The 114,510-nt window shown below is 67.1% G+C and carries 91 protein-coding genes, 1 tRNA gene, 3 pseudogenes and 2 riboswitches (1 of these 97 only partly in view); of the genes and pseudogenes, 62 read left to right on the forward strand and 33 right to left on the reverse strand.

The features are described from left to right. Positions 1 to 465 (reverse strand): annotated as a pseudogene (locus ACNQQL_RS15030) (type II secretion system protein GspE); the annotation flags it as partial. Beyond that, a complete protein-coding gene (gene gspD, locus ACNQQL_RS15035) occupies positions 462 to 2,798 on the reverse strand; it encodes a type II secretion system secretin GspD (RefSeq protein ID WP_204425258.1) in 2,337 nt (778 codons plus the stop codon). The pseudogene ACNQQL_RS15030 and the gene gspD, both read right to left, overlap by 4 nt. A gap of 366 nt (positions 2,799 to 3,164) precedes the next feature. Between gspD and ACNQQL_RS15040 the strand changes: the two genes are divergently transcribed. Continuing rightward, positions 3,165 to 3,614: a lytic transglycosylase domain-containing protein gene (locus ACNQQL_RS15040; protein ID WP_072442622.1), complete on the forward strand. Its 450-nt coding sequence runs from the start codon at positions 3,165 to 3,167 to the stop codon at positions 3,612 to 3,614. Positions 3,615 to 3,760: 146 nt separating this feature from the next. Beyond that, entirely contained in the window at positions 3,761 to 5,074 is a 1,314-nt protein-coding gene (locus ACNQQL_RS15045) for a GTP-binding protein (protein ID WP_275557403.1), read from the forward strand. 130 nt (positions 5,075 to 5,204) lie between these two features. Here the strand turns inward: ACNQQL_RS15045 and ACNQQL_RS15050 are convergent, their stop codons facing one another. Next, the gene (locus ACNQQL_RS15050) at positions 5,205 to 5,483 is read right to left on the reverse strand and encodes an HU family DNA-binding protein (protein ID WP_006401505.1); all 279 of its coding nucleotides are present in this window, start codon (positions 5,481 to 5,483) and stop codon (positions 5,205 to 5,207) included. 388 nt (positions 5,484 to 5,871) lie between these two features. Between ACNQQL_RS15050 and mnmC the strand changes: the two genes are divergently transcribed. The 7 genes from mnmC (at position 5,872) to ACNQQL_RS15085 (ending at position 14,762) form a co-directional block, all read left to right on the forward strand. Continuing rightward, positions 5,872 to 7,818 carry a bifunctional tRNA (5-methylaminomethyl-2-thiouridine)(34)-methyltransferase MnmD/FAD-dependent 5-carboxymethylaminomethyl-2-thiouridine(34) oxidoreductase MnmC gene (gene mnmC, locus ACNQQL_RS15055; protein ID WP_347064565.1) on the forward strand — a complete coding sequence of 649 codons (1,947 nt, stop codon included), beginning with the start codon at positions 5,872 to 5,874 and terminating at the stop codon, positions 7,816 to 7,818. A 673-nt stretch (positions 7,819 to 8,491) separates the two neighbouring features. Continuing rightward, positions 8,492 to 9,706 carry a cation:proton antiporter gene (locus ACNQQL_RS15060; RefSeq protein ID WP_034183813.1) on the forward strand — a complete coding sequence of 405 codons (1,215 nt, stop codon included), beginning with the start codon at positions 8,492 to 8,494 and terminating at the stop codon, positions 9,704 to 9,706. Between the two features lie 14 nt (positions 9,707 to 9,720). Further along, positions 9,721 to 10,836, forward strand: a complete 1,116-nt coding sequence (locus ACNQQL_RS15065; RefSeq protein ID WP_034183814.1) for a YbdK family carboxylate-amine ligase — start codon at positions 9,721 to 9,723, stop codon at positions 10,834 to 10,836. Between the two features lie 506 nt (positions 10,837 to 11,342). Next, positions 11,343 to 11,981, forward strand: coding sequence for a MarR family winged helix-turn-helix transcriptional regulator (locus tag ACNQQL_RS15070; protein ID WP_347064566.1), 639 nt, complete (start codon positions 11,343 to 11,345; stop codon positions 11,979 to 11,981). 28 nt (positions 11,982 to 12,009) lie between these two features. Then, positions 12,010 to 12,720, forward strand: coding sequence for a glutamine amidotransferase (locus tag ACNQQL_RS15075; RefSeq protein WP_072442715.1), 711 nt, complete (start codon positions 12,010 to 12,012; stop codon positions 12,718 to 12,720). Between the two features lie 213 nt (positions 12,721 to 12,933). Then, entirely contained in the window at positions 12,934 to 14,046 is a 1,113-nt protein-coding gene (locus tag ACNQQL_RS15080; protein WP_347064567.1) for an NADH:flavin oxidoreductase/NADH oxidase, read from the forward strand. 179 nt (positions 14,047 to 14,225) lie between these two features. Continuing rightward, the gene (locus tag ACNQQL_RS15085) at positions 14,226 to 14,762 is read left to right on the forward strand and encodes an SET domain-containing protein (RefSeq protein WP_347064568.1); all 537 of its coding nucleotides are present in this window, start codon (positions 14,226 to 14,228) and stop codon (positions 14,760 to 14,762) included. A gap of 108 nt (positions 14,763 to 14,870) precedes the next feature. Here the strand turns inward: ACNQQL_RS15085 and ACNQQL_RS15090 are convergent, their stop codons facing one another. Then, positions 14,871 to 16,355: a sensor histidine kinase gene (locus tag ACNQQL_RS15090; protein WP_072442637.1), complete on the reverse strand. Its 1,485-nt coding sequence runs from the start codon at positions 16,353 to 16,355 to the stop codon at positions 14,871 to 14,873. 117 nt (positions 16,356 to 16,472) lie between these two features. Further along, positions 16,473 to 17,165 carry a response regulator transcription factor gene (locus ACNQQL_RS15095; RefSeq protein ID WP_006401494.1) on the reverse strand — a complete coding sequence of 231 codons (693 nt, stop codon included), beginning with the start codon at positions 17,163 to 17,165 and terminating at the stop codon, positions 16,473 to 16,475. A gap of 122 nt (positions 17,166 to 17,287) precedes the next feature. Here ACNQQL_RS15095 and ACNQQL_RS15100 point away from each other — a divergent pair, with 122 nt between their 5' ends. Beyond that, positions 17,288 to 17,518: a DUF3717 domain-containing protein gene (locus ACNQQL_RS15100; protein ID WP_034183818.1), complete on the forward strand. Its 231-nt coding sequence runs from the start codon at positions 17,288 to 17,290 to the stop codon at positions 17,516 to 17,518. A gap of 92 nt (positions 17,519 to 17,610) precedes the next feature. Here the strand turns inward: ACNQQL_RS15100 and ACNQQL_RS15105 are convergent, their stop codons facing one another. Both ACNQQL_RS15105 and phhA read right to left on the reverse strand, forming a co-directional pair. Next, positions 17,611 to 17,988: a 4a-hydroxytetrahydrobiopterin dehydratase gene (locus ACNQQL_RS15105; protein WP_256260716.1), complete on the reverse strand. Its 378-nt coding sequence runs from the start codon at positions 17,986 to 17,988 to the stop codon at positions 17,611 to 17,613. 72 nt (positions 17,989 to 18,060) lie between these two features. Beyond that, positions 18,061 to 18,984, reverse strand: a complete 924-nt coding sequence (phhA, locus tag ACNQQL_RS15110; RefSeq protein ID WP_347064569.1) for a phenylalanine 4-monooxygenase — start codon at positions 18,982 to 18,984, stop codon at positions 18,061 to 18,063. 106 nt (positions 18,985 to 19,090) lie between these two features. On the opposite strand from phhA, the gene ACNQQL_RS15115 reads away from it, so the two are divergent. Continuing rightward, positions 19,091 to 19,576, forward strand: a complete 486-nt coding sequence (locus tag ACNQQL_RS15115; protein ID WP_006408082.1) for an Lrp/AsnC family transcriptional regulator — start codon at positions 19,091 to 19,093, stop codon at positions 19,574 to 19,576. A gap of 80 nt (positions 19,577 to 19,656) precedes the next feature. On the opposite strand, the gene ACNQQL_RS15120 is transcribed toward ACNQQL_RS15115, so the two are convergent. Continuing rightward, positions 19,657 to 20,190: a class IV adenylate cyclase gene (locus ACNQQL_RS15120; RefSeq protein ID WP_347064570.1), complete on the reverse strand. Its 534-nt coding sequence runs from the start codon at positions 20,188 to 20,190 to the stop codon at positions 19,657 to 19,659. Positions 20,191 to 20,349: 159 nt separating this feature from the next. Next, positions 20,350 to 21,249 carry a LysR family transcriptional regulator gene (locus ACNQQL_RS15125; protein WP_204425266.1) on the reverse strand — a complete coding sequence of 300 codons (900 nt, stop codon included), beginning with the start codon at positions 21,247 to 21,249 and terminating at the stop codon, positions 20,350 to 20,352. Between the two features lie 363 nt (positions 21,250 to 21,612). Here ACNQQL_RS15125 and ACNQQL_RS15130 point away from each other — a divergent pair, with 363 nt between their 5' ends. The 6 genes from ACNQQL_RS15130 (at position 21,613) to ACNQQL_RS15155 (ending at position 28,560) form a co-directional block, all read left to right on the forward strand. After that, complete coding sequence (locus ACNQQL_RS15130) at positions 21,613 to 23,298, forward strand: GMC family oxidoreductase (protein WP_347064571.1); 1,686 nt, start codon at positions 21,613 to 21,615, stop codon at positions 23,296 to 23,298. A gap of 447 nt (positions 23,299 to 23,745) precedes the next feature. After that, positions 23,746 to 24,525, forward strand: coding sequence for an ABC transporter ATP-binding protein (locus tag ACNQQL_RS15135; protein ID WP_006477266.1), 780 nt, complete (start codon positions 23,746 to 23,748; stop codon positions 24,523 to 24,525). Next, positions 24,522 to 25,277: an ABC transporter ATP-binding protein gene (locus ACNQQL_RS15140; RefSeq protein WP_347064572.1), complete on the forward strand. Its 756-nt coding sequence runs from the start codon at positions 24,522 to 24,524 to the stop codon at positions 25,275 to 25,277. Before ACNQQL_RS15135 ends, ACNQQL_RS15140 begins: the two co-directional genes overlap by 4 nt. A 77-nt stretch (positions 25,278 to 25,354) precedes the next feature. Beyond that, complete coding sequence (locus tag ACNQQL_RS15145) at positions 25,355 to 26,554, forward strand: ABC transporter substrate-binding protein (protein WP_347064573.1); 1,200 nt, start codon at positions 25,355 to 25,357, stop codon at positions 26,552 to 26,554. A 147-nt stretch (positions 26,555 to 26,701) separates the two neighbouring features. Further along, positions 26,702 to 27,586, forward strand: a complete 885-nt coding sequence (locus tag ACNQQL_RS15150) for a branched-chain amino acid ABC transporter permease (protein ID WP_072442653.1) — start codon at positions 26,702 to 26,704, stop codon at positions 27,584 to 27,586. Beyond that, positions 27,586 to 28,560: a branched-chain amino acid ABC transporter permease gene (locus ACNQQL_RS15155; protein ID WP_072442717.1), complete on the forward strand. Its 975-nt coding sequence runs from the start codon at positions 27,586 to 27,588 to the stop codon at positions 28,558 to 28,560. Before ACNQQL_RS15150 ends, ACNQQL_RS15155 begins: the two co-directional genes overlap by 1 nt. Positions 28,561 to 29,052: 492 nt before the next feature. Here ACNQQL_RS15155 and ACNQQL_RS15160 read toward each other — a convergent pair whose 3' ends face one another. Continuing rightward, positions 29,053 to 29,451, reverse strand: coding sequence for a hypothetical protein (locus ACNQQL_RS15160; protein WP_347064574.1), 399 nt, complete (start codon positions 29,449 to 29,451; stop codon positions 29,053 to 29,055). Positions 29,452 to 29,681: 230 nt separating this feature from the next. On the opposite strand from ACNQQL_RS15160, the gene ACNQQL_RS15165 reads away from it, so the two are divergent. From ACNQQL_RS15165 to ACNQQL_RS15255, 19 genes are all read left to right on the forward strand, one after another. After that, the gene (locus ACNQQL_RS15165) at positions 29,682 to 30,839 is read left to right on the forward strand and encodes an ABC transporter substrate-binding protein (protein WP_347064575.1); all 1,158 of its coding nucleotides are present in this window, start codon (positions 29,682 to 29,684) and stop codon (positions 30,837 to 30,839) included. Between the two features lie 200 nt (positions 30,840 to 31,039). Next, the gene (locus ACNQQL_RS15170) at positions 31,040 to 32,095 is read left to right on the forward strand and encodes a branched-chain amino acid ABC transporter permease (RefSeq protein WP_347064576.1); all 1,056 of its coding nucleotides are present in this window, start codon (positions 31,040 to 31,042) and stop codon (positions 32,093 to 32,095) included. A 4-nt stretch (positions 32,096 to 32,099) separates the two neighbouring features. After that, a complete protein-coding gene (locus ACNQQL_RS15175) occupies positions 32,100 to 33,884 on the forward strand; it encodes a branched-chain amino acid ABC transporter ATP-binding protein/permease (RefSeq protein WP_347064577.1) in 1,785 nt (594 codons plus the stop codon). Further along, entirely contained in the window at positions 33,884 to 34,639 is a 756-nt protein-coding gene (locus ACNQQL_RS15180; protein ID WP_347064578.1) for an ABC transporter ATP-binding protein, read from the forward strand. Before ACNQQL_RS15175 ends, ACNQQL_RS15180 begins: the two co-directional genes overlap by 1 nt. A gap of 626 nt (positions 34,640 to 35,265) precedes the next feature. Next, complete coding sequence (gene mnmG, locus ACNQQL_RS15185) at positions 35,266 to 37,236, forward strand: tRNA uridine-5-carboxymethylaminomethyl(34) synthesis enzyme MnmG (RefSeq protein ID WP_072442662.1); 1,971 nt, start codon at positions 35,266 to 35,268, stop codon at positions 37,234 to 37,236. Then, a complete protein-coding gene (rsmG, locus tag ACNQQL_RS15190) occupies positions 37,233 to 37,919 on the forward strand; it encodes a 16S rRNA (guanine(527)-N(7))-methyltransferase RsmG (protein WP_347064579.1) in 687 nt (228 codons plus the stop codon). Before mnmG ends, rsmG begins: the two co-directional genes overlap by 4 nt. A gap of 50 nt (positions 37,920 to 37,969) precedes the next feature. After that, positions 37,970 to 38,749, forward strand: a complete 780-nt coding sequence (locus ACNQQL_RS15195) for a ParA family protein (RefSeq protein WP_347064580.1) — start codon at positions 37,970 to 37,972, stop codon at positions 38,747 to 38,749. A gap of 31 nt (positions 38,750 to 38,780) precedes the next feature. Continuing rightward, positions 38,781 to 39,674, forward strand: a complete 894-nt coding sequence (locus ACNQQL_RS15200) for a ParB/RepB/Spo0J family partition protein (RefSeq protein WP_347064581.1) — start codon at positions 38,781 to 38,783, stop codon at positions 39,672 to 39,674. 10 nt (positions 39,675 to 39,684) lie between these two features. Then, the gene (locus ACNQQL_RS15205) at positions 39,685 to 40,815 is read left to right on the forward strand and encodes an SLC13 family permease (RefSeq protein WP_347064582.1); all 1,131 of its coding nucleotides are present in this window, start codon (positions 39,685 to 39,687) and stop codon (positions 40,813 to 40,815) included. 557 nt (positions 40,816 to 41,372) lie between these two features. Next, on the forward strand, positions 41,373 to 41,897 hold the full coding sequence (locus tag ACNQQL_RS15210) for an ATP synthase subunit I (protein WP_072442667.1): 525 nt from the start codon (positions 41,373 to 41,375) through the stop codon (positions 41,895 to 41,897). 109 nt (positions 41,898 to 42,006) lie between these two features. Continuing rightward, a complete protein-coding gene (atpB, locus tag ACNQQL_RS15215; protein WP_034183834.1) occupies positions 42,007 to 42,858 on the forward strand; it encodes a F0F1 ATP synthase subunit A in 852 nt (283 codons plus the stop codon). A 75-nt stretch (positions 42,859 to 42,933) separates the two neighbouring features. Continuing rightward, positions 42,934 to 43,206 (forward strand): F0F1 ATP synthase subunit C, encoded by a 273-nt coding sequence (atpE, locus tag ACNQQL_RS15220; RefSeq protein WP_021160442.1) that lies wholly within the window; start codon positions 42,934 to 42,936, stop codon positions 43,204 to 43,206. Positions 43,207 to 43,335: 129 nt separating this feature from the next. Beyond that, positions 43,336 to 43,806: a F0F1 ATP synthase subunit B gene (locus tag ACNQQL_RS15225; RefSeq protein ID WP_021160443.1), complete on the forward strand. Its 471-nt coding sequence runs from the start codon at positions 43,336 to 43,338 to the stop codon at positions 43,804 to 43,806. A 2-nt stretch (positions 43,807 to 43,808) separates the two neighbouring features. Further along, complete coding sequence (locus ACNQQL_RS15230; protein WP_006751768.1) at positions 43,809 to 44,348, forward strand: F0F1 ATP synthase subunit delta; 540 nt, start codon at positions 43,809 to 43,811, stop codon at positions 44,346 to 44,348. Between the two features lie 44 nt (positions 44,349 to 44,392). Next, the gene (atpA, locus tag ACNQQL_RS15235; protein WP_034183836.1) at positions 44,393 to 45,934 is read left to right on the forward strand and encodes a F0F1 ATP synthase subunit alpha; all 1,542 of its coding nucleotides are present in this window, start codon (positions 44,393 to 44,395) and stop codon (positions 45,932 to 45,934) included. A gap of 69 nt (positions 45,935 to 46,003) precedes the next feature. Further along, positions 46,004 to 46,879 carry a F0F1 ATP synthase subunit gamma gene (gene atpG, locus ACNQQL_RS15240; protein WP_034183837.1) on the forward strand — a complete coding sequence of 292 codons (876 nt, stop codon included), beginning with the start codon at positions 46,004 to 46,006 and terminating at the stop codon, positions 46,877 to 46,879. 65 nt (positions 46,880 to 46,944) lie between these two features. Further along, entirely contained in the window at positions 46,945 to 48,339 is a 1,395-nt protein-coding gene (atpD, locus tag ACNQQL_RS15245; protein WP_034183838.1) for a F0F1 ATP synthase subunit beta, read from the forward strand. Positions 48,340 to 48,500: 161 nt separating this feature from the next. Continuing rightward, positions 48,501 to 48,926, forward strand: coding sequence for a F0F1 ATP synthase subunit epsilon (locus ACNQQL_RS15250; RefSeq protein WP_006477288.1), 426 nt, complete (start codon positions 48,501 to 48,503; stop codon positions 48,924 to 48,926). Positions 48,927 to 49,168: 242 nt separating this feature from the next. Then, positions 49,169 to 50,896, forward strand: coding sequence for an AMP-binding protein (locus ACNQQL_RS15255; RefSeq protein ID WP_347064583.1), 1,728 nt, complete (start codon positions 49,169 to 49,171; stop codon positions 50,894 to 50,896). Positions 50,897 to 51,616: 720 nt separating this feature from the next. On the opposite strand, the gene ACNQQL_RS15260 is transcribed toward ACNQQL_RS15255, so the two are convergent. Further along, complete coding sequence (locus ACNQQL_RS15260) at positions 51,617 to 52,417, reverse strand: transporter substrate-binding domain-containing protein (protein ID WP_347064584.1); 801 nt, start codon at positions 52,415 to 52,417, stop codon at positions 51,617 to 51,619. Positions 52,418 to 52,566: 149 nt separating this feature from the next. On the opposite strand from ACNQQL_RS15260, the gene hemE reads away from it, so the two are divergent. The 4 genes from hemE (at position 52,567) to ACNQQL_RS15280 (ending at position 61,904) form a co-directional block, all read left to right on the forward strand. After that, complete coding sequence (gene hemE / locus ACNQQL_RS15265; RefSeq protein ID WP_231944009.1) at positions 52,567 to 53,661, forward strand: uroporphyrinogen decarboxylase; 1,095 nt, start codon at positions 52,567 to 52,569, stop codon at positions 53,659 to 53,661. Positions 53,662 to 54,109: 448 nt separating this feature from the next. Then, positions 54,110 to 56,371 (forward strand): primosomal protein N', encoded by a 2,262-nt coding sequence (locus ACNQQL_RS15270; protein ID WP_204425291.1) that lies wholly within the window; start codon positions 54,110 to 54,112, stop codon positions 56,369 to 56,371. Positions 56,372 to 56,748: 377 nt separating this feature from the next. Further along, entirely contained in the window at positions 56,749 to 60,681 is a 3,933-nt protein-coding gene (putA, locus tag ACNQQL_RS15275) for a trifunctional transcriptional regulator/proline dehydrogenase/L-glutamate gamma-semialdehyde dehydrogenase (protein WP_347064585.1), read from the forward strand. An 83-nt stretch (positions 60,682 to 60,764) separates the two neighbouring features. Continuing rightward, the gene (locus ACNQQL_RS15280; protein WP_072442678.1) at positions 60,765 to 61,904 is read left to right on the forward strand and encodes a branched-chain amino acid ABC transporter substrate-binding protein; all 1,140 of its coding nucleotides are present in this window, start codon (positions 60,765 to 60,767) and stop codon (positions 61,902 to 61,904) included. 109 nt (positions 61,905 to 62,013) lie between these two features. Here the strand turns inward: ACNQQL_RS15280 and ACNQQL_RS15285 are convergent, their stop codons facing one another. Both ACNQQL_RS15285 and ACNQQL_RS15290 read right to left on the reverse strand, forming a co-directional pair. After that, positions 62,014 to 63,450 (reverse strand): class I adenylate-forming enzyme family protein, encoded by a 1,437-nt coding sequence (locus ACNQQL_RS15285; RefSeq protein WP_347064586.1) that lies wholly within the window; start codon positions 63,448 to 63,450, stop codon positions 62,014 to 62,016. 50 nt (positions 63,451 to 63,500) lie between these two features. Then, a complete protein-coding gene (locus ACNQQL_RS15290) occupies positions 63,501 to 65,153 on the reverse strand; it encodes an acyl-CoA dehydrogenase family protein (RefSeq protein WP_347064587.1) in 1,653 nt (550 codons plus the stop codon). Positions 65,154 to 65,273: 120 nt separating this feature from the next. On the opposite strand from ACNQQL_RS15290, the gene ACNQQL_RS15295 reads away from it, so the two are divergent. The 4 genes from ACNQQL_RS15295 (at position 65,274) to ACNQQL_RS15310 (ending at position 69,595) form a co-directional block, all read left to right on the forward strand. Then, positions 65,274 to 65,942: a TetR/AcrR family transcriptional regulator gene (locus ACNQQL_RS15295; RefSeq protein ID WP_347064588.1), complete on the forward strand. Its 669-nt coding sequence runs from the start codon at positions 65,274 to 65,276 to the stop codon at positions 65,940 to 65,942. 211 nt (positions 65,943 to 66,153) lie between these two features. Then, the gene (locus ACNQQL_RS15300) at positions 66,154 to 67,308 is read left to right on the forward strand and encodes a pyridoxal phosphate-dependent aminotransferase (protein ID WP_347064589.1); all 1,155 of its coding nucleotides are present in this window, start codon (positions 66,154 to 66,156) and stop codon (positions 67,306 to 67,308) included. Between the two features lie 52 nt (positions 67,309 to 67,360). Beyond that, positions 67,361 to 68,149, forward strand: coding sequence for an ABC transporter substrate-binding protein (locus tag ACNQQL_RS15305; RefSeq protein WP_034183849.1), 789 nt, complete (start codon positions 67,361 to 67,363; stop codon positions 68,147 to 68,149). Positions 68,150 to 68,164: 15 nt separating this feature from the next. Further along, the gene (locus ACNQQL_RS15310; RefSeq protein WP_347064590.1) at positions 68,165 to 69,595 is read left to right on the forward strand and encodes an FAD-binding oxidoreductase; all 1,431 of its coding nucleotides are present in this window, start codon (positions 68,165 to 68,167) and stop codon (positions 69,593 to 69,595) included. A gap of 45 nt (positions 69,596 to 69,640) precedes the next feature. On the opposite strand, the gene ACNQQL_RS15315 is transcribed toward ACNQQL_RS15310, so the two are convergent. Together ACNQQL_RS15315 and cadR are read right to left on the reverse strand one after the other, a co-directional pair. Continuing rightward, the gene (locus tag ACNQQL_RS15315; RefSeq protein ID WP_347064591.1) at positions 69,641 to 70,213 is read right to left on the reverse strand and encodes a PadR family transcriptional regulator; all 573 of its coding nucleotides are present in this window, start codon (positions 70,211 to 70,213) and stop codon (positions 69,641 to 69,643) included. Positions 70,214 to 70,281: 68 nt separating this feature from the next. Beyond that, positions 70,282 to 70,713 (reverse strand): Cd(II)/Pb(II)-responsive transcriptional regulator, encoded by a 432-nt coding sequence (cadR, locus tag ACNQQL_RS15320; RefSeq protein WP_034183852.1) that lies wholly within the window; start codon positions 70,711 to 70,713, stop codon positions 70,282 to 70,284. Positions 70,714 to 70,794: 81 nt separating this feature from the next. Between cadR and ACNQQL_RS15325 the strand changes: the two genes are divergently transcribed. Both ACNQQL_RS15325 and ACNQQL_RS15330 read left to right on the forward strand, forming a co-directional pair. Next, positions 70,795 to 73,419: a heavy metal translocating P-type ATPase gene (locus ACNQQL_RS15325; RefSeq protein WP_347064592.1), complete on the forward strand. Its 2,625-nt coding sequence runs from the start codon at positions 70,795 to 70,797 to the stop codon at positions 73,417 to 73,419. 10 nt (positions 73,420 to 73,429) lie between these two features. Beyond that, positions 73,430 to 73,795 (forward strand): zinc ribbon domain-containing protein, encoded by a 366-nt coding sequence (locus ACNQQL_RS15330; RefSeq protein WP_347064593.1) that lies wholly within the window; start codon positions 73,430 to 73,432, stop codon positions 73,793 to 73,795. Positions 73,796 to 73,910: 115 nt separating this feature from the next. On the opposite strand, the gene ACNQQL_RS15335 is transcribed toward ACNQQL_RS15330, so the two are convergent. Then, positions 73,911 to 74,789, reverse strand: a complete 879-nt coding sequence (locus ACNQQL_RS15335; protein WP_347064594.1) for an AraC family transcriptional regulator — start codon at positions 74,787 to 74,789, stop codon at positions 73,911 to 73,913. A gap of 275 nt (positions 74,790 to 75,064) precedes the next feature. On the opposite strand from ACNQQL_RS15335, the gene ACNQQL_RS15340 reads away from it, so the two are divergent. The 4 genes from ACNQQL_RS15340 to eutC all read left to right on the forward strand — a co-directional run bounded on the left by ACNQQL_RS15340 (position 75,065) and on the right by eutC (position 80,462). After that, complete coding sequence (locus ACNQQL_RS15340) at positions 75,065 to 76,525, forward strand: mechanosensitive ion channel (RefSeq protein WP_204425309.1); 1,461 nt, start codon at positions 75,065 to 75,067, stop codon at positions 76,523 to 76,525. A 240-nt stretch (positions 76,526 to 76,765) separates the two neighbouring features. Continuing rightward, a complete protein-coding gene (gene eat, locus ACNQQL_RS15345; RefSeq protein ID WP_347064595.1) occupies positions 76,766 to 78,178 on the forward strand; it encodes an ethanolamine permease in 1,413 nt (470 codons plus the stop codon). Between the two features lie 95 nt (positions 78,179 to 78,273). Continuing rightward, complete coding sequence (locus ACNQQL_RS15350) at positions 78,274 to 79,671, forward strand: ethanolamine ammonia-lyase subunit EutB (protein WP_347064596.1); 1,398 nt, start codon at positions 78,274 to 78,276, stop codon at positions 79,669 to 79,671. Beyond that, entirely contained in the window at positions 79,668 to 80,462 is a 795-nt protein-coding gene (gene eutC / locus ACNQQL_RS15355; RefSeq protein WP_347064597.1) for an ethanolamine ammonia-lyase subunit EutC, read from the forward strand. Before ACNQQL_RS15350 ends, eutC begins: the two co-directional genes overlap by 4 nt. A gap of 30 nt (positions 80,463 to 80,492) precedes the next feature. On the opposite strand, the gene ACNQQL_RS15360 is transcribed toward eutC, so the two are convergent. Next, positions 80,493 to 81,377 carry a LysR family transcriptional regulator gene (locus ACNQQL_RS15360; protein ID WP_034183984.1) on the reverse strand — a complete coding sequence of 295 codons (885 nt, stop codon included), beginning with the start codon at positions 81,375 to 81,377 and terminating at the stop codon, positions 80,493 to 80,495. A 155-nt stretch (positions 81,378 to 81,532) separates the two neighbouring features. On the opposite strand from ACNQQL_RS15360, the gene ACNQQL_RS15365 reads away from it, so the two are divergent. After that, complete coding sequence (locus ACNQQL_RS15365) at positions 81,533 to 83,143, forward strand: MFS transporter (protein WP_347064598.1); 1,611 nt, start codon at positions 81,533 to 81,535, stop codon at positions 83,141 to 83,143. A 99-nt stretch (positions 83,144 to 83,242) separates the two neighbouring features. Here ACNQQL_RS15365 and ACNQQL_RS15370 read toward each other — a convergent pair whose 3' ends face one another. Beyond that, positions 83,243 to 83,671, reverse strand: coding sequence for a pyridoxamine 5'-phosphate oxidase family protein (locus tag ACNQQL_RS15370; RefSeq protein ID WP_347064599.1), 429 nt, complete (start codon positions 83,669 to 83,671; stop codon positions 83,243 to 83,245). A 335-nt stretch (positions 83,672 to 84,006) separates the two neighbouring features. Here ACNQQL_RS15370 and ACNQQL_RS15375 point away from each other — a divergent pair, with 335 nt between their 5' ends. The 3 genes from ACNQQL_RS15375 (at position 84,007) to ACNQQL_RS15385 (ending at position 87,654) form a co-directional block, all read left to right on the forward strand. Continuing rightward, positions 84,007 to 85,533, forward strand: coding sequence for an aldehyde dehydrogenase family protein (locus ACNQQL_RS15375; RefSeq protein WP_034183862.1), 1,527 nt, complete (start codon positions 84,007 to 84,009; stop codon positions 85,531 to 85,533). A gap of 335 nt (positions 85,534 to 85,868) precedes the next feature. After that, positions 85,869 to 86,408, forward strand: coding sequence for a hypothetical protein (locus tag ACNQQL_RS15380; protein ID WP_347064600.1), 540 nt, complete (start codon positions 85,869 to 85,871; stop codon positions 86,406 to 86,408). A gap of 211 nt (positions 86,409 to 86,619) precedes the next feature. Beyond that, positions 86,620 to 87,654, forward strand: coding sequence for a helix-turn-helix domain-containing protein (locus ACNQQL_RS15385; RefSeq protein ID WP_347064601.1), 1,035 nt, complete (start codon positions 86,620 to 86,622; stop codon positions 87,652 to 87,654). A gap of 36 nt (positions 87,655 to 87,690) precedes the next feature. Here ACNQQL_RS15385 and ACNQQL_RS15390 read toward each other — a convergent pair whose 3' ends face one another. After that, a complete protein-coding gene (locus ACNQQL_RS15390; protein WP_347064602.1) occupies positions 87,691 to 88,785 on the reverse strand; it encodes an ADP-heptose--LPS heptosyltransferase in 1,095 nt (364 codons plus the stop codon). Beyond that, a complete protein-coding gene (locus ACNQQL_RS15395; RefSeq protein WP_347064603.1) occupies positions 88,782 to 90,485 on the reverse strand; it encodes a thiamine pyrophosphate-binding protein in 1,704 nt (567 codons plus the stop codon). Before ACNQQL_RS15395 ends, ACNQQL_RS15390 begins: the two co-directional genes overlap by 4 nt. A gap of 125 nt (positions 90,486 to 90,610) precedes the next feature. On the opposite strand from ACNQQL_RS15395, the gene ACNQQL_RS15400 reads away from it, so the two are divergent. Further along, positions 90,611 to 90,847 carry an AbrB family transcriptional regulator gene (locus tag ACNQQL_RS15400; protein WP_347064604.1) on the forward strand — a complete coding sequence of 79 codons (237 nt, stop codon included), beginning with the start codon at positions 90,611 to 90,613 and terminating at the stop codon, positions 90,845 to 90,847. Positions 90,848 to 90,877: 30 nt separating this feature from the next. Here ACNQQL_RS15400 and ACNQQL_RS15405 read toward each other — a convergent pair whose 3' ends face one another. From ACNQQL_RS15405 to ACNQQL_RS15440, 8 genes are all read right to left on the reverse strand, one after another. Further along, complete coding sequence (locus tag ACNQQL_RS15405; RefSeq protein WP_347064605.1) at positions 90,878 to 92,266, reverse strand: L-serine ammonia-lyase; 1,389 nt, start codon at positions 92,264 to 92,266, stop codon at positions 90,878 to 90,880. A 31-nt stretch (positions 92,267 to 92,297) separates the two neighbouring features. Then, positions 92,298 to 93,434: an alginate lyase family protein gene (locus tag ACNQQL_RS15410; RefSeq protein WP_347064606.1), complete on the reverse strand. Its 1,137-nt coding sequence runs from the start codon at positions 93,432 to 93,434 to the stop codon at positions 92,298 to 92,300. A 151-nt stretch (positions 93,435 to 93,585) separates the two neighbouring features. Next, complete coding sequence (gene gcvP / locus ACNQQL_RS15415) at positions 93,586 to 96,513, reverse strand: aminomethyl-transferring glycine dehydrogenase (protein WP_347064607.1); 2,928 nt, start codon at positions 96,511 to 96,513, stop codon at positions 93,586 to 93,588. A 64-nt stretch (positions 96,514 to 96,577) separates the two neighbouring features. After that, on the reverse strand, positions 96,578 to 96,958 hold the full coding sequence (gcvH, locus tag ACNQQL_RS15420; RefSeq protein ID WP_175962709.1) for a glycine cleavage system protein GcvH: 381 nt from the start codon (positions 96,956 to 96,958) through the stop codon (positions 96,578 to 96,580). A gap of 117 nt (positions 96,959 to 97,075) precedes the next feature. After that, a complete protein-coding gene (gene gcvT, locus ACNQQL_RS15425) occupies positions 97,076 to 98,194 on the reverse strand; it encodes a glycine cleavage system aminomethyltransferase GcvT (protein WP_347064608.1) in 1,119 nt (372 codons plus the stop codon). A gap of 84 nt (positions 98,195 to 98,278) precedes the next feature. Further along, positions 98,279 to 98,412, reverse strand: a riboswitch (glycine riboswitch). A 31-nt stretch (positions 98,413 to 98,443) separates the two neighbouring features. After that, a riboswitch (glycine riboswitch) is annotated at positions 98,444 to 98,547 on the reverse strand. A gap of 114 nt (positions 98,548 to 98,661) precedes the next feature. Further along, a complete protein-coding gene (locus ACNQQL_RS15430) occupies positions 98,662 to 99,024 on the reverse strand; it encodes a hypothetical protein (RefSeq protein ID WP_347064609.1) in 363 nt (120 codons plus the stop codon). 158 nt (positions 99,025 to 99,182) lie between these two features. Further along, entirely contained in the window at positions 99,183 to 100,235 is a 1,053-nt protein-coding gene (locus ACNQQL_RS15435; protein ID WP_347064610.1) for an oxidoreductase, read from the reverse strand. Between the two features lie 232 nt (positions 100,236 to 100,467). Further along, entirely contained in the window at positions 100,468 to 101,175 is a 708-nt protein-coding gene (locus ACNQQL_RS15440; RefSeq protein ID WP_347064633.1) for an SGNH/GDSL hydrolase family protein, read from the reverse strand. Positions 101,176 to 101,462: 287 nt separating this feature from the next. On the opposite strand from ACNQQL_RS15440, the gene ACNQQL_RS15445 reads away from it, so the two are divergent. Continuing rightward, complete coding sequence (locus ACNQQL_RS15445) at positions 101,463 to 103,550, forward strand: UvrD-helicase domain-containing protein (protein WP_072445314.1); 2,088 nt, start codon at positions 101,463 to 101,465, stop codon at positions 103,548 to 103,550. Positions 103,551 to 103,666: 116 nt separating this feature from the next. On the opposite strand, the gene ACNQQL_RS15450 is transcribed toward ACNQQL_RS15445, so the two are convergent. Beyond that, positions 103,667 to 104,551, reverse strand: coding sequence for a c-type cytochrome (locus ACNQQL_RS15450; protein WP_347064611.1), 885 nt, complete (start codon positions 104,549 to 104,551; stop codon positions 103,667 to 103,669). Positions 104,552 to 104,803: 252 nt separating this feature from the next. Between ACNQQL_RS15450 and ACNQQL_RS15455 the strand changes: the two genes are divergently transcribed. Beyond that, positions 104,804 to 104,879, forward strand: a tRNA-Arg gene (locus ACNQQL_RS15455). Between the two features lie 45 nt (positions 104,880 to 104,924). Here the strand turns inward: ACNQQL_RS15455 and ACNQQL_RS15460 are convergent. Further along, a pseudogene (locus tag ACNQQL_RS15460) lies at positions 104,925 to 105,277 on the reverse strand (tyrosine-type recombinase/integrase); the annotation flags it as partial. On the opposite strand from ACNQQL_RS15460, the pseudogene ACNQQL_RS15465 reads away from it, so the two are divergent. After that, a pseudogene (locus tag ACNQQL_RS15465) lies at positions 105,269 to 105,523 on the forward strand (capsid portal protein); the annotation flags it as partial. The pseudogenes ACNQQL_RS15460 and ACNQQL_RS15465 overlap by 9 nt on opposite strands. Before the next feature lie 94 nt (positions 105,524 to 105,617). Here the strand turns inward: ACNQQL_RS15465 and ACNQQL_RS15470 are convergent. Then, entirely contained in the window at positions 105,618 to 107,021 is a 1,404-nt protein-coding gene (locus tag ACNQQL_RS15470) for a GGDEF domain-containing protein (RefSeq protein WP_347064612.1), read from the reverse strand. A 364-nt stretch (positions 107,022 to 107,385) separates the two neighbouring features. Between ACNQQL_RS15470 and ACNQQL_RS15475 the strand changes: the two genes are divergently transcribed. The 4 genes from ACNQQL_RS15475 (at position 107,386) to ACNQQL_RS15490 (ending at position 113,009) form a co-directional block, all read left to right on the forward strand. Further along, positions 107,386 to 108,957, forward strand: coding sequence for a TIGR04222 domain-containing membrane protein (locus ACNQQL_RS15475; protein ID WP_347064613.1), 1,572 nt, complete (start codon positions 107,386 to 107,388; stop codon positions 108,955 to 108,957). Between the two features lie 347 nt (positions 108,958 to 109,304). Further along, complete coding sequence (locus ACNQQL_RS15480; RefSeq protein WP_347064614.1) at positions 109,305 to 110,048, forward strand: acetyltransferase; 744 nt, start codon at positions 109,305 to 109,307, stop codon at positions 110,046 to 110,048. Positions 110,049 to 110,087: 39 nt separating this feature from the next. Further along, the gene (locus ACNQQL_RS15485) at positions 110,088 to 112,037 is read left to right on the forward strand and encodes a tetratricopeptide repeat-containing glycosyltransferase family protein (RefSeq protein WP_347064615.1); all 1,950 of its coding nucleotides are present in this window, start codon (positions 110,088 to 110,090) and stop codon (positions 112,035 to 112,037) included. Between the two features lie 189 nt (positions 112,038 to 112,226). Then, positions 112,227 to 113,009, forward strand: coding sequence for an FkbM family methyltransferase (locus ACNQQL_RS15490; RefSeq protein ID WP_347064616.1), 783 nt, complete (start codon positions 112,227 to 112,229; stop codon positions 113,007 to 113,009). A gap of 31 nt (positions 113,010 to 113,040) precedes the next feature. Here the strand turns inward: ACNQQL_RS15490 and ACNQQL_RS15495 are convergent, their stop codons facing one another. Then, the gene (locus tag ACNQQL_RS15495; protein WP_347064617.1) at positions 113,041 to 113,745 is read right to left on the reverse strand and encodes a phytanoyl-CoA dioxygenase family protein; all 705 of its coding nucleotides are present in this window, start codon (positions 113,743 to 113,745) and stop codon (positions 113,041 to 113,043) included. Then, positions 113,736 to 114,510, reverse strand: the 3' portion of a protein-coding gene (locus tag ACNQQL_RS15500) for a hypothetical protein (protein ID WP_347064618.1). 203 nt of this gene lie beyond the right edge of the window; the window shows 775 of its 978 coding nt (coding positions 204-978); its start codon lies beyond the right edge, outside the window; its stop codon occupies positions 113,736 to 113,738. The genes ACNQQL_RS15495 and ACNQQL_RS15500 overlap by 10 nt, the downstream gene beginning before the upstream one ends.

Genomic DNA, 114,510 nt, shown 5'->3' on the forward strand with positions numbered 1-114,510 from the left:
GAACGGCTCGATGTGAATGTCCGATGCCTGTTCGCGCGCCGCTTGCGTGAGCAGCGCGTTGATCATCCGGATGATCGGCGCGTCGTCTTCCGATTCGAGCAGATCCTCGACCTCGGGGATGTCCTGCATCAGCCGCGACAGGTCGACTTCGCCTTCGACCTCGCCGACCACCTGCGCGGCGCTGCCGTCATGACGCGAGTAGGCCTGGTTGATCGCCTGCGCGAGTTCGTCGGCCGGCACGCGGTGCACGGAAATCGAGCCGAAGTTGCGCGCGATCTCCGCGAGCGCGGCGTCGCTCGTGCGTTCGCTGATCCACACCTCGAGCGTGTCGTCGAGCTGGTGCGCGATCAGCACCTGGCCGCTCTTCGCGAAGCCGTACGGCAACAGGCGCGCGGCAAGCGGCGACGGCGGCTGCCGGTCGCCCGGCGCGCCGTCGTGGGCGGAAGACGCGAGCATGTCGCTCACTGCGAGGCTCCCGGGGCGGTCAGCGGCTGTTGCGGCACCGCCTGCTGCGGCACGCTCTGCGGCTGCGCGGGCGTCTGCTCCGGCAACGGCTGGGCCGGAACCGGCACGACCTGACGCTGCACCTGCTGGCGGCGCATCTTGTCGAGATCGAACAGGTTCCCTGCCGGCGTGCCGCCCTGGCTCGGGCCGAGCGGCATCGGCGGGACGATCGGGTCGTCCTTGTCGCGAATCACGTTGTTGTCCGACTTGTACGCGCCCGTCACGCCCTGGATGTAGTCGTAGCGGTTGGCCGTGACTTCCTGCGCGGTACTGCGGTCGGAGATGATCACCGGGCGCAGGAACACCATCAGGTTGGTCTTCTGGCGCTGCTTCGATTCCGAACGGAACAACTGGCCGATCCACGGGATGTCGCCGAGCAGCGGTACCTTGCTGTTCGACACCTGGTAGTTGTCCTGCATCAAACCGCCGAGCACGATGATCTCGCCGTTGTCCGCCAGGATCGTCGACTGGATCGAGCGTTTCGTGAAGGTCGGGCCGGTCTGCGCGTTGGTGGTGCCGCTGACGACCGCCGAATCCTCCGTGTAGAGCTGCAGCTTCAGGATCCCGCCGTCGGTGATCTGCGGCTTCACGTGCAGCGTCAGGCCGACGTCGCGACGGTCGTAGGTATTGAACGCATTGCTCGTCGTACCGCTCGTCAGGTTCGAATACGAACCGGTCGCGATCGGCACGTTCTGGCCGACGACGATCTTCGCTTCCTCGTTGTCGAGCGTGATCAGGTTCGGCGTCGACAGCACGTTCGCGTCGCTCACGCCCGCGAAATACTGCAGCAACGCGCCAAGCCCCTGTACGCCGAACATGTTGTGCAGCCAGCCGATGTTGAGGCCTTGGCTCAACGCCCCGAGATTGGAAGCCAGCCCGCCCCCGGTGATTCCGCCGGCGGCGTTGGTCACGCCGCCCGCCGTCAGGTTGACGATGCTGTTGCCCAGGCCCAGCCCGGGGTTCAGGTTCGTGCCGCCGAGAAACTGGCCGCTCGCCACCTGCCACTGGATGCCGAGGTTGCCCTGCGTCGTCGAGTTCAGCTCGACGATCAGCGCTTCGATATAGACCTGCGCACGCCGCGCGTCGAGCTGGTCGATCACCGAGCGCAGGTTCCGGTAAACCGGATCGGACGCGGTGATGATCAGCGAGTTGGTCGCCGCATCGGCCTGGATCATCCCGCCCGGCTGGTTGTCGTCGCTCTTTTCCTTGTCGCCGCCAAGCAGGCCGCCGGAGCCGAGTCCGCCGCTGCCGGACGTGCCGCCGTACGACGACGAGGACGACGAACCGCCGAGGCCGCCCGACGGCAGCGGCGGGGTGCCGGACGACCCGGTCGAGAAGTTGCCGCTCGACGACGAGCCGCCGCTCTGGTTGAAGCTGTTCGCATCGTTGGACGACGCCGACGAGCCGCTGTCGTTGCCGCCCTTGCCGAGCATCCCGCGCAGCGTCTTCGCGAGCTTCACCGCATCGGCGTTGCGCAGCGGCACGACGTGCATGTTGCCGGGCACCGCGCTCGGCGCATCGAGCTGCTGTACGAGGCGCTTCGCGGCCGCGAGGCGCGATGCGCTCGACGCGCGCAGCATCAGCGAGTTGGTGCGCGGGTCGGCCGTGACCGACACCTTCAGCGTTGCATCGCTGTTGCCGATCGCGCCCGGATCGAGCATTTTCTGCAACTGCGCGGCGAGGTCGATCGCGTTCGCGTTGCGCAGCGGAACGACCTGCACCTGCGCGCCCGCGGCGCTGTCGACGCCCGCGATGATCTGCGCGATGCGGCGCACGTTGTCCGCATAGTCGGTCACGACGATCGTGTTGTTCGCCGGGTAGGCCGTCACCGTGTTGTTCGGCGAGATCAGCGGCCGCAGCACGGGCAGCAGGTTGTTCGCCGATTCGTTGTGCAGCTCGAACACCTGCGTGATCACCTGGTCGCCGCGCGCCTGCGGCGCATTGCCGACATAGGTCGGCACGCCCTGCAGCTTCGCGTCGGCCTCGGGCACGACCTTCAGCACGCCGTGATCCTGCACAAGCGCGAAGCCCTGCATGCGCAGCGCCGACTGCAGCGTCTTCAGCGCCTGGTCTTCCGGCACCGGACGTTCGGCAACGAGGTTGAGCTGCCCCTTCACACGGGGGTCGACGATGATGGTCTTGCCGGTTGCGGCGCCGATCGCCTTCGCGACCTGGTCGATATCCGCATTCACGAAGTTGAGCGTGACCTGAGCGTAGGCGGCCTGCGAGACGATGATGCCGGCGACGACGAGGGTCGTGGCAATGCGCCGCATAACGAAGCGATTTCTTGTCATGGATGAATGGGTCGATGCCGGCTCAGGCCGCTTCCGGCGGTAGTGCTGGGATCCAAGTCCGAAAAAGGCGACATTAGCAGTTTTTCATGTCCGAAATATCACATTGATCCGAAGACTGTCTCACATACGACATGTATCCGGCGAGTCGTATGCAATATGTAAGATTCCGCGCCATACCGGCATGCCGGCCATCGCCCCCGTTTCGCGATGAATCGACACGGAAATGCGGTATAACCCGGCTGTCGTATTTCCGCATGTCGCAACCTGACGGACTGTCGGTATGATACGTGCGACAAGTTTCTCGCCGCACGAATAACAGGCACGGGTTTTCCCGATCCTCGCACAATTCCTTTTCATTTTCGCCCCATGAACAGACGGTTCGCTTCGATTGCGTGGATTGCCGCCGGCGTGTGGTTCGCCAGCGCAAACGCTCGCGCGGATTGTTTCGACGAGGCGGCCAGATACCAGCAGGTCAATCCGCTGATCCTGCGCGCGATCGCGTGGCAGGAATCGCGTAACCGGCCCGGCGCGCTGAACAAGAACACGAACGGCTCGATCGACTACGGCCTGATGCAGATCAATTCGGTTCACCTGTCGACGCTGTCGCGCTACGGGATCGACCGCGGCACGCTAATGGAACCATGCAAGAACGTGTACATCGCCGCGTGGCATCTGAAACAGAAGATGAACCGCTACGGCAACACGTGGCAGGCCGTCGGCGCCTACCATTCCGAAACGCCGTCGCTGCGCGACAAGTACGCGCGGCAGATCGCCGGCATCCTGACGCAATGGAAGCTGCTGCCGCCCGCGCCATGACGTCGCGCCGCATCGCGGCCTGACGCGGCGCCGGCCGCCCGGCGCGCGTTTGATGCACAATGCGGGCTCACGCCGCAGGTTCGCCCGTCCGCGGGCCGATCGCGCCCCGGAAGGGCGCCGCGGCCGCTTTTTCATCTTTTCCGTTGGTGTGTACCGCAATGAACCAGCCGTTGCCCGTCACCGTGCTGTCCGGCTTCCTCGGCGCCGGCAAGACCACGCTGCTCAATCACGTCCTCGCGAACCGTGCGGGCCTGAAAGTCGCCGTGATCGTCAACGATCTCGCGGCGGTCAACATCGACGCGTCGCTCGTGCGCGACGCTCAGGCGCTGTCGCGCGTGGAGGAACGCCTCGTCGAAATGTCGAACGGCTGCATCTGCTGCACGCTGCGCGACGACCTGCTCGTCGAGATTCGCAACCTCGCGTCCGAAGGCCGCTTCGACGCGATCATGATCGAATCGACCGGTATCGCTGAGCCGATGCCGATCGCCGAAACCTTCACGTTCGTCGACGACGACGGCGAGTCGCTGTCGAAAATCGCGCGGCTCGACACGCTCGTCACCGTGGTCGATGCGTACAACTTCCTGCGCGACTACGGCTCCGACGACGCACTCGCGACGCGCGGCATCGCCGCATCGGAAGAAGACGATCGCACGCTCGTCGAACTGCTGATCGAGCAGATCGAATTCTGCGACGTGCTGGTGATCAACAAGGCCGACCTCGTCGGCGCGGACGAACTCGCGCGCCTGCAGCACATCCTCGCGCGGCTCAATCCGCGCGCGCATCAGGTCGTGTCGACGTTCGGCAACGTGCCGCTCGACGAAGTACTGAACACGGGCCGCTTCGATTTCGACGAAGCCGCGAATGCGCCGGGCTGGCTCGCGTCGCTCGATCACGATCACACGCATTGCGACGACCCCGAATGCCATGACGAACATCATGCGCACGTGCACGGCGAAGCCGACGAATTCGGGATCGGCAATTTTGTTTACCGCGCGCGCCGGCCGTTCCATCCGGCACGACTCTGGGCGCTGCTGCACCAGGAGTGGCCGGGCGTGCTGCGCAGCAAGGGCTTCTTCTGGCTCGCGACGCGCAACGACATTGCGGGCTCGCTGTCGCAGGCGGGCGGCGTATGCCGGCATGGCCCGGCGGGTCTCTGGTGGGCCGCGCAGGATCGCGCGGAATGGCCGGACGACGACGAGCTGCTCGCCGAAATCCGCGCCGAATGGCACGGCGATCTCGACGATCGCACGGTCGGCGATCGCCGGCAGGAACTCGTGCTGATCGGTATCGCGCTCGATGCCGATGCATGGCGCGAGAAACTCGACGCGTGCCTGCTGACCGATGCGGAATTCGCCGTCGGCGCGGCGGGATGGAGCGCGTTCGACGATCCGTTCCCGGCGTGGGATGTCGATTCGCACGACGACGACGATCACGGCGACACGCAAATCGTGCACGCGTAACGGCATGGTAACGGCTTGTAAAAACAACCGTTAAATCTTGCAAGAGCAGCGCGGACTGTGGCGAAAATGCCGCGCGCGCCCAACAAAAAACCCGCCGAAGGGCGGGTTTTTTTCTGGAACAGGCGCTGGTTTAACGCTTGTTGACGGCGTCCTTGAACGCCTTGCCAGCCGTGAACTTGACCGTCTTGGCTGCCGGGATCTTGATGGTTTCGCCGGTCTTCGGGTTGCGGCCCGTACGTGCTGCGCGCTTGCCCGAACCGAAGCTGCCGAAGCCGATCAGCTGAACCGCATCACCCTTCGACACGGCCTTCTTGATGACTTCGAGCAGCGTGTCCAGCGTTTCGCCGGTTTGAGCCTTGCTGGCGCCCGTTTGGGCGGCGACGGCGTCGATCAGTTCCTGTTTGTTCATTAAGGTTCCTTTATCAGGTTAGGTTGACACGAACAGCGCGAACGCGCCGATTATACGTGCGCGAACCGTGCCGTCGAGAGTCAGACTCCGACGACACAGCGCCGAATCCTGGCCCGCGCGACGCGCCCTCCGGCTTGCCGGCGGCCACCCCGCGGTACGGCGTTGCTATGATAGCGCAGCGCAAACCCAATAACGACAAGGGTTTCAAAGATTTTCATCAGTATTTCGCCGAATGAATCGTCGATTGCCAGTTTTTTGACCTGCGCCAACCGGACAGGATACGCAGCGCGGTCCGCCCGTGCGCGGCCCCGTTGGCTTTTTCCAACGGCCGCTCGGACGACCCCGCGCAATCCCTTGCCAGGCTTGGCTGCCACGTTTTTTGTTTCGCATGCCCGACCGACTTGTTCCCGCCACGCTCGCGCTTCGCGACGACGGCACGTTCGTTTCGCCCGAGTACGGCGACCTCCAACGCGGCGCATCAGGTGCGCTTGCGCATCACCTGTGCGTCTTCGGCAACGGGCTGCCGGCGCGCTGGCAAGGCCGCCGCACGTTCACGATCATCGCGACGGGATTCGGCGCGGGCAGCCACTTCCTCGCGACATGGGGCGCGTGGCGCGACGATCCGGCGCGCTGCGAGCGGCTGCATTTCGTCGCAGTCGAGCCGCATCCGTTCTCGCGCGACGACCTGGGCCGCGCGGTTTCGCATATCGTTGCGAACACAACCATATCGGCCGACGTCGACGCACTGGTCGACGCATGGCCGATGCTCGTGCCGGGCCTGCACCGGCTGGAATTCGACGCAGGGCGCGTGGTGCTCACGCTCGCGTTCGGCGATGCAGTCGACATGCTGACCAGGCTCGTCGCGCGCGCCGATGCGTTCCATCTTGACGGCTTCACGTCGTCGAACGACGCGGATCTCCGCGCGACCGACGTGGTTCGTGCGCTCGCGAAAATCGCCGGCGAAGGCGCGACGTTTGCAACGCATGCGAATTCCGGCGCCGTGAAACACGCACTCGACGAATCGGGTTTCACGTATCGGGAAGTCGACGATTCGCTCGTCGGCGAATATGCGCCGCGCTGGCGTACGCGCCGGCACGAGCCGCCGCGCGCACTGCCCGTCGCGGCACGCCGCGCGATCGTGATCGGTGCGGGCCTGGCCGGCTGCGCGGTCGTCGAACGTCTGGCCGCGCGCGACTGGGACGTCACGCTGATCGAGCGGCACGAACGGATCGCGAGCGAAGCGTCGGGCAATCCGGCCGGCGTATTCCATCCGCTGATGACACGCGACGACAACGTCGCAAGCCGGCTCACGCGCAGCGGCTTCCTGCACGCGATCGCACGCTGGCGCGCACTCGAACGCTCGGGCCATGCGTTCGCGCGCAGCACGCACGGGATGATCCATCTTGCCGAATCGGCCGACGACTTCGCGCGGATGCGCGATGCATTCGATGCGTTCGGCGCACCGTCCGACTATGCATCTCTGCTCGATATCGATGCCGCGCACGCGCATCTGAACCTGCCGGTCGCGCATGGCGGCCTGCTGTTTCCGCATGGCGGCGCCGTCTGGCCGGCCGGGCTGTGCGCGGCGCAATGTGCAGCGGCCGGCGAACGCGTGCGCTTGCTCGCGTCTACCGGCGTCGCGCGGCTCGAGCGGCGGGGCGACGCATGGCATGCGCTTGATTCGACGGGCGGCACGCTGGCCGAAGCGCCCGTCGTCGTGCTTGCGAACGCGGGCGACGCCGTGCGTCTCGCGGGGCTGCAGCATGTCGTGCTGCAACCGGTGCGCGGCCAGCTCACGCTGCTGCCGCCCGGCAGCGCGGCGCCGCTGCCGTGCCCGGCGATCGGCGACGGTTACGCAGTGCCGCTCGACGACGGCACGCTGCTGATCGGCGCGACATTCGAACCCGACGACGTCGATCCGGCGATGCGCGCGGTCGGCCACGTCGAAAACCTCGACCGCGTGCGGCACCTGCTGCCGGGCCTGATCGGCGACGTTCCGGATCTCGGCACGCTGCGCGGCCGCGTTGCATTCCGCTGGGTCGCCGCCGATCGTCTGCCGCTGATCGGCCCGCTCGCGGACGAAGCGCAGGCCGTCGCGAACGCACGCGCGCTGAGCGGCGCAAAGGCGCGCGACCTGCCGCGCACGCCCGGCCTCTACGGCGCATTTGGCTTTGGCTCGCGCGGCCTCGTGTGGGCCGCGCTCGGCGCCGAACTGATCGCATCGCAACTCGAAGGCGAACCGTGGCCGCTCGAGCGCGAACTCGCCGAAGCCGTCGATCCCGCACGCTTCCTGATCCGCGCACTGCGCGCGCGCCGCGTCGGCGCGGCGGGCTGATCGGCCGCGCAAATCGCTCACAGTTTCCCGATTTCCCTGCGCAAGGTTATCCACCCGGTGCTGTGGATAACCTTGCGAAATCCACACGCACTTCGTGTGTAATCACAGTGGACGCAAACTGGGCAACTCGGCACAGCTGTGAAACGGCCCCAAAGTTACTCATCTCAAACTTCTGTGCGCGAACAGCCTGTGCAACGGGTTATGGTTTCGCCAACACGTTGATCCATCAGCGTAAACCGAAGTTATCCACAGAACTGTGCGTCCTTTGTTAACTTCTACTACGTATATATACAAGTAAACCTTTGAAACCAAAGACCTGTGGTGCCGCACAGCGCCGCGAGTCGTATTCGATGGGTTCCAGACCGAAAAAGCTGTGGCACAATCGGTTTCCTTCGCGTTCGTCCGGCCAGGCGCCGGACAAGCTTCAATGGAACGGTCGGCACGATTTCGAATCTGAATCTTCGAGACTGCGCAGTCCGTTCACACACCAGGCCGACAATCCAGATCGGCAACCTGTGCGACTTTCCGCCGGATGGCGGAACAGGCGGACCCCATGTCCCGCCGTCGTCGACCACAACAATCACATTCGGGGCGATACCCAGCCGGCGCGCATCCATTTCTGACGCTTGACCCCGCGTCGCTGGCGGTTGCTTCCAAAGGAGAAGTCACCACGATGAAGTCGGCGTTCTCATTTCTGCCCAACTGGCCGCTCGCGCCGGATGCCGTGTTCTGGGCCGGGCTCGCGCTGTTCGCGGCCGGCCTGTGTGGCGAACTGTGCTATCGCGCATGGCGCCTGCCGCGCATCACCGGTTATGCGGTAATCGGTCTCGTCGCCGGTTCGTTCGGATTCGGCGTGATCGACGCAAGCACCGACGAAACGTCGCGGCTGCTGATCGACGTCGCGCTCGGCCTGCTGCTGTTCGAGCTCGGCAGCCGCCTCGACCTGCGCTGGATCCGGCGCAATCCGTGGCTCGTCGCGTCGAGTCTCGCGGAAGCCACGCTGACTTTCGTGCTCGTGCTGTTCGTGATGCTTGCGCTCGGCGTGTCGGGAATGGTCGCGCTCGTGTTGTCGGCGATCGCGATCGCGACGTCGCCGTCGATGGTGATCCAGCTCAAGACCGAACTGCGCGCGGAAGGGCAGGTGTCGCAGCGCCTCATCACGCTCACGGCGCTCAACAGCGTGTACGCGATCGTGCTGACCAAGCTCGTCACGAGCTGGCTGCACCAGGAAGCGTACGGCAACGTGTTCGCGACGATCCTGCAGCCGCTCTACCTGATCGCCGGTTCGTTCATCGTCGCGTATCTCGTCGCGCGTTCGTGCAATTTCCTGTTCCGCCACATGACGTCGACGATGCGCGACGAGCATTCGTTCGTCGCGCTGTTCGGGCTCGTGATGCTGGCGATCGCGGTGGCACAGGCGCTGAAGCTGTCGACGCTGCTCACGCTGCTGCTCGCGGGCATCATCGTGAAGAACCTCGAAGCGCGTCCGCAGCTGTGGCCCGAGCATTTCGGCACGGCCGGCTGGCTGCTGACGGTGGTCCTGTTCGTGCTGACGCTTACGTCGTTCACGTGGGGCGACATCGCACTCGGCGGGCTGCTCTCGATCGTGCTGATCGTCACGCGGCTTGTCGCGAAGCTGGCCGGCGTCGTCGCGTTCGCGAAGCCGAGCGGCATCGGGATGAAGCAGGGCGTCGCGCTCGGCATCGCGCTGACGCCGATGTCCGCACTGTCGTACCTGCTCGTCGACGATACCTACCAGCTCTATCCGAATTTCGACCCGCACCTGCGCGCGATCGTGATGTGCACGATCGTGATCCTGCAGCTCGTCAGCCCGTTCGTGGTCTACCGCTGCCTGTCGGCGGTCGGCGAACGCAGCGACAGCAACTGATTCCGGAACCTGCCATGGCACTCGAAACCTTCGTCAATTCCGAACCGTTCACGTTCGGCGTCGAACTGGAGATCCAGGTCGTCAACACGCACAACTACGACCTGACCAAGGCTGCATCCGACCTGATGCGCCTGATCCAGGGCGAGACCTTTCCGGGCAACATCACGCCGGAAATCACCGAGAGCATGATCGAGCTGTCGACCGGCATCTGCCATTCGCACGAGCAGGCGGTCAGCGAGCTGCATGCGATCCGCGACGTGCTCGTGAAGGCGGCCGACCAGCTCAACGTCGGGCTCGCCGGCGGCGGCACGCACGCGTTCCAGCAATGGAGCGACCGGCAGATCTACGATGCGCCGCGCTTCCAGTACATCTCCGAGCTGTACGGCTATCTGGCCAAACAGTTCACCGTGTTCGGCCAGCACGTGCACATCGGCTGTCCCGATCCCGACAGCGCACTGTTCCTGCTGCACTCGATGTCGCGCTTCATTCCGCACTTCATCGCGCTGTCCGCGTCGTCGCCGTTCGTGCAGAACGTCGACACGGGCTTCCATTCGGCACGCCTGAATTCGGTGTTCGCGTTCCCGCTGTCGGGCCGCGCGCCGTTCGTGCTGACCTGGGACAGCTTCGAGGAGTACTTCATGAAGATGGTGAACACGGGCGTCGTCAACTCGATGAAGGACTTCTACTGGGACATCCGCCCGAAGCCCGGCTACGGGACGATCGAGGTGCGGGTGATGGATACGCCGCTGTCGGTCGATCGGGCGGCGGCGATCGCCTGCTACATCCAGACGCTCGCGCGCTACCTGCTGACCGACCGGCCGTTGAAGCTGTCGGAGGACGACTACCTCGTCTATACGTTCAATCGTTTCGAAGCGTGCCGCTTCGGGCTCGAGGGCACCTGCGTGAATCCTCAGACGGGTGAGCGCCGCACGATCGCGGAAGACATCCTCGACACGCTCGACCGGATCGCGCCGCATGCGGCCGCGCTCGGTTCGCGCGCGGCGCTCGACGAGATCGGTGCGCTGGCGAAGGCGCGCGTGAACGACGCATCGTGGTTGAGAACCGTTTTCAAACAGGAAAAATCGCTGAACGAAACGGTCCGGCAGCAGTGCTTACGCTGGCGTGAATGAAAAAATGTTTTGCAGATTGCGGGCTCGACCGCGTTGCGATTCGCTGAACGACAGCCGGCCCGGTTTCAGGCCGAAATCGTTGCCAGTCGCCCCGAAAATCTGTGGATAACCCGACATTCCTCTGCAAAGTCAACGATCTGCGGGCGGGATAACCCGGTGGATCAATGCCATTCGCCCGATGGCCGATCCGAACGGGAAAATGCCGGCGCAGCCCGTTTCGCGGTGCGCGGCATTGCAGGCACAACGAAAAAATTCAGTTATCCAGTGATTTTCCACAGAATGCAGGGGATAACTTAGCTGTGCGATTTTCCGCTCTCGCTTAGAATGTCGGCTTTGCGGACACCGGAACGACGCGTGTCTCACCGGTCGCCGCGAATGCGACCGCCGCGTGTGCCTCGCGACGGCCGTGCTGACGCACTCGCAAGAGCGCGTCTGTTTTGAGATGGACATTCGATCTCCACACTACGGCCGCTCGGCATTCCGGGCGGCGGCAAAGCGAAAAGACTATGAGCGAAGGCGTTTACGGGAACCAGGCTTCGGGACGTGTCACCCACAGCCTGCTGCGGTTGAGTACGGCCATGCGAAGCCAGGCATGGGATTGGGCGGAAGGCGCGGGCCTGACGCCGACGCAGGGCGAAATTCTCGTGCTGCTGCTGCAGCGCAAGGGCCCCATGCGGCTCGGCGAGATCGCGCGCGAGACGCAGCTCACCGCGGCGACCACGAGCGATGCGGTCAGCACGCTCGAGACGAAGGGGCTCGTCGAGAAGCGCCGTGCGCTGGACGACGGCCGCGCACTGGCCGTGCGCCTGTCGGCCCGTGGCCGTACGGCCGCGAAGAAGGCGCTGCAATGGCCTGAATTCCTGACGAAAGCGGTCGGCAAGCTCGGCGCGGACGAGCAGGGCGCACTGTATCGCGCGCTGCTGAAGACGCTGCGCGAGCTGCAGGTGGCCGGCGCGACGCCGCCGCAGCGCATGTGCGTGACGTGCGCCCACTTCCAGCCGGGCAAGCTGTCGAAGAAGACCGTGCATTACTGCGCGGCGCTCGACATCTCGATGTCCGACAGCGACCTGCGTCTCGACTGCTCGGTGCAGGAAGAAGCCGACGCGGCGTCGCAGAAGAAGACCTGGAAGATTTTCGCAGGCTGACGTCCGTCGATCGACCGGGAGGCCGATGATGAACGCTGAAGTCGTGGCGATCCGCCATGTGCATTTCGAGGATCTCGGGAGCTTCGAGCAGGTGCTCGGCGAACGGGGTCGGCGGGTGCGCTATGTAGACGTCGGGTCGTCCCGGTTCGAGGTGCTCGACGTGCTCCAGCCGTCGCTGTTCGTCGTGCTCGGCGGGCCGCTCAGCGTGTACGACGATGCGCAGTATCCGACGATCGCACCGCTCGCGGCGCTCGTGCGCCAGCGCATCGACGCGGGGCTGCCGATCCTCGGCATCTGCCTCGGCGCGCAGTTCATCGCCCGTGCGCTCGGCGCGCGCGTTTATCCGGCTGCACAGCACGAACTCGGCTGGGCGCCGCTGACGCTCACCGATGCCGGTCGCGCGTCGCCGCTGCGCCATCTCGATGGCGCGGCGACATCGATGCTGCACTGGCACGGCGATACGTTCGACCTGCCGGGCGGCGCGATCCATCTCGCATCGACGCCGGCCTGCCGCCACCAGGCATTCGCATGGGGGCAGCACGTGCTGGCGCTGCAGTGCCATCCGGAAATCCGCACCGACCGCTTCGAACCGTGGCTGATCGGGAACGCCGGCGAAATCGCGGCGACGCCGGGCATCGACGCCCGTCAGTTGCGCGCCGATACCGCGCAGCACGGCCCCGCGCTCGAGACGGCCGCGCGGCGCATGTTCGCGGAGTGGCTCGACAGCATCGGGCTCTGACGCCGCGGGCGGCGCCGTTCGCCGCGAATCCCTGGCCCGGCCCGCATCCGTTGCAGGCCGGCGCATCGCTGCTTGCAACGCATGTCCCGCCGCGCCGGCAACCTGCTGCCGGCCGTACCTGACCATCCGCTTACTGCCGACCGCGCCATCTGCACGCTTCAAGCCCGCGTGCTACGCTCGTCCGCTCTTTCCCTTTCCAGGCGAGCGGCCTCCATGACTGCGCTGTTTTCCCCGTTCACGCTGCGCGGCGTGACCCTTCCGAACCGGATCGTGATCTCCCCGATGTGCCAGTATTCGGCCGAACGCGGCGAAGCGACCGACTGGCACATGATTCACCTCGGCCATCTCGCGCTGTCGGGCGCGGGCCTGCTCTGCATCGAGGCGACTGCGGTGGAGCCCGACGGGCGCATCACGCACGGCGACCTCGGCCTTTGGGACGATGTGACCGAAGCCGCGCTGAAGCCCGTGCTGGCCGCGATCCGCAAGCATTCGCCGGTCCGCATCGCGATGCAGTTGTCGCATGCGGGGCGCAAGGCGTCGAGCGACGTGCCCTGGCAGGGCGGTCAGCTCGTGTCCGTCGCCGACGGCGGCTGGCTGCCGCATGGGCCGTCGGCCGTACCGCACAAGGAAGGCGAGACGCCGCCGCTCGCGCTCGACGCCGCGGGCCTGAACCGGATCCGCGATGCGTTCGCGGCGGCCGCGAAGCGCGCCGCGCGGCTGGGCATCGACGCGATCGAAGTGCATGCCGCGCACGGCTACCTGCTGCACCAGTTCCTGTCGCCGCTCGCGAACCGGCGCACCGACGAATACGGCGGCCCGCGCGAAAACCGGATGCGTTTTCCGCTCGAGATCTTCGAGATCGTGCGCGCGGCGTTTCCGGAGGATCGGCCGGTCGGCGTGCGCGTGTCCGCGACCGACTGGGTCGAAGGCGGCTGGGAGCTCGACGACACGATCGCGTTCGCGCACGAACTGAAGCGCCGTGGCTGCGACTGGATCGACGTGTCGTCCGGCGGTGTGTCGCCGCTGCAGAAGATTCCGCTGTCGCCCGGCTACCAGGTGCCGTTCGCGCAGGCCGTGAAGCGCGCGGTCGGCATGCCGACGATGGCGGTCGGCCTGATCAACGAGCCCGCGCATGCAAACCGGCTCATCGAGGCCGGCGATGCCGATTTCGTCGCGATGGCGCGCGCGATGCTGTACGACCCGCGCTGGCCGTGGCATGCGGCGGCCGAGCTCGGCGCGCAGGTGACGGCGCCGCCGCAGTACTGGCGCTCGCAGCCGCGCGAGCACAAGGCGTTGTTCGGCGACATCGCGTTCGGCCAGCGTTGAAGCGTCAAGCGCGCAATATTGCGCGCGATGTTGAACGAAGCAATATCGAACGTGTAGGATGCGGGTGATTCGCCGCATGCCCCGACGCGGCACCGACCGGTGCCGCGTTTTCGTTTGGCGCGCGCCAGGTCGCGATCGCGGCCGTCTTCCATTCATTCGTCTTCACAAGGATTCGTTCGATGAGTTCACGCAGGATCGCGGTGCGCCGCTCGGGAGTACACGGCAAGGGCGTGTTCGCGGTGGCGCCGATCAGGGCCGGCGAACGCGTAGTGGAATACAAGGGCGAGCGAATTTCGTGGAAGGAAGCGCTGCGTCGCCATCCGCACGATCCGAGCGAGCCGAACCATACGTTCTACTTCGCACTGGACGAAGGCGGCGTGATCGACGGCAAGATCGACGGCAACAGCGCGCGCTGGATCAACCATTCGTGCGCGCCGAACTGCGAAGCGGAGGAGGTCAAGGGCCGCGTGTATATCCACGCGCTGCGCGACATCGGGCCGGAAGAGGAGCTGTTCTACGACTACGGCCTCGTGATCGACGCGAAGCTGACGAAGAAGCTCAAGCGCGAATACGCATGCCATTGCGGCGCGGCTTCGTGCCGCGGCACGCTGCTCGCGACGTCGGACGACGGCGAGAAGAAGAAAAAGAAGAAGGACAAGAACAAGAAGGACGGCAAGTCCGAGTCCAGCGCGAAGGACAAGAAAAACAGGAAGTGACGCAGGCGGCCGCGCATCGTGCGCTGCCGCTTCAGCAGTCCTTCCCGTTTCCTTATCCGTCGGGCGGTCCGGTCAACGCTCGCCCGACGCAAATCGCCCGATGGTCGCTCAATGCGCCGACGCGGCGGCCGGCGTTTCGCTGGCCGGTTTCTCCGTGCGCTGGGCGAGCGGCACCCGCACCACGAAGCGCGAACCGCCTTCCGATGCATCCTCGTACGACACGGTGCCGCCATGCATCGCGATGATGTCGTGCACGATCGCGAGGCCGAGCCCGGCCCCCGTCTCGACGCCGTTGCCGCTTTGCGCGTCGCCGCGGAAGAAGCGCTTGAACAGGTCGGCCTGCTGGTTAGCGGGCACGCCCGGGCCGTTGTCTTCGACGACGATCTCGGCGGCCGGCTGGCCGTCTTCGAGCGCACTGCGCGCGACGTTCACCGTGATCCGCGCACCGTCCGGCCGCGCGAGCGGCACGTATTTCAGCGCATTGTCGAGCAGGTTCGCGATCACCTCGCGCAGCAGCACGGGGTTGCCGCGCACAATCAGCTTCTCGTCGTCGCCGGGGTCGTCGCTGCGCTGGAAGCCGAGGTCGACATGCGACGCGAGCGCACGCGGCACCCACTCGGCACCCGTTTCGAACGCCATCGCCGCGAGGTCGACGTCGACGAACCGCGCGGCCTGTTCGCCCGGCTCCGCGCGCGCGAGCGACAGCAACTGGTTCGACAGCCGCACCGCGCGGTCGGCGGCCGCACGCAGCTCGCGCACCGCGGCGAAGGTCTGGTGCGGGTCTCGCGCGACGGCCGCCTGCTCAGCATGCAGCTTCACGGCCGTGAGCGGCGTGCGCAACTGGTGCGCGGCATCGGCGATGAACTTGCGCTGCGCGTCGAGCGCGGTCTTCAGGCGGCCGAGCAGCGCGTTCATCGCGCTCGTCAGCGGCCGGATCTCCAGCGGTACCTCGGTTTCGTCCACCGGTTCCAGCGACGTGTGGGTCTGCCGGTTCAGCGAATCGGCGAGATGCGTGAGCGGGCCGAGTTGCTGGTTCACGACTCGCCACACGATGCCCCAGCCCGCGAGCAGCAGCAGCAGCAGCGGCATCATGATCGCGACGAGGAATTCGGCCGCGATCCGGTAGCGGTGCCGCACCGGCTGCGCGACTTCGACGACCATCGGCTTGCCGCCTTCGACATTGTCGACGCGCACCTGTGCGACGCGCACCGCGCGGTTGTCGTACTCGGCCTCGAACACGTACGCGTGATGCATGCGGCGCACGTTGATGCCCCGCAGCGGCAGCTTCGGATCGCCGGCGAGTTCCTGTTCGCCGTCGCTGATCCGGTAGATCAGCGCTTCGGCGGGATCGGAAAACATCGCCTGCGCGAGCGGTGGCACCGTGAACGGCGCGTCAGGGCCGGCGATCTGGATCTGTTTCGAGATGGCGGTCGCGAGATCGGCGAGCGAGCGGTCGATCACGTGCTGCGTGTATTGCCACGCGAGCCAGTAGGCAATCAGGCCGCTCATCAGCGCGAGCATCGACAGCGGTGCGGCGAGGCGCCGGAGCAGCGAGCGGCGCAGGCTGGTGGTCACAGCCGGATCAGGAGACATTTCGACGGGCAAATGGATAAGCGCCGCTCACGGGGAGCGGCGCGGTCGTGCGCCGGGCGGCGACGCGGAGCAGGGCGAATAACGCCGGCGGCACACGGCCGGCCGGCGCTTGGCCGCTCAGACGCTCGCTGTCTGGCGGATTTCCTGCAGCAGGTAGCCGAAACCGCGCACCGTGACGATTTCGACGCGGCACTGCTCGAGTTTCTTGCGCACGCGGTGCACATAGACTTCGATCGCGGTATCGCCGAGATCGCCGCCGAAATGCGTGAGGTGATCCTGCAACTGGGCCTTGCTGACGACGCGGCCGTGACGCAGCAGCAGCATCTCGAGCACCGCGAATTCGCGCGGTGACAGTTCGAGCGGCTTGTCGTCGTTGAAGATGCGGCGATCGACGCCCGACAGGCGGACGCCGCCGAGCGACACTTCCGGACGCGGCATGTCGCTGTGCGGGCCGCTGCGGCGCATCACCGCGCGGATGCGCGCTTCGAGCTCGGCCGGCTCGAACGGCTTGAGCATGTAGTCGTCGGCGCCCGAGTTCAGGCCCTGGATCCGGTCGTTCAGCTCGTCGCGTGCGGTCAGCACGATCACGGGCGTATGGCGGTTGGTCTGGCGGAAGCGCGTGAGCAGCGTCATTCCGTCGATGCCCGGCAGGCCGAGGTCGAGGATCACGAGTTCGTGGCGGTTTTGTGCCAGCGCCTGTTCGGCAAAAATGCCGTCATGCACCATGTCGACGGTGAAGCCAGCCTGCTCGAGGCTGCTCTGGATACCGCGTGCGATGGGGCGGTCGTCTTCGATCAGAAGGAGTCGCATGAAGTTCGCTCAAGTACAATGGGTTGGCGGTTCAGGCACGCGGACAGCACGAAGCCGTTTCCACAGGGGCGCCGCATCGCGTGACATCAAGCATGGCGGCCAGCGAACGATTAAATCCAATCATGTCCGATATTTCGATCAACGACCTTGAAGCCGCGATCAATTTCTGGCGCGCCCGCTCGCCGTCGAGCGGCGACGAACTCAAGCTCTGCGAAGAGGCCAGCGCGCTCTCCAAGCCGTATGCGCTGCTGATTGTACAGCGCGAAAGCGCGCTGCAACTGGAAGGTTTGGACCCCAAGGCGCGGAAAGCATACGAGACTTACGTGCGGCTTAAGGATGGCTTGGAAAGCTGAAGGCTTTCGCTGACTACATCCTAGAAAACGTTCAGCGAAATGAAAAGTTGACGCGCCGCGCACCGAAAGACGCGCGGCGGCAAAGGAAGGGCTCAGGCGGCCGGTTGCGCGTGCGCGCCGGCGCGGTCGACGAACAGCGCGAGTTCGATGTCGCGTTCGGTCAGGCCGTCGGCGTCGTGGGTCGACAGCGTGACGTCGACGCGGTTGTACACGTTGAACCATTCAGGATGGTGGTTCATTTCCTGCGCCTTGATCGCGACGCGCGTCATGAAGCCGAACGCTTCGTTGAAATCGGCGAAGCGCAGGCTGCGCTGGATCGCGTCGCGGCCCGGCACGGCCGTCCAGAGCGGCAGGCCTTCGAGCCGGGTCTTGCGTTCTTCTGATGTGAGCTTGTGGATCATCTTGCACCTCTCGTTCGGTAACGGCGCTCGTGCGCGGCTGCGCCGCGCGGCGCAGCCGGCACCGGTCATTGTTTCATAGTTGTGGGACGGCCATCCGGCGACGGGCGACGGGTTGGCCGGCATCCGGCGCGCGCTGGCGCGTTACGCGTCGTCGTCGGGCCAGCCTTCGCCCGTGCCGCGATGCAACACGCGGTCGGTATCGAGCACCGCGCCAGCCGCGAATTCGGGCAGCGCCGCGAGCCGGTCGGCCAGCGCGCGGCCGTCGACGTCGGCGAGCGCGAACAGCTGCGCGAAATCGTCGATCACGAAGTAGGTCTTCTGGAACGTGTCGATCCGGTATTTCGTGCGCATCACGCGTTCGAGGTCGAAGCCGAGCCGGTTCGGCGCCGCGCTTTCGAGGCTGTACAGGCTCTCGCCCTTGCTCGACACGATCCCGGCGCCGTAGATCGACAGCCCGTTCGTGCCGCGCGGGTCGCGGATCAGCCCGAATTCAACTGTATACCAGTAGAGGCGAGCGAGCCGCGCAAGCGCCGCTTCGTCGTCGGCGACCGCGAGCGCGGTGCGGCCGTACGCCTGCATGTAGTCGGCGAACACCGGGTCGATCAGCAGCGGCACATGGCCGAACAGGTCGTGGAAGCAGTCGGGTTCCTGCAGGTAGTCGAGCTGGTCGGGACGGCGCATCCACCACGTGACCGGAAAACGCCGGTTCGCGAGATGCCCGAAGAATACGCGGTCCGGCACGAGGCCCGGCACGGCGACGATTTCCCAGCCCGTCGCGGGCTTCAACTGGCGGTTCACGTCCGCGAACGACGGTACGCGATCGGCCGGCAGGTCGATCTTGCCGAGCCCCGCGACGAACGCGTCGCAGGCGCGCCCGCGCAGCAGCGCCGACTGGCGTGCATAGAGCTGCTTCCACACCGCATGGTCGACCTGGCCGTAGCGTTCGAGCGGCTGGTCGATGGTGAAATCTGCGCGGGTTTCGAGGCCCGCATCGAACTGCTCCTGCAGTTTCGCGGTGACGACGGTGGACATGATCAGGCTCTGCACGCTGTGGTTGGGAACCATGCAAGTGTAGAGCGGCCTGCGCGCGGAATGGGCGCAAAGTTGGCGTTGATTTGCCTAATGATGCGATAATCTCGCATAAAATTGCGAATCAATGCGGAGAATGCTCATGCTGGAACTCGATCACTTCGATCTCGCGCTGCTGGACGTGCTGCAGCGCTTCGGTCGCGCGACGCATCAGCAGCTCGGCGAGGAGGTGCCGCTGTCGCCGTCGCAGATCGGCAGGCGGCTGCAGCGGCTCGAGGCGGCCGGCGTGATCGAAGGCTACCGCGTGATGCTGCGGCCCGAAAAGCTCGGGCTCGGCGTCACCGCGTTCACGAGCCTGAAGCTCAAGCACCACGGCGATTCGATCATCGAGCAGTTCCAGCAGCAGATCGACGTGCTGCCGGAAGTGCTCGAATGCCATGCGGTGGTGGGCGATGCCGACTACCTGCTGCGGATCGTCGCGCCCGACCTGAACGCGCTTTCGCAGTTCGTGATGAAGAAGCTGATGCGCGTGCCGGGCGTCGACAGCGTGCGCTCGAACATCGTGCTGACGACCTTCAAGCGCAACGGTGCGCTGCCGCTCGCGCACCTGGCGCCCGGCGCCGCGTGACGCGACGGCCAGAGCAAGCCTGCTATTAGCGGGAACCGGCCCCAGGCGGCGTGTGCCGCACCGTCGCCGGCGGGGCCGGATCAGGCCGCTTCGTGCGGCGTGTCGGCGTTCAGCAGGTCGACGTACGCGACCGCGACGAGGTCGTTCTGCGACACGCCGAGCTTCGTGAACACGTCGTGCGCTTCGGCTTCGCCGCCGGCTTCGTCGTCGTCGGGGCCGAGCACGACTTCCAGTTCGATGAAGTCGCCGAGGCCGTCGACGCGGTCGAGGTGGATGCGCGTGCGGCCCGCGAGGTACACGTGCCGTTCCTTCGTCACGATCCCGCGCGTGGTCAGCGCGGTCGCGAGCAGCGCGTGCATCGCGTCGGGATTCGTCACGGGGCTGCGCGTGTAGTACGACGCCTTCGGGCCGTCGCGGTCGTCGCGCTGGTAGAAGATCAGTTCGGCCGGCGTGCCGTCCTCGAAGCGGCGCAGCTTCAGCCGGCCGCGCGGCACGTCATAGAAGAAATCCTGCTGGCGGTAGAACAGCGGCGCTTCGGCCGCGAGCGTCGCCGCGCGTTCGCGCAGCTGGTCGAATTCGCGGGCGCGGGCTTTGATCTCGATGTTGCGGGCCATGCGGGTCTCCTTCAATCGGGGTCTCGCGGTGTGCGAACGCACAATCTAGCAAAAAGGCGGGGACGGCGGCGTGACGACGGGCAGGGGGCGGCGAGATGACGCGTGTTGCGCGCGACGCCGGCGCCCGGCGTGTGGCGGCCGCGCCTTCATCAGCATCGCTCATATCGCCCATTGGGCTTCGATCAGCCGCAGCGCGGCCGCGATCGTCGGCTCGTCGCACCGCTCGGCGAGCGTCACGAACGTCAGTTCGGTCGGCACCGTCACGCGTTCGACGATCGTCAGCGCGTGCGCGTGCGCTTCGGCCAGCGCGGTCGAGTCGCGCGCGAGCGTCAACCCGATGCCCGATTTGACGAGGTCGAGCATTGACTGCTCCTGGTCGACCTCGGCGACCTTCACGGGCTGCGCGCCGGCTTCCGCAAAGCGCCGCGACAGCAGCCGGTGATGCGCGGACGCCGGCGGCGTCCAGATCCACGGTAGCGCGGCGAGCGCGCGCCAGTCGTGCGCGCGCTGCACGCGCTCCTTCCAGCCGGCCGGCGCGAGCACGCGGTACTGGAAATGCGTGAGTGTGACGGTGTGGAACAGTGCGCCGTCGAGCTGATCGTCCTCGCCCGGCCGGCCGATGTAGTAGCCGACGTCGAGCGCCTGTGCGCGCACCTGTTCGATCACCCAGCCCGACATCCCGTGCCGCAGCGCGGTTTCGATCTGCGGATGGGTCTCGACCAGCGCGCGCAGAAAGCCGCCGAGCCGCAGGAAGCCCGGATCGAGGATCGTGCCGATCCGCAGCCGGCCGCGCACCTCGTGCCGCAGCGCAGCAGCGGCGCGCTGCACGTCGGCGGCCGCGGCGAGCGCGCGTTCCGCGTGCGGCAGTAGCGTCTGGCCGTCGCGCGTGAGCGCGAGCCCGCGCGACGTGCGCGTGAACAGCGTGACGCCGAGCGTTTCCTGCAGATGCTTGATCTGCAGGCTGACGGCCGGCTGCGTCAGGTGCAGTTGCGCGGCGGCACGCGTCAGGTTGCCTTCGCGCGCGACCGTCGCAAACGCGCGGAGCAGGGTGAGATCCATCGTCGTGATATGAGCGCTGCTTATAACGCAGTTCAGCATAACTCATTGGATCGGCGGCCGGCAGCCGGAGTACGCTTCATCGGTCGCGTCGCCCGGCGCGTTCCGGCGGCACCTGGCGGGGAGTATGGCCGGGCAGGCGGGCGCTGCTGCAGACACCCGCCGTGACGCGCTATGCTGGAAATGATGAGCGGCATCGCAGCGCGCGGCGCACAACAACGAGATTTGCATGGGATCGGCGTAAGCGCTAACACCATCCAGCCACGCCATGGGACCGGCGTAAGTGCTAAAGCACGAACTCAGGTCGACCGCCGTGGGGATGGAGTAAGCGCTGAAGCGCCAACTCTGATCGACAGGAGACAAGCAGTGACTACTCAACGCACGCTCGAAGGCGAATTCGACTACGTGATCGTCGGCGCGGGCACCGCGGGCTGCGTGCTCGCGAACCGCCTGACCGAGGATCCCGACATCCACGTGCTGCTGCTCGAAGCGGGTGGCAAGGACGACTATCACTGGATCCATATCCCGGTCGGATATCTGTATTGCATCGGCAACCCGCGCACCGACTGGCTGTACAAGACGCAGCCCGAAGCGGCGCTCAACGGCCGCGCGCTGTCGTATCCGCGCGGCCGCGTGCTCGGCGGCTGCTCGTCGATCAACGGGATGATCTACATGCGCGGCCAGCGCGAGGATTACGACAGCTGGGCGCATGAAACCGGCGATGCGGGCTGGTCGTGGGACAGCGTGCTGCCGATCTTCAAGCGCAGCGAGGATCACCATGCGGGCGCGAGCGATGCGCACGGCGCGGGCGGCTACTGGCGCGTCGAGAAGCAGCGGCTGCGCTGGGAGATCCTCGAATCGTTCGCGCAGGCCGCGCAGCAGACCGGCATCCCTGCGACCGACGATTTCAACCGCGGCGACAATTCCGGGGTCGGCTATTTCGAGGTGAACCAGAAGCGCGGCGTGCGCTGGAATACGTCGAAGGCGTTCCTGCGGCCCGCGATGGCGCGCCCGAACCTGACCGTGATCACCGGCGCGCAGGCGCAGCGCGTGATCTTCGAAGGGCGGCGCGCGGTCGGCGTCGAGTATCACGGCGGCGGCACCGATTATGTCGCGCGGGCGCGTGCGGAAGTGCTGCTGACGTCCGGCGCCGTGAATTCGCCGCAACTGCTCGAACTGTCGGGTATCGGCTGCGGCCGGCGGCTGCAGGCGCTCGGCATCGACGTCGTGCAGGATCTGCCGGGCGTCGGCGAAAACCTGCAGGATCACCTGCAATTGCGGATGGCGTTTCGCGTCGAAGGCGTGCGCACGCTCAACACGCTGTCCGCGCACTGGTGGGGCAAGCTGATGATCGGCGCGGAATACGCGTTGCTGCAGCGCGGGCCGATGTCGATGGCGCCGTCGCAGCTCGGCGCGTTCGCGAAATCCGATCCCGAAGATCCCGCGCTCACGCGCCCCGATCTCGAATACCACGTGCAGCCGCTGTCGCTCGAGCGCTTCGGCGAGCCGCTGCACAGCTTCAACGCGTTCACGGCGTCCGTCTGCCATCTGCGGCCGACGTCGCGCGGCAGCGTGCATGTCACGAGCGCCGATCCGGGCATCGCGCCCGCGATCGCGCCGAACTATCTGTCGACCGACCACGATCGCCATGTCGCCGCGAACGCGCTGCGCCTCACGCGCCGGATCGCGTCCGCGCCGGCGCTTGCGCGCTATCGTCCCGAGGAAATCCTGCCGGGCACACAGTATCGGACCGAGGCAGAACTGATCGAAGCGGCCGGCGCCGTCGGCACGACGATCTTCCATCCGGTCGGCACCTGCCGGATGGGGCGTGCCGACGATGAGCGAGCGGTAGTCGACAGCCGGCTGCGCGTGCGCGGCATCGCGGGGCTGCGGATCGTCGATGCATCGGTGATGCCGTTCATTACGTCGGGCAACACCAATTCGCCGACGCTGATGATCGCCGAGCGTGCGAGCGACATGATTCGTGCCGATCGCCGCGCGGCGCGCGACGCGACGCCGGTGCGAACGGAGGCCACGGTGACGGCCGCGTGACGGCACGCTGACACGCGCGACAGCGGGCCGTCATGCGGGCGCCTACTGATTCGATATGCGAAACAAGCTGCCGTGCCGTTGCAGCGGCCATGCCGGTTGCGGCGGTTCGAACGGCAAGATCCATGCGAGCCGCGCTGCTTTTTCAATTGCACGCGTGCCGCGCCGTGCGGGCGGTCAACAGCCGATGATGCACGTGTCAAAAAAGCGTGGCGAAAAACCGTGCATGGCCGCATGCGGCATCGCGGCCAGCCCTATAAGTGCAAATCCCGATGATTGCACTGCACCAACGGCGCGACAATGTTGCGCAATGTGCATACGCGTCGGCGCGGGAGACCACCCTCGAGGCGTACCACGGCGCCCGGGGGCAGCCGGCTGATCCGCTGACCTGTTCGCGGCCGCTTGCGCCACGCTTCCCGGTGCTTCGCCTGACTTCGTACGGAAGGGAACATGATTCTCGGCGACACGATTCTGGAAACACGCGGACTGACGAAGGAATTCAGGGGTTTCACCGCCGTGAACGGCGTCAACCTGCGTGTGCGGCGCGGCGCGATTCATGCGCTGATCGGGCCGAACGGCGCGGGCAAGACGACCTGCTTCAACCTCCTCACCAAGTTCCTGACACCGACGGCCGGCCAGATCGTCTTCAACGGGATCGACATCACCGACGAGCGGCCTGCGCAGGTGGCACGGCGCGGCATCATCCGCTCGTTCCAGATCTCGGCCGTGTTCCCGCACCTGACCGCGCTGCAGAACGTGCGCATCGGCCTGCAGCGCGCGCTCGGCACCGAATTCCACTTCTGGCGCAGCGAACGCACGCTGAAGCGGCTCGACGATCGCGCGATGGATCTCCTCACGCAGGTCGGCCTCACCGATTTCGCGCACGTGCCGACCGTCGAACTCGCGTACGGCCGCAAGCGTGCGCTCGAGATCGCGACGACGCTCGCGATGGAACCCGAACTGATGCTGCTCGACGAGCCCACGCAGGGGATGGGCCACGAGGACGTCGACCGGGTGACCGCGCTGATCAAGAAGGTCGCGAGCGGCCGCACGATCCTGATGGTCGAGCACAACATGAACGTGATCGCGGGCATCTCCGACACGATCACCGTTCTGCAACGCGGCGAGGTGCTGGCCGAAGGCTCGTACGCGGAAGTGTCGAAGAATCCGCTCGTCATCGAGGCGTACATGGGCAGCGCCGATGCGGCGCTCGCGGGGGCGCACGCATGAAGCACAGCGAACGGGAGGAACGCGAATTGAGCGGCGTCGAGAGCGGTACGCCCGCGCTGGAGATCACGGGCCTGGAGGCCTGGTACGGGGAATCCCACATATTGCACGGTGTCGACTTGACGGTGCATCGCGGCGAGGTCGTCACGCTGCTCGGCCGCAACGGCGCGGGCCGCACGACGACGCTGCGCGCGATCATGGGCCTCACGGGGCGCCGCAGCGGGTCGATCAAGGTCGCGGGCAACGAGACGATCGGCCTCGCGACGCACCGCATCGCGCATTTCGGCATCGGCTACTGCCCGGAGGAGCGTGGAATCTTCTCGAGCCTGTCGTGCGAGGAGAACCTGATGCTGCCGCCGCCGATCGGGTCGCGCGAGCATGCGATGTCGCTCGACGAGATCTACGCGATGTTCCCGAACCTCGCGTCGCGCCGGCAGAGCCAGGGCACGCGGCTGTCCGGCGGCGAGCAGCAGATGCTCGCGGTCGCGCGGATCCTGCGCACCGGCGCGAACCTGCTGCTGCTCGACGAGATTTCCGAAGGCCTCGCGCCGGTGATCGTGCAGGCGCTTGCGCGGATGATCGTCGCGTTGAAGGCGCGCGGCTACACGGTCGTGATGGTCGAACAGAATTTCCGCTTTGCCGCGCCGCTCGCCGACCGCTTCTACGTGATGGAGCATGGCCGCATCGTCGAGCATTTCCGTGCATCCGAACTGGAAGGCAAGATGCCGATCCTTCACGACCTGCTCGGGGTGTGACGCCGCCCCGTTTGCCTTGCCGCTAGCCGTGGCGGCCCTCGAATAACCACAACGCATCAGAACAACAGGAGACGTCAATGAAAATGAAGACCCTCGCACACGCTTGTTTCGCGCTCGCGACCGCCGCACTCACCGCCGGCGCCGCGCATGCCGCGGATACCGTGAAGATCGGCTTCATCACCGACATGTCGGGGCTTTACGCGGATATCGACGGGCAGGGCGGCCTCGAGGCGATCCGCATGGCGGTCGCCGATTTCGGCGGCAAGGTGCTCGGCAAGCCGATCGAGGTCGTCTATGCCGATCACCAGAACAAGGCCGACATCGCCGCATCGAAGGCACGTGAATGGATGGACCGCGGCGGGCTCGACCTGCTGGTCGGCGGCACGAACTCGGCCACCGCGCTGTCGATGAACCAGGTCGCGGCCGAGAAGAAGAAGGTCTACATCAACATCGGCGCGGGCGCCGACACGCTGACCAACGAGCAGTGCACGCCGTACACGATCCACTACGCGTACGACACGATGGCGCTCGCGAAGGGCACCGGTTCGGCGGTGGTGAAGCAGGGCGGCAAGTCGTGGTTCTTCCTGACCGCCGACTACGCGTTCGGCAAGGCGCTCGAGAAGAACACGTCGGATGTCGTGAAGGCGAACGGCGGCCAGGTGCTCGGCTACGTGCGGCACCCGCTGTCGGCGTCGGACTTCTCGTCGTTCCTGTTGCAGGCGCAGTCGTCGAAGGCGCAGATCCTCGGCCTCGCGAACGCGGGCGGCGACACGATCAACGCAATCAAGGCCGCGAAGGAATTCGGCATCACGAAGACGATGAAGCTCGCCGCGCTGCTGATGTTCATCAACGACGTGCACAGCCTCGGCCTCGAGACGACGCAGGGCCTCGTGCTGACCGACAGCTGGTACTGGAACCGCGATGCGGCATCGCGCCAGTGGGCGCAGCGCTACTTCGGCAAGATGAAGAAGATGCCGTCGAGCCTGCAGGCGGCCGACTACTCGTCGGTGACGACCTACCTGAAGGCCGTCCAGGCTGCCGGCACGACCGACTCCGACAAGGTGATGGCCGAGCTGAAGAAGGCGAAGGTCAACGACTTCTACGCGAAGGGCTACATCCGTGCGGACGGCAGCATGATCCACGACATGTACCTGATGGAGGTGAAGAAGCCGTCCGAATCGAAGGAGCCGTGGGACTACTACAAGGTGCTCACGACGATTCCGGGCGAACAGGCGTTCACGACCAAGCAGGAAACGCGCTGCGCGATGTGGAAGTAAGCGGCGCGCCGTGGCGCGCGGCCTGATGCGTGCCACGGCGGCGGGCCGGGCGGTGCGCCGGGCACGCACCTGCCGTGCGCCGCATGCGCGCGCAGCGCCTGACGGTTGCGCGCGCAACGAACCTCATTCTGACAGGCGGCAGATTCGATGGAAATCTTTGGCATTCCGTTGCCGGCGATGCTGAGCCAGTTGTTGCTCGGGCTCGTCAACGGCTCGTTCTACGCGATCCTGAGCCTCGGGCTCGCGGTGATCTTCGGGCTGCTCAACGTGATCAACTTCGCGCATGGCGCGCTGTTCATGCTGGGCGCGATGCTCGCGTGGATGGGGCTGACGTACCTCGGGCTGCCGTACTGGGCGATGCTCTTGCTGGCGCCGCTGGTCGTCGGCGCGTTCGGGATCGCGATCGAGCGCTCGATGCTGCGCTGGCTGTACAAGCTCGATCACCTGTACGGGCTGCTGCTGACGTTCGGCCTGACGCTCGTCGTCGAGGGCGTGTTCCGCTCGATCTACGGATCGTCCGGCCAGCCGTACGACGTGCCGTCGCAGCTTTCCGGCGCGACCAATCTCGGCTTCATGTTCCTGCCGAATTACCGCGCGTGGGTCGTCGTCGCGTCGCTCGCGGTGTGCCTTGCGACGTGGTTCGTGATCGAGAAGACGCGCCTGGGCGCGTACCTGCGCGCGGGCACCGAGAACCCGAAGCTCGTCGAGGCGTTCGGCGTGAACGTGCCGATGATGATCACGCTCACCTACGGCTTCGGCGTCGCGCTCGCCGCGTTCGCGGGCGTGCTGGCCGCGCCGGTGATCCAGGTGTCGCCGCTGATGGGCCAGCCGATGATCATCACCGTGTTCGCGGTGGTCGTGATCGGCGGGATGGGCTCGATCCTCGGCTCGATCGTCACGGGCCTGATGCTCGGCGTGATCGAGGGTTTCACGCGCGTGTTCTATCCCGAAGCGTCGGCCACCGTCGTGTTCGTGATCATGGCGATCGTGCTGCTGTTCCGCCCGGCGGGCCTCTTCGGCAAGGAAAAATGATGCAGAGAAAAGTGCTCTACGGCGTGCTGCTCGCCGCACTGCTCGTCGCGCCGTTCATCGGCGCGTATCCGGTCTTCGTGATGAAGGTGCTCACGTTCGCGCTGTTCGCGGCCGCGTTCAACCTGCTGATCGGCTATACGGGGCTGCTGTCGTTCGGCCATGCGATGTTCCTCGCGACCGCCGGCTACGCGACCGGCTATTCGATGCAGACGCTCGGTTTCACGCCGGAGCTCGGCGTGCTCGTCGGCACCGTCGCCGCGACGCTGCTCGGGCTCGTCGTCGGGTTGTTCGCGATCCGCCGGCAGGGCATCTACTTCGCGATGATCACGCTCGCGTTCGCGCAGATGGTCTACTTCATCTACCTGCAGGCGCCGTTCACGCACGGCGAGGACGGCCTGCAGGGCGTGCCGCGCGGCCACCTGTTCGGGCTGCTCGACCTGTCGAACGACGTCGCGCTGTACTACGTCGTGCTGGCGGTGGTCGTCGTCGCGTGCGCGTTCATCGTGCGGGTCGTCCATTCGCCGTTCGGGCAGGTGCTGGTCGCGATCAAGGAGAACGAGGCGCGCGCGATCTCGCTCGGCTACGACACCGACCGCTTCAAGCTGCTCGCGTTCATCCTGTCGGCCGGGCTCGCGGGGCTGGCCGGCTCGCTGAAGGTGCTCGTGCTCGGCTTCGAGACGCTCTCCGATGCGCACTGGACGATGTCGGGCCTCGTCGTGCTGATGACGCTCGTCGGCGGGATGGGCACGCTGTTCGGGCCGTTGCTGGGCGCGGCGCTGATCGTCGCTTTGGAAGACCGGCTGGGCGACATCGGCGAATGGCTCGCGTCGACGACGGGCGTCGCGTGGTTCCATTCGCTCGGCGAATCGACGACGATCGTCACCGGGCTGATCTTCATCGCGTGCGTGCTCGCGTTCCGGCGCGGCATCGTCGGCGAGATGGTCGCGCGGATCAAGCCGCTCAGGGCGTCCTGAGCGCTTGTCGCGCGCGTCGCGGCACGTTGATGCGAAGCACCATCCGGCGCGCTCCGGAACAGCGTCGCAGCGAGCTCGAGACGGTGCCGCGCGGCAGGCTGGTGCCCCATTTTCGTGCGGCGATGCACCATAGGGGTAAATGCTAAGTTGCCGTGGTGCTTAAGCCTCTTTAAGATTCATTTCAGTTCTGATGCACCGCGAAACGAATTTGCAGGTGGAGAACGAGGAGACAATCGAGGCACAAAGTGCCCGGACCCCAAAGCGCTGTTGGACGGAATCCAACAGCGCTTTTTCATTTGCGTGCACGGATTTCCACCGATGGTGCATCGGCCTGCGCAATTGCCATATTCCGCGCTTGCATTCGCACCGCGCCTTTTCCGCGCTTCGCCGCGTCCCCCGTTTTTTTCCTTTCCCGCAATCCGGTCGCAGATGGCACGTTGCGATGCGCAGGCCGTCCGGGCTTACCCGGTTGGCGTGCGCGAAACGCGTCCGTTACACTTGGCTTTCGCCGACCGCGCGGTCGGGAAAATCGGTCGGCAGTTCTCCTACAAGCACAATGCAGAAGAGGGAGTACGGTTGGATGAGCAGCGCAGGATGATGGATCGGGGCAGAAAGGGCGGCTGGCGCCGCTCGTTCGTCATTGGGTGCGCATCGGCACTTCCCGGCCTTTCCGAGCCGTCCTGCGGCCGGTACGCGCGTTCCTGCGCGATTCGCCGGCATGGTGCCTTCGCCGGTCGTTGCGCTCGCACCCGTTTCGGCATGAACCGCCGCTTTTCCGATTTTTCGCCGCCGCCGCGCGTGGCCGGGCCGAGCCCGGCCGGCGCACCTTCCGGCAATCGTTGCGCGCGCATCGATCGCGCGCTCGCTCCCGCATTTCTTCGCCTTCTTCATCCTGACGACACTGCTGCTGCGCATCGTGGCGGTCGAACGAACGTGTCGGCCGCGATGTACGCGCACGCGCATGCGCCGCGCCGTCGGGATCCTGCCAGGGTGGCGGCGTTTCACGGGAAAACGAGCGTAGGCGCGGCAAGACGAGATAGTTAAATTATTAACTTGTTTGGGAAACGGGAGCCGCCCGAGCGACCCGCGGATTTTTCGAGCAGCGTTTGGAGACAACATAAATGAAGATGAATCGATGGATGGAGGCCGTGCTTGCCGCGGGCCTCGTGTGCGCGGCGGCCACGGCGTCGGCGCAGGTGAAGATCGGCGTGACGCTGTCGGCCACCGGGCCGGCCGCGTCGCTCGGGATTCCGGAAAAGAACACGATCGCGCTGCTGCCGAAGGAAATCGCGGGCAAGAGCGTGCAGTACATCGTGCTCGACGATGCGTCCGACACGAGCCGCGCGGTGCAGAACGTGCGCAAGCTGATCGACGAAGACCACGTCGACGCGATCATCGGTTCGTCCGTCACGCCGAATTCGCTCGCGATGCTCGACCCGGTGTCGCAGGGCAAGACGCCGACGATCTCGCTCGCGGCGAGCGCGCAGATCATCGCGCCGATGGACGCGAAGCGCGCGTGGATGTTCAAGGTGCCGCAGAACGACCAACTGATGGCCGACGCGATCGCCGGCTACATGGCGAAGCACGGCGTGAAGACGGTCGGCTTCATCGGCTTCGCCGATGCGTACGGCGACAGCTGGTACAAGACGTTCAGCGCGGCGGCCGAGAAGAACGGCCTCAAGATCGTGTCGAACGAGCGCTTCAACCGCACCGATGCATCGGTGATGGGGCAGGTGCTGAAGCTGATGGGCTCGAATCCGGATGCGATGCTGATCGCCGGTTCCGGCACGCCGGCGGCGCTGCCGGCCAAGACGCTGAAGGAGCGCGGCTACAAGGGCAAGGTGTACCAGACGCATGGCGTCGCGAACAACGACTTCCTGCGCGTGTGCGGCAAGGATTGCGAAGGCGAGATCCTGCCGGCCGGCCCGGTGCTCGTGACCGACCAGCTCCCGGATTCGAACCCGGTGAAAAAGCCGGCGCTCGGCTACAAGGCCGCGTACGAGAAGGCCTACGGCGCGGGCTCGCTGGCGACGTTCGGCGGCCATGCGTGGGATGCGGGGCTGCTGCTGCAGCGCGCGATTCCCGAAGCGCTGAAGAAGGGCCAGCCGGGCACCGAAGCGTTCCGCGAGGCGCTGCGCGCGTCGCTCGAAAGCGTCAAGGATCTGCCGGTGTCGCACGGCGTGATCAACATGACGTCGACCGATCACAACGGCTTCGACACGCGTGCGCGCGTGATGGTGCAGATCGTCGACGGCAAGTGGAAGCTGCAGGCCGAGTAAGCATCACGTGAAACCGGCGTGCGCGGCGCGAACGGCGCCGTGCCCGCCGTCGGCAGGGCGCCGGGCCTGACGGGCCGAGCCCGTGCCGCATGGAACCACCGGGGTTCGCCGCGTGGCGCGCTGACGCACCGATCTTGCCGTCCGTGCAACCGGCCGTTCCCGTCGCCGTTTTTCCGCAGCATTTTCGATACAAGACACGTATGGATTTCTCGATTGCGGCGATCCTCGCGCAAGACGGCATCACGACCGGCGCCATTTATGCATTGCTGTCGCTGGCGCTCGTGCTGGTGTTTTCCGTTACGCGGGTGATCTTCATTCCCCAGGGCGAATTCGTCGCCTACGGTGCGCTGACGCTTGCGGCGTTGCAGGCGCAGAAATTCCCCGCCACCTGCTGGCTGCTGTTCGTGATGGGCATCGCGTGCTTCCTGCTCGAAGTCGGCGGCCTGATTCGGCATCGCGAACGTCGCCATCAGCTCGGCCGCACGCTCGCGACGCTCGGCAGCCGCTACATCCTGCTGCCGCTCGCGGTGTTCGCGATCACGCGCAGTTTTGCCGTGCAGCCGATGCCGATGCTCGCGCAGATCGCACTGACACTCGCGATCGTCGTGCCGATGGGGCCGTTCGTCTACCGGCTCGTGTACCAGCCGATCGCCGAGGGCACGACGCTGCTGCTGCTGATCGTATCGGTCGCCGTCCATTTCGCGATGGTCGGCCTCGGGCTCGTGATGTTCGGCGCGGAAGGTTCGCGCACCAACGGATTCTCGGACGCGTCGCTGTCGATCGGCAGCATGACGGTGTCGGTGCAGAGCATCCTGGTCGTCGTCACGGCACTCGTGCTGATCGGTGCGCTCTACGTGTACTTCGGCCACACGATCGCAGGCAAGGCGCTGCGCGCGACATCGGTGAACCGGCTCGGCGCGCGGCTCGTCGGCATCGGCACGACCGAAGCAGGGCGGCTCGCGTTCACGTTCGCGGCGGGGCTCGGCGTGCTGTCCGGGATCCTCGTCGGCCCGCTGACGACGATCTACTACGACTCGGGCTTCCTGATCGGCCTGAAGGGCTTCGTCGGCGCGATCATCGGCGGGCTTGTCAGCTATCCGCTCGCGGCCGCCGGCTCGCTGCTCGTCGGCGTGCTCGAATCGTATTCGTCGTTCTGGGCGAGCGCATACAAGGAGGTGATCGTGTTCACGCTGATCATTCCGGTGCTGCTGTGGCGCAGCTTCGTGACGCCGCACGCGGAAGAGGAAGAGGAGTGACGCGATGAAGACGATGGTACGCAACAAGACCTTCTGGGTGTTTCTCGTGGTGCTGTTCGCGCTGCCGGTGCTGCCCGGCGCGCTGCAGGTGCCCGAGTACTGGATCACGCTGCTCAACTACATCGGCCTCTATGCGATCGTCGCGATCGGACTCGTGCTGCTGACGGGCGTCGGCGGGATGACGAGCTTCGGGCAGGCCGCGTTCGTCGGCATCGGCGCATATGCGACCGCGTTCCTGACGACGCGGTACGGTGTGTCGCCGTGGCTCGCGCTGATCGTCGGCGTCGTGCTGACGGCGCTCGTCGCGCTGGTGCTCGGCGCGGTCACGATGCGGCTGTCCGGGCACTTCCTGCCGCTCGGCACGATCGCGTGGGGCCTCGCGCTGTTCTACCTGTTCGGCAACCTCGAACTGCTCGGCAAGTACGACGGGATCAACGGGATTCCGGCGCTGAACCTGTTCGGCATCGCCCTCGACAGCGGCCGCAGCCTGTATTTCCTGATCTGGGCCGTCGTGCTGGCCGCGATCGTGTCGGTACAGAACCTGCTGAACAGTCGGCCGGGTCGCGCGATCCGCGCGCTGCGCGGTGGCGGCGTGATGGCCGAGGCGATGGGCGTCAACACCGCGTGGATGCGCGTCGTGATCTTCGTCTATGCGGCCGTGCTGGCAGCCGTGTCGGGCTTTCTGTACGCGCACCTGCAGCGCGCAGTGAACCCGACCCCGTTCGGCCTGAACCACGGGATCGAATTCCTGTTCATGGCCGTGGTGGGCGGCGTGTCGCATGTCTGGGGCGCGGTACTCGGCGCGGCAATCCTCACCGTGCTGCAGGACTACCTGCAGACGCTGCTGCCGAAGCTGCTCGGCTCGGAAGGCAACTTCGAGATCATCGTGTTCGGCGTGCTGATGGTGCTGCTGCAGCAGTACGCGCGCCAGGGCGTATGGCCATTCGTCGCGAGGCTGTTCCCGCGCGGGCCGCGCGCACATGTGCCCGAGCATGCCGATCCGTTGCCGCAGCGCGCGAAGCCAGCGGCCGGCGAGCCGCTGCTCGTCGTCGACAACGCACGCAAGCAGTTCGGCGGGCTCGTGGCCGTCAACGACGTCAGCTTCGACGTGAAAGCAGGGCAGATCATTGGGCTGATCGGCCCGAACGGCGCCGGCAAGTCGACCACGTTCAACCTCGTGACGGGCGTGCTGAAGCCGACAGGCGGTGCAATCACGTTCCGCGGCGAGCGCATTGACGGGCTCACGTCGCGCCAGATCGTCCGGCGCGGCATCGGTCGCACGTTCCAGCACGTGAAGCTGCTGCCGGCGATGACGGTGCTCGAGAACGTCGCGATCGGCGCGCATCTGCGCGGACATACCGGTGTCTGGCGCAGCGTGGCGCGGCTCAATGCACACGAGGAAGCGCAGTTGCTGGCCGAAGCCGCACGCCAGATCCGCCGCGTCGGGCTTGAAAAGCACATGTACGACGAAGCGGGCAGCCTTGCGCTCGGCCAGCAGCGGATTCTCGAAATCGCGCGTGCACTGTGCTGCGACCCGACGCTGCTGCTGCTCGACGAGCCGGCCGCCGGGCTGCGTTACCAGGAGAAGCAGCAGCTCGCCGACCTGTTGCGGCGGTTGAAGGCGGAAGGCATGAGCGTGTTGCTCGTGGAACATGACATGGATTTCGTGATGAACCTCACCGACCGGCTGGTGGTGATGGAATTCGGCACGCGGATCGCGGAAGGGCTGCCGCAGGACGTGCAGCAGGATCCGGCGGTGCTCGAAGCGTATCTGGGCGGGGTGGAGTGATGACGGACACGACGATGCCGATTCTCGACGTGCGCGGGCTGGCAGTCCGGTACGGGAAAGTGGAGGCGCTGCACGGCGCGGCGATCAAGGTCGGTGCCGGGCAGATCGTCAGCGTGATCGGCCCGAACGGCGCAGGCAAATCGACGCTGCTGAACGCGATCATGGGCGCGCTTCCGGTGACCGGGCATGCGTCGGGCGCGGTCGTGTATCGCGGCAACGACGTCGGCGCGTTGCCGGTCGAGCAGCGCGTCGCGCGCGGGATGTGCCTTGTACCGGAAAAGCGCGAGCTGTTCAGCACGATGACGGTCGAGGACAACCTCGTGCTGGGCGCGTATCGGCGCAGGCAGGCAGGTGAGTCGAACTTCCTCGACCAGCTCGATCACGTGTTCGCGCTGTTTCCGCGGCTGAGGGAGCGGCGCAAACAGGCGGCCGGCACGCTGTCAGGCGGCGAGCGGCAGATGCTCGCGGTCGGCCGCGCACTGATGGGCAAGCCCGACCTGCTGATGCTCGACGAGCCGAGCCTTGGGCTCGCGCCGCTGATCGTGAAGGAGATCTTTCATATCATCAGTGCGTTGCGTGGTACGGGCGTTGCGACGCTGCTGATCGAGCAGAACGCACGGGCCGCGTTGCAGATCTCCGACTACGGTTATGTGCTGGAGACGGGCGAGTTTGCGCTGGAAGGGCCGGCGGCCGAACTTGCGCAGAATCCGCGCGTGATCGAAACGTACCTCGGGTTGGCGAAGAAGACGGCTTGATAGTCGCGGCGGTTGGCGGGAAACGGGCGGCGTGTTTCACGTGAAACACGCCGTTTTTGTTTGTGGGGTTGGAGCAATGTCTCGATGGCCGGTGGTTCGCGGCCAGGGGATAAGTATCTGGGGAATAGTCGGAAGTTCTGTGTGGCGGCGGTGGGTAACGTGTCCACAGAGCGGGTGACGATCCTGCGTCTCGTTCGGGAGTGGATGGCCGCGTGTTCCACAGGCTGGATTCGTGGTGCATGGATCTCTGCACAGGCTGACGATGTGCCGAATCTCGGGGATAAGTGCCGGACCAACAACAGGGAAGTCTGTGAGGAGGCGGGGGCACAGGATCTGGCGCCAAGGCTGTCATATCGGCCACAGGAGTCGATGTCGGTCTGTCCTCTACGGGCCATTTCCCCGCTGATCTATTTTTTGCACAGCCACGACGATGTGCGCCATCCCGGCCGGGAGCCTTGCTAGAGAAGGCACGCCCCCACGAATTCACCCAGCCGCAGCCGAAAAAAACGACGAAATGAACAGACCCTACCATTCGGACGGCCTTCGAGTGAAAAGCGAACCCGCTATAATTCGGCCCATACATTTCTCTGATAGGTTCGTGCGCAGCCCTGCGTACGGAATCCACCATGCTTTTTCCCACAGAATTTGACGTCATCGTCGTCGGTGGCGGTCACGCCGGCACGGAAGCGGCGCTGGCGTCCGCCCGGATGGGCGCGAAGACGCTGCTGCTGACCCACAACATCGAAACGCTCGGGCAGATGAGCTGCAATCCGTCGATCGGCGGCATTGGCAAGGGCCATCTGGTCAAGGAAGTCGACGCGCTGGGCGGCGCGATGGCCGCCGCGACGGACGAGAGCGGTATTCAGTTCCGGATCCTCAATTCGTCGAAAGGCCCGGCCGTGCGTGCGACGCGTGCGCAGGCCGACCGCATCCTGTACAAGGCCGCGATCCGCCACCGGCTCGAGAATCAGCCGAACCTGTGGCTGTTCCAGCAGGCCGTCGACGACCTGATGGTCGAAGGCGACCGCGTGGTGGGCGCCGTCACGCAAATCGGCATCCGCTTCCGTGCTCGCGCAGTCGTGCTGACGGCCGGTACGTTCCTCGACGGCAAGATCCACGTCGGCCTGAACAACTACACGGGCGGTCGCGCGGGCGATCCGGCGGCCGTGTCGCTGTCGTCGCGCCTGAAGGAGCTGAAGCTGCCGCAGGGCCGCCTGAAGACCGGTACGCCGCCGCGTATCGACGGCCGAACGATCGACTTCTCGAAGCTGGACGAGCAGCCGGGCGACCTCGATCCGATCCCCGTGTTCTCGTTCCTGGGCCGCGCGGAGCAGCATCCGCAGCAGTTGCCGTGCTGGGTCACGCATACGAACGAGCGCACGCACGACATCATTCGCGGCGGCCTCGACCGTTCGCCTATGTATACAGGCGTGATCGAAGGCGTAGGGCCGCGTTATTGTCCGTCGATCGAGGACAAGATCCATCGGTTCGCATCGAAGGAATCTCACCAGATCTTCCTCGAGCCGGAAGGGCTGACGACCAACGAGTTCTACCCGAACGGGATCTCGACGAGCCTTCCGTTCGACGTCCAGCTCGAGCTCGTGCACTCGATGCGCGGCCTCGAGAACGCGCATATCCTGCGCCCCGGCTACGCGATCGAGTACGACTACTTCGACCCGCGCGCGCTGAAGGCATCGCTCGAGACGAAGGCGATCAACGGGCTGTTCTTTGCGGGCCAGATCAACGGCACGACCGGCTATGAAGAAGCGGCCGCGCAAGGCCTGCTGGCCGGCCTCAATGCGGGCCGCTACGTGCAGGAGAAGGACGCATGGTGCCCGCGCCGCGACCAGGCATACCTTGGCGTGCTGGTCGATGATCTCGTGACGCGCGGTGTGGCCGAGCCGTACCGGATGTTCACGAGCCGCGCCGAATATCGCTTGAGCCTGCGTGAAGACAACGCCGACATGCGCTTGACCGAGATCGGCCGCGAACTGGGCCTCGTCGACGACGTGCGTTGGGACGCATTCAGCCGGAAACGCGACGCTGTTTCACGTGAAACCGAACGCCTGAAGTCGACGTGGGTCACGCCGAAGACGCTGCCGCCGGAAGAGGCGACCGCGCTGCTCGGCAAGGCGATCGATCACGAATACAGCCTCGCCGAGTTGCTGCGCCGTCCGGGCGTCAGCTACGACGGCGTGTGCGGCCTGAAAGGCGGCGAATGCGGCCCGGCCGAGCCGTTGACCGACGATTCGGTGCTGCTCGAACAGATCAAGGAGCAGGTCGAGATCGGCATCAAGTATCAGGGTTATATCGAGCGCCAGGCGTCCGAGATCGAACGTAACGACGCGAACGAGAACACGCGTCTGCCGGACGGTATCGATTACCGCGAAGTTCGTGGCCTGTCGTTCGAGGTGAGCCAGAAGCTCAACGAGTTCCGGCCGGAAACGATCGGGCAGGCGTCGCGCATTTCGGGCGTCACGCCGGCGGCGATCTCGCTGCTGATGGTGCACCTGAAGCGCCGCGGCCTGGGCCGCCGTAATGGCACTGCCGCAGAGGCAACGGAGCAGGGGGACGGCGCCGTCCCGACGCAACAATGACGGCGCGTCGCGCGCCGGCGGTTAATCGGGACATACTGGAAGGGATGCTCGTCGACGGCACGACGGCGCTCGACCTTGCACTCACGGATGCACAACGCAACCAGTTGCTCGACTATGTCGCGCTGCTCGGCAAGTGGAACGCGGTCTACAACCTGACCGCGATTCGCGACCCGAAGCAGATGCTGATTCAGCACATCCTCGATTCGCTTTCGATCGTCCCGCATCTGCGTGGCCGTGCGTCGGCCCGCGTGCTCGACGTCGGCTCTGGCGGCGGGTTGCCCGGGATCGTGCTGGCGATCGTCGAGCCGGACTGGCAGGTCACGCTGAACGATATCGTGCAGAAGAAGTCGGCATTCCAGACGCAGATGCGCGCGGAGCTGAAGCTCGCGAACCTGTCGGTGGTCACCGGGCGAGTCGAATCGCTGCAGCCGGGCGTCGAAGTGCCGGAAAAATTCGACATGATCGTATCCCGCGCCTTCGCTGATCTGTCCGACTTCGTTAAACTTGCTCGACATCTGGTTGCGCCGGGCGGATCGATCTGGGCAATGAAGGGCGTACACCCGGACGACGAGATTGCACGGTTGCCGGAAGGCAGCCGTGTGAAGCAGACGATGCGGCTGGCGGTGCCGATGCTCGATGCCGAGCGGCATCTGATCGAAGTGGCCGTCGACGAAGCGAAATGAAGGCGCGCGGTACGCGCCGTTTGTTTGAAGGTAAAGGGAACACACCAACGATGGCAAAGATCTTCTGCGTTGCGAACCAGAAGGGGGGCGTCGGCAAGACGACGACATCGGTCAATCTCGCCGCAAGCCTTGCAGCGCAGGAGCAACGAGTCCTGCTGATCGATCTCGACCCGCAAGGCAACGCGACGATGGGCAGCGGGATCGACAAGGCCGCGTGCGAATCGACCGTGTACGAGGTGCTGATCGACGGCGTGTCGGTGACCGATGCACGCGTGCGTCCCGAAGGCGTCACCTACGACGTGCTGCCCGCGAACCGCGAGCTGTCCGGTGCCGAGATCGAACTGATCAGCATCGACAACCGCGAGCGCCGGCTGAAGGCCGCGCTCGAGCACGTGGCCGATGACTACGACTTCGTGCTGATCGATTGCCCGCCGACGCTGTCGCTGCTGACGCTGAACGGGCTGTGCGCGGCGCACGGCGTCGTGATCCCGATGCAGTGCGAGTACTTCGCGCTGGAAGGGCTGTCGGACCTCGTCAACACGATCAAGCAGGTTCACGCGAACATGAACCGCGACCTGAAGATCATCGGCTTGCTGCGCGTGATGTTCGATCCGCGCATCACGCTGCAGCAGCAAGTCTCCGATCAACTGAAAGCGCACTTCGGCGACAAGGTGTTCGACGCGGTAATTCCGCGCAACGTGCGCCTGGCGGAAGCGCCGAGTTACGGGCTGCCGGGCGTCGTGTTCGACCGCAACTCGCGTGGTGCGCAGGCGTATATCCAGTTCGGTGCCGAGATGATCGAACGCGTTCGCGCGTTCGAGGTGTCGTGATCCGGACATGAGCGAAGCGAGGAAGAAAGACATGAACGCGGTACCAAAGAAGAAGGGCTTGGGACGTGGCCTCGAAGCGCTGCTCGGCGGCAGCGCCGATATCACTGAAGCGGTGAAGATCGAAGGGGCGCCGAACACGCTCGCGCTCGGCAAGCTGCAGGCCGGCAAGTACCAGCCGCGGACGCGGATGGACGAAGGCAGCCTGCAGGAGCTGGCGGCAAGCATTCGCGCGCAGGGCGTGATGCAGCCGATCCTGGTACGGCCCATTTCATCAGACAAATACGAGATCATCGCGGGCGAGCGGCGTTTCCGCGCGGCGCGCCTGGCAGGCCTCGACGAAGTGCCGGTGCTCGTGAAGGATGTGTCCGATCAGGCCGCCGCGGCGATGGCGCTGATCGAAAACATCCAGCGCGAGGATCTGAACCCGCTTGAAGAGGCGCACGGCATCCAGCGCCTGCTCGACGAGTTCGGTTTCACGCATGAACAGGCGGCCGAATCGGTCGGCCGTTCGCGCAGCGCGGTGTCGAACCTGCTGCGCCTGCTGAACCTCGCTTCGCCGGTGCAGACGATGCTGCTGGCCGGCGATCTCGACATGGGGCACGCGCGCGCGCTGCTCGCCGTCGACGCGGCAACGCAGATCACGCTCGCCCATCAGGTCGTCAACAAGCGCATGTCGGTGCGCGAAACCGAGAAGCTCGTCGCACATACGACGAAGGAAGTGCCGGCCGTGAAGGCGCGCGCGAAGGACGACGGCGGCCGCGACACGCGCCGTCTCGAGGAGGAGTTGTCTGACCTGCTCGCGTCGACGGTGAAGATCAAGCTCGGCCGCCGCGGGCGAGGGCAGGTGATGATCGACTTCGGCAACCTCGACGCGCTCGAGGGCATTCTCGCGCGGCTGCGCGGCAACGTAGCGACCGAAGAGTAACGAGTTGACGATGAAGGAGACGGGCGCACCGGCGCCGCGCCGGTGGCTCGGATGGCTTGTGCAGGAGCCCGTGCTATCGGTGCTCGTGCTTGGCCTGCTCGTGCTGCAATGGGTGCGTCCGCAACCATTTTCCGTACTCGCCGGTCGAGTCGACTGGCAGACGGTCGCGACGCTCGCGGGCCTGCTGATGCTGACCAAGGCGCTCGAGTTGTCCGGCTGCCTGATGTGGCTCGCGCACCGCATCGTGCATCACGTGCATTCCGAGCGCGGGCTCGCGATGTTGCTCGTCGTGTTCGCGGCAGCGCTGTCGATGTGGCTGACCAACGACGTCGCGCTGTTCGTCGTCGTGCCGTTGATGGTGTCGCTGCGTACGCTGACGCCGCTGCCGTTCCGGCGGCTCGTGATCGTCGTCGCGCTGGCCGTCAATGCGGGGTCCGTCGCGACGCCGCTCGGCAATCCTCAGAATCTTTTCCTGTGGCAATTGAGCGGCATGTCGTTCGGCCGCTTCGTGGTCACGCTCGGGCCGCTCGCGATCGCGCTGATGGCGCTGCTGCTCGCGCTGACCGCGTGCGCGTTTCGCGCGAAACCGCTCGACCTGTCCGGCGACGTCGTCGCATTGCCCGTGCAGCGCATGCACGCGCTGATCGCCGCGGTGCTGTTCGCGGCATTCGTGCTGCTCGCCGATGCGCACCATCCGCTGCCGGGTCTGGTTGCGGTCGCGATCGTGCTGTTCGTCGTAAAACGTGACGCAGTCCTGAAGATCGACTGGCTGCTGCTGCTGATCTTCGTACTGATGTTCGTGGTGCTGCGCAGCGCGGCTGCGCTGCCCGTCGTGCACGACGCGATTGCGCATGCGCGCCTCGATTCGCCGCTGCGCGTATTTGCGGCCGGCGCCGTCCTGTCGCAGGGGATCAGCAACGTGCCGGCCGCTATCCTGCTATCGGAATTCACGCACGACTGGCGCGCGCTCGCGTTCGGCGTATCGGTCGGCGGCTTCGGTTTCGCGATCGGTTCGCTCGCGAACCTGATCGCGGTGCGTCTCGCGAAGGAGCCGCGCATGTGGCTGCCGTTCCACCTGGTCTCGATTCCGTTCGCGCTCGTGAGCGCGGTACTCGGCGCGTGGCTGCTCGTGCACGGTTGAGCGTTGCGGCACAGGTGTGCGGTTCGAGAGGCGGGGAGGGTGCACAGCGTTCGCGATGGTTGCGAGGCTGTTGATAAGTGCGGCGATTCGCAGTCGATCGTCTGTGGTGGCGCGACAACTGACTGGATGGTTCGATGCGCCGGCATCCGATCGAATTGCGTGTATCGGGTGCGGCTGACTGGCCGCAGTGTTTTGCTTGTCCGGGGATGTCGCGCCGAGTCGTTCCGGGCAGTTGCATCACAGCGGATTTTCGGCGGCGATCGTGCCGTTTCGTTCGATCCCGCGTCGGGCATCGCTTCCACGCCATCCACCGTCACCGGACATTTTTCGAGCAAGAAATGCCGGGGCAAAAATTTGACCTTACAACTGTCATCGTACGTCGTCGAATCGCGTGTTTTTCACATGATGAGGCGTCGTTTTATGCAGGTTTTTGTCGCGTCTAAAGCCTTGAATCACTTGCAACTATCGCTTACAATCGCCCGGATTTGTTAGCTAGGCACCCCTGAAAGCTTTCGGAAAGCTTGGGGCCGGATTCAAGGATTTTGCGGAAGATTGCGATGGCGGGTCAGGCGCCGGACGACAGGCACGATGATCAGCGCACGCAACGCACCGCTTCGGCGGCCGGCGAGCGGCGCGAATCCGACGATGACTGGGATGCCGAGCAGCAAGATAACAATATCGTTCCGCTCACACGGGCAGAAGCCGAGAGGCTGTTCGGTCCGGACGTGAGCAAGCCCTCGCGCGTGACCCCCTACAAGGTGGTGTTCGCGCAAGTGGTCTTGTCCCTGGTTGCAACGCTGGCGTGGTGGCTGTTTTCGAAGTCGCCGGGCGCCGCTGCGCAATCCGCGTTTCTGGGTGGAGCGATCGGCTGGGTACCAAGTGCGCTGTTCGTGGCACGACTGAAGGCAGGTGGTTCGGCCACCGTGATGAGCTGGGTGATGGGCGAAGCCCTGAAGCTCGGCCTGACGATCGGGATGTTCGCAGCAGTGGCGTTCGGCTGGGCCGGCGTGCACTGGGTGCCGTTCCTCGTCACGTACCTCGTCGTGCTGAAGACGTACTGGATCGCGCTGGCCTGGCGGTAAGCAACAAGCAGCGTGCGGTTTCGACAACGAACCGCACCGGCCCGTTCCCGCAATAGCGTGTTGCGGAACAGGCAAAACGATTTTCGACAATTTGGGTGGCATTAACGATATGGCAGCTAGCGAAGGCACGCGCGGTCCGGATCCGTCCGAGTACATTGCGCACCACTTGCAGAATTTCTCCACCTCGCATCAGACGTCGATTTTCGACATCCACGTCTGGAATCTCGACACGCTGTTCTGGTCGATCGTATGCGGCATCGTGACGATCCTCCTGCTGCGTCTGGCCGCCCGCAAGGCGACGTCGGGCGTGCCGGGCCGTTTCCAGTGCGCGATCGAGATGCTCGTCGAAATGGTCGAAGACCAGTCGAAGGCCATCGTCCACGGCAATCGCACCTTCATCGCTCCGCTCGCCCTCACGGTGTTCGTTTGGGTCGCGCTGATGAACTCGCTCGACTTCCTCCCGGTCGACCTGCCGGGCCGCGTCATCGGCCTGCTCGGTCTGTCGGACGTGATTTCCCACCATCGCATCGTCCCGACGGCCGACCTGAACGGCACGCTCGGCATCGCGCTCGGCGTGTTCGTCCTGATGATCTACTACAGCATCAAGATCAAGGGCGCGGGCGGCTTCGTGCATGAGCTGCTGTCGGCCCCGTTCGGTGCCCACCCGCTGCTGTGGATCCCGAACCTCGCGCTCAACATCGTCGAATATCTCGCGAAGACCGTCTCCCTCGGTATGCGGTTGTTCGGCAACATGTACGCGGGTGAGCTGTTGTTCCTGTTGATCGCCCTGCTCGGCAGCATGTGGAGCTTCGGTGGCGACGCAACGTTCCTCGGCTTCGTTGGTCACGTGATCGCGGGTAGCGTCTGGGCAATCTTCCACATCCTGATTGTTCTGTTGCAGGCATTCATTTTCATGATGCTGACGCTGGTGTATCTCGGCCAGGCGCACGACACGCACTAAGCGCGGCGTGCAAGAAAGAGTCTTCGTTTTAGTTTTTTAAATCTCAGTTCCAAGTCTTTTCACAAAGGAGTGATCATGCAAGCTTACATCGCCAACATCCAGGGTCTGACCGCCATCGGTATCGGCATCATCATCGGCCTGGGTGCAATCGGCGCCTGTATCGGTATCGCGCTGATGGGTGGCAAGTACATCGAAGCCTGCGCACGTCAGCCGGAACTCATCAACCCGCTGCAAACGAAGATGTTCCTGCTGGCTGGTCTGATCGACGCTGCATTCCTGATCGGCGTTGGTGTCGCAATGCTGTTCGCGTTCGCGAACCCGCTCCTGTCGAAGCTCGTCGCAGGCTAAGGTTCCTCGGAAATATGCGTCCGGCGCAAGCCGGCGCAGGGCGGAACGGAGACTTGGGGCGCTGATCGAATGCAACTCGATGAGCGCCTTACCGTTTCATTTTTCCGGAATAGCAGATAAGGAAACACCGTGAATCTCAACGCAACTCTGTTTGCGCAAATGGTCGTGTTCCTGGTCCTCGCGTGGTTCACGATGAAGTTCGTGTGGCCGCCGTTGATCAACGCCCTCGACGAACGTTCGAAGAAGATCGCCGACGGCCTCGCCGCCGCGGAGAAGGGCAAGGCGGAACTCGACGCAGCGCACAAGCGCGTGGACCAGGAACTCGCGCAGGCCCGCAACGACGGCCAGCAGCGCATCGCCGACGCTGAAAAGCGTGCGCAGGCGGTCGCCGAGGAAATCAAGGCCAACGCCCAGGCTGAAGCCGCCCGCATCGTCGCCCAGGCGAAGGCGGAAGCAGAACAGCAAATCGTGAAGGCGCGCGAAGCGCTGCGTGGCGAAGTCGCTACGCTGGCCGTGAAGGGCGCCGAGCAGATCCTGAAGCGCGAAGTCGATCAAACGGCCCACGCCCAACTGCTGAATCAACTGAAAGCCGAGCTCTGATCATGGCCGAACTTGCAACCATCGCCCGCCCTTACGCAGAAGCGCTGTTCCGCGTGGCCGAGGGCGGTGACATCGCCGCCTGGTCCACGCTCGTGCAAGAGCTGGCCCAGGTTGCGCATCTGCCGGAAGTACTGTCGGTCGCGTCGAGCCCGAAGGTGACGCGCACGCAAGTAGCCGAGCTGCTGCTTGCTGCGGTGAAGTCGCCGCTCGCGGCCGGCGCCGAAGCGAAGAACCTCGTGCAGATGCTGGTCGACAATCATCGCATCGCGCTGCTGCCGGAAATCGCCGAGCAGTTCGAGGCGCTCAAGAACGAACGTGAAGGTGCTGCCGACGCCGAGATCGTGAGCGCGTTTCCGCTGAACGGCGCGGATCTCGAAAGTCTCGTCTCGGGCCTCGAACGCAAGTTCAAGCGCAAGCTGAAACCGACGGTCGAAGTCGATTCGTCGCTGATCGGCGGCGTGCGCGTGACGGTCGGCGACGAAGTGCTCGACACCTCGGTTCGCGCGCGCCTCGCATCGATGCAGGCTGCCTTGACCGCCTGAGCGCCACGCCGGCACGCAACAGAATTGACTATCAGGAGCGAATAATGCAACTCAATCCCTCTGAGATCAGCGAGCTGATCAAGAGCCGGATCCAGGGCCTTGAAGCGAGCGCAGACGTTCGCAACCAGGGCACCGTGATCTCCGTGACCGACGGTATCGTGCGTATCCACGGCCTGTCGGACGTGATGCAGGGCGAAATGCTCGAGTTTCCGGGCAACACGTTCGGCCTCGCGCTGAACCTCGAGCGCGACTCGGTCGGCGCGGTGATTCTCGGCGAATACGAACACATCTCGGAAGGCGACGTCGTCAAGACGACGGGTCGCATTCTGGAAGTCCCGGTCGGCCCGGAACTCGTCGGCCGCGTGGTCGATGCGCTCGGCAACCCGATCGACGGCAAGGGCCCGGTCAACGCGAAGCTGACCGACGCGATCGAAAAGATCGCCCCGGGCGTGATCTGGCGCAAGTCGGTGTCGCAGCCGGTGCAGACGGGCATCAAGTCGATCGACGCGATGGTGCCGATCGGCCGTGGCCAGCGTGAGCTGATCATCGGCGACCGTCAGTGCGGCAAGACCGCGGTGGCGCTCGACGCGATCATCAACCAGAAGGGCAAGGACCTGATCTGTATCTACGTCGCGATCGGCCAGAAGGCTTCGTCGATCATGAACGTGGTTCGCAAGCTCGAAGAAACGGGCGCGATGGAATACACGATCGTCGTCGCCGCCACGGCATCGGATTCCGCAGCAATGCAGTATCTGGCACCGTACGCCGGCTGCACGATGGGCGAATACTTCCGCGACCGCGGCCAGGACGCGCTGATCATTTATGACGACTTGACCAAGCAGGCTTGGGCATACCGTCAGATCTCGCTGCTGCTGCGCCGCCCGCCGGGCCGTGAAGCGTACCCGGGCGACGTGTTCTATCTGCACTCGCGTCTGCTGGAGCGTGCGGCTCGCGTGTCGGAAGAGTACGTCGAGAAGTTCACGAACGGCGAAGTGAAGGGCAAGAGCGGTTCGCTGACGGCATTGCCGGTCATCGAAACGCAGGCAGGCGACGTGACCGCGTTCGTTCCGACGAACGTGATCTCGATTACCGACGGCCAGATCTTCCTGGAAACCGACCTGTTCAACGCAGGCATCCGCCCAGCAATCAACGCCGGCGTGTCGGTGTCGCGAGTCGGTGGCGCCGCTCAGACGAAGGTCGTGAAGAAGCTGTCGGGCGGTATCCGTACCGACCTCGCGCAGTACCGTGAACTGGCCGCATTCGCGCAGTTCGCATCCGACCTCGACGAAGCGACCCGCAAGCAGCTCGAGCGCGGCCGCCGCGTGACGGAACTGCTGAAGCAGCCGCAGTACCAGCCGCTGCAGGTGTGGGAACTGGCCGTGTCGCTGTACGCCGCGAACAACGGCTACCTCGACGACCTCGACGTGAAGCAAGTGCTGCCGTTCGAGAAGGGCCTGCGCGAAAGCCTGAAGACCAGCAACGCTGACCTCATCAAGCGCATCGAAGACACCAAGGATCTCTCGAAGGACGACGAAGGCGCACTGCGCTCGGCGATCGAATCCTTCAAGAAGTCCGGTGCCTATTGATCCGCGAGTGACACACTGAGGCCGCGCGGGTGCTGATGCGCCCGCGCCGCTTCGGTCAAGGAGCAAGCTATGGCTGGAATGAAGGAAATTCGCGGCAAGATCAAGAGCGTGCAGAACACGCGCAAGATCACGAAGGCGATGGAGATGGTGGCCGCATCGAAGATGCGCCGCGCGCAGGAACGCATGCGCGCTGCTCGTCCGTACGCGGACAAGGTCCGTGCCATCGCCGCGCACATGAGCCGTGCGAACCCGGAGTACCGCCACCCGTTCATGGTGGCGAACGACGGCACGAACACGGCCGGCATCATCCTCGTCACGACGGACAAGGGTCTGTGCGGTGGTCTGAACACCAACGTGCTGCGTGCGACGGTGCAGAAGTTCAAGGAGCTGGAAGAGAAGGGCCAGAAGGTCGAAGCCACCGCGATCGGTAGCAAGGGCCTCGGGTTCCTGAACCGCTTCGGCGCGAAGGTGATGTCGCAGGTCGTGCACCTCGGCGACACCCCGCATCTGGACAAGCTGATCGGCGCGGTGAAGACGCAGCTCGACCTGTACTCGGAAGGCAAGCTGTCGGCGGTTTATATCGCTTACACGCGCTTCGTCAACACGATGAAGCAGGAAGCCGTGATCGAGCAGCTGCTGCCGCTGTCGTCGGAGCACTTCGAGGCCGATGACGGTACGCCGGCCACGTCGTGGGACTACATCTACGAGCCGGACGCGCAGGCAGTCGTCGACGAACTGCTCGTGCGTTACGTCGAGGCGCTGGTGTACCAGGCCGTCGCGGAGAACATGGCGTCCGAGCAATCGGCGCGGATGGTCGCGATGAAGGCCGCGTCCGACAACGCGAAGACGGTGATCAGCGAATTGCAGCTCGTGTACAACAAGAGCCGTCAGGCCGCGATTACGAAAGAACTGTCGGAGATCGTCGGCGGCGCAGCCGCTGTTTAAGCGCGCGCCCGGACGACAACTGCGCCTTTGCGCGAGTAAAGAATCAGGTATTTAAAGGAAAAGCGATGAGTACTGCTGCTTTGGTAGAAGGCAAGATCGTACAGTGCATCGGCGCCGTTATCGACGTGGAATTCCCGCGCGACAGCATGCCGAAGATCTACGACGCGCTTATTCTCGATGGCTCGGAACTGACGCTCGAAGTCCAGCAGCAGCTGGGCGACGGCGTGGTCCGCACCATTTGTCTGGGTGCATCCGACGGCCTGCGCCGCGGTCTGACCGTGAAGAACACGGCAAATCCGATCTCGGTGCCGGTCGGCAAGCCGACCCTCGGCCGGATCATGGACGTGCTCGGCCGTCCGATCGACGAAGCCGGCCCGATCGTGAGCGAACACACGCGCTCGATCCACCAGAAGGCTCCGGCGTTCGACGAACTGTCGCCGTCGACCGAACTGCTCGAAACGGGTATCAAGGTCATCGACCTGATCTGCCCGTTCGCAAAGGGCGGCAAGGTTGGCCTGTTCGGCGGTGCCGGCGTGGGCAAGACCGTCAACATGATGGAGCTCATCAACAACATCGCGAAGGAACACGGCGGTTACTCCGTGTTCGCGGGCGTGGGCGAGCGTACCCGTGAAGGGAACGACTTCTACCACGAAATGAAGGACTCGAACGTTCTCGACAAGGTCGCGCTGGTGTACGGCCAGATGAACGAGCCGCCGGGCAACCGTCTGCGCGTCGCGCTGACCGGCCTGACGATGGCCGAGCACTTCCGTGACGAAGGCCTCGACGTGCTGTTCTTCGTCGACAACATCTACCGTTTCACGCTGGCCGGTACCGAAGTGTCGGCACTGCTCGGCCGTATGCCGTCGGCAGTGGGCTATCAGCCGACGCTGGCTGAAGAAATGGGCAAGCTGCAAGAGCGCATCACGTCGACCAAGAAGGGCTCGATCACGTCGGTCCAGGCCGTGTACGTCCCTGCGGACGACTTGACCGACCCGTCGCCGGCTACGACCTTCGGCCACCTTGACGCAACCGTCGTTCTGTCGCGTGACATCGCTTCGCTGGGTATCTACCCGGCGGTCGACCCGCTCGACTCGACGTCGCGCCAGATCGACCCGAACGTGATCGGTGAAGAGCACTACTCGATCACCCGTCGCGTTCAGCAGACGCTGCAGCGCTACAAGGAACTGCGCGACATCATCGCGATTCTGGGCATGGACGAACTGTCGCCGGAAGACAAGCTGTCGGTCGCGCGCGCACGTAAGATCCAGCGTTTCCTGTCGCAGCCGTTCCACGTCGCTGAAGTGTTCACGGGCTCGCCGGGCAAGTACGTGCCGCTGAAGGAAACGATCCGCGGCTTCAAGATGATCGTCGACGGCGAGTGCGACCACCTGCCGGAACAGGCGTTCTACATGGTCGGCACGATCGACGAAGCCTTCGAGAAGGCCAAGAAGATCCAGTAAAGGTCTGAGTGGTAGCAAGCTGGTGCGATCCGGCCTCGGTGCAGTGAATCGCTGTTGTCGATTTGCTTCACGGCCGGTCGCGCCGACCGCAACACGCTCAACCGCCGTGCATGGGACGGGAGTAAGCGCCGAAGCGCTAACTCCCGTCGACAGGAGTCGATATGGCAACCATCAAAGTAGACGTCGTCAGCGCGGAAGAGCAGATCTTCTCGGGCGAGGCGAAATTCGTCGCGCTGCCGGGCGAAACGGGTGAGCTGGGTATTCTGCCGGGCCACACGCCGCTGATCACGCGGATTCGTCCGGGGGCGGTGCGCATCGAAGTCGAGGGCGGCAACGACGAATTCGTGTTCGTCGCGGGCGGCATTCTCGAAGTGCAGCCGGGCGCCGTGACGGTGCTCGCCGATACCGCGATCCGCGGCAAGGACCTCGACGCGGCGAAAGCCGAGGAAGCGCGCAAGCGTGCCGAGGAAACGCTGCAGAACGCGAAGTCGGACCTCGACCTCGCGAAGGCGCAATCCGAGCTCGCGACCGCGATGGCGCAGCTCGAGGCGATCCAGCGTCTGGCGAAGATCCGCAGCCGGCACTGAGCCGCGCCGCGTATCCCGCGAAAGAAAGCAGCCTTCGGGCTGCTTTTTTTTCGCCTGTCCTTTGCGTGCCGCGGTGTTTCGTCCGGTCGTGCTATTTCATCCGTCCGCCGCGAATTGATGTCAGAGTGTCGTCAGCGGAGCGCGTCATCATCCGCAGTCAGGCCGCCCGCCGCGAGTGTGGCGACGGAGGCGGGCGCAGCAAGCGCACGCGGGCCGATCGGACAAAAAAGACGGAGACATTCATGGCAGCAGACCTTGGCGTGGGGGCGCTGATCGCGCCCGAAAACGGACTGTCGTACGTGCGCGGCGCGACCGACGTGCCGCTATCCGAAGCGACGATCGGCCGGTTCCTGCGCGATACCGCCGGCCGCTTTCCCGAACGCCCGGCGGTCGTGTTCCGCGAGCAGCAGGTGCGCTGGACCTGGCGCGAATTCGCGGACGAGGTCGACGTGCTCGCGGCCGGCCTCGCCGCGCTCGGGATCGTGAAGGGCGACTGCGTCGGCATCTGGTCGCCGAACCGCAGCGAATGGCTGCTCACGCAGTTCGCGACCGCGCGTATCGGCGCGATACTCGTCAACATCAATCCGGCCTACCGGCTGTCGGAACTCGAATACGCGCTGAACAAGGTCGGCTGCAAGGCCGTGATCGCGGCCGAGCGCTTCAAGTCGTCGGCGTATGTCGAGATGCTGCAGACCATCGCGCCGGAGCTCGCGGCCGCGACGCCGGGCGACCTGCATGCGGCACGCGTGCCGAGCCTGCGCACGGTCGTGTCGATGGGCGACGTCGCGCCGGCCGGCATGTTCCGCTTCGCGGACGTGATGACGCGCGGCCGCCAGGCCGTCGACCCCGCGCTGCTCGATGCGATCGGCGCGACGCTCGAGTCCACCGACGCGATCAACATCCAGTTCACGAGCGGCACGACGGGCAGCCCGAAGGGCGCGACGCTCACGCACCGCAACGTCGTCAACAACGCGCGCTCGATCGCGATGGCAATGCGCTTCACCGAGGAGGATTCGCTTTGCATTCCCGTGCCGCTGTATCACTGCTTCGGGATGGTGCTCGCGGTACTCGCGTGCGTATCGAAGGGCGCGGCGATGGTGTTCCCGGGTGAAGCATTCGACCCGGTCGCGACGCTCGCGGCCGTGGCCGACGAACGCTGCACCGCGCTGCACGGCGTGCCGACGATGTTCATCGCGGAGCTCGATCATCCCGAGTTCCCGACATTCGACCTGTCGACGCTGCGCACGGGGATCATGGCCGGCTCGCCGTGCCCGATCGAGACGATGAAGCGCGTCGTGTCGCAGATGCACCTGTCGGAGATCACGATCGCATACGGGATGACGGAGACGAGCCCGGTGTCGTTCCAGAGCTCGACCGACGATCCGCTCGAGAAACGCACGACGACGGTCGGGCGCATCCAGCCGCATCTCGAAGTGAAGATCGTCGATCCGAGCGGCGACATCGTGCCGGTCGGCGCGACGGGCGAGCTGTGCACGAAGGGCTACTCGGTGATGCTCGGCTACTGGGACGACGACACGAAGACGCGCGAGGTGCTGGTCGACGGCTGGATGCATACGGGCGACCTCGCGACGCTCGACGCGGACGGCTACTGCAACATCGTCGGCCGGCTGAAGGACATGGTGATTCGCGGCGGCGAGAACGTCTATCCGCGCGAGATCGAGGAATTCCTGTTTCGGCATCCGAAGATCCAGAGTGCGCAGGTGTTCGGCGTGCCCGATACGAAATACGGCGAGGAGCTGTGCGCGTGGATCGTGCTGCGCGCGGACGAGCAGATGACCGAGGACGACGTGCGCGCGTTCTGCAACGGGCAGATCGCGCACTACAAGATTCCGCGCTATATCCGCTTCGTCGACGAGCTGCCGATGACGGTGACGGGCAAGGTGCAGAAATTCGTGATGCGCGACCGGATGATCGAGGAACTGAAGCTCGACGTGCAGAAGACCGCGTAAGTTGGCCCGGCGGCGGGAAAAACGCGCGGCCAGCGGGCCGTTGCGTTTTCGATGGACGAAAAAAAGCGGGCTTATTAGCCCGCTAAAAACCACACGCTACGGGGTTAGCGCGAGGAGACCAAAGATGAAACCGAGTCCGGCGGGGGGCCGGAAACGACTCCAACAGGGATGCCCCTGGGAAGGGCTTCGGTACGTGACCGACTGGCTCGCAGCGCTTCGCGTCCGCTCACACTTGGCACACGAGACCGCATCCGTGTTGAAACCGTTGAGGCCATTGTGGGCGAATTACCGACCCATCGCGGTAACAAAGTGTTTCAGGTTGTAACGCCCGCCAGATAAGGCTTTCCGGGATTTTTTGCTGTTTTTGGGGTCCTGAAAAAGGTCATTTTTACCCATATTTTCCGCACCGTTTTCATCATATGCATACGGCGCGTTTTTCACGCGTATCGGGCGCGATGAATTGCCGATTTACACGTGAGAAAACGCACCGCGCGGCAGATACCGCGGATGACGATTCATTCGTCAGAAAGATTTTGAAACGTGATCGGGATGTGTGGAAGTCGGCCGTTTGGCCGATTCGGGTGATTTCGCGCGGCAGCGGTTCGCCAGGGCAAGGTGGCGATGTGTAACTGCGGCAGGCCGGCTGCCGCCGCGCAGCGATTTCAGCGGGCAGCGGCCACGGGGTCGGTGCCCGTCATCGGCCGCCGCAAACATGCGCGCTTACTTCAGCCACTTGTCCGAAATCGCCTGGTATTCGCCGGTCGACAGAGCGAGATGCAGCCACTGGTCGACGTACTGCTGGAACGCGACATCGCCGCGCGGCACCATGTACGCCTTCTCGCCGAACTGGAACGGTTTGTCCGGATGGACCGAGCACAGCCCCGGATTCAGTTTTTGCTGCAGCTGCGTCTCGGACGCATCCGTCACCATCACGTCCGCCTTGCCCGCGAGGATCTGCTTGAAGATCGTCACGTTGTCCGGATAGACGGTCAGGTTCGCGTGCGTGAAGTACTGCTTCGCGAAACGTTCGTTGGTGCCGCCCGGGTTCACGATCACGCGTGTTTCGGGCCGGTCGATCTGCGCGACGGTCTGGTATTTGTCGGCGTCCGCGCAGCGCACTATCGGCGTCTTGCCGTCGACGACATACGGCTGCGTGAAGAACACGCGCTTCTGGCGCTCGAGCGTCGTCGATACGCCGCCCACCGCGACGTCGCATTTCGCGACGAAATCGCCGGTCAGGTTCGACCAGCTCGTCTTCACGTAGTCGGCCTTCACGCCGAGCGACTTCGCGAGCGATTCGGCCATGTCGATGTCGATGCCCTCGAAGCGGCCGTCCGCGCGGTAGTACGAATACGGCTTGTAGTCGCCCGTCGTGCAGACGCGCAGCGTGCCGCGTGCGAGCACGTCGTCGAGCCGCGAGCCGGTGCCCGGGGCGGCGGGGGCGCTGCCCGCGCCGGTCTGCGCGTGCGCGGCGGCGCAGCAGAGCAATGCGGCCGCGGCGAGCGTGGCGAATGTCTTCATCGGTCTCCTCCTTCGTTCGGTTCGATATGAGCGTCCGATCATAACGGAGCCATCGCGCGCGTCATATGGCCGCCATCGCATCGGCATGCGCAGCCTGACGCCGGCTGTCCGGTAAAATGCCGCTTTGCCTTCGCATCGTCGCTCCTACCGTGGCCCATAACCTGCTCAACGACACCTTCCTGCGTGCGCTTCTGCGCGAGCCGACCGACTACACGCCGATCTGGCTGATGCGCCAGGCCGGCCGCTACCTGCCCGAATACAATGCGACGCGCGCGCGCGCCGGCAGCTTCCTCGGCCTCGCGAAGAATCCCGACTACGCGACCGAGGTGACGCTGCAGCCGCTCGAGCGTTTCCCGCTCGACGCCGCGATCCTGTTCTCGGACATCCTGACGATTCCGGACGCGATGGGGCTCGGCCTCGACTTCCAGGTCGGCGAAGGGCCGAAGTTCGCGCATCCGGTGCGTACCGAGGCCGACGTCGCGAAGCTCGCGGTGCCGGACATCGAAGCCACGCTCGGCTACGTGACCGGCGCCGTGCGCGAGATCCGCCGCGCGCTGACCGACGGCCAGGGCCGCCAGCGCGTGCCGCTGATCGGCTTCTCGGGCAGCCCGTGGACGCTCGCGTGCTACATGGTCGAAGGCGGCGGGTCGGACGATTTCCGCACGGTGAAATCGATGGCGTATTCGCGCCCCGACCTGATGCACCGGATCCTCGACGTGAACGCGCAGGCGGTGGCCGCGTACCTGAACGCGCAGATCGAAGCGGGCGCGCAGGCCGTGATGATTTTCGACACGTGGGGCGGCGCGCTGGCGGACGGCGCGTACCAGCGCTTTTCGCTGGACTACATCCGTCGCGTGGTCGCGCAGCTCAAGCGCGAGCACGACGGCGAGCGCGTGCCGGTGATCACGTTCACGAAGGGCGGCGGGCTGTGGCTCGAGGAGATCGCGGCGACCGGTGTCGACGCGGTCGGGCTCGACTGGACGGTCAACCTCGGCGCCGCGCGCGAGCGCGTCGCGGGGCGCGTCGCGCTGCAGGGCAACCTCGACCCGACGATCCTGTTTGCGCCGCCGGCCGCGGTGCGCGAACAGGCGCGCGCCGTGCTCGACAGCTACGGCAACCACCCGGGCCACGTATTCAACCTCGGGCACGGCATCTCGCAATTCACGTCGCCCGATCACGTCGCCGAACTCGTCGACGAGGTACATAACCACAGCCGCGCGATCCGTAGCGGAGCCGCCGGCTGAACGCAAGCGCTGTCATGCTGCACTGCGGGGTGACAGCGTTTCGCTGCCGGCGCTAAACAGGGCGCAACCCCGTACCGGTTGCCGATTCGTTGCTTGTCAAGACTTGACTTATGCACATTTTCCACGTTGCAGCGCGGTAGAGCCCCGTGTCGGTCAAATTGTCTCGCTATGGTTTGGTAATTTGAATAGCAGCCTTATGGAATAAGGCTCCGCGGGGCACCGCCGCAAACGGCGGAAAACCGTGGAAAACACGGCCCGGCGCGCGTTGCGGCCATTGAGCGGCGAGTTCTCAACAAAGTTATCCACAGGCTGGGCAGGGTATACGGCGATTCCTAATGCGAATCCAAAACTTAGCGCCGAATCTGAAGTTTTACTTTAAGTTCGCTGCCGCGATGCGGGCGCGGGTGCAAGCCGCCCATGCGGCACGTACCGCCGCCGGGGCGCCGTGATGAACGGCACCTACCTGCGCGTCGCGCTCGACCATCCGCTCGCGACCCTGTTCGACTACCGCTGCGATGCGCAACCGGCACCCGTGCCCGGCACGCTCGTGCAGGTGCCGTTCGGCAAGCGGCAGGCCGTCGGGCTCGTCTGCGAAGTGACGACTCACACCGACGTGCCGCCGTCCCGGCTGCGCGCGATCGACGCGATCTGCACCGACTTGCCGCCGCTGTCGGCGGACTGGCTCGCGCTCGTGTCGTTCGCCGCCGACTACTATCAGCGCGGGCGCGGCGAGGTCGCGTTGCCGGCGCTACCGCAGGCGCTGCGCGACGCCGGACGGTGGGGGCGGCTGCTGGCGCCCGAGGTGCGCTACCTGCCGACGGAAGCCGGTCGTGCGGCACTGCCCGATGCGTTGCCCGCACGCGGGGCCGCGCTGCGGCGGCTCGCGCAGGCGCTCGTCGACACCGGCTCGCTGGGACTGCCCGACGCGCGCGCGCTGCATCCGAAGGCGGCCGCGACGCTCGATGACTGGGCGGCGCGCGGTTGGGTCGACGTCGAGGAGATCGGCTGGAACGACGCGCCTGTGCCCAAAGCTGTGGATAACCTGTCGACAACCGGTGGACGAGCTGTGCCGCCGGCGCTTACCGACCAGCAGGCCGAGGCGCTCGACGCGATCCGCGCCGCGCAGGGTTTCGCGCCGTTCCTGCTGCACGGCGTGACAGGCAGCGGCAAGACCGAGGTCTATCTGCATGCGCTCGCGTCGCTGCTCGACGCGCGGCCGGACGCGCAGGCGCTCGTGCTCGTCCCCGAAATCAACCTGACGCCGCAGTTCGAGGCCGCGTTTCGCGCGCGCTTCGCGGGTGCGCTCGCAGACGACGCGATCGTCACGCTGCACAGCGGGCTCGCCGAGGGCGAGCGCGCGCGCAACTGGCTCGCCGCGCACACGGGCCGCGCGCGGATCGTGCTCGGCACGCGCCTCGCGGTGCTCGCGTCGATGCCGACACTCGCGCTGATCGTCGTCGACGAGGAGCACGAGCCCGCGTACAAGCAGCAGGAAGGGCTGCGCTACTCGGCGCGCGATCTCGCCGTGTGGCGCGCGAAGCAGCTCGGCATCACGGTCGTGCTGGGCTCGGCAACGCCGTCGCTCGAAACCTGGTGGCAGGCCGAGCAGGGCCGCTACACGCGGCTCACGCTGTCGCGCCGCGCGGTGGCCGACGCGACGCTGCCGACCGTGCGGCTGATCGATCTCGAAGAGGAGCGGCGGCGCGGGCGCGCGTCGATGGGCGGGCTGTCGGGGCCGCTCGTCGCGGCGCTGAAGGCGCGGCTCGAACGCGGCGAACAGAGCCTCGTGTTCCTGAACCGGCGCGGCTACGCGCCGCAACTCGCGTGCGACGCCTGCGGCTGGGTCGCGGGCTGCCCGCGCTGCAGCGCGTACGTCGTGCTGCACAAGCCCGAGCATGCGCTGCGCTGCCACCACTGCGGTTGGGAGGCGCGCATTCCGCGCTCGTGCCCCGAGTGCGGCAACGTCGACATCGCGCCGCTTGGGCGCGGCACGCAGCGGATCGAGGAGGCGCTCTCCGAGGCTGTGCCGGGCGCGCGCGTGCTGCGGATCGACGCGGACAGCACGCGCCGCAAGGGCAGCGCGCAGGCGCTCTTTTCCGACGTGCACGCGGGCGAGGTCGACATCCTCGTCGGCACGCAGATGATCGCGAAGGGGCACGACTTCCAGCGCGTGTCGCTGGTCGGCGTGCTCAATGCCGACACCGCGCTGTTCTCGCACGACTTCCGTGCGAGCGAACGGCTGTTCGCGCAGCTGATGCAGGTGAGCGGCCGCGCGGGCCGCGCCGGGCTGCCGGGCGAGGTGATGGTGCAGACGCGCTACCCGCGTCACGCGCTGTACCACGCGCTCGGGCGGCAGGATTACGTCGGCTTCGCGAATTCGACGCTCGGCGAGCGCCGCGACGCGCACCTGCCGCCGTTCGTCTATCAGGCGCTGCTGCGCGCCGAAGGGCGCACGCTCGACGCGGCGCTCGCGTTCCTGCTGCAGGCCGCGGCCGCGTTGCCGGGGCTGCCGGGCGCCGATCGCGTGACCGTGTACGACGCGGTGCCGATGACGATCGTCAAGGTCGCGAACGTCCACCGCGCGCAGCTGCTGCTCGAAAGCGCATCGCGGGCGGCGCTGCAGCATGCGCTGCGCGCATGGCAGCCGGAGCTGCGTGCACTGAAGGGCGTGCTGCGATGGAGCGTCGAAGTCGATCCGCTGGATATCTGAGCGGCGCCCCGCGCAGCCGTCGCGCGGGGCGCCGCCGCGTTGAAGCCCTGGCCGCCGGGCCCTTCCGAATTGTCTCTCGTCGCGCGCTCATATCAGGCGACTCACTCGCCGCCACACCCAGTGCAACCCGTTTTCGTCCGCTGCCGTGCGCGCCGGAGGTTGCACGCGCATGTCGAATCGGTTCGATCAGGGAAAACACCGATCCCCGGACCGCGGGCAACTCCTAGGTTGCAACCTTCTAAGTGGCTGATTATATTGGCTAACCAAGGGGTGCAACCCGCATCTCAATTTGGTTGCACCTTTTTATTGCGTGCCGTAGGATTTCGCGCATCCTCTCACACCACATTGCCGGGCTCGCACCGGCGCACGAACCCACCATGGCAAGCACGACTCTCGGCGTCAAAGTCGACGACATTCTCCGCTCGCGCCTCAAGGACGCAGCCGCGCGTCTGGAGCGCACTCCCCACTGGCTGATCAAGCAGGCGATCTTCGCGTATCTCGAGCGGATCGAGCACGGCCAGCTGCCGCCCGAGCTGTCGGGCCACAGCGGCGTCACGGAGCTCGCCGACGGTCAGGCTGCGGACGGCGACGACGACAACTCGCCGCATCCGTTCCTCGAGTTCGCGCAGAACGTGCAGCCGCAATCGGTGCTGCGCGCGGCGATCACGGCCGCGTACCGCCGCCCCGAGCCGGAATGCGTGCCGTTCCTGCTCGGCCAGGCGCGCCTGCCCGCGAACCTGCAGGCGGACGCGCAGGCGCTGGCGACGAAGCTCGTCGAGACGCTGCGCGAGAAGAGCTCGGGCGGCGGCGTCGAAGGGCTGATCCACGAGTTCTCGCTGTCGAGCCAGGAGGGCGTCGCGCTGATGTGCCTCGCCGAAGCGCTGCTGCGCATTCCCGATCGCGCGACGCGCGATGCGCTGATCCGCGACAAGATCAGCAAGGGCGACTGGCGCTCGCACGTCGGCCACGCGCCGTCGCTGTTCGTCAACGCGGCGACCTGGGGGCTGATGATCACCGGCAAGCTCGTGACGACCAACAGCGAAGCGGGCCTGTCGTCGGCGCTCACGCGCCTGATCGGCCGTGGCGGCGAGCCGCTGATCCGCAAGGGCGTCGACATGGCGATGCGCCTGATGGGCGAGCAGTTCGTCACCGGCGAGACGATCTCCGAAGCGCTGGCCAACAGCCGCAAGTACGAAGCGCGCGGCTTCCGCTACTCGTACGACATGCTCGGCGAAGCGGCGACGACCGAAGAGGACGCGCAGCGCTACTACGCGTCGTACGAGCAGGCGATCCACGCGATCGGCAAGGCGGCCGGCGGCCGCGGCATCTACGAAGGCCCGGGCATCTCGATCAAGCTGTCGGCGCTGCACGCGCGCTATTCGCGCTCGCAGCAGGACCGCACGATGAGCGAGCTGCTGCCGCGCGTGCGCGCGCTCGCGCTGCTCGCGCGCCGCTACGACATCGGCCTGAACATCGACGCGGAAGAAGCCGACCGGCTCGAACTGTCGCTCGACCTGCTCGAGGCGCTGTGCTTCGATCCGGATCTCGCGGGCTGGAACGGCATCGGCTTCGTCGTGCAGGGTTACCAGAAGCGCTGCCCGTTCGTGATCGACTACCTGATCGATCTCGCGCGCCGCAGCCGTCACCGCCTGATGATCCGTCTCGTGAAGGGCGCGTACTGGGATAGCGAGATCAAGCGTGCGCAGGTCGACGGCCTCGAAGGCTATCCGGTCTATACGCGCAAGATCTACACCGACGTGTCGTACCTCGCGTGCGCGAAGAAGCTGCTCGCGGCGCCCGACGCCGTCTACCCGCAGTTCGCGACGCACAACGCATACACGCTGGCCGCGATCTACCAGCTCGCGGGCCAGAACTACTACCCGGGCCAGTACGAATTCCAGTGCCTGCACGGGATGGGCGAGCCGCTGTACGAGGAAGTCACGGGCCGCGACAAGCTGAACCGTCCGTGCCGCGTGTACGCACCGGTCGGCACGCACGAGACGCTGCTCGCGTACCTGGTGCGCCGCCTGCTCGAGAACGGCGCGAACACGTCGTTCGTGAACCGCATCGCCGATAAAACCGTGTCGGTGAAGGAGCTGGTCGCCGATCCGGTCGACGAAGCGATGAAGGTCGTGCCGCTCGGCGCGCCACACGCGAAGATTCCGCTGCCGCGCAACCTGTACGGCGACGAGCGTCCCAACTCGATGGGCCTCGACCTGTCGAACGAACACCGTCTCGCGTCGCTGTCGTCCGCGCTGCTCGCGAGCGCGCATTTCCCGTGGCGCGCGGCGCCGATGCTCGCCGACGACGCGCTCGCCGACGCACCGGCCCGCGACGTGCGCAACCCGGCCGACCAGCGCGACACGGTCGGCACGGTCAGCGAAGCGACGGCCGAACACGTGAGCGCGGCGCTCGCGCACGCAGTGGCCGCCGCGCCGATCTGGCAGGCGACGCCGGTCGATGCGCGCGCCGATTGCCTCGTGCGCGCGGCCGACCTGCTCGAAGCGCAGATGCATACGCTGATGGGCCTGATCGTGCGCGAAGCCGGCAAGTCGCTGCCGAACGCGATCGCCGAGATCCGCGAAGCGGTCGACTTCCTGCGCTACTACGCCGCGCAGATCCGCGACGAATTCTCGAACGACACGCACCGCCCGCTCGGCCCCGTGGTCTGCATCAGCCCGTGGAACTTCCCGCTCGCGATCTTCATGGGCCAGGTGGCGGCAGCCTTGGCAGCCGGCAACACGGTGCTCGCGAAGCCGGCGGAACAGACGCCGCTGATCGCCGCGCAAGCCGTGCGCCTGCTGCGCGAGGCCGGCGTGCCGGCCGGCGCGGTGCAGTTGCTGCCGGGCACCGGCGAGACCGTCGGCGCGGCGCTGGTCGCCGATCCGCGCACGCGCGCGGTGATGTTCACCGGCTCGACCGAAGTCGCGCGCCTGATCAACAAGACGCTGTCCGCGCGCCTCGACCCGGACGGCAAGCCGATTCCGCTGATCGCGGAAACGGGCGGCCAGAACGCGATGATCGTCGACTCGTCGGCGCTCGCGGAGCAGGTCGTCGCGGACGTGATGCAGTCGTCGTTCGACTCGGCCGGCCAACGGTGTTCGGCGCTGCGCGTTCTGTGTCTGCAGGACGATGTCGCGGACCGCACGCTGACGATGCTGAAGGGCGCGATGCACGAGCTGGCGCTGGGCAACCCGGACCGTCTGTCGACCGACGTCGGCCCGGTGATCGACGGCGAAGCGAAGCAGACGATCGACACGCACGTCGCGGCGATGAAGGACAAGGGTCACGCGGTCACGCAACTGCCGGCGCCCGATGCGTGCGCGCACGGCACGTTCGTGCCGCCGACGCTGATCGAGATCGGCAGCATCGACGAGCTCAAGCGTGAAGTGTTCGGCCCCGTGCTGCACGTCGTGCGCTACCGCCGCAACCAGCTCGACAAGCTGCTCGAGCAGATCCGCGCGACGGGTTACGGCCTGACGCTCGGCATCCACACGCGGATCGACGAGACGATCGCGCACGTGATCTCGAACGCGCACGTCGGCAACATCTACGTGAACCGCAACGTGATCGGCGCGGTGGTCGGCGTGCAGCCGTTCGGCGGAGAAGGGCTGTCGGGCACGGGCCCGAAGGCCGGCGGCGCGCTGTACCTGCAGCGCCTGCTCGCGACGCGTCCGTCGGGCCTGCCGCGCTCGCTCGCGCAGACGCTGGTGGCGGACGGCGCGGTCGAAGGCGACGCGCGCGGCAACCCGGCGGCGGCGCTGACCACGCTGCGCGACTGGCTGATCGAGCAGCGCGAACCGGCGCTGGCCGCGCGTTGCGACGGTTATCTCGCGCAGGTGCCGGCCGGCGCGACCGCGGTGCTGACCGGCCCGACGGGCGAGCGAAACACGTATACACTCGGCCCGCGCGGCACGGTGCTGTGTGTCGCTGCAACGCCGGGCGGCGCGCGCGCGCAGTTCGCGGCGGTGCTCGCGACCGGCAACCGCGCATTGTTCGCCGGCGCGGCCGGCGAGGCGCTCGTCGCCGCGCTGCCGGCGTCGCTGAAGCCGCACGCGGCCGTGCGCAAGCAGGCCGACGCGGCGTTCGACGCGGTGCTGTTCGAAGGCGACAGCGACGAACTGCAGACGCTCGTGAAGGACGTCGCGCAGCGGCCGGGCCCGATCGTGTCGGTGCAGGGCGTGTCGGTGGGCGCGTTCGAGAACGGCGACGCGGAAGACTACGCGCTGGAGCGGCTGCTGACCGAGCGCTCGGTCAGCGTGAATACGGCCGCGGCGGGCGGCAATGCGAATTTGATGACGATCGGCTGATCATCCTTGCCGTTCGGATCAAACAAAGAAGCGGCAAGGCGATCCCGAAGCCGCTTCATTTACCCTGGTACCAAGGAGATGCTATGCAACACACGATGAAAAAGGTGGCAGGCGCGACGTTCGTCGCGGTCATGTCGCTGGCGGGGACGGCCCATGCGGATGACGTGAAGATCGGTTACGCAGGGCCGATGACGGGCGCGCAGGCGCACTACGGCAAGGATATGCAGAACGGGATCGTGCTCGCGCTGGAAGACTTCAACGCGACGAACCCGAAGATCGGCGGCAAGCCCGTGAAGTTCGTGCTCAGCACGCAGGACGACCAGGCCGACCCGCGCACGGGCACGACGGTGGCGCAGAAGCTCGTCGACGACGGCATCAAGGGCATGCTCGGCCACTTCAACTCGGGCACGACCATCCCGGCTTCGCGCATCTACGCGAACGCGGGCATTCCGGAAATCGCGATGGCGACGGCACCGGAATACACGCAGCAAGGCTACAAGACGACCTTCCGCATGATGACGTCCGACACGCAGCAGGGCTCGGTGGCCGGCACGTTCGCGTCGAAGGATCTCGGCATGAAGAAGATCGCGATCGTCGACGACCGCACGGCCTACGGCCAGGGTCTCGCCGACCAGTTCGAGAAGGCCGCGAAGGCCGGCGGCGCGACGATCGTCGACCGCGAATTCACGAACGACAAGGCGGTCGACTTCAAGGCGATCCTGACCAAGCTGAAGGCGGCGAAGCCGGACCTCGTCTACTACGGCGGCGCGGATTCGCAGGCAGCGCCGATGGTCAAGCAGATGAAGGCGCTCGGCATGACGGCACCGCTGATGAGCGGCGAAATGGTGAAGACGCCGACGTTCCTGAAGATCGCGGGCAACGCGTCGGAAGGCACGATCGCTTCGCTGGCCGGTCTCCCGCTCGAAGAGATGCCTGGCGGCAAGGCCTACGCCGACAAGTACAAGAAGCGCTTCGGCGAAGAAGTGCAGACCTACTCGCCGTACGCATACGACGGCGCGATGGCGATGCTCAACGCGATGAAGAAGGCCGATTCGACCGATCCGGCGAAGTACCTGCCGGTGCTCGCGAAGAGCGACATGGCGGGCGTTACGTCGACGCACGTCGCGTATGACGCGAAGGGCGACCTGAAGAACGGCGGCATCACGATGTACAAGGTCGAGAAGGGCGAGTGGAAGCCGCTGAAGAGCATCGGCGGCAAGTAAGCAGCCTGTGACTCGCGGGCGGCGGCGCGCGTCGCTGCCCGGCCGATCATGCGAAAAAGCCACCGGGCCGTCGGGCCTGGTGGCTTTTTTCATGGGGCGTGAGCGGGCGCTACTCCTTGCGCACGCGCAGCAGGAATTTCTGCAGCTTGCCGGTCGGCGTGCGCGGCAGCGCCTGCGCGAACGCGAACTCGCGCGGAATCTTGTACGCGGCGAGCCGCTCGCCACAGAACGCGCGCAGCGCGTCCGCGTCGGGCGCCGTGCCCGCGCGCATCACGACGTGCGCGACGACCGTCTCGCCCCAGTCCGGATGCGGGACGCCGACGACGGCCGCCTCGGCGATGTCCGGATGCGCGCCGAGCACGTCCTCCACTTCCTTCGAATAGACGTTTTCGCCGCCCGTCACGATCATGTCCTTCAGCCGGTCGACGATGAACAGGTAGCCATCCTGATCGATTCGCGCGACGTCGCCGGTGCGATACCAGCCGCCCAGTGCGAACGCGGCGCGCGTCGCGGCCGCGTCGTCGAGATAACCGAGCATCATGCTGTCGGCCTTCAGCCAGATCTCGCCGGTCTCGCCCGGCTGCGCATCGATGCCGTCCATCCGCACGACGCGCAGGTCGACGCCCGGGCCGCCGTGGCGGCCGATCGAACCGGCCTTCGCGATCTGCTCGTCCGGATACAGCGTCGTGCCGGCCGGCCCCGTTTCGGTCATCCCGTACACGTGGAAGAACGCGTCGCTGCGATACGCGCGTGCGAGCCGTTCGGCCTGCGCGGCGCCGATCGGCAGCGTGTACGACACCGGCGCGCCGAAATAGAGCGTCACGCGCTCGCGCTCGACGGTCTGCAGGAAGCGCAACGGATGGTATTCGCGCAGCAGCACGACGGTGCCGCCCGCGACCAGCGTGCCGCCGAACCAGTTGTTGAGCGGCGACGAATGCCAGATCGGCATCGCCATCAGCGTGCGCTCGTTGCGGCCGATGCCGGTCGCGAGCGCCGCCGACATCGCCGCGAGCGTCACGGTGCGGTGGCTGTGCACGCAGCCTTTCGGGCGGCCGGTCGTGCCGGACGTATAGAGGATCTGCGCGATGTCGCCGTCGGCCGGTTCGATGCCCGCGACGCCGTCCATCGTCGCGCACATCGTGTCGAAGCACGGCACGCCGTCGAGTTCGCCTTCGGTCACCAGCCGCCGCGCGGGATGAACGATGCGTTCGACCACCGGCGCGAGCGCCACGTCGAACAGGAGCGCCTTGCTGCGGCTGTGTTCGAGCACGTAGTCGACTTCCGGCGCCTGCAGCTTATGGTTGACCGGCACGAACGTCGCGCCGAGCCGCCACGCGCCGAACATCAGGTCGACGAAGGCCGGCGTGTTGAAGCACATCGCGGCGACGCGGTCGCCGGCCGCGATGCCGAGCGCGCTCAGCACGGCCGCCGCGCGGTGCGAGCGCTCGCGCGCGGCGGCATAGGTGATCGTCGCGGATTCGCTGACGAGGAACGGCTTGTCGGGCGTCGCGCGGGCGGCGCGGTCGAGGGCGGCGACGAGGTTCATCGTGGCTCCGGCGGGGCGAACGAAGGCGAACTCAGGCGAGCGAACCGGCGTCAGGCCGGATACGCGCGCTGCAGCAGCGCGGCGACGTCGAGCGCGTGCGGATCGAAGCCGCCCGCGATGCGGCCCCAGTCGGGCGCGGCGAGCCGCGTCGCGACGAACGCGTCGGCGACGGCCGCCGGCGCATCGCGGCGCAGCAGGCACGCCTGCGCGACGAGCGCGAGCCGCTGCGCGAACACGCGGCCCGACGCTTCGAGCGTGTCGGCACGCGCGGTGAGCATCGCGCGCAGCGCGTCGAGCGCCGTGCGGATGCGCGGTTCGCCCGCGCCGAGGTCGGCGAGTTCGGCGAACAGCGCGGCGGCCGAGTCGGGCTCGCGCGACACCGCACGCAGCACGTCGAGGCACATCACGTTGCCCGAGCCTTCCCAGATCGAGTTGACGGGCGCCTCGCGGAACAGCCGCGCGATCGGGCCGTCGTCGACGTAGCCGTTGCCGCCGAAGACTTCCATCACCTCGCCGGTCAGCTCGACCGCGCGCTTGCAGACCCAGAATTTCGCGGCGGGCGTGACGATGCGCTTCCACGCGCGTTCGCGCGGCGAGTCGTCGCGCTCGAACGCGTCGGCAAGGCGCATCGCGAGTACGAGCGCGGCTTCGCTTTCGAGCGCGAGATCGGCGAGCACGGTGCGCATCAGCGGCTGTTCGGCGAGCGCGCGGCCGAACGCGTGGCGCTGGCGCGTGTACGCGATCGCCTGCACGACGCCCTGGCGCAGCATCGCCGCGCTGCCGAGCACGCAATTCAGCCGCGTGTAGGTGGCCATCTCGATGATGGTCGGAATGCCGCGGCCTTCGTCGCCGAGCATGATCCCCCACGCGTCGTTCAGCTCGATCTCGCTGCTCGAGTTGCTGCGGTTGCCGACCTTGTTCTTCAGCCGCTGGATCTCGACCGCGTTCTTCGTGCCGTCCGGCCGCCAGCGCGGCACGTAGAAGCACGACGGGCTGCCGCCTTCGGTGTGCGCGACGACGAGGTGCGCATCGCACATCGGCGCGGAGAAGAACCACTTGTGGCCGCGCAGCAGGTATTCGCCGCCGCGCCCGCCCGCGCCGACGGGCGTGGCGAGCGTCGTGTTCGCGCGCACGTCGGAGCCGCCCTGTTTCTCGGTCATCCCCATGCCGAACCAGATCGAGCGCTTGTCGGCGACCGGCACGTCGCGCGGATCGTAGTCGTCGCTGTAGAGCTTGTCGCGCAGCAGGTTCCACAGCGCGGGCTCCTTCTGCAGCACGGGAATCGCGGCCTGCGTCATCGTCGCCGGGCACAGCGTGCCGGCCTCGATCTGGCCGTGCAGGTAGAAGCCGGCCGCGGTCGCGGCCCAGCGGCCGCGGCGTGTGTCGCGGAACGCGAGCGATACGAAGCCTTCGTGGCGGTACTGGCCGAGCAGCGCGTGCCACGCCGGGTGGAAATCGACGCGGTCGATGCGCCGGCCGCGCCGGTCGAACGCGTTCAGTTCCGGCGGATGCTGGTTCGCTTCGTCGGCGAGTTGCGCGGTGTCGGCGCTGCCGAGCCGCGCGCCGTACGCGTCGAGCTGCGGCATGGCCCAGTCGGCGCCGGCGCGGGCGAGCGCGTCGCGCAGCGCGACGTCCGTCGCGAAGAGGTTATAGTCGACCAGTTCGTCGAACTGGTTCGTGACGGCGTGAGTCGATTCGGTCATCGAGGTTGTCTCCGGTCTCATGCTTCGCGGGCGGCCGGCGTCATGCAACACGGATGGCGCTGCGGCGCTGGTTCCGGCTCCCGGTAAACGCATTCCCTGCTGAATTCCAGAGTAGCAAATATGCCGCCGCGACATGTTCAGGTTCCGGCGCCGCCCGGCCAGCCGGCGGCGCAACCCGCGCCCGCGTTGCGCCGCCGGCCGCGCCAGTCGCGCGCGCAGGCGAGCTCCGACGCGCTGCAGCAGGCGTTCGTTCGGCTTTTGCTTGAACGCGGCTACGCAAAAGCGACGATCCGCGAGATCGCGGCCGTCGCGGGCGTGAGCATCGGCACCTTTTACGAGTATTTCGGCGACAAGCAGAGCCTCGCGGCGCTCTGCATCCACCGGTATGTGCTGGCGATGGCCGACCGGCTGCGCGATGCGGCGGAGCGGCTGCGCGGCGCGCCGCGGGCGGAACTCGCCGTGGCGCTCGTCGACCTGCAGGTCGACGCGATCGGCGCCGACGCCGCGCTGTGGAGCGCGTTCTTCGCGCTGGAGCGGCAGGTGTCGCCGCTCGCCGCATACCGCCGGCATTACGACGCATATGTCGCGCTGTGGCGCGACGCGCTCGCGCACGCGGCCGATCCGCCGCCGGCCGCGCGGCTCGACGGGCTCGCGCGGATGGCGCATGCGGTCTGCTACGGCGGCCTCTCGCAGGCATTGCTGACGCTCGGGCCCGCGCTCGACTTCGCCGCGCTGCGCGGCGAGCTGCGGGCCGTGCTGCTCGCGTATCTGGCGGCGGCGAGCGCGTAGCATCCCCTACGGGTAATGCCTGATTCGCATATCAAGCCGGCAGTTCAGCCTTGCTGCTGCGTGCTTCACACCGTAAGCCATGAGAAAAATGCATGGCCGCCATGACGAACTTTCGATTGTCCGCCGATATTGGCTGGGGCTAAATCATGCGGCAGATGCAGGGCCGCGCGTGTCGCGCGGGCCAGCCCGAAGGACATCAGAAGGAGGAGTCATGCGAAGCGCCACCGCGCCCCGTTCGAAACTGCCCGACGTCGGCACGACGATCTTCACGGTGATCGGCCAGCTTGCCGCGCAACACGATGCGTTGAACCTGTCGCAGGGCGCGCCGAATTTCGCGCCCGATCCGGCGCTCGTCGAAGGCGTCGCGCGCGCGATGCGCGACGGGCACAACCAGTACTCGCCGATGGCCGGCGTGATGGCGCTGCGCGAGCGGCTCGCCGAGAAGACCGAGGCGCTGTACGGCACGCGCTACGACCCGGCGACCGAGATCACGGTGATCGCGAGCGCGAGCGAAGGGCTGTACGCGGCGATCAGCGCGCTCGTGCATCCGGGCGACGAGGTGATCTATTTCGAGCCGTCGTTCGACAGCTATGCGCCGATCGTGCGGCTGCAGGGCGCGACGCCGGTCGCGATCAAGCTGTCGCCCGAGCATTTCCGCGTGAACTGGGACGAGGTGGCCGCGGCGATCACGCCGCGCACGCGGATGATCATCGTGAACACGCCGCACAACCCGACCGCGACCGTGTTCTCGGCCGACGATCTCGAGCGGCTCGCGCAGCTCACGCGCGACACCGGCATCGTGATCCTGTCCGACGAGGTCTACGAGCACGTCGTGTTCGACGGCGCACTGCACCAGAGCGTGGCGCGCCACCGCGAGCTGGCCGAGCGCAGCGTGATCGTGTCGTCGTTCGGCAAGTCGTTCCACGTGACCGGCTGGCGGGTCGGTCATTGCCTGGCGCCCGCCGAACTGATGGACGAGATCCGCAAGGTGCACCAGTTCATGGTGTTCGCGGCCGACACGCCGATGCAGGTCGCGTTCGCGGAGATCCTCGCGCGGCCGGACAGCTATCTCGGCCTGTCGGCGTTCTACCAGGCCAAGCGCGACCTGCTCGCGCGCGAGCTGGCCGATTCGCGTTTCGAGCTGCTGCCGAGCGAAGGCTCGTTCTTCATGCTCGCGCGCTTCCGGCACTTCTCGGACGAAAGCGACAGCGATTTCGTGCTGCGCCTGATCCGCGACGCGCGCGTCGCGACGATTCCGCTGTCGGCGTTCTATACCGACGGCACCGACGCCGGTGTGATCCGGCTCAGTTTTTCGAAGGACGACGCGACGCTGGTCGAAGGCGCGCGGCGGCTGCGTTCGCTGTAAGCAAGGAAACCGGCGACGAGGACGTCGCATCGACCAGACCAAGGAGATCACGATGAAGCACACGGCAACCCTGAAACTCGCATTCGCACTCGCGTGCGCAATCGGCTCCGGCGCGGCGCTCGCCGATACGCAGACGCTGCGCTTCGGCCTCGAGGCGCAATACCCGCCGTTCGAATCGAAAGCGCCGAACGGCGACCTGCAGGGCTTCGACATCGACGTCGGCAATGCCGTCTGCCAGACGGCGAAGCTGTCGTGCAAATGGGTCGAGACGTCGTTCGACGGCCTGATTCCCGCGCTGAAGGGCCGCAAGTTCGACGCGATCAACTCGGCGATGAACGCGACCGAGCAGCGGCGCCAGGCGATCGACTTCACGACGATCATCTATCGCGTGCCGACCCAGCTGATCGCGCGCACCGGCAGCGGCCTGCTGCCGACGCCCGAATCGCTGAAGGGCAAGCGCGTCGGCGTGCTGCAGGCGTCGATCCAGGAAACCTTCGCGAAGGCGCACTGGGAACCGGCCGGCGTCGCGGTCGTCGCGTACCAGGACCAGAACCAGGCGTACGCGGACCTCGTGGCGGGCCGCCTCGATGCGACACTGGTGCTCGCACCGTCCGGCCAGCGCGGTTTCCTGTCGCGCCCGGACGGCAAGGGCTTCTCGTTCGTCGGCCAGCCCGTGCACGACGACCGGATCCTCGGCAGCGGCATCGCATTCGGCCTGCGCAAGGGCGACGACGCGCTGAAGGCGAAGCTCGACGCGGCGATCGACAAGCTGAAGGCGGACGGCACGGTGAAGTCGCTCGGCCTGAAGTATTTCGGCGATATCGACATCTCGACGAAGTAAGCGGGGCCGCGCGCGATGCAGAACCCGAACCCGGCCGCCGCGGGCGGCGAACAGGGCGGCGCGCCATTGTCGGACGATGCGCTCGACGCCATGCTCGTCGCCGAACTGGGCGACGCGCTCGTCACGCGCGCGGCCGACATCGATCCGCGTTACTTCACCGCGTACAACGAGCCGGCCGGCGTGCGGCCGCGTGCGCTGGTGCGCCCGCGCAGCGTCGACGACGTGTCGCGCACGCTCGCGCTATGCACGCGGCTCGGCCAGCCGGTCGTGCCGCAAGGCGGGCTGACGGGGCTCGCGCGCGGCGCGGTCGCGCTCGGCGGCGAGGTCGTGTTGTCGATGGAACGCTTCGCGGGCATCGAAGCGCTCGACGCGGCGGCCGGCACGATGACCGTGCGCGCCGGGACGCCGCTGCAGACGGTGCAGGAAGCTGCGGAAGCAGCGGGCTTCACGTTCGGCGTCGATCTCGGTGCGCGCGGCTCGTGCCAGATCGGCGGCATGCTCGCGACCAATGCGGGCGGCACGCGCGCGATCCGTTACGGGATGATGCGCGAGCAGGTGCTCGGGCTCGAGGCCGTGCTCGCGGACGGCACGGTCGTGTCGTCGATGAACCGCATGCTGAAGAACAACGCGGGCTACGACCTGAAGCAGTTGTTCATCGGCAGCGAGGGGACGCTCGGCGTCGTCACGCGCGCCGTGCTGCGGCTGCACCCGTTGCTCGCCGCGCCGGCCACCGCGCTCTGCCGCGTGCGCGATTACGACGCGGTGGTCGGCTTGTGGAACCGAATGCGCACGCTGCCGGAGGTCGTCAGCTTCGAGGCGATGTGGCCGGCGTTCTACGACTACGTCGCACGTCACACGCCGGGCGTCGCCGCGCCGTTCGCAGGTGACGGCGGTTTCGCGGTGCTGATCGAGTGCGCGACGAGCGCGCCGGGCGGCGATGCGCATCAAGCGCTGGAAACCGGCCTCGCGGCGGGGATCGACGCAGGGCTCGTGGACGATGCGGTGCTCGCGACGTCGGAGCGGCAGGCGCGCGACCTGTGGACGCTGCGCGAAGGCCTCGCGATCGATGCGCTGCCGCAGCTCGTCAACTTCGACGTGAGTTTGCCGACGGGCGAGCTCGGCGCGTTCGCCGAACGCTGCGAGGCGGCGCTGCGCTCGCGCTGGCCGGCGCTCACGTGCCTGTTCTTCGGCCACGTCGGCGACGGCAACGTGCATATCGGCGTGTCGTTGGCCGGGATGACCGACGCGGACGCCGACGCGCTCGATCACTGCGTGTACGCGGTGGTGCGGGACATGGGCGGCTCGGTGTCGGCCGAGCACGGGATCGGGGCGCTCAAGCGTCCTTATCTCGCGCACACGCGCAGCGACGCGGAAATCGGGCTGATGCGGCGCCTGAAGGCCGCGCTGGACCCGCGTGGCATCCTGAATCCCGGCAAGGTGCTTTGACAGGGGCGATTCCCGTTGTCAGCGGGAATCGGCCTTCGTGACTTGTCAGCCGTCCACCCAGCGCAGCGCGCCGATCTTCAGGTGTTCGACGACGCTGCGCGCCCAGTCGAGCTCCGCATTGAGCAGCACGAGCGCGTGTTCGTTCTGCAGCAGGAACAGGCGCGGCACCTGGTCGGCCTGCGCGGCGTTGCGCAGCGCTTCCAGGCGCTCGCGCTCGGCGTCGAGCCGGGCAATCCGGAGTTCGAGCTGGTGCCGTGCATCTTCGGCATCGAGCAGCGGCAGGAACGCGAGGCCGGCGCCGAACACCGGATATTCGCGCGCGGGTTCCGCGAGCAGCGCATGCAGCCACGTTTGGCCCGCCGTGTGCCCGGCCTCGGTCAGCGCATACAGCGTGCGCTCGGGGAAAGCGCCGTCGCGCTCGGTGTCGTGCACGGCGATCAGCCCGTCGCGCAGCAGCCGGTCGATCGTCTGGTAGAGGCTCGTGCGCTGCCGCACGTTGACGACTTCGTCGTACCCGCGGGCCTTCAGTTGCTGCAGCATCCCGTATGGATGCATCGGCGTTTCGGTGAGCGTCGCGAGGACGGCCAGTGCGAGCGGGGACGGGCGGCTCGGTGACATGAATAGTTATGCTATGTCTAGTAAGAATATAACTATTTTCAATCAGACTATCTTATTTCACAAGGGTTTCAGCCGAGGTGCGAGCGCTTCGCGGCCGGCGCGACGGTTTCCATCGTCGCGAGACCATGCACGATTCCGCAATCCTCGACCGAATGTTCGCCAACGCATTGGCGGCGCAATTCGGTGAGCTGGTCGCGCAGATGCGTGAGTTCCGCGAGGCGCGCGTCGACGTGTCCGATGTGGTCGTCGAGCAGCGAATTGATCGAATCGCAGCGGTCGGCCGGCGTGTCGGTGAGCCGCAGCAGCGCGCGGATCTCGTCGTGCGCCATGTCGAGCGCGCGGCAGTTGCGGATGAAGCGCAGCCGTTCGACGTGCACGTCGGTGTAGTTGCGGTAGTTCGCGTCGGTGCGCTCTGCGTCCGGCATCAGCCCCTCTTTTTCGTAGAAACGGATCGTTTCGGGGGTGCAGCGGGCCGCTTTGGCCAGTTCGCCAATCTTCATGCCTTTCTCCCGTGTAAGGGTTGACCTTGTAGTGGCTTCAGGGTGTTAACTCTACACCGTCAAGCCATAAAGGAGGTTGTCATGACCGACGCCCAGCGTACCCACGACCCACGACACCGCCATGCCGGCGGCGCCGACACGTGCTGCGTCGACGCGCGCGACACGCACGCGGCGACCGTTGCCGACGCGGCGCCGGCGGCCGGCGAGCACGCGCATGGCGACGCCGCATCGCGCGGCCGCGACCATGATCACGGCCGCAGCGGCGGTGAGGGGCACGATCACGACCATGCACACGGCGACACACATCGGCACGGTGCCGCGTGCTCGCACGACGATGCTGCGCACGGCGATGCGGGCCACGATCATGCACATGGCGACGCGCATGTACACGGCGCGGCGTGCTCGCACGACCACGCCGCGCACGACGATGCCGACCACGACCACGACCACGACCACGACCACGACCACGACCACGACCACGACCACGACCATGCGGCCGGCGACTGCTGCGCGCCGGCTGCGTTGACGCTCGCACCGCTGCCGGTCGCGCAGGCGACCGCGTCGGGCCACGTGCGCTCCGTGTTCCGGATCATGCAGATGGACTGCCCGACCGAGGAAACGCTGATCCGCAAGAAGCTCGGCGGGATGAGCGAAGTATCGGCGCTCGAATTCAACCTGATGCAGCGGATGCTGACCGTCGAGCACGTGCCGGACGCCCAGCCGGCGATCGAAAGCGCGATCCGCACGCTTGGGATGACGCCCGAGGCCGCAGCGGCCGGCGCGCCGTCAGCGCGTGTCGCCGACGTGCCCGCGAAGCCTTGGTGGCCGCTGGCGCTGGCGGGCGTCGCCGCGATCGCGTCCGAGGGGGCGACCTGGGCCGGCTCGCCGGTGTGGCTGTCGGCGGCGCTCGCGCTCGCGGCGGTGCTCGCGTGCGGGCTCACCACGTACAAGAAAGGCTGGATCGCGATTCGCAACGGCAACCTGAACATCAACGCGCTGATGAGCATCGCGGTGACGGGCGCGATGGCGATCGGCCAGTGGCCGGAAGCCGCGATGGTGATGGTGCTGTTCACGATCGCCGAGCTGATCGAGGCGAAGTCGCTCGACCGCGCGCGCAATGCGATCCAGGGCCTGATGCAGCTCGCGCCGGACACCGCGACCGTGCAGGATGCCGACGGATCGTGGCGCATGATCGAGGCCGCGCAGGTCGCGCTCGGCGCGGTCGTGCGCGTGAAGCCGGGCGAGCGGATCGGGCTGGACGGCGAAGTCGTCGCGGGCCGCTCGACGGTCAACCAGGCGCCGATCACCGGCGAGAGCCTGCCTGTCGAAAAGACGGCCGGCGATGCCGTATACGCAGGCACGATCAACGAAGCGGGTTCGTTCGAATACCGCGTGACGGCCGTCGCTGCCAACTCGACGCTCGCGCGGATCATCCACGCGGTCGAGGAGGCGCAGGGCGCGAAGGCGCCGACGCAGCGCTTCGTCGACCAGTTCGCGCGCGTCTACACGCCGATCGTATTCGCGGTCGCGCTGCTGGTCGCGGTGGTGCCGCCGCTCGTGATGGGCGGCGCGTGGCACGACTGGATCTACCGCGCGCTGGTGCTGCTCGTGATCGCGTGCCCGTGCGCACTGGTGATCTCGACGCCGGTGACGATCGTGTCGGGGCTCGCGGCCGCGGCGCGGCGCGGGATTCTCGTGAAGGGCGGCGTCTATCTGGAAGAAGGGCGCAAGCTCGCGTGGCTCGCGCTCGACAAGACCGGCACGATCACGCACGGCAAGCCGGTGCAGACCGACTTCGACGCGCATGCGACCGCCGTCGATGCCGAGCGTATCCGGCACCTCGGCGCGAGCCTCGCCGCGCGCTCGGATCACCCGGTGTCGCAGGCGATCGCAGCCGCGGCGCGCGACGCCGGAACGGCGGCGTTCGCCGATGTGCAGGACTTCGAAGCGCTGGTCGGGCGCGGCGTGCGCGGCACGATCGACGGCGCGCGCTACTGGCTCGGCAACCATCGGCTCGTCGAGGAACTCGAGCGCTGCTCGCCGGCCCTCGAAACGAAGCTCGATGCGCTCGAGCGGCAGGGCAAGAGCGTCGTGGTGCTGGTCGACGACGCGCGCGTGCTCGGCATCTTCGCGGTGGCCGACACGATCAAGGACACGAGCCGCGACGCGATCGCGGATCTGCACGCGCTCGGCATCCGCACCGCGATGCTGACGGGCGACAACCCGCACACTGCGCAAGCCATCGCACAGCAGGCCGGCATCGACGACGCGCGCGGCAACCAGCTGCCCGAAGACAAGCTCGCGGCGGTCGAGGAACTGTCGGCTGGCGGCGCGGGCGCGGTCGGGATGGTCGGCGACGGGATCAACGACGCACCGGCGCTCGCGCGTGCCGACATTGGTTTCGCGATGGGCGCGATGGGCACCGACACGGCGATCGAGACGGCCGACGTCGCGCTGATGGACGACGACCTGCGCAAGATTCCCGCGTTCGTGCGGCTGTCGCGCGCGACGCACCGCGTGCTGGTGCAGAACATCGGTTTCGCGCTCGGCGTGAAGATCGTGTTCCTCGGCCTCACGGTCGCGGGGCTCGGCACGATGTGGATGGCGGTATTCGCGGACGCGGGCGCGAGCCTGATCGTCGTCGCCAACGGCTTGCGGCTGCTGTCGTCCTCAGGGGCGTTCGGCGGCGCGCAGGCCACGCGTTGAGGAGCGTGCGATGAGTTTTCTGAAACGGATCCTGGGTGGGCACGGCAGCGGGCACAGCAACAGCAGTAGCGGTGGCGGCGGCGGCGGCGGGCATCACGGCGGGCAGCGCCGGGACGGGCACGGCGGCCACGATGCGCACGGTCGCGATCGTCACGGCTGGGGCTGGCAGGCGCCGGCCGATGGTCAAGTCGGCCAAGGCGGCAACATGCCGCTGAGCCAGCTCGCCTGCGCGGGCTGCGGCGCGCTCAACGCGGCGGATGCGCGTTTCTGCGCGCAGTGCGGCGCGTCGCAGCGCGCCAAGGCTTGCAGCCGCTGTCACGCGGCGCTGGCCGCCGACGCGCGCTTCTGCCCGGGCTGCGGGACGCAGGCCGGCTGACGCGCAATCGCCGGCCTGGTTGCCGGCATCGGAACCGCCAACGACGGCATGGCGCCCGCAACGGACATCGCCTTGGAACAGCGCGCCGGCTCGCGCCGGCGCACGGGCCCTTCGATCAGCGCAGCGGCAGGTAAATCTCGGTGCGCAGGTCGGCCGGCGCCGCGTCCATCGGCGTGTTGAGGTACAGCTCGAACGGCGGCGCGTCGGCGGCCTCGCGGCCCGAGTGACGCAGCCAGTCGCCGTAGAGCCACTGGTAGGCCGTCTTCAGGTCCGCATACGGCCCCGTATGCAGCAGCACCGCGTATTCGCCGCCCGCTACCGTCGCACGTTCGACGGGCGGCACGGGCTCGACGTCCGGCGTGCCGTCGGCCGGCATGAAGCAGGCCTTCGCGCGCAGCTGCGCTTCCGGTGTCGTGTCCGGATCGTCGTAGAAAATCCCGATCATCTTCGCGCCCGGGGCGATCAGCCCGTGTTGCCCGGCCCATGCGCCGATTCGCGCGAACGCGTCGCCGACCTTCAGGTACGCGCCGGTGTGCGCCACCGCGTAGCCGCGCAGTTCCGGCAGGCGCCGGATCTCGACTTCATGCTTGAACATGTCTTCCTCTCCTCTCTGTAGCGGATAGATGGGCCGGTGGACGCCCGTGCGCCGGTGCTGCGCGGGCGGCACGCCGTATGCGTCGCGAAACGCCCGCGCGAACGCGTGCGTCGAACCGTAGCCCGCGCGCCGCGCGATCTCGTCGATGGGCCGCGCCGTGCAGACGAGATCCTCGGACGCGCGCACGATCCGCATCCGCCGCACCGTCAGCACGATCGACTCGCCGTACAGCGCGCGGTAGACGCGCTGCCAGTGATACGGCGACAGGCACGCGACTTCGGCGAGCCGGTTCAGGTCGAGCGGGCCGTCGAGGTGCGCGCGGATGTATTCGTGGACGCGCGCCACGCTGGCCGCATAGCGGACCCACGCGGGTTTGTCGGTTTTCGTTTCGACTGTCATCGGCGTGTCCGGGCAAGAACCGAAGCCACGGTAGCATGGCCCGAATGGATAAATCTTGCGGAAATGCGTAGCGGCCGACAAATCCGCCCCTTTTTATTTGCCGAAATGGGGTCTTGTCCCCCTGCGATCTATGACTAAAGTTAAAGACGGTGAAATCGGGTGAAGGCGTCATTTTTCTCGGGTAAGTTGCTCAAGCGGCAACGCACACCATTCGAAGTACGCAGGTAGTTCGTCGATGTTCAATCGCAACGCCACGTTTTTCGGGAGAACAAGAAATGGATGCTTCCAGCTTCATCACGTCGCTGCAGACCACGCTAGGCGGATATCTGCCGAAGATCGCCGGCGCGATCGGCATCCTGGTGATCGGCTGGCTGATCGCGGTGGTGGCGCGGGCCGGCGCGCTGCGCCTGCTCAGCGCGCTGAAGGTCGATCAGCGGATCAACGAAAGCACCGGCCAGGGCGCGTACGTCGAGCGGATCATCGCCGGCGGCCTGTTCTGGCTCGTGCTGCTCGTCACCGCGGTGGGCATCTTCAACGTGCTCAACCTGTACGCGGTTTCAAATCCGTTCTCGCTGCTCGTCACGCACATCGTCAACTACCTGCCGAACCTGATCGGCGGCGCGGCGCTGACGCTGATCGCGTGGCTCATCGCGTCGCTGCTGCGCAGCCTCGCGAACCGCGCGCTGAAGGCGAGCAAGATCGACGACAAGCTGTCCGAAGGCGCGGGCATGCAGCCGATGAGCGGTTATCTCGGCGACGTGCTGTTCTGGCTCGTGATCCTGATGTTCCTGCCGGCGATCCTCGCGTCGTTCGCGCTGTCGGGGCTGCTGTCGCCGGTGCAGGGGATGGTCGACAAACTGCTCGCGATCGTGCCGAACCTGTTCGCGGCCGCGGTGATCGGCTTCGTCGGCTGGGTCGTCGCGCGCGTGCTGCGCGGCCTCGTGACGAACCTGCTCGTCGCCGCCGGCGCCGACCGCCTCACGCAGCGTCTCGACAGCCCGACGCCGGTGCGCGTGTCGAGCCTGATCGGCACGATCGTCTACGTGTTCGTGTTCGTGCCGACGCTGATCTCCGCGCTCGACGCGCTGAAGATCGACGCGATCTCGGGCCCCGCGACCAACATGCTGAACCAGTTCCTCGGCGCGGTGCCGGACATCGTCGCGGCGATCGTGATCGTGCTCGTCACGTTCTATTTCGCGCGCTTCGTCGCGTCGCTCGCGCAGAAGCTGCTGGAAGCCGCCGGCGCCGACGGGCTGCCGGCCGTGCTCGGCGTCGAACGCGTGTTCTCGGGGATCCTGCAGCCGTCGGTGCTGGTCGCGCGGCTGATCGTGTTTTTCGCGATGCTGTTCGCGTCGGTCGAAGCCGCGAACCGGCTCGGCTTCTCGCAGGTGCGCGACGTCGTCACGCTGTTCATCGAATTCGGCGGCCATGTGCTGATGGGCGGCGTGATCCTCGTGATCGGCGTGTGGCTCGCGGGCCTCGCGCGCCGCGTGATCGAGCAGGCCGATCGCGAGCACAGCGTGCTGTTCGCGCGCATCGCGCAATTCGCGATCCTCGGCCTCGTGTTCGCGATGGGGCTGCGCGCGATGGGCATCGCGAACGAGATCGTGCAGCTCGCGTTCGGCCTCGTGCTCGGCGCGATCGCGGTGGCCGTCGCGCTGTCGTTCGGCCTCGGCGGCCGCGAAGCGGCCGGCAAACTGCTCGACCGCTGGTTCAACCAGCGCAGCGGCCAGTAAGCCGGCCGCGCGCATCCGTCCGGCCGCTTCGCGCGGCCGGCGGCGGTGGCCGCAGGGGGCGGTCAGGCGTGCGCGCCCGGTGCATCGGAGCGCTTCGCGCGGCCGGGCTCGGCGTTTCCGTCAGCGAAATGTCAGCCGCGATCTTTGCCGAATTTCGATAACACGTCGTTTAATGACTCTCTAGCATCGATTCTCAGTCGCGCAGGCCGTCAGGCCCGGCGCATTTGAGGAGAGAGTCCGATGAAAGCAGAGTCGAATGGCCGGCCCGCCGCCGGCGCCAAGTCGTCCGGCCAGCCCGCGCTGCAGCAGACGCTCGGGACCTGGCAACTGTGGGGCATCGCGGTCGGCCTCGTGATTTCCGGCGAATACTTCGGCTGGAGCTACGGCTGGGCGAGCGCCGGGACGCTGGGCTTCGTCGTCACCGCGCTGTTCGTCGCGGCGATGTACACGACCTTCATTTTCAGCTTCACCGAGCTGACGACGTCGATCCCGCACGCGGGCGGCCCGTTCGCGTATGCGCGCCGTGCATTCGGCCCGACGGGCGGTTATCTCGCCGGCGCCGCGACGCTCGTCGAGTTCGTGTTCGCGCCACCCGCGATCGCGCTCGCGATCGGCGCATACCTGCACGTGCAGTTTCCGGGGCTCGAACCGAAACACGCGGCGATGGGCGCGTATCTCGTGTTCATGGCGCTGAACATCGTCGGCGTGCAGATCGCCGCGACGTTCGAACTCGTCGTCACGCTGCTCGCGATCTTCGAGTTGCTGGTGTTCATGGGCGTCGTGTCGCCGGGCTTCACGTGGAGCAACTTCATGAAGGGCGGCTGGTCGGGCGCCGATCATTTCAGCGTCGGCGCATTCCACGGGATGTTCGCGGCGATCCCGTTCGCGATCTGGTTCTTCCTCGCGATCGAGGGCGTCGCGATGGCCGCCGAGGAAGCGAAGAACCCGAAGCGCTCGATTCCGATCGCCTACGTGGCCGGGATCCTGACCCTCGTCGCGCTCGCGATCGGCGTGATGGTGTTCGCCGGCGGCGCGGGCGACTGGACCAAGCTCGCGAACATCAACGACCCGCTGCCGCAGGCGATGAAGTACATCGTCGGCGCCAACAGCGGCTGGATGCACATGCTCGTGTGGCTCGGCCTGTTCGGGCTCGTCGCGTCGTTCCACGGGATCATCCTCGGCTATTCGCGCCAGATCTTCGCGCTGGCCCGCGAAGGCTACCTGCCGGAGTGGCTCGGGAAGGTGCATCCGCGCTTCAAGACCCCGCATCGCGCGATCCTCGCGGGCGGCGTGGTCGGCATCGCGGCGATCTACAGCGACGAGCTGATCCAGTTCGGCGGCCAGACGCTGACCGCGAACATCGTGACGATGTCGGTATTCGGTGCGATCGTGATGTATATCGTGAGCATGGCGTCGCTGTTCAAGCTGCGCCGCTCGCAGCCGAACATGGCGCGGCCGTTCCGCGCGCCGCTGTACCCGATCTTCCCGGCATTCGCGATTCTTGCGGCGCTCGTCTGTCTCGGCACGATGGTGTACTTCAACGGGCTGGTCGCGCTGGTGTTCGTCGGCTTCCTCGCGGTGGGCTACGCGTACTTCCTCGCGACCCGTTCGCAGCGCGCGAGCGCGCCCGGCGAAGCGCTGCTGGAGGAGTGAGCATGACGAAGGTGAACGGCCGTTCCTGACGGCATCCGGCGCGCCCCGTCGAACGGGCGCGCCGTCGGCTTTTGGCAAGGAAGGAGACTCGCACGATGTCCTACACGGAGACGATCGGTCCGCGCACGTACCGCTTCGCGGACCTGAAGATGCTGCTCGCGAAGGCGAGCCCGCTGCGTTCCGGCGACCAGCTCGCCGGCGTCGCGGCGGCGAGCGAGGAGGAGCGCGTCGCCGCGAAGATCGCGCTCGCGGGCGTGCCGCTGAAGGCGTTCCTGAACGAAGCGGTGATCCCGTATGAAGACGACGAGGTCACGCGCCTGATCGTCGACGATCACGACGCTGCCGCGTTCGCGGAAATCTCGCATCTCACCGTCGGCGATTTCCGCAACTGGCTGCTGTCGCCCGCGGCCGACGGCGCGGCGCTCGAACGGATCGCGCCGGGCCTCACGCCGGAGATGGTCGCGGCCGTGTCGAAGCTGATGCGCAACCAGGACCTGATCGCGGCCGCGCGCAAGCGCCGCGTGGTCACGCGCTTTCGCAACACGGTCGGGCTGGCCGGCCGGATGTCGGTTCGGCTGCAGCCGAACCACCCGACCGACGACGTGAAGGGGATCGCCGCGTCGATGCTCGACGGGCTGATGTACGGCTGCGGCGACGCGATGATCGGCATCAACCCGGCGACCGACAGCCTCGCGGCGATCGTGAAGCTGCTCGCGATGATCGACGGGTTCCGAGAACGCTACGGCGTGCCGACGCAGTCGTGCGTGCTCACGCACGTGACCAACACGATCGCGGCGATCGAGAAGGGCGCGCCGGTCGATCTCGTATTCCAGTCGATCGCGGGCACCGAGAAGGCGAACGCGAGTTTCGGGATCTCGCTCGCGCTGCTCGGCGAGGCGCGCGAGGCCGCGCTGTCGCTGAAGCGCGGCACCGTCGGCAACAATCTCATGTACTTCGAGACGGGCCAGGGCAGCGCGTTGTCGGCGAACGCGCATCACGGCGTCGACCAGCAGACCTGCGAAGTGCGCGCGTATGCGGTTGCGCGCAAGTTCGAGCCGTTCCTCGTGAACACGGTGGTCGGTTTCATCGGGCCCGAATACCTGTACGACGGCAAGCAGATCATCCGCGCGGGGCTCGAGGATCACTTCTGCGGCAAGCTGCTCGGCGTGCCGATGGGCTGCGACATCTGCTACACGAACCACGCGGAAGCCGACCAGGACGACATGGATACCTTGCTGACGCTGCTCGGCGCGGCCGGCATCAACTTCATCATGGGGATTCCGGGCGCGGACGACGTGATGCTGAACTACCAGAGCACGTCGTTTCACGACCAGCTCTACGTGCGCGAGGTGCTCGGCCTGCGCCGCGCGCCGGAGTTCGAGGAGTGGCTGGAGACGATGGAGATCGCCGATGCGCACGGCGCGCTGCGCGCCGCGTCGGCCCGCGTGCCGCTCCTGGCCGGCGCGAACGATTGGATGGGGTTGTCAGCATGAGCGATGCCGTCGAAAAGAATCCGTGGGGCCAGTTGAAGTCGTTCACGAACGCGCGAATCGCGCTCGGCCGCGCGGGCAACAGCCTGCCGACCGCGCCGCTGCTGGCTTTCAACCTGTCGCATGCGCAGGCGCGCGACGCCGTGCACCAGCCGCTCGACGCGGACGCGCTGCGGCGCGAGATCGAGGCGGCCGGCCTGCTGCCGACGCTCGGCGTGCAGAGCGCCGCGCCGGACCGCGACCACTATCTGCGCCGGCCCGATCTCGGTCGCAAGCTTTCCGATGACAGCCGCGGGCTGCTGGCCGGTTACGGCGCTGCGCTCGACGATGCGCCCGACGTCGTGTTCGTGGTCGGCGACGGGCTGTCGGCGTTCGCGGCCGCGAAGCAGGCGCTGCCGCTGCTGCAGGCCGTGCGCCCAAGGCTCGACGCGGACGGCTGGCGGATCGGCCCGGTGGTGGTCGCAAAGCAGGCGCGCGTCGCGCTCGGCGACGAGATCGGCGAGCTGCTGCGCGCGAAGGTCGTCGCGATGCTGATCGGCGAACGGCCGGGGCTCAGCTCGCCGGACAGCCTCGGCGTGTACCTGACGTGGGCGCCGAAGGTCGGCTGCCACGACGCGCTGCGCAACTGCATCTCGAACGTGCGGCCCGAAGGGCTGCCGCACGCGGCCGCCGCGCACAAGCTCCATTACCTGATGACGCAGGCGCGCAGGCTCCAGCTGACGGGCGTCGGGCTGAAGGACGACAGCGACGCGCTGCTGCCGCCGGCGCAAGCGGAGCGGATCGGCGCGGTGTGACAGCGCGCTGCGCGACTGCGTGCGGGGCGGCTACCTGAACAACCGCTCGCACAGAAAATCGACGAACACGCGCAGCTTCGGCGACAACTGCCGGCTCGACGGCCACACGATCGAGAACTGCCCCGGCGCGATCCGGTAGTCGTCGAGCACGGTCACGAGCGCGCCGTGTTCGAGCGCGTCGCGCGCGAGGAAATCGGGCATGTAGCCGATGCCGAGCCCCGCGAGCACGGTGCCGCGCAGCGCTTCCATGTTGTTGCAGGTCATTGCGGTGCGCAGCTTCAGCGGCGTGCCGTCGTCGGCCGCGAGCGCCCAGTCCTGCAGCTTGCCGGTGGTCGGGAAGCAGTAGCGCACGCATTCGTGCGCTTCGAGATCGCGCGGCGTGTGCGGCGTGCCGGCCTGCGCGAGATACGCGGGCGTCGCGCACAGCACGAATGCGAACGGGCCGAGCCGCCGCGACATCAGGCTCGAATCCGACAGCGGGCCGCTGCGGATCACCGCGTCGAAGCCGCCTTCGACGACGTCGACCATCCGGTCGTTGAAGTCGAGATCGAGCTCGACGTCCGGATAGCGCTGCCGGAACTCGGGCAGCACCGGCAGCAGGAAGCGGTAGCCGATCACCGGCAGGCTCACGCGCAGCTTGCCGCGCGGGCGCTGCGCCGATGCCGTCACGGTCGCTTCCGCATCGCGGAAATCCTCGAGGATCCGCTGGCAGCGTTCGTAGAAGTGCCGCCCCTCTTCAGTCAGCGTGACGCGCCGCGTCGTGCGGTTGAACAGGCGCACGCCGAGCGACTGCTCGAGTTTCGCGATCGTCTTGCCGACCGCCGACGCCGAGATGCCGAGCGCGCGGCCGGCCGCGACGAAGCTCAGCGCTTCGGCGGTGCGGACGAAGGCGACGATGCCGGTCAGGTTTTCCATCGAATCTAGGTGCGTGCGCCAACGGGCGCGGCTCAGGGAATTGCGGAATTCTAGTTCGTTATATCCGGAACTTCGCATGGTTTTTCGCGGATTGAATCGGATTTATCTTCTGTCGCTCTGGCGGCGCATCCGCGCCGGCGTTTCGAGGAGCGATGATGGATCACCCGTTTTCAGCCGTATCGGCAGTTTCGGCGCGCCGGCGCGCATGGGTGCTGGCCGCCGTCTGCATGGCCGCCGTCGCGCTGCCGCTGTCGTTTTCGGGCGGCGCGGTCGCGACGCCGGCGATCGGCCGCGACCTGCATGGCGGCACGGTCGCGATGAACTGGATCACCAACGCGTTCATGCTCGCGTTCGGCAGTTTCCTGATGGCGGCCGGCGCGCTGGCCGACCAGTTCGGCCGCAAGCGGCTGTTCGCGATCGGCGTCGGCGGTTTCACGCTGATGTCGGTTGCGCTCGCGTTCGCGCCGTCGATGCTCGCGGTCGACCTGCTGCGCGCCGCGCAAGGGCTCGCGGCGGCCGCGGCGCTCGCGGGCGGCACGGCCGCGCTCGTGCAGGAGTTCGACGGCGCGGCGCGCACGCGCGCGTTCAGCCTGCTCGGCACGACCTTCGGCATCGGGCTCGCGTTCGGGCCCGTGCTGGCCGGCGGCCTGATCGGCCACTACGGCTGGCGCGCGATCTTCGTCACGAGCGCGGTGGCCGGCGTGCTGTCGCTCGCATTCGGGCTGCCGCGCATGCGCGAGTCGCGCGACCCGCATGCGACGGGGCTCGACTGGCCCGGCACGGCCTCGTTCACGGCCGCGCTGACGCTGTTCACGTTCGGCGTGATCGAGGCGCCCGCGCGCGGCTGGACGAGCGCGCTCGTGGTCGTGCTGCTGGCCGGCGCGGCGCTCGGCGCATGCGCGTTCGTGACGATCGAGACGCGCGTCGCGCGGCCGATGCTCGACCTGTCGCTGTTCCGTATCGCGCGTTTCGTCGGCGTGCAGGTGCTGCCGGTGTCGACCTGCTGCTGCTACATCGTGCTGCTCGTCGTGCTGCCGCTGCGCTTCATCGGCATCGACGGCTTCAGCGAGATCGACGCCGGCTGGCTGATGCTCGCGATCTCCGCGCCGATGCTCGTCGTGCCGTTCGCCGCCGCGACGCTCACGCGCTGGCTGTCGGCCGGCGTGATCTCGGCGCTCGGGCTGGTGGTCGCGGCGGGCGGGCTCGTGTGGCTGGGTGTCGCGCTGCGCGGCGGCGCGGGGACGGCGGCGATCGGGCCGATGCTGGCGATCGGGGTTGGCGCCGGGATGCCGTGGGGGCTGATGGACGGGCTGTCGGTGAGCGTCGTGCCGAAGGAGCGCGCGGGGATGGCGACGGGGATCTTCAGCACGACGCGCGTGGCCGGCGAGGGGATCGCGCTTGCGATCGTCGGCGCGGTGCTGGCCGCGCTCGCGCAGACGGGGCTGCGGCAGGCGGCCGGTGCCGCCGGCACGCCCGGCGCGACGCTGCGTGCGGCCGCGCGGCTCGCGACCGGCGACCTCGCTGGCGCGGCCGCTGCGTTGCCGGGCATCGGTCATGCGGCGCTGCTCGGGAGCTATACGCATGCGTTCGACCGGTTGCTGACCGGGCTGGCCGTCGTCACGGTGCTGTGCGCGGTGGTGGTGTTCGTGTTTCTCGGCGGGCGGCCGGCGGCTGAAGCGGGCGACGACGCGGACGGGCATGCGCCAGCCGACGCGCCGGCGCGCAGCCGGATCGAACCGGCCTGTGCGGAGACGCATGGGCGTTGAGCGTTGCGTCGTCGAGCATGGGCGTTCAGGTAATGGCAGCCGGAGCGCCGGCGCATTTCGTCATGAGCGCATCCGCACGCTGACGATCCGCCCATCGCATCACACCAGCACGAGCGGCGGCAGCGCCGCATCCGTGCGCGCCTGCGCGTGCCCCACCTCGATCACCACATAGCGCCGCGCGTCGGGCCACAGATGCGCGCGGCTTTCCGCATCCTCGTCGATCGTCGCGCGGCCCTGCACGAGCCAGGTCGTCCGGCGCACGAAATCGACGAACAGCAGCGCGATGGCCGGATTCACGAGCAGGTTGCCGATCGTGTTGAACAGGTTGTTGCCCGCGAAGTCGGGCAGCACGAGCGTGCGGCGGTCGGGGATGTCGACGAGCGGCTCGAACGCGCCGTCGGCGCGCGGCTGGCGGCCGCGGTACGAGCAGTCGCTGTCGCCCGCCGCATCGGCGGTCGCGACGATCAGGAACACCTGCTCGCGGATGAACGCGACAGCGTCGTCGGTCAGGGGGCCGGAGTCGCTCATGGTGTCGGCCGGCGCGAACGCCGCTGCGTGTGAACGGGATGCGCGATTCGCACGCAAGTGACATGCCACGCATCGCGTCCCCGATGCCCGTGCCGTCCGGCACGGCCACTGTGGAAAATCCGAACACCGGCCACACCGCTGCGCAATCGCGGTGTTCCGAATCGGCACACCCGCCGTGCTGCGTGCGTGAACACCGCACGGCGCGCACGCGGGCCGGCCGTGGTCGTCGTGCTTTCGTTCCGCGCCTGTCCGTTTGGCACGCATGTTGCGTAAACGGATACAGCGCGATCCAACCGGCGCTGCATTCACACAAGCACGATGAACAGGAGACATGTATGAACCCGTTTGACCTGAAACAACTGGGCCTCGACGTCGAATACCCGTACCGTCAGCAGTACGACAACTACATCGGCGGCAAGTGGGTGGCGCCGGTGAAGGGCGAGTATTTCGAGAACGTGTCGCCGATCAACGGCCAGCCGTTCTGCCGCATTCCGCGCTCGGGCGCCGACGATATCGAGCTGGCGCTGGACGCCGCGCATGCCGCGCGCCGCAAGTGGGGCAAGACGTCCGTGGCCGAGCGCGCGAACCTGCTGCTCGCCGCCGCCGACCGGATGGAAAAGAACCTGAAGCTGCTGGCCGTGGCCGAGACGATCGACAACGGCAAGCCGCTGCGCGAGACGATGGCGGCCGACCTGCCGCTCGCGGTCGACCACTTCCGCTACTTCGCAGGCTGTATCCGCGCACAGGAAGGCGGCATCTCCGAAATCGACGACAACACCGTCGCGTACCACTTCCACGAGCCGCTCGGCGTCGTCGGCCAGATCATCCCGTGGAACTTCCCGCTGCTGATGGCCGCGTGGAAGCTCGCACCCGCGCTCGCGGCCGGCTGCTGCGTCGTGATGAAGCCGGCCGAGCAGACGCCCGCGTCGGTGCTCGTGCTGATGGAACTGATCGGCGACCTGTTCCCGGCCGGCACGATCAACATCGTGAACGGCTTCGGTAAGGAAGCGGGCGAAGCGCTCGCGACCAGCAAGCGGATCGCGAAGATCGCGTTCACGGGCTCGACGCCGGTCGGCAAGCATATCCTGCGCGCGGCGGCCGACAACCTGATCCCGTCGACGGTCGAACTTGGCGGCAAGAGCCCGAACATCTTCTTCGCCGACGTGCTCGATCGGGAAGATGCGTTCCTCGACAAGACGCTCGAAGGGCTTGCGATGTTCGCGCTGAACCAGGGCGAGGTATGCACGTGCCCGTCGCGCATCCTGATCCAGGAATCGATCTACGAACGCTTCATCGAGAAGGCCGTCGCGCGCGTCGAGCGCATCAAGTCCGGCCACCCGCTCGACCTGCAGACGATGATCGGCGCGCAGGCGTCGCAGCAGCAGCTCGACAAGATCCTGTCGTACATCGACATCGGCCGCGGCGAAGGCGCGCAATGCCTGACGGGCGGCGAACGCACGGCGCCGGCTGCCGAACTCGGCACGGGCTACTACGTGAAGCCGACGATGCTGCTCGGCAACAACAAGATGCGCGTGTTCCAGGAAGAGATCTTCGGGCCGGTCGCGTCGGTGATGACGTTCAAGGACGAGCAGGAAGCGATCGAACTCGCGAACGACACGTTCTACGGGCTCGGCGCGGGCGTGTGGACGCGCGACGGCACGCGTGCGTACCGGATGGGCCGTGAGATCGAGGCCGGCCGCGTGTGGACCAACTGCTACCACCTGTACCCGGCGCACGCGGCGTTCGGCGGCTACAAGCAGTCGGGGATCGGCCGCGAGACGCACAAGATGGCGCTGTCGAACTATCAGCAGACGAAGTGCCTGCTGGTCAGCTACCAGGCCGAGGCGCTCGGGTTCTTCTGACCTGATCGTCACGGCAGTGGCGAAGGGCCGGGACGGGCCGGTCGGCAAAGCAGCGCCGGCCGTGCGGGTACCGGTGTTCGGCGGCGACACGCGTGATGCGCGGGTTGTGTAGAACGTTCGACGGCCGGGCGATGTTTGCCCGGCCGTCGAGCGGCGCACACGCGGGTGCGATGTGCTGACTGCCTGCCATCCGGTCACCGGCACTTCGCCATTTTCGACTTCGACATCCGACACCCGGCGCAGGCCTCGCATCGTCGCGGCCAGCGCCGGAAACGATACCGGCAGCCGCGTGTTCGCTGCGGTCCGGTGCGCCGATGCGTGTAACGAAAACCGGCATGGCAGACCTTCCCCGATCCTTTCCGCGCCACCCCGTATTCCACGCGGGCGAACTCGACGCACAGCACCGCTTCGGCGTGGCGGACGAAGCCGAGCGGATGAGCGACGCCGTCACGACGCGCGTGAGCATCGGCGTGCGGCAGTTCGTCGAAACGCAGCCGTTCATGTTCGTCGGCACTGCATGCGGAGGGCGCGCGCCCATGACCTGCGACATCGTGCAGAGCCTGCGCGACGCGAACGGCGACCTGCTGCCCGTCGTCCGCGTGATCGACATGAAGACGCTGCGGTTCATGTTGCCCGCACCCGGCGATGGCCGGATCGACGCGACAGCGTGCAACGGCAGCGGGGTCGGGTTGCTGTTCGTCGATTTCGTGCGCGGCATCCGCTACCGGATCAACGGCCGCGCGACGCTGCGCGCAGATTTGCCCGAAGCGGAAGCGGCGCCCTGGCCGACCGGCAGCGCGATCGTCGAGCTGGCGGTCGCGCAGGCGTACGGCAACTGCGGCACGCGGGTCGTGCGGCTGAAACCGGCCGGGTAGCCGGTATTCGGCAGCCGGTGGCGACGGCAGCGGATATGCGCGGTCGCAGCGCGGATCGCACCGGCGGCGTGCGCGGCACGCCGCCTTCGGGTGCGCCCGTATCGCGCGAGCCGGCCGGGTAGCGTGAAATGACGGGTTGTGCGCCGGGCCGCGCGGTTCGGCACGGGACTTGCGTGACAGGTACGGTTCCGGGCAGGCGAGGGAGAACACGATGAATCAACACGCGGCGAGTATCGAAGAACCGACGGCCGAAGACACGCGTCGCAACGCGCAAGGCGACGACGCGCTGGCCGGGCAGGCGGTCGTCAGCGTCGCGCACGACGCGGACGAGCAGGCGCGCAACCTGATCGGCTGGCGGCAGACCTACGACCAGCTCGCGGCCGGCCGCTTCGTCGGCACGCTGACCGAGCTGCCGCTCGACACGATGAAGCTGTTTCGCGAATCGACCAGCCATCTGCTGCGCCAGGCATGCGAGGTGCGCGGCGATGCGTACTGGTTCGGCATCCCGCTCGTGTGCGACGGCGCGGCACGCGTCGATGCATGCCGGATCGGGCCCGGCGCGCTCGCGTTCCGCCCCGGCAACGTCGAATTCGAACTGCTGACGCCCGCGCAGTTCTCGATCTACGGTGTCGTCGTGCGCGGCGACGTGCTGCGCCGCTATGCGGAGGAGGTCGAACGCTGCGCACTCGACGAGCGGCTGTTCACGCAGCGCGTGATGCAGGTCGGCGATGCGCGGCTCGCGCGCCTGTGCGCACTGCTCGGCCGCCGGCTGGACGGTGCGGTGGCCGTGGCCGGCCCGCTGCCCGATACGCAGCGCGACGACCTGCAGGCCGAGGTGCTGGCCGCGCTGTTCGATGCGTGTGCGCAACCGGCCGACGACGGCGCTGGCCGCGCGCCGTCGACGCGCCGCTGGATCGTCGAGCAGGCGCGCGACTACGTGCTTGCGCACCGCACGCGCCCGGTCGGTGTGCCCGAGCTGTGCGAACAGCTGCACGTGAGCCGGCGCACGCTGCAGTACTGCTTCCAGGACGTGCTCGGGATGGCGCCCGCGACCTATCTGCGCACGCTGCGGCTGAACGGCGCGCGGCGCGACCTGTGCGGCCGCGCGGCCGGCTCGGTGCAGGACGTCGCGGAGGCGTGGGGCTTCTGGCATCTCAGCCAGTTCGCGACCGATTACCGAAGGCTGTTCGGCAAGCGGCCGTCGGAGACGCTGCGCGATCGCGCGGCGACGGTCGCGGCGCGGTGACGACGGCGTTCCGGCTGGCTGCCGCGTGCTGTCCCGTTATCCGGTGGTCGCTGCCGCTTCACGCGGCGTAGGCCACGGAAGCCGGTCCCAGTCGATCGCGCGATACGCGGCCTCGACCGCCGCGAGATCGGCCGGCCGCTCGCTGCGATGCAGCCCGCGCAATTCGGCCGGCACGTCGAGTTCGACCGGCACGCAATGCGGATAGTCGCGCACGCGCAGCGCCGGCCCGATCGTCGTGAAACACGCGAGCGTCGGCACGTCGAAGCCGTCGGCGAGATGCAGCGCGGCCGTGTCCGGCGCGAACAGCAGGCTTGCACCCTTGATCCATGCGATGAAGCGCGCGGTGTCGGTCGCGTCGCCGCTCACGTCGGTGTAGGCCGGATGCGCGACGGGGCCGAACCCGGCCACCGGCAGCCCGTAGCGTTGCGCGAGCCGTTCCACGAACGCCGCGCGCAGCGCGGGCGGCACGCTGCGCACCGCGGTGCTCGCGTTCGGGCAGAACAGCACGTACGGCCGCTGCCATGCGGCCGGCAGCGCGGGCAGCGGCAGCCGCGCGAGCCAGCGGTTGCGCTTCGCGGCGGCCGGCACGGCGGCCGGGTCGGCGCCGAGCGCGTCGAGGAAGAAATCGATCATCGGCAGCCGCGCGAACGCGGGCCAGTACAGGTGATTGCCGACGTCGATGCACGGCGCGTCCGCCGGCAGCGCGTCGACGGGGCACGGCAGCGTGCGCGATGGAGCGACGACGTCGGCCGCGAGCGCATACAGCGCGTCGACATAGCGCGGCGTGCGGGCCGGCCGGTACAGCGTGAAACGCAGGCCCGCGTGCGCCGCGCGCAGTGCGGCGAGCGCGGTCAGCCCGATCACCGAATCGCCGAGCGTGACGCCCATCCCGTTGATCACGTGCACATGCCGTGCGCCGTCGTAGTCGAGCCGGAACGGCCGGTGCGCGGCGTGCAGCAGGCCGAGCGCGGCCGCGGCCGGCATGTGGCCGACGGCGCGGGCATCGCCGTGCTCGATGTCGTACGGCGCGACGAGCGTGCCGTCCGGCGCGAGCAGCGTGCCGGGAAGCACGAGCGCGTCGTCGTGCGATAGCGCGATGCCGGGCGGCGCGGTGCGCATTTCCACCGTCATCCGCCGCGTGCGCGGCGGCCCTGTTCGCGGATTTGTTCGAGCGTCGCGGCCGGCGTGCTGGCGTCCTGCGGGATGCGGATCTCGATCAGCGCAGGCAGCCCGCAGGTCAGCGCGCGCTCGAGCGCGGGCGCGAAATCGGCGGTGCGCTCGACCGTCTCGCCATGCGCACCGAACGCGCGCGCATACGCGGCGAAATCGGGATTCGTGAGCCCAGTGCCGTGCACGCGGCCCGGGTAGTTGCGCTCCTGATGCATGCGGATCGTGCCGAAATGCCCGTTGTTGACGACGATCGCGACGATGTTCAGCCCGTACTGCATCGCGGTGGCAAGCTCGTTGCCGGCCATCATGAAGCAGCCGTCGCCCGCGAGCGCGACGACGGCCCGCGACGGGTACAGCGATTTCGCGGCGAGCGCGGCCGGGATGCCGTAGCCCATCGCGCCGCTCGTCGGCGCGAGCTGCGAGCGGAAGTGCCGGTACGCGAAGTGGCGATGCAGCCAGATCGCATAGTTGCCGGCGCCGTTGGTCAGGATCGCGTCGTGCGGCAGGCGCTCGCGCAACTGCACCATCACGTCGCCGAGCTGGACGTCGCCGGGCATCGGCAGCGGCGCATGCCATTCGCGGTACGCACGATGCGCGTCGGCGGCCGTGCCGGCCCACACAGGGCGCTCGGGCGGTTCGAGCGCGGCGAGCGGCGCGGCGATCTCGGGCATTCCCGACACGATCGGCAGGTCGGCCGCATACACGCGGCCGAGCTCGTCCGCGCCCTGGTGCACGTGGATCAGCGTCTGGCGCGTCTTCGGGATGTCGAGCAGCGTGTAGCCGCCGGTCGTCGCTTCGCCGAGGCGCGGCCCGATCGCGAGCAGCAGGTCGGCGTCGCGGATGCGCTTCGCGAGCGCCGGATTGATCCCGAGCCCGACGTCGCCCGCGTAGTTCGGGTGCGCGTTGTCGATCGTGTCCTGGTAGCGGAACGCGCACGCGACCGGCAGTTGCCAGCGCTCGACGAAGCTGCGCAGGTTCGCGCACGCGTCGGGCGTCCAGCCGCTGCCGCCGACGATCGCGAGCGGCCGTTCCGCGCGCGCGAGCCGCTCGCGCAGCTCGTCGATCTGCGCGGCCGACGGCGCGGCGGCGACGCGTTTCGCGGCCGGCACGACCGGCTGCGGCGCGCACGCTTCGGACAGCACGTCTTCCGGCAGCGCGAGCACGACCGGGCCGGGCCGGCCCGACATCGCGACGTGGAACGCATGGCTCAGGTATTCGGGGATGCGGCGCGGGTCGTCGATCTGCGCGACCCATTTCGCCATCTGGCCGAACATCCGGCGGTAGTCGATTTCCTGGAAGGCTTCGCGGTCGAGGTGCTCGCGTGCGCACTGGCCGATGAACAGGATCATCGGCGTCGAATCCTGGAACGCGGTGTGCACGCCGATCGACGCATGCGTCGCGCCGGGCCCGCGCGTGACGAACGCGATGCCGGGGCGGCCGGTCAGCTTGCCGACCGCCTCGGCCATGTTCGCGGCGGCCGCCTCGTGGCGGCAGACGACCGTCTGGATGCGCGCGGTGTCGTCCGCCAGCGCATCGAGTACGGCGAGGAAACTCTCGCCCGGCACGCAGAACACGCGTTCGACGTGATTGGCGAGCAACGCATCGACGAGCAGTCGCGCACCGGTGGTGGTGCGCGGCTCGAGATCCTTGGAATGCGACATGGGCTGCCGTCTCCCTGGGTAGCGGGACGTACAGCTTACGCCTGTCGGCGGGGCGGTGAAAAGTGTCGGAACGGGGTGGGGCGGACGGCAGGGAACATGTATCGAACATTTCGGGTCCGATACGCATGCATGCCATTCATCCATTCAGGATCGGCGATTCCTGGGTCGTGTCGATTCCCGACGAACTGGCCTACGAATGCGACGATATAGCACTCGAAATCGAACGCGTCGGCGACGAGCTTCGTATTCGACCGGCGAGACGACCGTTATCCGGCGTGCTGGCAAAATTCGCGCAATTCGACGCAGGGATGGCGGTGGAAAGACTCGACGAAGACGGGCAGGGCGAGCGCGAGCTTCTTTGATGCCGTACACGCCCGCCCGCCATCATTACCTCAACACTCGACGATATTCACCGCCAGCCCGCCGCGCGACGTTTCCTTGTACTTCGTCTTCATGTCGGCGCCCGTCTCGCGCATCGTCTTGATCACCGAGTCGAGCGACACGTAGTGCGAGCCGTCGCCGCGCAGCGCCATGCGCGCCGCGTTGACGGCCTTCACCGACGCCATCGCGTTGCGCTCGATGCACGGGATCTGCACCATCCCGCCGACCGGGTCGCAGGTGAGGCCGAGGTTGTGCTCCATGCCGATCTCGGCCGCGTTCTCGACCTGGTGCGGCGTGCCGCCGAGCACGGCCGCGAGCGCGCCGGCCGCCATCGAGCAGGCAACGCCCACTTCGCCCTGGCAGCCGACTTCCGCGCCCGAGATCGACGCGTTGAGCTTGTAAAGAATGCCGATCGCGGCGGCCGTCAGCAGGAAGTCGATCACGCCCTGTTCGTTCGCGCCGGGCGTGAAGCGCGTGTAGTAGTGCAGCACGGCCGGGATGATGCCGGCCGCGCCGTTGGTCGGCGCGGTGACGACACGGCCGCCGGCCGCGTTTTCCTCGTTGACCGCGATCGCGTACAGGTTGATCCAGTCGATCATCGACAGCGGGTCCTGCAGCGCGCGCTCCGGGCTGCCCGTCAACGTGCGGTACAGCTGCGGCGCGCGGCGCTTGACCTGGAACGGGCCGGGCAGGTTGCCGTCGGCATCGGGGTTGCCGATCCCGCAGCCGCGCGACACGCACGACTGCATCACGGCCCAGATCTTCAGCAGCCCGTCGCGCGTTTCTTCCTCGGTGTGCCACGCTCGCTCGTTTTCCCACATCAGCTGCGCGATCGACTTGCCGGTCGATTCGGTCAGCGCGAGCAGTTCCGCGCCGGTGCGGAACGGGTGCGTCATCTGCTCGGCCGCGCTCAGCACCTTCGTGTTCGGCGCACCGGCCGTCACGACGAAGCCGCCGCCGACCGACAGGTACGTGCGCTCGACCAGCACCGCGCCATTCGCGTCGGACGCGCGCAGCTTCATCCCGTTCGGATGCTCGGGCAGCGCCTGGCGGTAGAACGCGATGCTCTCCTTCAGCACGAACGGCACCGGATGCGTGCCGAGCAGCGCGAGCTTCTTCGACTTGCGGACCTCTTCCAGCCGCGCGTCGATCGTGTCGGGATCGACGGTGTCGGGCGCGTCGCCGAGCAGGCCGAGCATCACGCCGCGGTCGGTGCCGTGGCCCTTGCCGGTGGCGCCGAGCGAGCCGTACAGCTCGACCTTCACGTGGGCCGTCGCATCGAGCTGCCCGTCGCGCTCGAGGCCCTGGACGAACATCAGCGCCGCGCGCATCGGTCCGACCGTATGCGAACTGGACGGACCGATGCCGATCTTGAAGAGGTCAAACACGCTGACTGCCATTTCGATACCTGCCTTGCTTATAAGAGTAGTGCTAGCGCGCCTGCAATGGCAGGCACGCGGCGAGCCATGCGGGCGGCGTCGGGGAAAGCTGCTGCGCGACGCGGGCATAGCGCCCGTCCAGCCGCGCGGCCAGATGAAAGAGTTCGGTGGCGTTTTTCGGGTCCCACTGCCCCGTGTAGCCCGGCAGGCCGGCCTCGCGGCGCTTCGCGTCGAACGGCACCGGCGAATTCACGAATTCCTCGTGGGTCTTCTCGCCGAGCGCGTACGGCACGAGCCAGTCGAGCGCGGCCTCGAGCGTCGCGCCGTTCGCGCCGCGCTCGCGCAGCCAGTTGCGGTTGAAGCGGCGCGCGGCGAGCGCGGCCGTCACCAGCGGCTGCAGGTCGTACACCGCGTAGTGCAGCGCATCGCGCTCCTCGAAGTCCCACGTCTTGCCGTCCGGGCCGATGTTGTCGGCGAGATGCTCGACGAACAGCCGCTGCGCGGCGTTCATCATCCTGCGGTCGCCGAGCGTGAACGCGGACAGCGCGATCAGCTTGATCCGGTGGCTCTGCCAGTTGTTGCGCCAGGTGCCCGTGAGCGGGCGCTTCTGCGCGTCTATCTGCGCGACATAGCCGGCGCCGAGCTTCGCGATGAACGCGGCCGTCGCGTTGCGGGTCTTCACCGGCAGCGCGCTCGCGGTCATGTCGTACGCGATGATCAGGCTTTCGAAGCGCGTCTCGTCGATCGGGTTGAAGCTCGGCTGGTAGGTCGCGACCCACGCGGACAGGAAGCGGTCGACGAGCTGCAGGTAGCGCGGCGCGTTCGTCACGCGCCACGCGAGCGCCGCGTCGCGCATCAGGTCCATGTCCTTCAGCGCGGCGGCGCTCTGGTCGTAGATGCCCTCGTGCGGCAGCGTGCCCTCGGTGTGCACGCGCGGCATCGCCTTCGGCTGCTCGCCGATACGCGCGTCGACGCTGCGGATCAGCGCCTGCACGCCCGGCTCGGCCTGGGTCGTCTCGCTCGCCTGCAGTGCCGGCGCCGCGCAGAAATTCATCGCCGCGCGCGCGCTGCCGGCCGCGCCGAGGCCGGCAGCGGCAAACGACAGCGACGCGACGAGCATCGGCACGAACCGGCGCGCGCGCGGCCGGCTCTGCATTGCACCATGGCCCGGAAACATCGGACGCACCATGCGGAACTCCTTCATTGGCTGGATCGCGTGTGATGTTAGCCGGATTGGCGGACGAACGCGCACCGGTTCGAGCGGCGAACGCAAAAACCGCACGCAACACGGAGTTGCGTGCGGTGCGATCACCATCGGACGGCTCGGGGCCTGGCGCGCGTTATGCGTACTCCGACATCGGCACGCACGAGCAGAACAGGTTGCGGTCGCCGTACGCGTTGTCCGCGCGGCCGACCGGCGGCCAGTACTTGTTCGTGCCGAGCGACGCGACCGGGTACGCAGCCTGCTCGCGCGAGTACGCGTGCGGCCATTCGTTCGCGGTGACGACGGCCGCCGTGTGCGGTGCGTGACGCAGCGGGTTGTCCTCGCGGTCGGCGCGGCCTTCCTCGACTGCGCGGATTTCCTCGCGGATCGCGATCATCGCGGCGATGAAGCGGTCGAGTTCTTCCTGCGATTCCGATTCGGTCGGCTCGACCATCAGCGTGCCCGGCACCGGGAAGCTCATCGTCGGCGCGTGGAAGCCGTAGTCCATCAGGCGCTTCGCGACGTCGTCGACGCTGATGCCGCTCGAATCCTTGATCGGACGCAGGTCGAGAATGCATTCGTGCGCGACCAGCCCGCCCGGGCCCGAGTACAGCACCGGGTAGTGCGGCGCGAGGCGCTTCGCGATGTAGTTCGCGTTGAGGATCGCGGTTTCCGTCGCGGCGGTCAGGTTCTTCGCGCCCATCATCGCGATGTACATCCACGAGATCGGCAGGATCGACGCCGAGCCGTACGGGGCGGCCGACACCGCGCCGATGCCGTGTTCGTCGCGCGCGTAGCCGGTCGAACGCTGGTTCGGCAGGAACTTCGCGAGGTGCGCGCCGACCGCGACCGGGCCGACGCCCGGGCCGCCGCCGCCGTGCGGGATGCAGAAGGTCTTGTGCAGGTTCAGGTGCGACACGTCGCCGCCGAACTGGCCCGGCGCGGTCAGGCCGACCATCGCGTTCATGTTCGCGCCGTCGACGTACACCTGGCCGCCGTGCGCATGGACGATCTCGCAGATCTCGCGGACGTTCTGCTCGAACACGCCGTGCGTCGACGGATACGTGATCATGATCGCCGCGAGGTCCTTCGAGTGCTGCTCGGCCTTCGCCTGCAGGTCGGCGATGTCGACGTTGCCTTGTGCGTCGCACGCGACGACCACGACCTTCATGCCGGCCATGTGCGCGGATGCCGGGTTCGTGCCGTGCGCGGACGCCGGGATCAGGCATACGTCGCGGTGGGCTTCGCCGCGCGATGCGTGGTAAGCGTGGATGATCAACAGGCCCGCATACTCGCCCTGCGAGCCCGCGTTCGGCTGCAGCGACACGGCCGCGTAGCCGGTGGCCGCGACGAGCATCTGCTCGAGCTGGTCGATCATCTCGCGGTAGCCGACGGTCTGGTCGGCCGGCGCGAACGGGTGGATGCCGCCGAACTCGGGCCACGTGACGGGCAGCATTTCCGACGTCGCGTTCAGCTTCATCGTGCACGAGCCGAGCGGGATCATCGAGCGGTCGAGCGCGAGATCCTTGTCCGACAGGCTGCGCAGGTAGCGCAGCATTTCGGTTTCGGAATGGTGGCGGTTGAACACGTGGTGCGTCAGGTACGCGCTCGTGCGCTCGAGGCCGGCCGGCAGCGCGGCGACGCCGGCGAGGCCCGCGTCCAGCGCGTCGACGGCCGGCGCGGTGCCGCCCGCGGCCTGCGCGAACACGTCGAGCAGATCGGCGAGGTCGTCGCGCGTCGTCGTTTCGTCGACCGACACGCCGACTTGCGTGTCGCTCACGCGGCGCAGGTTGATGCGCTTGCCCTTCGCGAATTCGTGAACCTGCGCGGTGCGCGCGCCGGTGTCGATCGTCAGCGTGTCGAAGAACGTGTCGTTGACGGTCGCGAAGCCGAGCTGCTTCACGCCGGCGGCGAACAGCGCCGCGATGCGGTTCACGCGCAGCGCGATCGTCTTCAGCCCGTGCGGGCCGTGATAGACCGCGTACATGCTGGCCATGATCGCGAGCAGCGCCTGCGCGGTACACACGTTCGACGTCGCCTTTTCGCGGCGGATGTGCTGTTCGCGCGTCTGCAGAGCGAGGCGCAGCGCGGGCTTGCCCTGCGCGTCGACCGTCACGCCGACGAGGCGGCCCGGCATCTGGCGCTTGAATTCGTCGCGCACCGCGAGATACGCGGCGTGCGGGCCGCCGAAGCCCATCGGCACGCCGAAGCGCTGCGTGTTGCCGATCGCGACGTCCGCGCCCCATTCGCCGGGCGGCGTCAGCACGGTGAGCGCGAGCAGGTCGGCCGCGACGACCACGTGGCCGCCGGCCGCGTGGATCGCTTCCGTGAGTGCGCGGTAGTCGCGCACGTCGCCGTTCACGCCCGGGTATTGCAGCAGCACGCCGAACGCGTTCGCCTGCGCGGCGTCGGCGGCCGGGCCCGTCTTGACCTCGATGCCGATCGGCAGCGCGCGCGTGCGGATCACTTCGAGCGTCTGCGGCAGCACGTCGTCGGCGACGTAGAACACGTTCGACTTCGGCTTGCCGGTGCGCTGCAGCAGCGTCATCGCTTCGGCCGCGGCGGTGGCCTCGTCGAGCAGCGACGCGTTCGAGATCGCGAGGCCCGTGAGGTCGGTCACCATCTGCTGGAAGTTCAGGAGCGCCTCGAGGCGGCCCTGGGAAATTTCGGGCTGGTACGGCGTGTAGGCCGTGTACCACGCCGGGTTTTCGAGCACGTTGCGCAGGATCACCGCCGGCGTGTGCGTGTCGTGGTAACCCTGGCCGATATACGAGCGGAACACCTGGTTCTTGTCCGCGAGAGCCCGCAGCGCGGCGAGGGCTTCGGCCTCGCTCTTCGGCTGCGCGAACGGGCCGAGCGGCAGCGTTTCGGCGCGGCGGATCGAGGCCGGGATCACGGCATCCATCAGGGCGGCGCGCGACGCAAAGCCGAGCGTGTCGAGCATGGCCTGCTGGCTGGCGGCGTCGGGGCCGATGTGGCGTTCGGCGAACGCGTCGTGCGTTTCGAGCGCGGCGAGCGAGAGGGGCGTGCGGTTCATCAGGCGGTCCGGGTGTTCGAGCTTCATGGCGTGACTCTGGTCCCGCGCGGGACGGGCGGCTGGCCGGCCCCGCGCGGTTCGGGTAAGGAAATTAGTCGATCAGCTTGGTGTAGGCGGCAGCGTCGATCAGCTTGTCGGTCGATGCGCCGGCCGCGAGCTTGATCTTGAAGAGCCAGCTCGCGTACGCGTCGCCGTTGACCTGATCCGGCGCGTCGACGATCGCGCCGTTGACTTCGACGATCTCGCCCGACACCGGCGAGTAGATGTCGGATGCCGCCTTCACCGATTCGACGACGCCGACCGCGTCGCCCGCGGTCACCGACTTGCCGACTTCGGGCAGTTCGAGGAAGACGATGTCGCCGAGCGTGCTCTGCGCGTGATCGGTGATGCCGACCGTCAGCGTGCCGTCTGCCTCGGTGCGGATCCACTCGTGTTCTTCGGTGTATTTCAGATCGGCCGGGACGTTGCTCATCGGATGCTCCTGGATAAAAGGGTGTGATTCGTTCTGCTGGCGCGCCGCCGGGGCGCGCCGGGGTGTGGTTGCGCCGGGCGTCATCTCCCGGCTTCCCGGGAGGAGGCCCCCCGGCCGTTACGCAGCGAGGACCTTGCCGTTGCGCACGAACGGCAGTTTTACCACGCGCGCGGGAAGATTCTTGTCGCGAATTTGCACCTGGATCGTGTCGCCGATCTGGACGGCCGCAGGCACGCGCGCGAACGCGATCGATTCCTGCATCGACGGCGAGAACGTGCCGCTCGTGATCTCGCCTTCGCCGTGCGGCGTGACGACCTTCTGGTGCGCGCGCAGCACGCCGCCCGCCTTGCCGTTTTCCTTCTGCAGGATCAGGCCGACGAACGCGGCGCGCGCGCCGTCGCGCTCGAGCGCGGCGCGGCCGACGAAGTCGCGCGGTGCGGTGAGGTCGACCGTCCACGCGAGGCCCGCGTCGAGCGGCGACACGGTGTCGTCCATGTCCTGGCCGTACAGGTTCATGCCGGCCTCGAGGCGCAGCGTGTCGCGCGCGCCGAGCCCGCACGGGCGCACCCCGTTTTGCTGCAGTGCGTTCCACAGCGCTTCGACATGCACGGCCGGGACGATCACCTCGAAGCCGTCTTCACCGGTATAGCCGGTGCGCGCCACGGTGAGATCGCCGAACGGCGTGCCGGCGACCTGCGCGGCGTTGAACGGCTTCAGCTCGCTCGTCGCGGCGCGCGCGGCGGGCACGGTCGTCCAGACCTTTTCGCGGGCGTTCGGGCCCTGTACGGCGACGATCGCGAAATCGCGGCGCGGCGCGATCGTGAGGCCGTAGCCGCCTTGTTCATTGAGCGTGTTGAACCACGCGATGTCTTTCTCGGCGGTGCCGGCGTTGACGACGACGCGGAAGAATTCTTCGGTGAAGTAGTAGACGATCAGGTCGTCGACGACGCCGCCCTGCGGATTGAGCAGGCACGAGTAGAGTGCCTTGCCGGGCGCCTTGAGCTTGCCGACGTTGTTCGCGATCGCGTGCTCGAAGAACGCGCGCACGCGGCTGCCGGTGAAATCGACGACGCACATGTGCGACACGTCGAACATGCCGGCGTCGGTGCGCACGGCTTCGTGTTCTTCGATCTGCGAGCCGTAGTTGACGGGCATGTCCCAGCCGCCGAAGTCGACCATGCGGGCATTGAGCGCGCGGTGCGCGGCGTTGAGCGGGGTGTGATTCAGTGCAGTCATCGAGGCCTCAGGCAAGGCGCTTGCGCGCGGATCAGAACGGCCATGTGCCGACCGCCGCGGCCGACGGGCTGCGAGCGATCAGGTACATGCCCCTCTGTCCTCGATACCTGAGAGATTGCGCTGCGGGCAAAGCCCGGCGAGCGCGCGCCCCTTCGGTGGGCAGCTTGCCCGCGCAGCATGTGCGCAGCGGGCTACTGCCGCTCTCCAGAGTGCGGGGAGTGCGGCCCGCGCAATGCGCGGACGGGATTCCCCGACGCGGTCGGTCCTTTTGCCTGAGAGTTTGCGGGTGTGCCCCTTCGGCGGCGCGACCGGCGTTTCAGCAACGCGGTCACACGCTCTCCCGACGCGTGCGGGCGACTGTACGCGAGCGGTTGGACCTTGTCAATTTGAGCAAAAGAATGTCGCTTTGCGACAAGCGGCGGCAGCCCGTGCCGCCGCTTTTTTCCACTCCGGCGGGCGCCGGCGCGTTACTCGCCGATCGCGCGCGCGGCCGTGTCGAGTTCCTGGTTCAGCACGCGCTGCTCGTCGCCGGACAGGCCGCCGCTGTGCTGCGCGGCCATGTCGTTCGCTTCCTGGCGGATCACGTCGAGGCGGTGGTGTAGCTGCGCGCCGTACGGCGGCGGGTAGTAGCCGCCGTTCACGCGCGCGTCGATGCGGCGATGCAGGTTGTCGATCCGGCCCTGGACCTCCTGCATGCGCTCGTTCGCGACGACCTGTGGATTTGGCCGCGGCGGGGGCGCCTGCCGGGCAGGCCGCTGCGGCTGAACGACACAGGCCGCGAGCGAGGAAACCAGCACGCAGCACGCTGCTGCGCGAATCAACCGTTGCATCAACATTCTCCTGACGGATTGGTGTCGGATCGACTTTTTGAGAAACGCGTCAGACAGGTCTACCGCTGACTTTCGTTCCCCCGGCATTTGTAACCGAATGTTCCGGCTGATCCAGGCGCACGCGTGCCGGCCGGCCGCAACCGGCCGGCGCGCGGTGTTCAGACCATGCGGCGCACGAACGGCAGCCGGCGGCCGTCGTGCTCGCTCTGCGCGGCGAGCTCGATGATCGTCATCACGTCGACGGCGTCCTGCGCGGTGACGGGGAACGGCGCGCCGTCGCGGATCGACGCGGCGAGCGCGCGGTAGAACTCCGCGTACTGGCCGTCGAGCGTCGGCACCGGGCGCTCGACTTCGACTTCGCCGTCGAGCACGCGCAACAGGCCGGGCGGGTTGCCGCCGCCGAACTCGACGTCGTCCGCGGTGAGGCCGGCCTTGAGCTGGTCTTCCTGCGTGTCGAGCCCGAACTTCTGGTAGCTGCCGCGCGTGCCGTGCAGCGTGAAGCGCGCGGGCTCGATCGCCGCCAGCGCGCTCGCATGCAGCGCGATGTCCTTGTCCGGATAGCCGAGCAGCAGGTGCACGAAATCGGGCGCCGTGCCGTTGTCGCGGCGCGTCTTGACGGTCGCGCTCACCGTTTCCGGTACGCCGAACAGCGCAAGCGCCTGGTCGATCAGGTGCGGGCCGAGGTCGAGCAGCAGGCCGCCGCCGCGTGCGGGCTCCTCGCGCCAGCGCGTGCGCGGCGTCGGCCGGAAGCGGTCGAAGTGCGACGCGAAGTAGGTGAGCCGGCCGAGCTCGCCCGATTCGACGACGCGGCGCACGGTGAGGAAATCGCCGTCCCAGCGGCGATTGTGGAACGGCGCGAACAGCCGGCTGCGCGCGTTCGCGAGCCGTGCGAGCGCGAGCGCCTCGTCGGCGGTGAGCGTGACCGGCTTGTCGACGACCACGTGACGGCCGGCTTCGAGCACCTGGCGCGCGAGCGCGAAATGCGTGTCGTTCGGCGTGGCGATCACCACGCACTCGATGTCGTCGAGGCCGAGCAGCGTGTCGAGGTCGGGGACGACACGCGCGCCCGGATACGCGGCCTGCGCGCGATCGGGCTGGCCCGTCGCGATCGCGGCGACTTCAGTGCGGCCGCTCGTGGCGATCACGGGCGCGTGGAACGTCGCGCCGGCGAAACCGAAACCCATCAAACCAATCCTGAGCAATGACGACATGGCAATTCCTGGCTGCGAAGGAAATTAAAGGATGGCGCGCCGGGGCGGCGCGAGGACGACCGGCTATTTTGGCATGGCGCTGCCGCTTGTACTGGCGCGTCGGGCGAAATGCGCGGGGAGATGCGGCACATGCGCAATGGAAGCCGGCATTTGCGCGAGACCGCGCACCGTGCGCGCGTGGCTGCCTGTCCGGCTTCGAGGCAAACGGCCGGCGCGCGAGCGCTGTGCCGTGTCATGCGGCCGCCCGCTGCCGCACGGCGGCTGCGACCTGTGCGGCCCACACGGCGCATGCCGCTTCGCCTGGGTGGAAGCCGTCCGCGGCCATCAGGTGGCGCTCGAGCGGCAGCGCGACCCGCAGGAACGTGCAATGCGGCTGCGCGGCGGCCCAGCCGGCGAGTGCCGCGTTGAGCCGTTTCGCGCGCAGCCCGAGATACCACGCGAGCGGCTGCGGCAGCGCCGGAAAGCGTTCCATCGGCGGCACTGCCGACAGGATCACGTGCCTGACCCGGAAGCGCCCGGCGAGCGTCCGGACGAGTTCGGCCTGCGCCGCCTGCCAGCGGGCCGGCGGCACGCCGCCCGTCACGTCGTTGACGCCGAGCGACGTCACGGCAACGTCGAACGGCTCGGCCGGCTCGGCGGCGAGCCAGTCGACGAGATCTTGCGTGGTCAGGCCCGTGCGCGCGAGCAGCTTCCAGCTCACGCGGTGCGTGGCCGCCAGTTCGCTCGCCAGTTGCCCGGACAGCGCGTCGCGCTGCGTCGCGACGCCGACGCCCGCGGCGGCGGAATCGCCGACCACCAGCACGCGTAGCGGCGGGCCGTCGCCGGCAACGCCGTCGCGCGGGCCGGCCGCCTCGGGCAGCCGCGGCGTGACGCGCCGCACGTAGCGCCCCTGCGCGAACAGCAGCGGGCCGAGGGCGGCGGTGGCGAGCGGGTATCCCATGGTGTCGATCCGGTGGCGTTTCGGGCGGTTCATACGGGCTCGGCGCGGGGCGGCGTCGGCGTGTGCGTATTGTGGCCGATCGGTGCGCGAACGGGGCCGGATTGGCCGGACGGACAGGGCGCGGCCGGGCGATCGGCCCGCACGGCCCCGTCCGGCGGCGCTCCCGAAATACGCGCCGCCGACGTGTTAACATGCGCGTCCTGCCCGCGTGTCCGCCTGCTTCGCCAGCCTGCCGCGCACGGCATCCTCCCGGCGTTCCGCCGTCAACCGCAACACCATCCGTCATCATGTCCGCAGGCCTCAATCCCGCCCAGAACGAAGCGGTGCGCTACCTCGACGGTCCCTGTCTCGTGCTCGCCGGCGCGGGCAGCGGCAAGACCCGCGTGATCACGCAGAAGATCGCGCACCTGATCGAAGCGAAAGGTTTCGAGCCGCGCCACATCGCCGCCGTCACGTTCACGAACAAGGCGGCCGCCGAAATGCGCGAGCGCGTGTCGAAGCTGCTCGAGGGCAAGACGCTCACCACGCCCGGCAAGGAAGGCCGCAAGGTGCCCGTCAACCAGCTCACCGTCTGCACGTTCCACTCGCTCGGCGTGCAGATCCTGCGCCAGGAGGCCGAGCACGTCGGCCTGAAGCCGCAGTTCTCGATCATGGATTCGGACGACTGCTTCGGGATGATCCAGGAGCAGCTCGGCACCACCGACAAGGGGCTGATCCGCAAGATCCAGAGCATCATCTCGCTGTGGAAGAACGGCCTGATCATGCCCGACGAGGCGATGGCGATCGCGGCCAACGAGGACGAGCACCAGGCCGCGCTGGTCTACCGCAACTACGTCGCGACGCTGCATGCGTACCAGGCGGTCGACTTCGATGACCTGATCCGCCTGCCCGCCGAGCTGTTCGCGAAGAACGAGCAGGTGCGCGACCGCTGGCAGAACAAGCTGCGCTACCTGCTGATCGACGAGTACCAGGACACCAACGCGTGCCAGTACGAGCTGCTGAAGCAGCTCGCCGGCCCGCGCGCCGCGTTCACGGCGGTCGGCGACGACGACCAGGCGATCTACGGCTGGCGCGGCGCGACGCTCGAGAACCTTGCGCAGCTCGGCAAGGATTTCCCGAAGCTGCACGTGATCAAGCTCGAGCAGAACTACCGGTCGACGGTGCGGATCCTGACCGCCGCGAACAACGTGATCGCGAACAACCCGAAGCTGTTCGAGAAGAAGCTGTGGTCCGAGCACGGGATGGGCGATTCGATCACCGTCACGCCGTGCAACGACGAGGAGCACGAGGCCGAATCGGTCGTGTTCCGGCTGTCCGCGCACAAGTTCGAGCGGCGTGCGCAGTTCCGCGACTATGCGATCCTGTATCGCGGCAACTTCCAGGCGCGCATCTTCGAGCAGGTGCTGCGGCGCGAGCGGATCCCGTACGTGCTGTCCGGCGGCCAGTCGTTCTTCGACAAGGCCGAGATCAAGGACCTGTGCGCGTACCTGCGGCTGATCGCGAACGCCGACGACGATCCCGCGTTCATCCGCGCGGTCACGACGCCGCGCCGCGGGATCGGCAACACGACGCTCGAAGCGCTCGGCTCGTTCGCTGGGCAGGCGAAGGTGTCGCTGTTCGAGGCCGTGTACATGGGCGGCATCGAGGCGCGGCTGTCCGCGCGCCAGGTCGAGCCGCTCAGGATGTTCTGCGACTTCATCCAGCGCCTGACCGAGCGCGCGGACAAGGAGCCCGCGACCGTCGTGCTCGACGACATGATGGAGGCGATCCACTACGAGGCCTACCTGTACGACGCGTTCGACGAGCGGCAGGCGCAGTCGAAGTGGCAGAACGTGCTCGAATTCCTCGAATGGCTGAAGCGCAAGGGCACGAAGCCCGAGACGGAGGCCGTCGACGGCGAGGCGGAAGGCTTCCACAACGCGGACGGGCTCGCCGATACGGGCAAGAACCTGCTCGGCCTGATCCAGACCGTCGCGCTGATGTCGATGCTCGAGGGCAAGGACGAGGATCCGGACGCCGTGCGGCTGTCGACCGTCCATGCGTCGAAGGGGCTCGAGTATCCGCACGTGTTCCTGGTCGGCGTCGAGGAGGGCATCATGCCGCACCGCGGCGGCAGCGAGGACGACGGCCCGATCGACAGCGAGCGGATCGAGGAAGAGCGCCGGCTGATGTACGTCGCGATCACGCGCGCGCAGCGCAGCCTGCACCTGAACTGGTGCAAGAAGCGCAAGCGGGCGCGCGAGACGGTCGTGTGCGAGCCGTCGCGCTTCATCCCCGAGATGGGCCTCGACGAAGCGCCGCCGCCCACGCCGGAAGAAGCGCCGATGTCGCCGAAGGATCGGCTCGCGAGCCTGAAGGCGCTGCTGCAGAAGTGATGCGGTGGCGCCGTCGGGCGCACGGCGATCCGGCAGCCGGCGATCCGGCGGCCCGGCAAAACAAAACCCCCGCGATGCGTGTGCGCCGCGGGGGTTTTTTTACGGGTGGGCCGGTGTTACTTCGACGCGTTGACCATGTAGTCGACGGCCGCCTTCACGTCGGCGTCCGATGCGTTCGCCCCGCCTTTCGGCGGCATCGCGCCCTTGCCGTGCAGCGCGTAGTTGTAGACCGTATCCATCGAGTCCTTCAGGCGCGGCGCCCAATCTTCCTTGCTGCCGAACTTCGGCGCGCCGAGCACGCCCGCCGCGTGGCAGGCCTGGCAGGTCGACGTGTACAGCGCCTTGCCGGCGGTTGCCGCATCGGCGCTGGCCGGTGCGGCCGCGGGCTGTTCGCCGGCCTTCGGGATCGCGGCGATCGCGGCCTGCGCCGCGGCGATCTGCGCGCTCGCGGCGTCGGCCGCGCCCGACGCGCCTGCCGCGCCGCTGGCGGGCTGCGCCGAGTTGGCGGCCGGTTCGGGGAAGTTCGCGCCGTCGTTGTTCGCCATGTAGACGATCGCGCGGGCGATTTCATAGTCGCTGACGTCGTCGGGGCTGGTGCCGCCGCGCGGCGGCATCGCGCCCTTGCCGGCGAGGGCCGTCTTCAGCAGCGTGTCGAAGCCTTGCGAGATGCGCGGCGCCCAGTCGTCCTTGTTGCCGAACTTCGGCGCGCCGGCGGCGCCCGTGCCGTGGCAGGTCACGCAGACGGCCTTGTAGACTGCCTCGCCGGTCTTGTACGTGCGGGGCGCGTTGGCGTCCTTCACGTCGACCTGCGCGAGCGGCTTGATACGTGCGGCGACCTGCTCGTCGGACAGCGCGTCCGTGCCGGCGCCGGAACGGAACACATGGTTCGCATAGGTGGCGAACAGGACGATCAGGACGATCGGGATCGCGAACGACGCGATGATGACGGCAACCAACTGCCCGGGGGTTTTGACGGGAGATTCGTGGGGTGCTTCGCTCATGCTTGCCTCGTCTCCATGAATAGGAATTGTGAGCGCGGTGCAACGGCAAAATGGCAGTCCAATGAAGCACGGACGATTATAGACGGAACGTTTACATCACGGCGAGCGGCGCGATGGCGCGTGTTTACCCGCACGCAGCGAGGCCCGGCGGCGATTCGGCGGGCAAGGTGGACGCGTCATGGGAAACCGGGTATCCTTGCCGTCTTGCCAATTGTGGACGGCCTGTATATCGGGGTCGTTTCACTGTCAAATGCGCCCGTAGCTCAATGGATAGAGTACTGCCCTCCGAAGGCAGGGGTTGCTGGTTCGATCCCAGCCGGGCGCGCCAAGCCTAGTCAGGCTCCCAGCGGTTTCCTTCCTTCGTCGGACAGTCTCATTGCAGCTGAATTGCAGCTAGCATCGGCACCGGCTCGGCCGTCAGCGGCGTGACCCACTGCGCCAGGTGCGCCACCGACAGGTGCGCGTAGCGTTGCACCATCTCGAACGTTTCCCATCCGCCCAGCTCCTCAACACCTGCAACGGCGTGCCGCGCTGCACATGCCAGCTCGCCCAGGTGTGGCGCAGATCGTGCCAGCGGAAGTCGCGAATGCCGGCACGCTCGAGCGCCTTGCGCCAGGCGGCCGTCCCCGTCTGGTAGACCGGCCGGCCCTGGTACACGAACACGCTGTCGACGCACTCGGGCGCGCGCTTCTTCGCGAGTTGGCGTCGCAGCACGACAATTTCCGTAACGTGCTCATGGACGCGCCGAACGGGAAGAAGGGCGCCATCCGGCTCATTCCCGTGTCGGAGGTCGCGGCGAAGGACGAGTTCTTCAACATCAAGAACGTGACGCGCGACGATCTGTTCGCCGCGCATCGCGTGCCGCCGCAACTGCTTGGTATCGTGCCGAGCAATTCGGGCGGGTTCGGCACGCCGGACACGGCCGCGCGCGTGTTCGGCCGGAACGGAATCAAACCGCTGCAGGCGCGCTTCGTTATGCAGTTTTATGCGCCTTGGTTATGCAGTCTCGGTGTGTAGTCTTGGCGTTGCAAGCGTTCGTGCTTGCGCGAGATTTCACCAGGAGAAATTACGCGACAACAACACGGTTGCGACCTTGATGCTTCGCGCGGTACAGGCGTTCGTCCGCCTTGCGCAGGATCGCGTCGATCGTCTCTCCGTCCCGGCCGAATTCGGAGGCGCCAACGCTCACGGTGACCTCAATCGGCTTGCCGATGCCGGCCTCAAATGGTGCACCCGCGATCGCTGCACGGATGCGTTCACCGATCGACTGTGCGGTATCCAGCGCGGCTTGCGGCAGCAGCACCATGAATTCTTCTCCGCCCACCCGCGCAACGCCGTCGTACGGCCGGATCGCATCGAGGCATTTGTTGACGAAGCGCTGCAACACCTGGTCGCCCGCCTGATGCCCGTAGCTGTCGTTGATTGCCTTGAAGTGGTCAAGATCGAGCGAAAGCAATGAGAACGGCGCGCCGTTGCGTTTCGCCAGAGCAATTTCCGCTTCCACGCGCTCGATGAATTGCCGCCGGTTGGCCGCGCCCGTGAGCGGGTCCGTTGCAGCCAGATGCTCGAGCTTCTCGTTGGTCCGCTGCAGCGCCTGCAGGGCCTGCTCCGTCCTCGCCATGGCTTCTCTCAACCGGGCAAACAGCTCTTCCTGGCTGTAGATCTTCGAAAATGAACGCGTCGTGTGAAAGGCCTGCACCACACCGAAACTGAGCAGGAAGAAGCCGGCAGCAAAAATCGCATGCGCGAGCCACCACATGTGATTCCACGGTCGCCCGAGGATGAAGGCGAGCGAGGCCAGTGCGAACGACGCCACCGAAATGCCGTAGATCGTCATCAGCGGCGAGCGGATGCGACGCACGACCAGGGCGACAACATTCAAGGTGGAGAACACCAAAGCGCCCCCCTCCAACGAAAGGCGCACCCACAGGTTGCCGGCCACCGGCGAATAGGCGAGCGCGGCGACCGCCACGTCGATCAGCCCAAACAGCGCGATCCACGTGATCCAGGTGCGGCGATCGACGCGGGTTGCGTCGCTGTCGGCCTTGCGGCTGTAGGCGAGCTGCCCGACAAAAATCAGGATCGACATGGTCAGACGCGAGGCCGGCCCATACAGCAGGAACAGCCAGATATTGTGATGCGCCATGCCGGTGAAGGCGCCATGCAACGCATAGACGAGGGAGAAGCCAAGAAAGCCTAGCGTAAGCCAACGCAGCAACGGCTCGCCGGACAGGCGATAGCAACGCCAGCAGACATAGGTGACGAACGCGCCTTCGAGCGTGGCAGCAGCGATCGCCAGCTCGTGAAAAGCGTGATTCTCGAATTTCAGCGACGGATCCTGGAAGAAGTACAGGTAGGCAATCAGATACGCCGGCACCAACGCGAAGCCAGTCAGCAGGAGCTTGGCATATATCCGGGTGACCAACTGGGCAGCGCCAGTCGGCTCTTTGGCGGCAACATTGGCGTGCATGTTCAGTCTTCGGTTTCTTCGGACGAATTCAGTATAGGCACGGGAACGCATTCGGCGAGACCTTTATGCGTCCCGCTCCGGGAATCTGATTCCGCAGCGGATTTCCTGGCGCACTGTTTTCCTTCCCGTAGTGAAATCGCAGTCAGTTGGCGGCCATCAGCGCCTTTCGGTGTCGTGATCCTCGATCGGCTGCGGCTGCGACTGCGCTTGCCGGGCACACCTCTTCCGAGCCCGTTGCATCGCCCGGCTCCGGGCAGGACCGGTGGACAGGCGTCTCACCGCTGCACCGTTATGCGAGAATCGCCCGCAACGACAACTCCAAGCGTCGATCGCGGCGGCCGTCCGCGCATCGCGCCGACTCCCGATGGCTGCCATTGCGTCTTCCTCGACCGCAGTCGATGCCCGCGCGCTGACCGATGCGCAGCATGCCTTGCTCGCGCGCCTGAACGCGTACTCCCCCGACGATCCGAACGCGCCGCTGCCGTACAGCCGGCGCCTCGCCGACGCCGAAGGCTGGTCGCACGCGCACGCGCTGGCCGTGATCGACGAATACAAGCGCTTCGCGTTCCTCGCTCTGGCGGCCGGGCACCCGGTTACGCCGTCGGTCGCGGTCGATGCCGCCTGGCATTTCCACCTGCAATACACGCTCGAATATTGGGACGTCTTCTGCGCCGGTGTGCTGCGCGCGCGGCTGCATCACATGCCCGGCTCGGGCGCGCCGGACGAAGCCGCCGTGTACGCGCAGCGTTATCGCGACACGCTCGACAGCTATCGCCGGCTGTTCGGCTGCGAGCCGCCGGAATCGATCTGGCCACCTGCGTGCCTGCACGCCGCGCACGGATCGCCGCAGCCGGACCTGCCGGCCGCGGACGAGCCGGCCGAATCGGATTCGCCTGCCGCCCCGCCGGGCGGCAGGACCTGGCGCAACCGGCTGCCGAAGCTCGTGTGGCCGGCCGCCGCCGCGAGCGTCGCCGCGACCTGCGCATCGGCGCAGGACTTCAACGTGCTGAACTACACAGGGCCGCAGTTTCTCGCGTTCTACGTGCCGGCTTGCATCGTCGCGTTGCTGTTGATCGTGGGCCTGCAACAGATCGAATATCGCTGCCGGCGCTGGGGCGCGCGCGCTCGCGAAGCGCCGCCGAACCTGACGGTCGAGGAAGTCGCGTATCTCGTCGGAGACGAATCGAGGGTCGTGCAAGTCGCGACGCTGTCGCTCATCCAGGCGGGCGCGATCGACCTGAGGATGGCGGGGCGACTGGGCGCGCGCGTGCAGAGCATCGACGTGAGGCGCGCCGGCGCCTATGCGGACGAATGCTACTGGCTGGATGGGCAACCGGGCGGAGAGGCCAGCTTCGGCGCGTTCCGGCAGCTGCTGGCGCGTCGGTTCTCCGAATTCGCGGATTCGTTGCGCAACTGCGGCTGGTTTTGGGCGCCCGGCGAGATGCGGACGGCGCGCATCGCCGCGCGCACGATTGCGCTGCTGGTGCTCGGCACGGGCGCGGCGAAACTGGCGGTCGGGCTGAGTCGAGGGCGGCCGGTCCTGTTGCTCGTCATCTGTATGGCGGCGTTCGCGATCGCATACCACTTCGTCGCGCAGCGCCTGACCGGGTTCGGGCGCGGCGGCCTGACGGTGGGTGGGCAGGCGTCGCTTGACGCGTACCGGAGCGCACGCCAGGGCGAGTCCGATTCGCCGGACGAGTTACTCCGGGCTGCCGCGCTGTTCGGCGCGGGAGCGTTGGCCGGTACCGCGTGGGCCGTGCATTCGAGTGCTTTGATGGAGCCGCCGCCGTTGATGCGAGCCCCGATGGCGGCGCGCACGGGTGGTTCGGATTCGTCCGGCAGCAGCGGCTTGTCGTCGAACTGCGGTTCGTCGAGTTCGTGCAGCTCCAGTTCATGCAGTTCGAGCAGTTGCGGCGGGTGTTCGTCGAGCAACTGAGCGTGAATGGTGCGGCGCGTGCGGGTGAGGGCGGGTAGGCCGGATCGAGGCGATGCCGCTGCGGAAGTCGACGCCGGGACGCCGTGATGGAAAAGCGGGCGCCTGCCGCCGGGCGCCGAAGGCAAGTCCATTTCGATGCCTGCCCTATTCTGGCCGCTGACTCGGGATCAAACCAGCCTCATCGACGGAACAGAAGTCAGAACGCCGTTCTTATTCGTTGTCGGTTGTTGTCGCGTCCTTCCTATACTGCATCGTTCATGATCGCGGCCGATGTGCCGCGTCGTTTCCCCGTTCCTGCCCGGCGGCCCCTGCACCGAGCCGCGGCGCCGGCACACTTGCGATCGCGAATGAACGTTACGACCTCCGACGACTGTATTGGCGTGTTGCCCGACCATCCGTGGGCGAAGCATTTCATTGTGCTGGGCTACCGGGATGGTGCCGTTTCGTCCATTCCAAACAATTTTTTCCGCGACTGGCTCGACGAAGAGGCGCAGGTCGGCACCTTTCATATCGGCCGTTGCTCAGGGCTTGGTGTGGGCTCGATCGTGAAGTACGACCAGGGCCATCAGAAACTCGTGATCGGCAAGAACGTGGCCGGCGGAATGCGCCTGCGTTTCCTGCTGAACGGTCAGCACGAGATGCGCACCATTTCCACAAGCATGTTCAGCATTTACGGTAACGGCCTCGTAAATGCGCCGATGCCGCAATACGCGGATACCGTGATTCACAACGACGTCTGGATCGGCGATGAAGCGCTGTTCCTTGGCGGTAGCCAGATCGAGAGCGGATGCGTGATCGGTGCGCGGGCCGTCGTTCCGCCCAATTTCCGCACCGAGGCTTACGGGATCTATGCGGGTTCGCCGGCCCGTCTGGTTCGCTTCCGCTTCACGGAGAAAGTGCGCGAACAACTGCTGCAACTCGCGTGGTGGGATATGCCGCTCGACTGGATCAAGCAGAACAACGACGCATTTCTTGTCGATCTCACTGCCGACGAAGGGCGTGCGCTCGACACCCTCGCGGCGCTCAAGGAGGCCAAGGACCGTGCTGTAAGCACGTCCGGGCATCCGGCCGCTGCACCGACCCCCATCTAACCGTCCGTTCGCGATGCGGGCCGTACATCGCCGCATGACATGACGCCTGCTTCCGATGAATCCGCGCACGTTCAACAAGCCGCGGCCCTGTGCCAGAACGGACGGTTTGCCGACGCGCTGACGCGCGTCGCGCCGCTGCTCGACAGGCCGGCGCCGGCCGTTGCGGCGCTGCACGTCGCAGCCGTCTGCGCGCTCGGCCTGAACCGGCTGGCCGACGCGGAAGCCTGGTGGCGGCACGCGATCGACGCGATGCCGGCGTTCGATCCGCCATACGACGGCCTCGGCGCGCTGCTCGTGTCGCAGGGGCGGCTGCCCGACGCCGAGGCGATCGTTCGCCGGCAGCTTGCGTCCGTCACGCCGTTGAGGGCGTCGCACCATCACCGGTTCGGCAAGGTGCTCGAAGCGCTCGGCCGGCTCGACGAAGCCGAACAGGCATTCGGGCAGGCGCTGCTGATCGAGCCGCAGTCCGCCGACGTGCTGACCGATCTCGGCAACGTGCTCCGCGTTCTCGGCAGGCCGGCCGAGGCGGAACTCGCGTACCGGCTCGCGATTGCGGTTCGCGCCGACCACGCGCTAGCGCATGCGAATCTCGGCGCGATCCTCGTCGACATGCAGCGGCTGCCCGAAGCGGAAGCGGCCAGCCGGCAGACAATCGCGCTCTGCCCGGACCATCCGGAAGCGCATTACAACCTCGGCATCGCGCTGCAGAATCTCGATCGCCTGCCCGAAGCGGAAGCGGCGTATCGCGATGCGATCCGCTGCCGCCCCGGCCTGCCGCAGCCGCACAACAATCTCGGCTGCGTCCTGCGCGCGCAGGGCCGCCATGACGAAGCGACGGCCGCGTTCAGCGACGCGCTCGCGCTCGCGCCGCAGATGGCAGAAGCGCACTACAACCTGGGCACGACGTTCGCGCATGCCGGGCGCCACGACGACGCCGAACGCGCGTACCGCCGCGCGCTCGAGCTGCGTGCCGATTACGGCGATGCGCGTTTCGGGCTGGCGACGCTGCTGCTTGGCCTTGGCCGGTTCGAGGAAGGCTGGCGCCGCTACGAATCGCGCTACGAGCAGTCGGCGTTCGTGTATCGCCGGACGCGCGAGGTGCTGCGGTGCGCGCAGTGGCAAGGCGAGCCGCTTGCCGGCAAGACGCTGCTCGTCTGGCAGGAGGATGGCCTCGGCGACATGCTGCAGTTCAGCCGTTATTTCGCGGAATTTCAAGCGCGGCATGCGGTGCGCGTGGTCTTCGCGTGCCAGCCCGCGCTGCATCGGCTGATGGAGACGGTCGACGGCGTCGACGAAGTGCTCGATCACGATGCGGCCGCCGCGCGTGCGCAGGAATTCGACTACTGGACGAGCCTGCTGAGCGCGCCGCTGCACGTCGGCACGACGCTCGACACGATTCCGCCGCCGGTGCGGCTCGTACCCGATCCCACTCGCGTCGCGCGCTGGCGCGCGCGCCTCGATGCGTTGCCGGCCGGCCCGCGCGTCGGGCTCGTGTGGAAGGGCAACCCGAAGCATCACAACGATGCGCACCGCTCGCTGCCGTCGCTGGCTTTGCTGACGCCGCTGTGGAGCGTTTCAGGCGTGAATTTCGTGAGCCTGCAGAAGGGGCAGGGCGAGGACGAGGCGCGCGATCCGCCGGGCGGCCTGCCGTTGCTGCATCTGGGCTCGGAGATCGGCGATTTCGCGGATACCGCTGCGATCGTCGCGCAGCTCGATCTCGTGGTGTGCGTCGATACGTCCATCGCGCACCTGGCCGCGTCGCTCGGCAAGCCTTGTTGGGTGCTGCTGCCGAATCAGGACGTCGATTGGCGCTGGATGCACGACCGCGACGATTCGCCGTGGTATCCCGGCACGGTGCGGCTGTTCCGGCGCGGGTGCGACGAGAACTGGATTCAGGTGGCCGAGCGCGTGCGCGGGGCGTTTGCCGCGCAATTTGGCGCGAATGACGTGCGGTCCTGCGCGTTCGGTGAGACCGGTGGCAAGCGTTGAATGTCGCGACGATCGCAACGCCCCGGCCGGCCCTTCGCGCGAGCGCCGGGAATTACCCGCCTTTGCCGAATCTGTTCGTCGTTTCGAATCGATCGCGCGTCGCTAGAATCAACGCGTTTTCGGGGCAACGTCCGACCGGCAGTATCGGGCACGCGTTCCCGTCATGCATGACATCGATCAAGGCCGGCCATGAATAACTGGAAGTTTGTCCCCGTTGAAAGCCTCGTGAGCGAGGAAGCGCTCACGCGCGCGCAAGCGTTCGATCTCGATCGCCACGTCGTCGAGACGACGGTGCGCGGGCTCACGTTCCGCTGGCTCGCGCCGAGCAAGCGACTGCTCTGGATGGCGGCGGGTCTCGAATACATCGAACCGGAACTGCTGGACTGGATCGACCGGTTGCCGCCCGCATCCGTCTACTACGATTTCGGCGCGAGCAACGGGATCTTCGCGCTGTATGCGGCAAAGCGCGGCCTGAAGGTGATCGCGATCGAGCCCGATCCGTCGAACTACTTCCTGCTGTCGTGGAACGCGTACCTCAACGCGCAGGACGGGCTCGACATCCAGGCGTTCAACGTGGCGGCTTCCGACCGGTTTGCGATCGACCGGCTGTACATCCGCAAGATGGAACTCGGTGCGCACGAGAAGATCGTCGGCCAGCCGTCGCTGGTGTCCGGCGAAACGTTCGCACCGAACCACGTGCATGCGATCCAGGTCGTCCACTTCGATCGCTGGCGCGAGCAGTTCGGTCTGCCGCAGCCCGAGTACGTCAAGATCGACGTCGACGGGCACGAGGTTCCGCTCATCGACGGTGCGGCACAGGGCCTGGGCGCGTGCAGGCAACTGCTGATCGAGATCGAGGACGCGAAGATGGACCTGCTCACGCGCCGTCTCGGCGAGTTCGGTCTGACGATCGCGAGCAAGCACCCGGTGCAGAACTACGCGGGATTGTGGAATTGCATCTTCGTGCGCTGATCGCCGAGGCCCGCAGCAACGCGGGCCTCGCTCAGAATCCCGACAGATAGACCTGCCGGTCGACGGCGGTGCGGTAGGCGCTGACGAACCCGCGACGGCTCCATTGATCGCACGAGAAATCGTCGAAGCGGCACGACAGCGACAGCTTCCAGTCGGTGATGTCGCTGGTGAGCGTCCGGTGCACGAGATAGGGCGACATGAAGAGCACGTGCCCTGCGTCGATCTCGAGGTCGCAGGCGCCGTCGATCTCCTGGTCGTCAAGCACGTAGCCGCGGTCGGTCTGCTCGCCCGGCCACAGTCCGCGCCGATGGCTGCCCGGGACGATGCGCAGTCCGGGTGCCCCTTTGCGCACGTCCGCGATCGACGTCCACGCGATCACGCCGCGAGAGGATGTCCCCATGCTCGGCCAGTCCTGGTGATACGGCAGCCCGTAGTTGTTGCCGATGCGATCGTTCGCCGTGTAGTGGGTGACGATCGGGCCCGTCTGCACCGGCATCGCGATACCGAGATGGCGGTCGAGCGCGGCCGTCAACTCGGGTGAGCAGAAGAAGCGCTTCACGTCGATATCCTCGGCGAGCAGCTTGATGATGTTGCGGTTGCGCATCGCGTCGTCGCCGAATCGCGGAATGAAATGCCGCTCGAACTTCGTCCGCACGACGTGCATCAGCGATTGCAGCGCATTGTTCGCGACGATCGCGTAGCCGAGTTCCCGAAAATCGCCTGCGATCACGTCCATTCCGTCTCACCCTGAATTCCGCTGCCGGCCCGCGCTTGCGCATAACCGAAGCCGGTCGCGCCGAAGCCGTCGCCGTTGTAGAACATGTACAAGCGCTCGCCGACCTGCACGACTTCCGGATACGCGACCATGAACGCGTCCCAGCCGCTCGGCGACACGTCGAGCCCGGCACATTCGTCGAGTCGCCGCCAGACGATGCCGTCGGTCGATTCGGCATAGCCGATCCGGTAGCTGACCGACGAACGCTCGCGGTAACCATCGTGGCTGCGCTTGCAGAACCACATCCGGTAAAGGCTGCCGTCGAAATGGACCGACGCGCGCGCCAGTCCGCCTTCGTGATCGTCGAGATAGTCGATCGCGACGCGGCCGCCGCGCGTCCAGTGGATGCCGTCGCGCGATTCCGCGTACTTCAGGTGATAGCGCGCCTCTGGCTTGCCGTCGACCTCGGTCCAGCCGGTGCACGACAGATACCAGTTGCGCCAGATGCCATGCTCGATCCGAACGCAGGTCGTGCCGCAGAAATACGGCTCGTCGGCCGTGCGGTCCATCACCGGCCCGTCGAACAGGCGCCGGTAACGTCGGCCGCCGTCCTCGCTGATCGCGAGGCCCACCGCGTTGTGGTACGGAATCGTATTGCGCACGTTCCAGCCGATGTAATACAGATAGCGAACGCCGTCGTGCTCGACGACCGACGACGGCATCGTGCCGCAGTCGTCGAACGCGCCCAGCGCGCCAGGCGGCAGCACCGGTTCCGGATCGACGGAG

Origin of the sequence: Burkholderia sp. LFS061, assembly GCF_047978125.1 — a bacterium.
Classification (GTDB): Bacteria; Pseudomonadota; Gammaproteobacteria; order Burkholderiales; family Burkholderiaceae; genus Burkholderia; species Burkholderia pyrrocinia_C.

What these genes read in the sequence shown, in the direction of transcription:
- gspD (WP_204425258.1), bottom strand. Translation starts at nt 2,798, where the DNA reads ATGACAAGAAATCGCTTCGTTATGCGGCGCATTGCCACGACCCTCGTC.
- ACNQQL_RS15040 (WP_072442622.1), top strand. Translation starts at nt 3,165, where the DNA reads ATGAACAGACGGTTCGCTTCGATTGCGTGGATTGCCGCCGGCGTGTGG.
- ACNQQL_RS15050 (WP_006401505.1), bottom strand. Translation starts at nt 5,483, where the DNA reads ATGAACAAACAGGAACTGATCGACGCCGTCGCCGCCCAAACGGGCGCC.
- mnmC (WP_347064565.1), top strand. Translation starts at nt 5,872, where the DNA reads ATGCCCGACCGACTTGTTCCCGCCACGCTCGCGCTTCGCGACGACGGC.
- ACNQQL_RS15060 (WP_034183813.1), top strand. Translation starts at nt 8,492, where the DNA reads ATGAAGTCGGCGTTCTCATTTCTGCCCAACTGGCCGCTCGCGCCGGAT.
- ACNQQL_RS15065 (WP_034183814.1), top strand. Translation starts at nt 9,721, where the DNA reads ATGGCACTCGAAACCTTCGTCAATTCCGAACCGTTCACGTTCGGCGTC.
- ACNQQL_RS15070 (WP_347064566.1), top strand. Translation starts at nt 11,343, where the DNA reads ATGAGCGAAGGCGTTTACGGGAACCAGGCTTCGGGACGTGTCACCCAC.
- ACNQQL_RS15075 (WP_072442715.1), top strand. Translation starts at nt 12,010, where the DNA reads ATGAACGCTGAAGTCGTGGCGATCCGCCATGTGCATTTCGAGGATCTC.
- ACNQQL_RS15080 (WP_347064567.1), top strand. Translation starts at nt 12,934, where the DNA reads ATGACTGCGCTGTTTTCCCCGTTCACGCTGCGCGGCGTGACCCTTCCG.
- ACNQQL_RS15085 (WP_347064568.1), top strand. Translation starts at nt 14,226, where the DNA reads ATGAGTTCACGCAGGATCGCGGTGCGCCGCTCGGGAGTACACGGCAAG.
- ACNQQL_RS15090 (WP_072442637.1), bottom strand. Translation starts at nt 16,355, where the DNA reads ATGTCTCCTGATCCGGCTGTGACCACCAGCCTGCGCCGCTCGCTGCTC.
- ACNQQL_RS15095 (WP_006401494.1), bottom strand. Translation starts at nt 17,165, where the DNA reads ATGCGACTCCTTCTGATCGAAGACGACCGCCCCATCGCACGCGGTATC.
- ACNQQL_RS15100 (WP_034183818.1), top strand. Translation starts at nt 17,288, where the DNA reads ATGTCCGATATTTCGATCAACGACCTTGAAGCCGCGATCAATTTCTGG.
- ACNQQL_RS15105 (WP_256260716.1), bottom strand. Translation starts at nt 17,988, where the DNA reads ATGACCGGTGCCGGCTGCGCCGCGCGGCGCAGCCGCGCACGAGCGCCG.
- phhA (WP_347064569.1), bottom strand. Translation starts at nt 18,984, where the DNA reads ATGGTTCCCAACCACAGCGTGCAGAGCCTGATCATGTCCACCGTCGTC.
- ACNQQL_RS15115 (WP_006408082.1), top strand. Translation starts at nt 19,091, where the DNA reads ATGCTGGAACTCGATCACTTCGATCTCGCGCTGCTGGACGTGCTGCAG.
- ACNQQL_RS15120 (WP_347064570.1), bottom strand. Translation starts at nt 20,190, where the DNA reads ATGGCCCGCAACATCGAGATCAAAGCCCGCGCCCGCGAATTCGACCAG.
- ACNQQL_RS15125 (WP_204425266.1), bottom strand. Translation starts at nt 21,249, where the DNA reads ATGGATCTCACCCTGCTCCGCGCGTTTGCGACGGTCGCGCGCGAAGGC.
- ACNQQL_RS15135 (WP_006477266.1), top strand. Translation starts at nt 23,746, where the DNA reads ATGATTCTCGGCGACACGATTCTGGAAACACGCGGACTGACGAAGGAA.
- ACNQQL_RS15140 (WP_347064572.1), top strand. Translation starts at nt 24,522, where the DNA reads ATGAAGCACAGCGAACGGGAGGAACGCGAATTGAGCGGCGTCGAGAGC.
- ACNQQL_RS15145 (WP_347064573.1), top strand. Translation starts at nt 25,355, where the DNA reads ATGAAAATGAAGACCCTCGCACACGCTTGTTTCGCGCTCGCGACCGCC.
- ACNQQL_RS15150 (WP_072442653.1), top strand. Translation starts at nt 26,702, where the DNA reads ATGGAAATCTTTGGCATTCCGTTGCCGGCGATGCTGAGCCAGTTGTTG.
- ACNQQL_RS15155 (WP_072442717.1), top strand. Translation starts at nt 27,586, where the DNA reads ATGCAGAGAAAAGTGCTCTACGGCGTGCTGCTCGCCGCACTGCTCGTC.
- ACNQQL_RS15160 (WP_347064574.1), bottom strand. Translation starts at nt 29,451, where the DNA reads ATGAAGAAGGCGAAGAAATGCGGGAGCGAGCGCGCGATCGATGCGCGC.
- ACNQQL_RS15165 (WP_347064575.1), top strand. Translation starts at nt 29,682, where the DNA reads ATGAAGATGAATCGATGGATGGAGGCCGTGCTTGCCGCGGGCCTCGTG.
- ACNQQL_RS15170 (WP_347064576.1), top strand. Translation starts at nt 31,040, where the DNA reads ATGGATTTCTCGATTGCGGCGATCCTCGCGCAAGACGGCATCACGACC.
- ACNQQL_RS15175 (WP_347064577.1), top strand. Translation starts at nt 32,100, where the DNA reads ATGAAGACGATGGTACGCAACAAGACCTTCTGGGTGTTTCTCGTGGTG.
- ACNQQL_RS15180 (WP_347064578.1), top strand. Translation starts at nt 33,884, where the DNA reads ATGACGGACACGACGATGCCGATTCTCGACGTGCGCGGGCTGGCAGTC.
- mnmG (WP_072442662.1), top strand. Translation starts at nt 35,266, where the DNA reads ATGCTTTTTCCCACAGAATTTGACGTCATCGTCGTCGGTGGCGGTCAC.
- rsmG (WP_347064579.1), top strand. Translation starts at nt 37,233, where the DNA reads ATGACGGCGCGTCGCGCGCCGGCGGTTAATCGGGACATACTGGAAGGG.
- ACNQQL_RS15195 (WP_347064580.1), top strand. Translation starts at nt 37,970, where the DNA reads ATGGCAAAGATCTTCTGCGTTGCGAACCAGAAGGGGGGCGTCGGCAAG.
- ACNQQL_RS15200 (WP_347064581.1), top strand. Translation starts at nt 38,781, where the DNA reads ATGAACGCGGTACCAAAGAAGAAGGGCTTGGGACGTGGCCTCGAAGCG.
- ACNQQL_RS15205 (WP_347064582.1), top strand. Translation starts at nt 39,685, where the DNA reads ATGAAGGAGACGGGCGCACCGGCGCCGCGCCGGTGGCTCGGATGGCTT.
- ACNQQL_RS15210 (WP_072442667.1), top strand. Translation starts at nt 41,373, where the DNA reads ATGGCGGGTCAGGCGCCGGACGACAGGCACGATGATCAGCGCACGCAA.
- atpB (WP_034183834.1), top strand. Translation starts at nt 42,007, where the DNA reads ATGGCAGCTAGCGAAGGCACGCGCGGTCCGGATCCGTCCGAGTACATT.
- atpE (WP_021160442.1), top strand. Translation starts at nt 42,934, where the DNA reads ATGCAAGCTTACATCGCCAACATCCAGGGTCTGACCGCCATCGGTATC.
- ACNQQL_RS15230 (WP_006751768.1), top strand. Translation starts at nt 43,809, where the DNA reads ATGGCCGAACTTGCAACCATCGCCCGCCCTTACGCAGAAGCGCTGTTC.
- atpA (WP_034183836.1), top strand. Translation starts at nt 44,393, where the DNA reads ATGCAACTCAATCCCTCTGAGATCAGCGAGCTGATCAAGAGCCGGATC.
- atpG (WP_034183837.1), top strand. Translation starts at nt 46,004, where the DNA reads ATGGCTGGAATGAAGGAAATTCGCGGCAAGATCAAGAGCGTGCAGAAC.
- atpD (WP_034183838.1), top strand. Translation starts at nt 46,945, where the DNA reads ATGAGTACTGCTGCTTTGGTAGAAGGCAAGATCGTACAGTGCATCGGC.
- ACNQQL_RS15250 (WP_006477288.1), top strand. Translation starts at nt 48,501, where the DNA reads ATGGCAACCATCAAAGTAGACGTCGTCAGCGCGGAAGAGCAGATCTTC.
- ACNQQL_RS15255 (WP_347064583.1), top strand. Translation starts at nt 49,169, where the DNA reads ATGGCAGCAGACCTTGGCGTGGGGGCGCTGATCGCGCCCGAAAACGGA.
- ACNQQL_RS15260 (WP_347064584.1), bottom strand. Translation starts at nt 52,417, where the DNA reads ATGAAGACATTCGCCACGCTCGCCGCGGCCGCATTGCTCTGCTGCGCC.
- ACNQQL_RS15270 (WP_204425291.1), top strand. Translation starts at nt 54,110, where the DNA reads ATGAACGGCACCTACCTGCGCGTCGCGCTCGACCATCCGCTCGCGACC.
- putA (WP_347064585.1), top strand. Translation starts at nt 56,749, where the DNA reads ATGGCAAGCACGACTCTCGGCGTCAAAGTCGACGACATTCTCCGCTCG.
- ACNQQL_RS15280 (WP_072442678.1), top strand. Translation starts at nt 60,765, where the DNA reads ATGCAACACACGATGAAAAAGGTGGCAGGCGCGACGTTCGTCGCGGTC.
- ACNQQL_RS15285 (WP_347064586.1), bottom strand. Translation starts at nt 63,450, where the DNA reads ATGAACCTCGTCGCCGCCCTCGACCGCGCCGCCCGCGCGACGCCCGAC.
- ACNQQL_RS15290 (WP_347064587.1), bottom strand. Translation starts at nt 65,153, where the DNA reads ATGACCGAATCGACTCACGCCGTCACGAACCAGTTCGACGAACTGGTC.
- ACNQQL_RS15295 (WP_347064588.1), top strand. Translation starts at nt 65,274, where the DNA reads ATGCCGCCGCGACATGTTCAGGTTCCGGCGCCGCCCGGCCAGCCGGCG.
- ACNQQL_RS15300 (WP_347064589.1), top strand. Translation starts at nt 66,154, where the DNA reads ATGCGAAGCGCCACCGCGCCCCGTTCGAAACTGCCCGACGTCGGCACG.
- ACNQQL_RS15305 (WP_034183849.1), top strand. Translation starts at nt 67,361, where the DNA reads ATGAAGCACACGGCAACCCTGAAACTCGCATTCGCACTCGCGTGCGCA.
- ACNQQL_RS15310 (WP_347064590.1), top strand. Translation starts at nt 68,165, where the DNA reads ATGCAGAACCCGAACCCGGCCGCCGCGGGCGGCGAACAGGGCGGCGCG.
- ACNQQL_RS15315 (WP_347064591.1), bottom strand. Translation starts at nt 70,213, where the DNA reads ATGTCACCGAGCCGCCCGTCCCCGCTCGCACTGGCCGTCCTCGCGACG.
- cadR (WP_034183852.1), bottom strand. Translation starts at nt 70,713, where the DNA reads ATGAAGATTGGCGAACTGGCCAAAGCGGCCCGCTGCACCCCCGAAACG.
- ACNQQL_RS15325 (WP_347064592.1), top strand. Translation starts at nt 70,795, where the DNA reads ATGACCGACGCCCAGCGTACCCACGACCCACGACACCGCCATGCCGGC.
- ACNQQL_RS15330 (WP_347064593.1), top strand. Translation starts at nt 73,430, where the DNA reads ATGAGTTTTCTGAAACGGATCCTGGGTGGGCACGGCAGCGGGCACAGC.
- ACNQQL_RS15335 (WP_347064594.1), bottom strand. Translation starts at nt 74,789, where the DNA reads ATGACAGTCGAAACGAAAACCGACAAACCCGCGTGGGTCCGCTATGCG.
- ACNQQL_RS15340 (WP_204425309.1), top strand. Translation starts at nt 75,065, where the DNA reads ATGGATGCTTCCAGCTTCATCACGTCGCTGCAGACCACGCTAGGCGGA.
- eat (WP_347064595.1), top strand. Translation starts at nt 76,766, where the DNA reads ATGAAAGCAGAGTCGAATGGCCGGCCCGCCGCCGGCGCCAAGTCGTCC.
- ACNQQL_RS15350 (WP_347064596.1), top strand. Translation starts at nt 78,274, where the DNA reads ATGTCCTACACGGAGACGATCGGTCCGCGCACGTACCGCTTCGCGGAC.
- eutC (WP_347064597.1), top strand. Translation starts at nt 79,668, where the DNA reads ATGAGCGATGCCGTCGAAAAGAATCCGTGGGGCCAGTTGAAGTCGTTC.
- ACNQQL_RS15360 (WP_034183984.1), bottom strand. Translation starts at nt 81,377, where the DNA reads ATGGAAAACCTGACCGGCATCGTCGCCTTCGTCCGCACCGCCGAAGCG.
- ACNQQL_RS15365 (WP_347064598.1), top strand. Translation starts at nt 81,533, where the DNA reads ATGGATCACCCGTTTTCAGCCGTATCGGCAGTTTCGGCGCGCCGGCGC.
- ACNQQL_RS15370 (WP_347064599.1), bottom strand. Translation starts at nt 83,671, where the DNA reads ATGAGCGACTCCGGCCCCCTGACCGACGACGCTGTCGCGTTCATCCGC.
- ACNQQL_RS15375 (WP_034183862.1), top strand. Translation starts at nt 84,007, where the DNA reads ATGAACCCGTTTGACCTGAAACAACTGGGCCTCGACGTCGAATACCCG.
- ACNQQL_RS15380 (WP_347064600.1), top strand. Translation starts at nt 85,869, where the DNA reads ATGGCAGACCTTCCCCGATCCTTTCCGCGCCACCCCGTATTCCACGCG.
- ACNQQL_RS15385 (WP_347064601.1), top strand. Translation starts at nt 86,620, where the DNA reads ATGAATCAACACGCGGCGAGTATCGAAGAACCGACGGCCGAAGACACG.
- ACNQQL_RS15390 (WP_347064602.1), bottom strand. Translation starts at nt 88,785, where the DNA reads ATGACGGTGGAAATGCGCACCGCGCCGCCCGGCATCGCGCTATCGCAC.
- ACNQQL_RS15395 (WP_347064603.1), bottom strand. Translation starts at nt 90,485, where the DNA reads ATGTCGCATTCCAAGGATCTCGAGCCGCGCACCACCACCGGTGCGCGA.
- ACNQQL_RS15400 (WP_347064604.1), top strand. Translation starts at nt 90,611, where the DNA reads ATGCATGCCATTCATCCATTCAGGATCGGCGATTCCTGGGTCGTGTCG.
- ACNQQL_RS15405 (WP_347064605.1), bottom strand. Translation starts at nt 92,266, where the DNA reads ATGGCAGTCAGCGTGTTTGACCTCTTCAAGATCGGCATCGGTCCGTCC.
- ACNQQL_RS15410 (WP_347064606.1), bottom strand. Translation starts at nt 93,434, where the DNA reads ATGGTGCGTCCGATGTTTCCGGGCCATGGTGCAATGCAGAGCCGGCCG.
- gcvP (WP_347064607.1), bottom strand. Translation starts at nt 96,513, where the DNA reads ATGAAGCTCGAACACCCGGACCGCCTGATGAACCGCACGCCCCTCTCG.
- gcvH (WP_175962709.1), bottom strand. Translation starts at nt 96,958, where the DNA reads ATGAGCAACGTCCCGGCCGATCTGAAATACACCGAAGAACACGAGTGG.
- gcvT (WP_347064608.1), bottom strand. Translation starts at nt 98,194, where the DNA reads ATGACTGCACTGAATCACACCCCGCTCAACGCCGCGCACCGCGCGCTC.
- ACNQQL_RS15430 (WP_347064609.1), bottom strand. Translation starts at nt 99,024, where the DNA reads ATGCAACGGTTGATTCGCGCAGCAGCGTGCTGCGTGCTGGTTTCCTCG.
- ACNQQL_RS15435 (WP_347064610.1), bottom strand. Translation starts at nt 100,235, where the DNA reads ATGTCGTCATTGCTCAGGATTGGTTTGATGGGTTTCGGTTTCGCCGGC.
- ACNQQL_RS15440 (WP_347064633.1), bottom strand. Translation starts at nt 101,175, where the DNA reads ATGGGATACCCGCTCGCCACCGCCGCCCTCGGCCCGCTGCTGTTCGCG.
- ACNQQL_RS15445 (WP_072445314.1), top strand. Translation starts at nt 101,463, where the DNA reads ATGTCCGCAGGCCTCAATCCCGCCCAGAACGAAGCGGTGCGCTACCTC.
- ACNQQL_RS15450 (WP_347064611.1), bottom strand. Translation starts at nt 104,551, where the DNA reads ATGAGCGAAGCACCCCACGAATCTCCCGTCAAAACCCCCGGGCAGTTG.
- ACNQQL_RS15470 (WP_347064612.1), bottom strand. Translation starts at nt 107,021, where the DNA reads ATGCACGCCAATGTTGCCGCCAAAGAGCCGACTGGCGCTGCCCAGTTG.
- ACNQQL_RS15475 (WP_347064613.1), top strand. Translation starts at nt 107,386, where the DNA reads ATGGCTGCCATTGCGTCTTCCTCGACCGCAGTCGATGCCCGCGCGCTG.
- ACNQQL_RS15480 (WP_347064614.1), top strand. Translation starts at nt 109,305, where the DNA reads ATGAACGTTACGACCTCCGACGACTGTATTGGCGTGTTGCCCGACCAT.
- ACNQQL_RS15485 (WP_347064615.1), top strand. Translation starts at nt 110,088, where the DNA reads ATGACGCCTGCTTCCGATGAATCCGCGCACGTTCAACAAGCCGCGGCC.
- ACNQQL_RS15490 (WP_347064616.1), top strand. Translation starts at nt 112,227, where the DNA reads ATGAATAACTGGAAGTTTGTCCCCGTTGAAAGCCTCGTGAGCGAGGAA.
- ACNQQL_RS15495 (WP_347064617.1), bottom strand. Translation starts at nt 113,745, where the DNA reads ATGGACGTGATCGCAGGCGATTTTCGGGAACTCGGCTACGCGATCGTC.